Origin of the sequence: Chitinophaga sp. W2I13 (genome assembly GCF_050434005.1) — a bacterium.
In the GTDB taxonomy this organism is placed as follows: Bacteria; Bacteroidota; Bacteroidia; order Chitinophagales; family Chitinophagaceae; genus Chitinophaga.
Map to the genome: position 1 here is coordinate 3,673,187 of NZ_JBNPWD010000001.1, position 115,343 is coordinate 3,788,529.

The following is a 115,343-nucleotide window of genomic DNA, read 5'->3' on the forward strand; positions in this document are numbered from 1 at the left end:
ATCCGTAAAGTGGCCGGCGCAGCGAGGTCTGTGCTGGTTCGGCAGTTTCTGAGTGAGGCCATGCTGATCACCGGGTTGTCGGTGTTACTGGCGTTGGCGCTTGTTTATGTGCTGTTGCCTGTTTTCAACCAGCTTACCAGTAAGCAGATCGTCTTTCCTGCCTCAAATATTTATTTCTGGTGCAGCCTGGCAGGTTTAACGATCGTCACCGGGCTTGCCGCCGGCAGCTATCCTGCCATTTTTCTGTCTTCTTTCCGCCCTCTAACAGTTTTAAAAGGAACGCTGAGATTCGGCAATAGCAATTATTAGTTTACGGAAAGGACTGGTGGTATTCCAGTTTACACTTTCTATTATTTTCATTACAGGAACAATCGTTGTTTCGAGGCAGGTAAATTATATACAGCAAGCCAATCTTGGTTATAACAGGGAGAATCTGGTCTATTTGCCGGTAGAAGGCGACCTGGCAGCAAAGTACCAGGTGTTTAAGCAGGAAGCATTGAATGCACCGGGTATTAAGATGGTATCGCGGATGGGAGAGTCGCCTACTTCAATAGGAAGCAGTACCTGGGGGATTGATTGGGAAGGCAAAACGCCCGGCGACAACCAGATGTTTACACAAACTGCGACAGGATATGATTTCGTAAAAACACTCGATTTAAAAATAATCGCAGGAAGAGATCTTTCCAAAGATTTTGCATCAGATTCTGCAGGCTACCTGGTGAATGAAACCGCATTAAGAATAATAGGTTACAAAGATCCAATTGGCAAGCCATTGAACGTATGGGGGAAGCAGGGCACCATAGTAGGTGTGTTAAAAGACTTTCATTTTTCGTCTTTACATGAACCTATTCATCCTTTGATTGTGCGGAACGGCGAAACAAGTGATTATGGAAATATCCTGATCCGCACGGAAGCAGGAAAAACAAAGGAAGCACTGGCCAGCCTGGAAAAGATCTGTAAAACATTAAATCCTAAGTTTCCATTTACTTTTACTTTCTCCGATGATGCTTATCAGAAAATATATAACAGTGAAGCAGTAGTAAATAAATTATCCGCGGTTTTTTCATTCCTCGCCATATTTATATCCTGCCTCGGATTGCTGGGACTGGCCATGTTTACCGCCGAACAACGGACAAAGGAAATTGGTATCAGGAAAGTATTAGGCGCCGGTATGGTTTCCCTGTTCACCTTATTATCAAAGGAGTTTATTGTACTTGTGATAATAGCATTCTTTATTGCATCGCCATTAGCCTGGTGGGCAATGAACAGCTGGTTGCAGAATTTTGTCTATAAAATCGAAATGGAATGGTGGATGTTTGCGCTCGCCGTTTTATTGATCATTGGTATTGCTTTGCTGACGATCAGCTATCAAACCCTGAAGGCAATATTAATAAACCCGGTAAGGAGCTTAAAGACTGAGTAATAAATAAGGGAGAAGCAAATACTTTATCACTGCCAGTAAGGCAGCATCACGGGCATTTGCATAATCTTCTACGCTTTTGCCTGGATAGGGAAATTAACAGTAAAAGTACTACCCTTATTAACTGCAGAAGAAACAGTGATCTTTATTCCGTGATAATGGGCAATAGTGCTGGCAATAGAAAGTCCCAGTCCATAACCTTCAAGTTCTGTTCTGGCCACTTTTTTAAAGCGGTTAAAGATGACGCCGATTTCCTGATCGCTGATGCCGATGCCGGTATCATTGATAATAAGCTGGTACACTTCACCGGGAAGCAGCTGGCCGCTCACAGTTATTTGTCCCTGTTGTACATTGTATTTTATGGCATTGTTGAGCAGGTTATATACCAGTTGGAATATCAGATCATGATTGAGGTGATGAAGCACCGTTTCCCGGGAAAGATTCATGTTAAACCGTAACTGTTTTTCTTCCAAACGGTGTTCCAGTTCTTCCATTACCTCTGTTACCAACAGGTACGGGGATACGCTGTCAGTTTTTGGGAACTGGTCATTTTCAATACGGGAGATGAGTAGTAATGAATGGACAATTTTTTTCAGCCGGTTCAATGTCTTCATCATGCCTATAATTTTCCTTTGCAATTCCTCGTCCGGCGAGTCTTCCGCTATCAGGTTCTCCAATTTATTTTGAAGAATGGTGATAGGCGTCATCAGTTCGTGGGATGCATTGGACGTGAACTCGCGTTCTTTTTCAAAGGCCTCGTTGATTTTGCCCATCAGTTCAATGAGGGAATCATCAAGATACCTGAAGTCGGTGGTAGATGTTTTGATGGAAGGAACATGATCTTTAAAAGGAAATTTCCTGTTAACGAGCCTGGTACTGATAATAACGCCGAGCGGGCGTAATAGAAGCCGGGTGAAAATAAGATCCGCAAGAGTGGTGAGCACTATCAGGCCAAACAACACATACAGGGCTACTTTTTGCAAAGGGCGGTTATACTGGCTGATGGTGGCTGTTTTCTTTCCAACTTCCAGCATATACCGGTTGTGTTGGTAAGTGAAAATATGACTTAATACGCGGTAGGTAAGGGTATCGCCCTCCACTACACGTTGCAGGGTGGCGATGGTGTCGGGGAAGTTAGAGTTACCGGCGGGTTCCATCGAAATATATTCTTCCTTCAGCATGGTGTAGCTGCCATAGTTTTCTTCGCCCTGGAGATAAGCGTCGATGCCGTTTTTCCATATTACGCTCAGCACTTTTTTCTTTTGCTCTTTCAGGTAGTTGTCGTTATACCTGAAAGCAATATCCTCTACCAGGAAAGGCAGCAGCAGTACGAACAGGACGGCGATCGCCATTTTCGACAATGTAATGAAAAGAGTAAGTTTAGTAAAAAGTTTCACGCTCAGAGCTTTATTTTATAACCCACATGTCTGAGGGTTTGCAGCCATTCCACGGAGGCAAAGGCCGATAATTTTTTCCGGATATTTTTAATATGCACATCAATATAATTGGAATCATAATCGTCGTCCGAAAAGTTCCCCCAGATATGTTCACTCAGCTGCATCCTGGTGAGTGGCCTGTTTTTATGCAGCAGCATATAGCTGAGCAGATCAAATTCCCTTCTCGACAAAGAAATCTCCTGGTCTTCAAAAAACACGCTTCTCTGATGCAGATCTATGTCAAAATCTCCCAGTGCTATCTTACTATCCGTTAGTCCGAATTTCCTCCTGGAAATAGCCTGCATCCTGGCCTGAAGTTCAGGGAGGGAAAAGGGTTTTGGAAGATAGTCATCAGCCCCCATATGGAGGCCTTTAATACGATCTTCCAACTGCCCGCGTGCGGTGAGAATAATGTAAGAAGCTTCCGGGCAGTTTTTTCTTGCCTCCTGCAATAGTAGCAGACCGTCTTTATCCGGTAGTCCCAGGTCCAGCAGGATAAAGTCGTATTGATTTTCTTCCATTTTCTCCAGGCCCTGCCTGGCCGTATAAGCCAGATCGCAGCAGTACGTTTTCTCAAGATAGGCCTGCATTTCTGCGGCCATCGCCTTTTCATCTTCTATGATCAGTACTTTCATCGGACTAAAACTGGTAATAGAAACTGCAGTTAAAGAAAGAATTGGCATCTCCGGCGCCGCTGAGGGCCTTATCGCTTAATACAGACAGCTGGTAGGCCAGTTCTATCATGTAGTGCGCCCTGTTATAAGCCAGTGGCACTCTCAAACTATAAGACAACAGATCGAATTTCGTGGCTTCTTTTGTAATTGTTTCCGATGTGCCCGGGATACCTGATAAGACAGGTAAGGGCAAACCCAATAATTGTTTCTCCTGTACGTAAGTCTGGTAAAAATGCTGCGTTCCACCTACTGCTTCTACCGAAGGCGTTAGGGTGATAAGGTCTTTTCCTTTGAAAATACTGCCCAGCTGAATCGCTTTTTCGGTACTCAGTGTTACAAATACATCCTGCTGTTTTCCAAAGGCATAATCTACGTTCACGCCGGTGGTCATCCAATAGTGGTATTTCAGGCTGGCAGCGGCATTATCCGTATTGGCCGCCTGCAGGAAGGGGGAGTTCGAAGGAAAGAACGTGTGACTGTAGCTAAGATCTGCAGCCAGTTTTTTCCCTATCTTAAATGCGATGCCTGCTCCCGCGCTGGTGGCCGAAACGGCTGATCCGGAATCGTTCAGTAAACGGTAGCCCACTCCTGAAAAATAAATCCCGGAACGGAATTGCAATGTGGCGCTGGCCGCCATATAAGGCATGGTGGCTGCGGCTGTCTGACCATAGTAATTGGCATTATTGGAATATAACGCGCCCAGTGTCAGTGTAACTTTCTTGTTGCTGGCTTGTGTGCTGTCGGCCTGCGTGCGCCCTGTATCTGTTTGCGCCTGCGCACTGCTGTGGCATAGCCAGAAAACTGGCAAAATCAATGCATATCTCATGTCATCATCTTTAACCCGGTCAAAATATTTTTCCCGGAACGATCTTAGGCTTAATGATCCTGATGGGCTTTATGGGCAATGGAGAAGGAACGGCCATCGGTTTGATCAGGCGCCTCGATTTTGGTACTTCCTTTATCTCCGGTAAACGTTCCTGCAATGTTGTCACAGGTTTTTCGACCGGTTTGCCGGCAGCAGTTTTCACTGGCTGCAATGTGTCGGCCAAAGGTGCATATCCGTAACAGGCACGCGGTTTTAGCAACAACAGTGCCGGAACAATAACGAGCGTAGATAAAAGGAATTTGATCATTGCTATAAAAATAACAGATTTTTGCCGCTATCCTCCGGCAAAAATCTGTTTTTCTGTTGAAATTACAGGATGCCTGATAATACTCCTCCTGCGATATGTGTATTAATGCGGATAGGCGCTGCCTGTATTTTCATGGTTTGGTTTACAGCAGCATTAAGATGTGAGACCGCTTTAACGTTGCTGGTGGCCGTATTTTCAAGTTTGGTCCCCGCGGTTTGCAGCGTACTGTTTACCGTATTTTGGACGCTTGCGCTGGTGCTGGCGGCGGTGGCTGTCGCCGTGTTTAATTGACTGTTAACGGTTTGCACGGCCTGTTCTGCACCGTTGGACTGTGCATGAATGGTAGCCGTGTTACTGGCGCCCACACCGGCGTTCCCGGTAGCTGCATTGGCATTGGTTTGACTGTTTGCGCTTACTTTTACATCGGTTTTTACTGAGGTTTGCTGGGCAAAGGCAGCGCCTGAGAATAAAAGTGCGATAGCCATTAATCCTTTTGCTTTCATGATCCTGGTTTTTAGGTTGTTCAATATTGTATGTCGAAACAAAGCTAATACCGCAAGATGAAGCGAAAATGAAGAAACGTTGAATGTGATTTTATATGGATGAGCCTGATATATAAAAGAGCATATTATCAAGGAACATCGACTGCATGCTTTAGTTTCAAAGCACTCAATTCTTCTTTTGAAAGAGGGATAGCTTCCAGCTGTGATCTGCACGCGGCTGTGCGATTGGGTTCATTGAGGGATCCGGCCAGTTCAATGCGTATCATCAATGCCTCCGCAATATCCGTATTGGCTTCATTTCCAGGCCGGGCTAATGCAACATCCAATGTTTTCGCAGCCGCCATATCATCATTTTTGTAGTCGCGGAACCTGGTGGCAACGGCAATAGATTTTTGCAGTGGGCTTTGATCTTTGTTATCCGCATTCTGCCACACTTCTTCATCTTTCTCCCCAAAACTAACAAAGATGATGGAGTTGCCGGAAACATCTGTTAACGTAAATCGTGTTGCATCTGGTTTCATTCTCGAAATTCTTGGGATGCCGGTATTAGGCACCCTTCCCAGCGATGCTTTTAGTTTCTTAGTAAACTCCAGGTATACCGCCCTGGCATCGGTAACTGCCACAAGACAACCACCGTAATAATTAACAGCAGCATCCATGCCTTTAACACGGGCGAAATGTAATTCATACCCACCCCGTTCAAGGATGCCATACTGGTAAGGACGTGTCAGTTTATAGGTAATACGGTATCCCAGTTCCTCCCAAAATGCCAGGGTTTCTTCAATGGAGGTGCAGGGGAGTATGGGAGTTGTTATCCACTCTTTCTTAGTTTGTTGTTTGTTCATAGTGGGTGTTATTTTTATCCGCCAAATCTAAATGCTTTCTCAAAGCATCTCCTGTCATATACTTTTTTGTATGTAACCGGCATAGCGAAAAATGCCCATCATTTCTTTGTTACCGGATTCTGTACAAAAATGGTAAATTGTATTACGAAAGGAAACGTATTATTAAAACAGGTATGAGTAAAGGGAGAAATAAAGAATTTGTTAATCCAACCGGCCTAAGCCAGATCAGCAGTATATTTCTTGCAATTGTGAGAATCGTGTTGGGTATATATTTGCTATATACTGATCCTTTATCATTCAGATTCAGATATCTCCTTATAATTCTATTCCTTATTTCAGTTTCAAGACATCTGCTTTTCTATTTCAGTAAACCCAAGCCCGATAATATATATAATTTCCTGCTTGACCTGGTCACGCCATGCCTCTATGGATTTATCCTGTTTCATATCTTATCCATATATCAATCAGCATTTTTATCACTTGCAGTCAGCATTTTTTTACCCGCTATCATTTATTGTTTTTTATTTGGCGGTGATCCTGTTCCGGTAATGAGTAAAGGAATTTTTTTTAGTGGGTTGCTTTGTTATGTATTGACTTTCCTCCTCGCGGTAAATTATACGTTCGATACTTCGACTCCTTCAGTTGAGAAGTATTTTTTAGCAAACAAGTACTATACAACCGCGGCATACGAATACGGGACCGAAGGGGGAAATAATTATTACTTTGACCTTATCCATGTAGACAGTATTTCTTCACACGCTCAATGGGTTGAAGTAAACCAAAAAACCTACGGTCAGTATCGTAGTAGCCAGAAGTATAAAAGGATGAAATTTGGAGAGGAAGAATTTATGATATTGGGTAGAAAGGAAACGCCATTCGCTAAGCGGCAGTATTATTTTTTATTGCAGGAAGTGAATGGTCCTTTTGAGGCTAAGCATATGGAGGAATCAGAATACTCCCGGTTTGAAGAAGGAGATACTTTTCATATTGAGGAACATAAAGGTTTTTTGGGGATAGGATGGGTAACTTACCGGTGATGATTTTTTTAGATAGTTGCCTGTTAAATGAAAAAGCCGCAGAGACTTTGTATACATATGGAATTTCGCGAAATGCTTCAAATAGTAGTGTCTATTTCTTTTACTTATTTTCCATGTTTTGCTGCATGAAAATTATTATCTGTAAGGTTACGTACATTTGAGAGTCATGCCTTATTTTATGTAGAAAAAAAGCATATATGATACTTAGAAAAGCGACAATTGAAGATTGGAAAATTCTCCTTGATTGGAGAAATGATATTGAAACAAGGAAAAACTCTCATAAAATAGAAATCATCGAAGAAGAGAATCATAAGAAATGGTTAAGTTCCATTTTGGCGGCCGAAAATAGACAGTTATTTATTGCCATTGATAATGAATTACCAGTTGGCACTGTTCGGGCAGATTTCGACGATCAGTTTAATGCTTATGAACTATCCTGGTCAATTTCGCCGGAGGTGCGCGGAAAGGGTGTTGGGAAAGAAATGGTTAAGCTATTGACAGATAAATTAAATACAAGAATAAGGGCTGAAATAAAAAGTGGAAATATAGCTTCCATAAAGATTGCTGAATACGTAGGATTAACATTCAAGGAAGAAGATAATGGTATTTTACATTATACAAACTACTGAAAATTTGCTTTTCCTTCATATTTTAAAAAGGAACTAGTTGGGTTTAATTATAATATCCCCTCGTTAGACAGCTATCTCCCTCATCTATGAATACAAATCATTCAAGTCTCCTCAGACAGGTATAGATTAGAAAGTCCCATAGAACTCGCATTCTATGGGACTTTCTAATCTTTCGTATTCCGCTTTTTTTCTATTCTCAATTGCAGCTATTATTATTTATCGTCGTCTCCGTCCACATATAGTTTCGTCCCAAACATTTTGTTATTCGTAGTGGGAAAACCAGAAATATCGAACCCGCTGTGTGATGCTTTGCTAACTTCCAGCAATTTGGGAATTACAATGCGCGCACTGAAGGACAATGCTACTTAACGCCGCTGGGATACGCCTGTGGTGCTGTTGTAGGGCCCTGCACCACCAATTTTCCACCTGGCAATATATTCATCCGGTCTATAAAAACGACACGCTTATCACCCGTTTCCGATGTGCGGCCATGGTATACACAAAACATTTCTTTACCATCCGGTGAATACGTGATGCTGTTATGACCAGTGCCTGTTACCACACCGCCTTTCTCAACGTTCTTTTGCAGCACCGGGTTGTTAGCAGCTTTTTTAAAAGGTCCTAAAGGACTTTTAGATGTAGCATAGCCCACCGCATAATTTTTGCCGCCAAAGTAATTGGCAGAATACATCATGTAATAGGTATTTCCTTTTTTGAAGATGGAGGAACCTTCGGTCCAACGGCGATTCACTTCTTTCGATGTAACCGAGCGGCTTTCCCATTCAGCCTGTTTATCTTTCGTGCTGACCGGCGGGCGCAATAGCAACACCGGTTCACCAATTACGCCACTGAGATCTGGTTTTAATTCTACCCCATATACCCAGCTTTCTTCGATCTCATTGAACCAGCCTTTGTTTTTGGCCCAGGCAGCTATTTCACTCTGTACCGGATGTTTGTAGCAACAACGGGAATAATAGAGGTACACTTTTCCACTTGCTTCGAATAGCACATTTGCATCGATGATGGGGTAACCTGGGTCAAAAATGGGCTTGTTGTTTACATCGATAAATGGCCCGGTTGGTTTATCGGCCACTGCAACGCCAATGCGAAAGTTTTCGAGTTCCCTGGTTGGATTGTCTTTCCATTGAGCACTGTAAAACATGTAGTACTTCCCATTTATAGCATATACTTCCGGCGCCCAGTAAGCACCCTCCCAGGCGGCTTTTGGATCGCTCCAGCCATTTTTGTTATCGTGAAAATACACCTGGCCTTCGTTTTTCCAATTAACCAGATCGGTAGAAGAATAGGCCGCGAAGCCCTTCCTGGCGCCGCCGGTCCCATACATATAATATTTGTCGCCTTTCACATGTAATACATAAGGGTCAGCCAAATCAACAGCCAGGGGATTGTTATACGTCAATTGCTGTGCGTTCAGGGAAATAGCCGCTACTATTAAAAATGAGATCAGCATGATTTTTTTCATGTTCCAATATATTAATTTTCTGTGAATGGACATATGCCGTTCTGTTGGAGAATTTTGCGATGAGTTCGGGTAAACCTGATTAAAGGTTATTCCTTGAACAAAAAGCGTCTGCATGAGTTAAGTCTGCTATTTGAAGCACTCAAACAGAGAGTGCGATTGATGGGCAATGTTGTAAACACACAAAATTATCTTCTGAAATAAAAGCTGATAATTTACACATACGTATGTTTTAGAGAAGTTTGTTGAAAGGAGTAAAAACGCAAATAATGTGTTAAATTAAATAGCTCCGGAGTATGTTTGTGGCTATTATGGATATCTTAGTTAGAAATCCCTCATTATGTCAAAAGCATCCATCTTGACGTTATCAGGACTAATAATTTTATTCTGCTCCTGTAAAAAGAAAGATTCTCTGGCCGGTATTGACAAGAATGCGCTATTTGCGTCTCCTACAGCCTCAGAGTTAAAGGCAATAGAAATAGATTGGGATAAAAGGGATCTGACACCAACTAATATTAATATTGAGCAAACACATGCGATTAACAGCCAACTCGATTACAAATTAATTTCCTTTTATGCCTCGGGTTACAAACAATATGCAGCCATACTCCTTCCGGTTACCACGACACCTTTGCCCATCTGGTTTTATGTGGCCGGTTTTTCACTAAACGATCCTGTGAGCTATCAAAAGATAAAAACGTCTAAACTGAATGCCATATATGTCATTCCTGCCTTAAAAGGACAGTCTTTGAATATTACAATCAATGATACCACATACAAAAGCCCTGTTTCAATGGGAACAAGGAATGACGCTTTTGATGGTGCTGCAGACGACATAATCAGCACGTTAAACGCAGTGGCTACAATATTTAAGGCAGACACGTCAAAGGTTATGGTACAAGGTGGCAGTAGAGGAGGAACGGTGGCTTTGTTAGTGGCAGAACGGGATAAGCGCGTAAAATTATCAGTAGGTGTCGCCTTTGCTTCAGACCTACTCGCATTAACAGCCTCACATCGAAATGATCAGACTTACAGATTTCAATTTCTTGATGCGTTGATAAATGGTTCTATTTCTTTAACTGAGGCCAGAAAGAAGATGATCGCAAGTTCACCTATTTATTTTTGCAAGCATCTTCATAAAACGCAAATCCACTTTGGCGACAAAGATGACATTACACCATTAACTCAAGGGCAGATGCTTTTTAACGCTATGAAAGACCTCGGAAAAGAGGATAGCATTGAATTTTATATTTATAAAGGTAAAAGCCACCAGGACATTGGTGACAATAATCCTGAAATGCAAGAGCGGATTAGAAAGTTCTTAACTTTTTTATAAAGAGGAGGAATTTAAATTAAGAACTTATCGGGTTTATATAAAAAAGCTTTCAGGTTATTTACCTGAAAGCTTTTTATCTGTAGCGAGATCGGGAGTTGAACCCGAGACCTTTGGGTTATGAATCCAACGCTCTAACCACCTGAGCTACCTCGCCTTATTCTCCATCCGGATCGCTGTAACTACTATCAGTAGCGCCTGCTGCTCCAAAACGGGAGTGCAAAGATAACGGCTTAAAAACGAAAATTCAAAATGAATCCATCGTTTTTTTATAATTTTTTTTAAACCGTATCGCCCGGAGCAGGCTTATCCCATTTTTTTAACAGCGACTCATCTACGGACCGGATATGCAAATCCCGCTGTGGATAAGGGATTTCGATACCCGCCTGATTAAGGGCCGTGTAAATGAACGACATCACCTCATTTTGAAGCCTGCCCGCATTATCCAGGTCACCTACCCAGAAGTAGACCTTGAAATTCACCGCGTTATCTCCGAAGTCGGTCAGCTGTATAAAAGGAGCGGGAGCAGTAAGCACATCTTTACGATCGGTAAAGGCGGAGTTGATAATAGCGGTCACCTGGTCAATATTACTTCCATAGCCAACGCCCAGCGCAATTGTTATGCGTTTATTCCGGTTGCTCCGGGTCCAGTTGATCAGTTGTTGGGATATGAGGTCGCCGTTGGGAACAATTACTTCTGAACCGTCGAAGGCATTGATCTTGCTGGAGCGGATGCCTATTTCTTTTACAACGCCGGAACGGGGTCCCAGTTCTATCACATCACCAACTTCTATGGGCTTTTCAAAGGCGAGGATAATACCGGATACCAGGTTGTTCACGATGTTCTGCAAACCAAAACCGATACCAACGCCCAGGGCGCCTATTACAATGGTGATTTTATCCATGGGAATGCCGGAGGCGGCAAATGCCAGCAACACGCCGCCGGCAAGCACTGCCAGGCGGAGTAACAACAGGGCGGAACCGAATTTCGTTTTCTTATTGGGATTGGCACTTTGACCGGTGTTACCAAACATATATGCAATCAGCTGCGAAGCCACAGTAGCCACCCATATTACCAGGATAAAAATGATGACGCTGCTGAAAGTAAAATCCGAATTGCCGAGCTTATGTTTGGAGGAGAGGATATCGGTAATAACCTCGTAAATAATATCATACAAATAAACACTGCGCGATAAAATTACCAGCCAGCCTACAAAGCCCAGGATCGTGAGGAATGTTCTTAGTTTTTTCTGTACTTCCTGGTAGTCCATAAAAGAAATGAAGGTGCTGGAATCTTTATTGGCCTCTACCTGGAGATAAACGGCTTCCATCAGTATTTTTACAAGCGTAAATAAACTCAACGCCATCACTGTGCTCACAACAGCGGTAGATCCCATGATTTTGGCAGTGCCTACCCGCGCAAAAATTACCATGATCAGGGAAAAGGCGCTGATCATCATAAATAATATCAGTACCGGCCGGGTAAATTTCGGTTGTGCAAAAGTGGTAAGCGACGATTCTTTCAGCAGCCGGTTGCCCAGCAGTAGCGAAAGAATGGCGCCTATCAATAATCCCCATTGTTCGGTATAGGTAACCTCTATCAGCAGGTTATTCAGACTGTAAATAAACAGCAGGCCGGCCAGTAATAACCAGCTTTTGAATAAGGTTTTAGGAAGATGTGTGCGAAAGATAAAGGTCAGCGCTATCACATTTAAACCCCAGGTGATTTCCGTAAAAAGAATGGGATAACGTACAGAAAGTACGGAGGATAAAGTGGCAATCAGTACTACCGTACAGGCCACCGGGTTGCGGTAGAGGTATCGCGCGTGTTGGAGAATGGTTTCCCCTTCCTGTTCAGGATGATTGTGCCGGATGCGTTTAATATTGTTGTGTACCCACCAGGAAAATAATATGGCCAATAGTAACCACACAAAGAATATAGGCCATTGGATAGAAAAAAAGATGTCGAGCACTTTCGTGCTTTTATGCAAAGAGTTTTTCAGTACCGGGAAAAATTCAAGCGGGTTAATACTGTCGCGGTGCGGCTTCCACAGGTAGCGGTAATCCCGTACAAACATGTTGGAGGCGTATTGTTGCAACCGGTAGTCCATGTCCTCGTAAAGATTGGAGGCTTCAATATACCGGTTCGCCACCTGGTTTTGCAGCAGCCCTATCTTAATAAGACTGGCCTTATTCGCGCTGTCTACGGAACGGAATTTAAGCACGAGGTTGGTCACCTGGCCCAGGTAAAAACCATACAGTTCATCTTCGGAAGGGATGTTCCGCATAGCGGTATCTCCCCGGATAAGACGGATGGTGTCGTTAATGTTTTTCAGTTTCTCGTAATAGGAAAAAAGGGCGCCCTGCCACGATGTGAGCTTTCGTTGCACCTGCTCCAGCATTACTTTGTTGGTATATATGTCGTTGATATTGGGTGTGCGACCCAAACTGGCAATATTGTACCTGATCAGCGCGAGGGAAGTATCTGTGAGCGGCAGGCCGGCAGTGATCCTCGAGGTGTCAAACCCACGGCGGAGGGAACTCATAAGGTCGTTCAGCGTCAAAGTGTAGCTCTCAATGCGGTTGATCAGGATAGATACAGACGTGTCCGACTTTCTTACCCGGTTGGTATCTTTCGATAACGCCTGGATATTCTTGCTGATGGTAGCACTGTCAACAGCTACCAGGTGAATGGTATCGGTTTTGGGCTTACGCTTACGGCTTTGTGCATCGGCGTTGTAGCTCCCGGTCATCACTACCAGCAGTATCAGCAGCTGAAAAAAATATCTGTAATTGAGGTGAATCCTGGTAAACATATGAAGCTGTAAAATTGAATGATCTCTAGGAGGAACATTTTTAATGCCTAAATGTTCCTGAATTTAAAACTTTTAACTCTCCCGGCCGTTAAGTTTTCTGGAATCGGCTGCTTTATTTGTCCGGTATCCGATTCCTCAGTATTTTGTATAGGATTGGCAGACCAATGAAAACTAGCTTATGAACAGAGAAATGCTTGTTACCTCATTAAGAAAGGATCTCGAACCCTGGGATATCATCGTGATCGGGGGAGGGGCTACTGGTCTTGGTGCCGCCCTGGAAGCGGTAACACGGGGTTACAGAACCTTGCTGCTGGAACAGGTGGATTTCGCAAAATCCACTTCCAGTAAAAGCACGAAGCTGGTACACGGAGGCGTACGTTATCTCGCACAGGGCGATGTGTCGCTGGTAAGGGAAGCCAGTGTGGAACGTGGATTGCTGGCTGCCAATGCTCCACACCTGGTACGTAACCTGGCTTTCGTTATTCCTACTTTTAATTTCTGGGAGAACCTGAAATATACAGTTGGCCTCAAAATGTACGATTGGTTGGCAGGCCGGCTCAGTTTGGGGAAGTCCGTACATATTTCGAGATCTGCTACCCTGGAGCGGTTGTCTACCCTGAAGCAGGACCGGCTTGCTGGTGGCGTGCTGTATCACGACGGGCAGTTTGATGATTCGCGTCTGGCCATTAACCTGGTGCAGTCCATTTCAGATAATGGCGGTACGGTGCTGAACTATATGCGTGTTACCGGTTTGCGAAAAGACGGCTTTGGGAAAATCAGCGGACTAACGGTAAAGGATACCCTGGGCGGGGGAGAGGAAATATATCTTAACACCCGCGCAGTCATCAATGCTACCGGTGTGTTTGCAGATGATGTACTGGAAATGGATAACCCGGCTGCGCCAAAATCTATTGCGGCAAGTCAGGGAGTACACCTGGTACTCGACAGCGAATTTCTACCCGGGCATAACGCCCTGATGATCCCGTCTACCAGCGATGGAAGGGTACTGTTTATTGTGCCCTGGCACAATAAAGTAGTGATGGGTACTACCGATACCCCGGTGAATCATATCAGCCTGGAACCCCGCGCACTGGAGGAGGAAATTGCCTTCATACTCCGTACCGCCGGTCAGTATTTGTCAAAGGCGCCGCAACGCTCGGATGTCCGCAGCGTGTGGGCCGGTCTTCGCCCGCTTGCCGCCGCCAAAGCAGAGGGACATAAAACAAAGGAAATCTCCCGCAGCCATAAAATAATCGTGTCTGCGTCAAATCTTATTACAATAATCGGTGGTAAATGGACTACTTACCGCAGGATGGCGGAAGACGTCATACATAAACTGGAAGTGGTGCTGAAGTGGAAGGAAACATCCTCCGTTACCCATCACCTGAAAATACATGGCGCTACTGATAAGGTGAACTGGGAAGATCCGTGGTATTTCTATGGCAGTGATGTATTGCACCTGCACCAGATGGTCGCGCGTCAGCCGGATCTGCAGGAGGTGCTGAGCGGGGAATATCATATCATTAAAGCGCAGGTGGTATGGGCTGTGAGAGAGGAAATGGCCCGCAATATTGAAGATTTTCTGGCCCGCCGCACGCGTTTGTTGTTCCTCGATGCAAAGGAAGCGCTGCGTATAGCCCCTGCCGTAGCCCGGATTATGGCGGAAGAATTACATAAAGATGAACATTGGGTAGCTACGCAGATCAGCAGCTTTGCAGCCGAAGTAAACGGGTATCTGTTGAAATAATTTATAGGAAGATGGGGATCAACAGGTCCCCATCTTCCTATAAAATTACATCCATTTGAACTTCTCATTAAAAGGTTTCACTCTTCTTCCCGGTTGCACAGGCTCATCTGTGTAGCCCATATAAAAGAAGCCCAGTACCAGGTCTTCTTCTCCCAAACCAAAATATTCCTGCATGGCAGGATGGTAGGTCATCCCGCCGGAACCCCAGTAGGCAGCAATACCCAGGGCAGTAGCGCCCAGCCAGATATTTTCCACCGCGCAGGATACCGCAGCAATTTCTTCCAGCGCCGGGATCTTCGGATTGTTCCCGCGTTTCATGCAAATCGCCAGTACATGCGATGCCAGGTTGCCCTGTGTTTTCAGTTTGTCGTAGTTACCTGGAATATATTTATCAGCCGGGGTAAACTGTTTGTACATATCCGCATGATCTGCACAAAACTGCTGTACCTTATCGCCGCTGTATACCACAAAGTACCAGGGTTCTGTATATCCGTGTGTGGGAGCCCAATCTGCCAGCTGCAACAGCTGTTGTACCGTTTCATCTGCAATCTTCCGGCCGTTCATGCTGGTGGGTTTCACCGTGCGGCGTGCTATAATCGCCTGCTCCACTGCAGTGGAGGTGGTTGCTTCATCCATAGTCTGTTGTTTTTATTTTCCTGTTTCCAGTCGTGCCTTCATATCGGCTGGTAGTTTTGCTACTTTATGTGCTTTGTAATCAAAGCATATCATACCGGTTTTAGCTTCTGCAATGGTAATCGTTTGTCCGTTACGGTTAGTGGTGATGCGATAAAACAATTCAAAGCCCAGGGCACTAAATTCACCCGCCGCAATGGCGATGTCAAATATATCTCCGTAAAATCCTTCGCCTTTGTATGCAATGGCTACATCTGCCATAATAAAACCATCGCCGGCCTCATGATCCAGTTCTTTATAGCCGAGGCTGTTGAGGAACTGTATCCTGGCTTCATGAATAATAGACAGGATGGCGTCATTGCCTACGTGGTTGCCATAGTTAATATCCCGTATCCTTACGGGAATTTGTACGCTGAACGGGAATGTTGCAGGTAAATCTATCTTGACTCTTGCCATATTTATTTTTTAGGGAGATGCTAAACGTTTGCTGTTTGTTTCAGGAAGGCCACAAATTTCTCAAAGGCGCGGGCCCGGTGACTATACTTGTTCTTTTCCGTGAGATCCATTTCTGCAAAGGCGCGTGTTTCACCTTCCGGAACAAAAATCGGATCATAGCCAAATCCCTTTTCCCCTTTCACAGCGGTGGTGATATGACCTTTACTCACTCCCTCAAACTGGTGTTCCTTACCATCCAGTATCAGGGAAATAACGGTGCGGAACTGCGCACTGCGGTCGCTTTGGCCTTCCAGTTCCCGTAATACTTTAGCGATGTTGTCGGCGGCCTCTTTCTGTTCCCCGGCGTAGCGGGCAGATAAAACGCCCGGCGCACCGTTGAGCGCCGCTATTTCCAGGCCGGTGTCTTCAGCGAAACAGTTTTCCCCGGTCATCCGGTGAATGGTGGCCGATTTTTCAGTAGCATTGGCTTCAAGCGTATCATGTGGCTCCGGAATGTCTATATCAATACCGGCTTCCAGCAGGGTAACGATCTCAAACTGGTTTCCCAGTAACGACCGGAACTCTTTTACTTTGTTTGGGTTATTGGTGGCGAATATCAATTTCATATGATTGGAAAAGAAGTTTAAATGCCTAATAATTGTTTTAACCCGGCCCATAGCCTGGCCTTCAGTACTTTATCGCTGCCTATCAGGGATAGTTCATCGGAAAACAACAAGGTGGTACCGTTTACAGTTACCAGCTGATAAGGTGGTATATCATTTAATCCAAGTTGTTCCGGTGCAATCCCAAATACAACGCTCCGTTCTATCTTCACTGCCGCCTGCCAGTCGGGAAATGTGAGGGAAGGGTAGTGGATTACGTTAATCAGTGATACATCCTGCATCCCCAGTTTACAGGCATTTAATATATTAGTAAGGAGGTTGAATAATTCTTCGTTTAAATACGCTTCGTTTTCGTTTTGTATGAAGAGCGCAATGTTTTTTTGATTTTCTCCTAAATATTTGACTTTGGGCGTCACTTTTTCTACGGCCTCAGCCGGCATGCTTTTCCCGGGAATGATTGGCTGGGTAAAGATTTTAGCCAGAAAGTACGGGTCAAGTTGGGTTTGCTCAAGCGACATGTTTATTATCGTTTAGTTTAATATGAAAACCCCCTCTGGGGAAAAATCAGTTTATTTGCACTGCCGGTTCCACCAGGGCTCCGGTGGCACAGCGATTAAAATGTAAAAATATTGAGATAAAATTGATTAACCATGATGGTAGATAAATCAACAGTTAAGGAAGAGGCACTTCAGAAGATTAAAGTCACCAAAACTACGCACAGCAGGCTCAGTGAGGTTGATTTCAACAACCTGGCATTTGGTAAAATGTACGCCGACCATATGCTGGTGGCCGATTTTGATGGTAAAGAATGGAAAAATGCGGAGATACTGCCCTTCCAGAACCTGTCTGTAAGTCCTTCCAATGCTGCCTGGCATTACGGGCAGGCCATTTTTGAAGGCATCAAAGCTTATAAAGATCCCGAAGGTCATCCCATGATCTTCAGGCCATATGATAACTATAAACGTTTTAATACCTCTGCAGAAAGAATGGGCATGCCCCAGGTACCCGAGTGGTTGTTTGTAGGCGGATTGGATTTACTGATAGACCTGGACCGCAACTGGGTACCCACCGGTGAAGGCTGTTCCCTTTACCTGCGTCCTTTTATGATTGCGGCAGATGAATTTATCGGCGTCCGCCCATCTGATACCTATAAGTTTGCTATCATCAACTCGCCTTCAGGTCCTTATTTTAATAAGCCCATCAAATTATTGGTGCAGGATAAATATGTACGCGCCTTCCCCGGCGGCGTTGGTTACGCCAAAGCTGCAGGCAATTATGGCGGTACCATGTACCCCACCATGCAGGCAAGGAAACAAGGCTACGACCAAATCCTCTGGGTGGATGGCTACGAACATAAATACCTGCAGGAATGCGGTACCATGAACGTTTTTGCCATTATCGGCAATACCGCTATCACACCCGACCTTACCCAGGGCACCATCCTGGAAGGCGTTACCCGCGCCAGCGTAATGGATGTGCTGGCAGATATGGGACTTAAAATTGAAGAAAGGCCTATCTCTATTGATGAGGTGGTAACTGCCTATAATAATGGCACCCTCCGCGAAGTATTTGGTACCGGCACGGCCTCCAGTGTGGCCTATGTGGAACAGCTTGATTACCTCGATACGAAGATCAAACTGGATACTACCAAATATGAAGTAGGGGCGGAAGTAATCCAGCGGCTCGATGATATCCGCACCGGCCGCACCACCGATATCCGGCATTGGAATTACATAATAGACAAGAAATAAGCGTTTTATATATTATTATAGAGATAAGAATAGGGCTGATAAAAAGGCCCTATTTTTTTATGGTAGTTTCTAACGGATATCATACCTTTGCAATCCGGTTTTTGGTAATCCTGAGCTGCTACCAGAATAATAAGACCTTTCCCTGTTTACCCAGGAGATCATTCCGGCAAAAATATTTTCGAAACAATTTTGTTATTCACACATATAGTTTTACCTTTGCCGTCCCAAAATCCCTTTGTGGGGAATTTGGATGTCATTGTAAACCGACATAAAAAAACTAGGTAAAGAATGCCTACTATACAACAATTAGTAAGAAAAGGAAGAGAAATTATCCGGGCTAAGTCTAAGTCCAGGGCATTAGATAGCTGCCCTCAGCGTCGTGGCGTTTGTACTCGTGTATACACTACCACGCCTAAGAAACCGAACTCCGCTCTGCGTAAAGTAGCGAAAGTGCGTTTAACCAACAAAGTTGAGGTGATTGCCTATATCCCTGGTGAAGGTCACAACTTGCAGGAGCACTCCATCGTACTGATCCGTGGTGGAAGGGTAAAAGATTTACCAGGTGTTCGTTACCACATCGTTCGCGGTTCCCTGGATACTGCAGGTGTGAAAGACAGAAAGCAGAGCCGTTCCAAATATGGTACTAAAAAGGAAAAGGCTAAAAAATAATAATTATAAATAGTCGTAATTTTCAATAAATGAGAAAGCAAGCTGCAAAGAAATTGCCTCTGGCTCCGGATCCTCGGTTCAATGACAAGCTGGTAACCCGCTTTGTTAATAACGTAATGGAACAAGGAAAAAAGAGCATTGCCTATAAAATTTTCTACGATGCTGTGGATAAGGTAAGCACGATGACCGGTGAAAACGGTTACGAGGTTTGGAGAAAAGCATTGGCCAACGTTACTCCGGGTGTAGAAGTTAGAAGCCGCCGTATCGGTGGTGCTACCTTCCAGATTCCTGCGGAAGTTCGTCCTGACAGAAAGATATCCCTGAGCATCAAATGGTTAGTACGCTTCGCCGGCGAAAGAAACGGTAAAAGCATGGCTGACAAGCTCGCGAATGAAATCGTAGCAGCAAGCAAAGGTGAAGGCGCAGCGTTCAAGAAGAAAGAAGATACTCACCGTATGGCAGAAGCGAACAAAGCTTTCTCTCACTTCAGAATCTAGTTATAGCCCTCACAGGCAACTCAATATATTTGGCAAACAGTTCCTTTTGGAGCTGTTTGCCTTTTTGTGTTGATAAAGGAAAGATAACCTCCGCTTCCATCTCCCTTAATCCAAAAAAATCCAAAAAGTAAAAATCAAATTAATCAGCGTAATCAGCGGGAAAGACAAAATCCGCGAAAGACAATTTAAGTGGCGAAGGCCACAAACAAAAAGGCGGGCATCCGCAGATGCCCGCCTTTCGCTATTTCGGAATCACTTATTTTACACTCACCAACACATTGATCTTGCCTTCTGCACCGCTGAACTCCTGCAGCGCCTTGCCAAGTACCTGACCCGGCTTTACTTTATCAATATCCGCCTTCATCGCATAACCAGCCCTGCTGGAAGTAACCAGCAGATCGCCACGGCGGATAGCACCATTTTCATTGCAAACTTTAGTAGGTATTACGCCTATCACACCCATTGGTACTTCTTCGTCTAAATTCGCATCAATATCCTTTTCAGTTAACAACAAACCTGGTTTAGTGGCAAATACCCCCGCTACCAGCGTAGAATAGGGTTCGGATGATTTTTCCACCATCCGGTCTGTATGAGTGGAGATCACCAGTACATCCCCGGTTTCATAGGCATTGCGTTCGCCTGATACTGCAAATGATTCCGCCACATCGGCGCCTGATGCCTGGGTACCTCCGTTAAAGAATCCCCTTCCTGCTTTATTAATACGGGCTACATTGACACTCGCACTCTGAAATACCGCAATGTTTCCGGATGGTCCGGTATGATTAACGAGCATATTATTGCCGGTACCCACATTGGTAATGTGTACCACCGGTTGGCTGTTGGCGGCATTAAAGTTGGCAAACCTGCCGGCTTTACCCGTTCCGAAGTTGGGTACAAAGCCGGAAATGGCATTCCCGCTTCCATCGCAGGAAGCCTCAACACCATCTCCATTGCCACCGGCATTGGCAGTTACACCATTCCCGCTGCCTTCTGAAAGCGCCAAAACAGCAGGCGCATTTCCCGCAGGGTTTGAGGCATAAAACAACCCCGCAAATCCGCCGGTACCAGAGGCTAATCCATAAACGCCTGCGGTACCAAAATTAGAAAATATGGAGTTTACTTCTCCTTTAACAGCCGGAGAAGTACCTGTTGTCCGGTCTACCTTGAAGTTACCTGCAATACCGTTACCCACCGTTTGAACGGTAATAACATCACTGGTATTATCTTCATTAAAGATATTAAACCTGCCCGCCCTGCCGGTAGCAAAAGTGGGTACCCAGGCATACAGGGCGTTACCGGCGCCATCTATATTTGTTTCCACACCATTACCGTCTTTACCGGCATTGGCGGTAATGGCATTACCATTACCATCTGTTAAAGCTATCAGCGATGCACCATTACCCGCGGGGTTAGAAGCGTAGAACAAGCCGGCACGTCCACCGGTGCCGGAGGAAACTCCAAATACCCCGGCTGCGCCGAAGTTGCCAAAAATAGTATTTACCTCAGCCCGTACAGCAGCCCCCACACTGTTGGTGTTATCCACCAGGAAGGAAGCAGCATTACCCTGCGTATTATCCGGTATATTACCATTACCATTGGTTTCCACTTCGAGGATATTTCCGGTAGTATTGGTGGCATTGAAGTTTTCAAAACGTCCGGCCCTTCCGGTACTGTTATTCAATCCCACCTGGCCCAATACACCTATGCCGGTACCACTTGTATTGGTAGCTATAAATCCTCTTACACCATAGCCACCGCCATCGTTCCGGCCTACCACTGAGCCGGCAATATCGCTGGTAGTACGTCCTACCACTGCTTCGCCTCCGCCATTGTTATCACCTACCACACCGGCAGACGTTTGAGCACTGGTGATACCGTGAATCGCAAATCCGGCGCCGGTGCTGCTTCGTACCCCGGCTCCATTGCCGCTTGAAGTAACATTTACCACCGTACCATTTCCCACAGTACTGGCAACCAGTGCATTGTTGTTATTAGCGTTGTTAAAAATTGAAATGCTCGCCGGAATGCCATTATTACTGGTAGCAGTTAGCCCCGTACCGGTATTGCTGTTGGCATATACGCCGGTTCCGTTGGCAGAGGCATTACCATATACGCCAAGCCCGTTTGGTGTAACACCATACACGCCCCAACCGGATCCGTTCTGCGATCCCCAAACTCCAACCCCTAAACCACCGGTACCATTATTGATACCTCGCACACCGCTGGAAAATCCACCTGGGGAAGCAGAGGAAACAATGCCCCTGACAGCCGCAATGCTGCTGGTCGTGGTATTGTTAACCCCTTCCAGCGATGTGCCGTCACCGTCATTGGTAATGCTGAAAAGTGTGGCCGCATTATTTTCTGTAGCCACAAAAGGCAGTGTAAGACCTCCTCCCGGAGGCGCAGCTGCCATCCATTGTGCTCCATCAAACTTAAGGATTTGACCTGCTGCCGGCGCTATATTGCTCACTGGTTTACCCTGTAAGGCTTGTACAACCGGATTGGGATAAGTGCCGGAAAGATCTCCGCCGGCAGGGCCGTTAGGAGGCAAGGTGGTAGGGATCACACCCGGCGCAATTTTCGCCAGCGTCACCTTTCCATTCCCGATAAGTGGATTGGGATAGGTACCTGAAAGATCACCACCTGCAGCTACGCCGTTAATATCACCGGCTGGACCCTGCGGACCCACAGGACCTGCAGGGCCTATCGGGCCAACTGGTCCAGGTGCGCCGGGTATGCCCTGAATACCTTGCGGACCAGCTACACCAGGATCACCTTGCGGTCCGACCGGACCAGCAGGTCCAATCGGCCCAACCGGACCGGCCACGCCCGGATCACCTTTCGCTCCCTGTGGTCCGGCAGCACCGGCTGGTCCAACAGGTCCAATCGGACCAACTGGTCCGGCCACACCCGGATCACCTTTCGCTCCCTGTGGTCCGGTAGCCCCGGCTGGTCCTATTGGGCCCACCGGACCCGCTACACCCGGATCACCTTTAGCGCCGGCAGGTCCCACTGGACCCACTGGTCCTATCGGTCCTACGGGGCCAGCTGCGCCAGGATCGCCCTTAGGCCCGGCCGGTCCTGTTGCCCCGGCTGGTCCGGCCGGGCCAGGTGTGCCATTGGCTGCAAATAACGCATACGGTACGCTCATTAACTGGGAAGTGCCCAGTTCACTGAAGTTGCCGCCGTTTATAGATACTTCTACTTTTAAATATTGATTGGCATTCGCCCAGGGAACACCGCTGTACGTGCCTGTTAAGGGAGTTCCTTTACCTATCTGCAAAGTGAACAATCCCACTGTATTGGTGGTGGTGCTATGCGTTTCCTGGTATTGTACAGGTCCTGCTGCAGAACCTCCCAAAATAGAAAAACGCACCGTTAAGGATTGGTTGCTGAGTACTGTACCATTTGTATTGCGGGCTATCGCCTGGTAGTTGGTGCCGGTTAATCCGCTTTGTGCCCGTACAATATGAAATGATACCATCAACAGCAGGAAGATCAGGTAACATATCTTTTTCATAATAATCATTTTTGTATTGGTTTACGATGCGCTTAATTCTTTTTAGGTGTAGATGATGCCCCGCCGTCCTGGTTAGGTATGGGAACAATTTGTTTACCAGCCTGGTTATCCGGTCGCGGTACAGCAGCGCTGTCAGACGGCAGCGGCCTGGTTGAGGTTTTAGACGTACGTAACTGGGCCGTGGATTTATTGGCCTGCGGCTGGTAGTTGGTAAAAAGGCGGGCTTTCGTGCCTTTTGAGGCTGCCCCACGGTCGGCTGCCGGGAAAGAAGATCTTTGGTTCAGATCAGCGAGGTCTTTCTGAAAAGTAGGAAATAACGCGTCTCTTACCTTTCCGGTAGTGCCGCCGGTATTTTCCTGTTTAACAGATGCCTGTGCCAGAACGCAGGGAGTAAATCCCGCAAACAAAAGAAATGCAAGTATGATCAGTGATTTCATATTATTGGGTGTTATAAATTCGCTTTTCATGTTGGATATTTTAGTAGATGAATTACGGTTGTTGAATGGCTTCATCCCGCGTTCCGCCAATGTTATAAACCAGCGAGAACTTCAGGGTCCTTTTCTGAATCAGGCTTTCTCCGGTAGGAAGCTGATAGGCGATATCCAGCGCAAGATTTGATACGCGTACGCCCAGCCCCGCAGAAAAATGCTGCCGGTAGCCTTTATTCGGATGTTCGTAGAAATACCCTGCACGTACAAAAAATGCCTGCCGGTAAGCATATTCAATACCGGAGCCAATGGTGAATTCCCTTAATTCCTCATGGAAGCCGCCGGGGGCATCGCCGAAGGAAGAGAACATAGCGTCTACTATGCCCCGGTCAGGATCTTTTCCTTTCAGGATCTGGCTGGTTTCCATTCCGTTGGAATCGAGGGCATACAGCGGAGGCGTAGGTACCATTAGTTTGTTGATGTCTACCGAAAGGGTAAATTCGTGTTCGTGGGTATGCACAAACGTATAGCCGCCACCGATACGGAGGTTCATCGGCAGAAAACTTTTCCGGTTGTTATCGTCTGAGTATTGCAGCTTTGTTCCGATGTTGGTAATACTTACGCCAAAGCAGTAGCGGTTACCGAAATCCAGTTTATCCACACTGTTCTGGTAATAATAGGCGATGTCGCCGGCCACTGCTGATGCGGGTTTCTGCTGAATATTATTGTAGGAACCTTGTCCCAGCTGGCTGCGTACATACCGGATGCTGAGTGCCAGCGATGTATGGTTTCCCAGCTTCCTGGCATAGGCGCCATCTATCGCAAATTCTTTGGGATTATAGTCCTGGAGTACCGTGCCGTTATCATCCCGGAACGTAACGGAGCCATAGTTGAAGTACTTCATGGAAAGTCCTACGCCTTCCGATCCGTTCCATGTTTTATAGCCGGATACATAAGCCATATTTGACTTATTATTATTCAGTTCCCACATCCAGGGGGAGTAGTTGGCGCTCACGCCCCAGTCGCCCGCAAACACTATTTTTGCAGCGTTTGAAAACAGGGAGTTGGCGTCGGGCGATAAGCCGATAGCTGCATCCCCGGTGCCGCTGCTCCTGGCGTCGGGGTTTACCAGCAGGAAGCTGGCACCGATATTCGGAGGCTTCTGGGTTGCTTTTTGTGCCGACAGCCGCATACTGGTTGTCAGTATACCTGCAAGAAGTACAATTGTATAACCGTATTTCATGGTGTCATCTGTTAAAGGGTGATTGTGTAGTGTTATTGCACAATGAGTTTCTCGAAGAATACATTCCCGCTTACGTTCAGCATCACGGTGTAAATACCTGCGGCAAAATGGTTCACAGGCAATACCACCGTGCTTTTACCCGGACCCATTTCCAGGAATTGGTGATGTATCACCTGACCAGCGGGGTTAATCAGTTCGATCGTTACACTGACTTTCGACAGCAGGTCAAATACAATCCTGGTATTGGTAATAGCAGGATTGGGGAACAGTATGTAGCTCTTTACCGGGTTTACGCCGGGTGTCAGCTTTGAAAAATCTTCGGGTTGCTGGAATCCCTGCGTGAGTAACACCCTGCCATCTGTAACAGGTAAAATAATGGGCTCTCCTACGGTATACTGGAACTGGATGTTCTGGATTACGGCAGAACCACCTGTGACGGCAACTACCTGTCGTTTAAGCGCTACCTGGGCGGAGGACGAAATACAGGCACACATCAGCAGCAACAGTGCTGGAGTGCATCTGAGTACAATTGTTCTCATATTATGTATGGTTATAAGTAAATAAGTGTTCGGGAACCGCTACAGCGCCGGGACAGGAAGGGGTACAATAGTAAATAAGGTATCAGCCTGTTATACAAGCGCGTTGAGTAACTTTTATTTCATGTTGTTTTTCATTTTTAGGGAAATCGATTTCAGTTCTACTTTTGGACTATTTCACTAGCATTCTTCTTCAGTGGGTATATCCTTTTTATAACTTACTACGAATATGACAGAATTATGGCACCCGGAAAATACTAATTTAATGTTTGGTTGAATTTCATATACAAGTGGTCGCTACCATCTAAAAACTGGTTTTCGGGGAACTATTTATCGTTATTAAATTTAATGTGAATAACGCCCGCGCTTGTTAAAAAGAAATAACAATTTGGAAAAGAAGGTCATTTTATTTATTGTCAAAAATAAGTTACCTTTGCCCCCCAAATTGCATTATTTAGTCACTTTAATATTATGGCAGACTTAAAATTTCAAAGGAACTTTGGTATTGCGGCGCACATCGATGCGGGTAAAACCACTACCACAGAACGTATCCTGTATTATACAGGTAAATCCCACAAAATTGGAGAAGTGCACGAGGGTGCTGCTACAATGGACTGGATGGCACAGGAGCAGGAGAGAGGTATTACCATCACATCTGCGGCAACCACTTGTTTCTGGAATTTTCCAACCTTACAAGGTAAAGCCTTACCTGATACCAAACAATATAAATTCAATATCATCGATACCCCGGGTCACGTGGACTTTACCGTAGAGGTAGAACGTTCCCTCCGTGTACTGGATGGTCTGGTGGCATTGTTCTGCGCTGTATCCGGTGTTGAACCTCAGTCTGAAACCGTTTGGCGCCAGGCTAACCGCTACCGTGTACCGCGTATCGGTTTCGTTAATAAAATGGACCGTTCCGGCGCAGATTTCCTGAACGTGGTTAAACAGGTTAAAGAAATGCTGGGTGCTAACCCTGTACCTTTAACATTACCAATCGGAGCTGAAGACAGCTTCAAAGGTGTGGTAGATCTGATTACCATGAAAGGTATTATCTGGGACGAAGAAGGTAAAGGTGCTACTTACCAGGAAATTCCTATTCCGGAAGACATGGTAGCTGAAGCAGAAGAGTGGAGAGCTAAACTCGTGGAAGCAGTTGCTGAATACGATGACAAACTGATGGAGAAATTCTTCGAAGATCCGAATTCAATTTCTGAAGACGAGATCCACGAAGCTATCCGTAAAGCTACGATCGATATCGCTATCATCCCGATGATGTGCGGTTCCTCTTTCAAAAACAAAGGCGTTCAGAAAATGCTGGATGCGGTTTGCCGTTACCTGCCTTCTCCAATGGACGTTGAAGCGGTTAAAGGTACCAACCCTGACACCGGTGAAGAAGTTGAACGTAAACCAGATGCTAAAGCTCCGCTGTCTGCACTGGCTTTCAAAATCGCAACCGATCCTTTCGTAGGTCGTCTGGCGTTCTTCCGGGTTTATTCCGGTCACCTGGATGCGGGTTCTTATGTACTCAATACCCGTACCGGCAAAAACGAACGTATCAGCCGTATCATGCAGATGCACGCTAACAAGCAGAACCCGATCGATTTCATCGAAGCTGGTGATATCGGTGCTGCTGTTGGTTTTAAAGATATCAAAACCGGTGATACCCTGTGTGATGAAAAATCACCGATTATCCTGGAATCAATGACTTTCCCTGAACCGGTTATCCACATCGCTATCGAGCCTAAAACTCAGGCAGACGTTGATAAAATGGGTCTGGCTATCTCCAAACTGGTAGAAGAAGATCCTACCTTGAGAGCTAAAACTGACGAAGAAACCGGTCAGACTATCCTCTCTGGTATGGGTGAGCTTCACCTCGAAATCATCGTTGACCGTATGCGTCGCGAATTCAAGGTAGAAGTTAACCAGGGTGCGCCGCAAGTTGCTTACAAAGAAGCACTGACTACCAAAGTTGAACACCGTGAGGTATTCAAGAAACAAACCGGTGGTCGTGGTAAGTTCGCGGATATCCAGATCGAAATCGGACCTGCAGACGCAGAATGGCTGAAAGAAAACGAAGGTAAATCCTTCCAGTTCATCAATGATATCTTTGGTGGTTCCATCCCTAAAGAATTCATCCCTGCAGTTCAGAAAGGTTTCGAACAATCCCTCAACCAGGGTGTACTCGCTAACTTCCCGCTGGTGAACCTCAGAGTTCGTCTGTTCGACGGATCTTACCACCAGGTGGATTCTGATGCGATGTCATTTGAATTGTGCGCTAAATCCGCTTTCCGCGAAGCTGCCCGCAAAGCTAAACCAGTATTGCTGGAGCCAATCATGAAAGTAGAAGTACTTACCCCGGATCAATACATGGGTGATGTTACAGGTGATCTGAACCGTCGTCGTGGTATGCTGGAAGGTATGGACTCCAAAAATGGTGTTCAGGTAATCAAAGCTAAAGTGCCACTGAGCGAAATGTTCGGTTACGTAACTCAGCTGCGTTCCCTGTCTTCCGGCCGTGCAAGCTCTATCATGGAATTCTCCCACTATGCTCCTGCTCCGAATAACGTAGCGGAAGAAGTGGTAGCTAAAGTGAAAGGCAAAGTAAACGCTTAATCATAGTTTCTTTTATACCGGAAAGGTTGTTCTGCCAAAGCGGAACAACCTTTCTGCTTTTATAGCACTAACTGACATGAACATGCTATTGCCATGACAAGAATATTCGATATTTTACAATAACAATAACCTACAACTGCAATTTACTTTTTGCTAACTGCCAAGGGTCCTGTTTTACAGGACCTTTTTTATTATTTAAACCCCGGTGATAGGGGGAGGTTTCTCTTTCGACGTCATAGGTATAGCATATAAACCATCTCAACCGGTATTATTTACTGATAGCCTTTGAATTATGTCATTAGAGTTATTACAAGCACCTCCTACAACTGTGGTACATACATCGGGGGAAATGGTTACGTTAACTCCCGGTCTGGACTTGATTCTGCCCTGCTGGAACCCGTCGGGCCCCTGGGTGGAATCACTTATCAGGCATTACCACGAAATAACAACCCTGATGGGAACCGCACCCGTTCAGCTCATCCTGGTGAACGACGGCTCTGTAAAAAACTTTACCCGGCAGCATATCAGCTGGCTGGAGGCAGCTATCCCGGACATCATTATCGTCAGCTATTCCCGTAACCGCGGTAAAGGATACGCTGTGAGGGAAGGCGTGAAGCGCTCACAACACACTTTCCAGGTGTATACGGACCTCGATTTCCCCTTTGGCGTATCGGCGGTAAAAGAAGCCTACGATCGTCTAATGCAGGGCCTGGATGTGGTAGCCGGGGAAAGGGGAGAAGCCTACCTCCGTGAGTTACCCCGCAAACGCCGTATAATTACCCGCATCAGCCGCCTGTTGAACCGGGTAGTGCTGGACCTCAAAGTAGAAGACGCACAGGCCGGTTTAAAGGGCTTTAATGCCTATGGAAAGAATATCCTGCTCTCCACCCGCATAAATGGCTTTCTGTACGACAGCGAATTTTTATACCACGCAGGCAAACGTTCCCATCTCAAAATTGGCGCAGTCGCAGTATCTTGCCGGCCAGGCATCCAGTTTTCATCTTTCAGGGTGAAACTTTTAATGAAAGAAATGATGAATTATTGCAGGATTGTTTTCGGCTCATCGGCTGCTTAAATTTTTATGGAACAAAGAAACAGGATACTGATTAGTGTGGACGTGGAGGAATTTGATATCCCCGAAGAATTCGGCCAGCAGGTAACCCTCCAGGAGAAACTGGAAGTTTCCAGGAGCGGGTTGCAGGCCACACTGGCTTTATTTGACAAATACAATGTACGCGCTACGTTTTTCGTTACCGCTTATTGGGCACAACATTATCCTGAACTGATCAGGCAAATGGCCGTAAAGCATGAAATAGCCTCTCATGCCTATTATCATAGCTCTTTTACAGAAGCGGACCTGGAAAGTTCCCGCCTGGCTCTGCAGGAAATCAGCAGTCAGCCGGTACAGGGGTTTCGCATGCCGCGCCTCCGTAAAGTAAATATGCAGGCGCTGAAAGCCGCCGGCTACCTGTATGATGCCTCGGTAAACCCCACCTGGCTTCCCGGAAGATACAATAACCGGCATCTGCCGAGAACCGTGTTCAAAGACCAGGATACCTGGATCATTCCATCTTCCGTATCTCCTTTTCTCAGGTATCCCCTGTTCTGGCTGAGCGTAAAAAATATGCCCCTGTGGGTAACCCGGCATTTCAGTAAAAGAATTTTGAAGAAGGACTCCTACCTTTCTTTTTACTTCCATCCCTGGGAGTTGAGCGACATCAATGCGTATGAATTACCTGGCTATATCAGGCGTGTATCCGGGAAAAGAATGCAGCAAAAGATGGATTTATTCCTTGATTTCCTGCAACAAAACGGAACTTTCTGCACACACGCCGATCTGCTGAAAGGCATGTCCTGACTGGCTACGGCTGGATGATCTCCCTTTTCTTTTCTATTGATTCAGGTTTTTATACAACAACATTTAAGTTCTGGATGTTATAGTAATAATGAATCGAATAAGTATAATATCTGAAGGGATCTGATAAGGTGTTTTTTTAGATTTTTTTTGAAAGATGCGCACATATTAGACTCATTTTCAGTAGTTTTGTGATACAATACGTATTGTTAACTGTGATGATGTTTGTTTGACGAGGTAAGACTACTCCCCATTATCCCCTGCCTTTATTTTTTTACAGCTGATCAGCAGCTTTAGTTGCAAACGGAAAGCGTTTGCGTGCTAATTTCTTATTCATTCAACATGTAAATTGTTAAAACTAAAAATCAGACTATGAAAAGAATTCGTCTCTTAACCCTTGCACTTGCGGCTGTATTGTTTGGTTCTGCTGCTAACGCCCAGATTCAGAAAGGAAATATTATGGTAGGTGGTACCTTGGGTAACCTGGGTTTAAATTTCCAGAAAGAAAGCACCCAGTTTAGTATGGATCTCACACCAAAAGCGGCCTGGTTTATCAGGGATGGTCTTGCATTGGGAGGCTACGTAAACTTTGGTTTGACAACTGACAACCCGGGTACCAATACAAACTACGGCGTAGGTGCACTTGCCCGTTATTTTGTGGAGGATAAAAATGTAAGGAAACTGGAATTCTCCAAACGTACCCGTTTCTTCGTGGAAGGAAACGTTGGTTTTGCAGGTACCAATGTTGCTAACGGGGCTTCAACTAACGGTCTTAATATAGGTGTAGGCCCTGGCATTTCCTATTTTATTACCCCTAATATTGGTTTGGAAGGATTGCTGAAATACGATCTCACAGTAGGTTTTGGCAGCTCTACTACTTCAAACAGACTGAATCTGGGTGTAGGTTTCCAGATCTATCTGCCTTCAGCAAAGGCGAAACAGATTTACAGGGAAGAAACAGGAAAATAATTTAGTATATAATACAATTCAACAGCAGCGGCGGCAATGATTATTGCCGCCGCTGCTGTTATAAGGAGTCCTGTCTTTTAAGGGCGCTGAATAAAATGAACAGCAGAAGCAGGAATGAATTAACTGAACGGAGGCTTTTAAGCCGGAACCATTTATTTTAGTAGTTGTCTGTGAAGACGCAGACAGGGGGGAAGCTGAAAACCCGGAACAGAGTAAGCATTACATCCATAAAACTCCGGATATGGTAAACTCTATTCTCCTGGCAGTGCTGAAGTTCCTGGCAACCGTTGCTGGCGCACTGTAAATTTTACACCTTGTTACACAAGGATATTAATTAATGGAAATTGCCGAAAATCACAAGTAAGAGTAGGCCCAAATGAAAACAACACCTTATGATCCTTGATGCTTTAAACACATTTCTGACAGGATTGCTGGCGCTGCTGGTGTCTGCGCTTGGCGGCATTTAACCTGTATTGTTAGTTAGCACTAACCCCGGCTGAGGTTGTAACATATGAAAGTACCTGCATATGGTTCCGTAATGTAAATACAATGCTTATTACCGGTGAATCACGAATCGCGCTTCAGACAGGAAGCTGATTTAACAACTTCTGAACAAAAAGCCCCGGTATGTTTTACCGGGGCTTTTTCTTTTAATGTAAATGAGCCATGGAGGCCTATTGAACAGTATAATATCAGGATGCCGAACTGAACAAAATGAACGAGCGGAATTCTGTGAATAGCCGTTAATTTCGGCAGGCACTAAAACAAGAAGTGTACATGGGATTGCCGAAAACCAAATAAAGAGAGTAGGTGTCACCCGTAGTAAAAACTATCTTATGGCTTTACTGAATCAACTGCTGGCAACGCTGGTTGCCCTGCTGAAATCTCTGCTGGGTGGCCTGTAATAAGGACTCCTTTCGGTAAGGGATTGTTCCGTACTTAAATGATACTATTTCCCTTACAACATCATCCGGAGGCTGTTCAATACCAGAACAGCCTCTTTTTTTTGTTGGCAGTATCCGCGTAACATGGCTATGGTGGCTAAATGAACAAATAATTGCGATTGGATTGGAATGAATAAAATGAACGGCCGGATATTGAATGAGAGCTTTTAATTTAGACATGTTAACTGAATAACAACTGGGCATCGCCGAAAACCAGGTAATAGAGTAGGCAGTATCTTATAAAAACCTTTTTCCATGGATTTACTGAATCAACTGCTGGCATTAATCTTAGGATTAGTTAAGTCATTATTAGGTGGTTTACCACTCTAATCATTGTTGGGTCGATTGACCAACAAGTCATCAAACCATTTCAATTATTCAGAAAGGGTTGTTCCAGGTAAGCGGGAACAGCCCTTTCTCTTTTGGGTTATTGCCATCTGGCAGGGATGGCTCCGCTTCCTCCTGAGGTAAGGATTTATGGAACCTGTTAGCCGCGCTGCTGATATTTTTGATCCTTACACCGGGGAAGTTGCGTTCCAGGATAGCGGTTACCTTACTGATATTTCTCCCATGCCTCAAACCTGCGTATACCCTGGACTATCTATGCAGTATGAATACTGTTAGCATGGACTCCTGATGCACTCCTCATGCACTCTTGATGCACTCTTCATGCACTAAGCATGCACTCCCCATGCACTATCCCGTCCTGACAGGGCTATACAGGGGAAAGAAATAATCCTGATATCGCTTTACGCTCCCCGGCTCCCCGTTCCCGGATACTGTTGAGAGGTATCCGTTCCGTTTTCCATCTCCCGGGAAAAAAATTGTAAAGAAATTCTCCTTTTTTTGGTTTTGAAATATGTTTTCCTATATTTGTCAAAACGGGGCATGTGAAGTTACCTTAAGGCTTAACATACACACAATGAATGGTTTCTGAAGCCGTCATCCCCGGTAACAGCAATTTTACCGCACCTCTTTCGCCGCCGGAGCCAGCCCCTTGCCCGGTTTCTTTTATTTTTTCCTGAGATTTATTTGCCAAATAGAAAAAACGGGTTACCTTTGCCCTCCCAAATTGTATTGGGAAAAAACAAGAAGAAGTTCATTGCATATGTCTCAGAGAATAAGAATCAAGCTGAAGTCCTACGATCATAACCTGGTAGACAAGTCTGCTGAGAAGATCGTTAAAACCGTGCGTAACACGGGTGCCGTGGTAACAGGTCCAATTCCTTTACCTACCGAGAAGAAAATATTTACAGTATTACGTTCTCCGCACGTAAATAAGAAAGCGCGCGAGCAGTTCCAACTGTGTACACACAAACGTTTACTGGATATTTACACGTCTTCTTCCAGAACTGTAGACGCGCTGAGCAAGCTCGATCTGCCTTCCGGAGTGGAAGTTGAAATTAAAGCATAGGACAACAGCAAGGCGGGCGAAAGGCCGGCCTTTTATTGATTTATGGTTATCATGTTGATTACCAGCAGGATAGCAATTTTAACAAGCAAACATAGGTCGCGCCTTCTGGGCGGCCGCCCCAATAAATGTATTTAAACCGCCCATCCTGGGGATAGCACGAAATCCCCCAGGCGCTGGGTAAAATCATATAAAAAATGAAAGGTATTATTGGCAAAAAGATTGGTATGACCAGTATCTTCGAGTCTAATGGTAAGCAAACTGCTGTTACCATTATCGAAGCGGGTCCCAACGTTGTAACTCAGGTAAAAACCCTGGAGTCAGATGGTTACAATGCAATTCAGGTTTCTTTCGGTGAGAAGAAAGAAAAACACACCACTAAAGCAGAAAGCAGTCACTTCGCGAAAGCAAGCACCTCTCCCAAACGTTTTGTAAAAGAACTCCGCAACCCGGACGTACAGAAAGCCCTCGGTGAATCTATCACCTGCGAAATCTTCGCAGAAGGTGAAACAATTGACGTTGTAGGCACTTCCAAAGGTAAAGGTTTCCAGGGTGTTGTAAAACGCCACGGATTCAGTGGTGTGGGTGAAGCTACCCACGGTCAGCACGATAGAAGCAGGGCTCCTGGTTCTGTTGGTGGATCCTCTTATCCTTCCCGCGTTTTCAAGGGTATGCGTATGGCCGGCCAGACAGGTAACGAAAGAGTGAAAGTGAAAGGTCTGAAGATCGTGAAAATATTCCCTGAAAAGAATTATATCCTGGTAAGTGGTTCCGTTCCCGGCCACATTGGTTCAATCGTTTTAATCCAGAAGTAACATGCAAATCGATATTTTAAATATAGAAGGTAAGAAAACCGGAAGGACTATTGATCTTCCTGAGGAGATCTTTGGTGTTGAGCCTAACAACCACGTAATCTACCTGGCTGTTAAACAATACCTGGCTGCTCAGCGTCAGGGTACCCACAAGGTAAAAACCAGAGCTGAAGTACAAGGTGCTTCCCGCAAACTGCACAAACAGAAAGGTACCGGTGGCGCCCGTAAAGGTAACATCCGTAACCCATTGTATAAAGGTGGTGGTACCATCTTCGGACCAAAACCGCACGGTTGGGGTTTCAAACTGAACAGAAAAGTGAAAGATCTCGCAAAGATCTCCGCCCTGTCAGTAAAAGCTAAAGAAAACAGCATCATCATTGTTGAAGATCTGCAGCTCGAAACACCAAAAACCAAACAATTCGTTGGCTTCCTGAAGAATCTGAACATCAATGTTGAAGGCAGAAAGACTATGTTCATCACGCCTGAATACAATGACAATGTTTACCTGTCTTTAAGAAACATTCCTACTGTAGACGGTACTGTACTGAGCGACGTAAACACTTACGACATCATGAACAGCAATTATATCGTGTTCACAGAAAGCGCTGCAAAGATCTTCACTGAAGAGCCTGCAGAAGCGGAAGCATAGGATGTCAAAACCAATTAAATAACAGCTTGCGGCTAACGCCAACAGCTTAATGCTATAAAGAAGATGAAACTTTCTGACGTTTTAATCAAACCGGTGGTATCCGAAAAGGTTAACAAAGCAACCGAAAAATTCAACCGCTACTACTTCATTGTTGACAAAAAAGCCAACAAACTGGAGATCAAGAAAGCAGTAGAAGAATTTTACGGCGTAACCGTAGCAGAAGTAAATACTGCTGTAATGCCAGGTAAAGCAAAATTCCGCTTTACTAAAGCCGGTTTCATCGCAGGTAAAAAACCGTCTTACAAAAAGGCGATCATTACCGTTGCAAGTGGTGAAACTATAGATCTGTATGCTAACATGTAGTGCCGTTCCGGCCTGAACAGCCGGGATGTGGATGTATATACAGATCACTATTTATATTTAATAACAACATTTAACTTTTTAGGAAGTAATGGCACTGAAGAAGTTCAAACCAATGACGGCCGGTACCCGCTGGAAAATAGGCAACGCTTACGCTGAGCTGACATCGGATACCCCTGAGAAAAGCCTGCTGGAGCCCATCAAAAGGACCGGCGGTAGAAATGCGCAGGGAAGAATGTCCATGCGCTACATAGGTGGTGGTCACAAGAAACAATACCGTGTAATTGATTTCAAACGTGATAAAGAGAATGTACCTGCTACAGTTAAAACGATCGAATATGATCCTAACCGTAGCGCATTCATCGCACTGGTAAACTATGCTGACGGTGAAAAACGTTATATCATTGCTCCACAGGGCTTACAGGTTGGTGGTACCGTTATAAGCGGCTCCGATGTAGCTCCTGAAGTAGGTAACGCTTTACCACTGAAGAATATGCCACTGGGTACTGTTGTGCACAACATCGAGCTGCAGCCTGGTAAAGGTGGTGCAATCGCAAGAAGCGCCGGCGCTTACGCACAGCTGTCCAACAAGGAAGAAAAATATGCCGTACTGAAAATGCCTTCCGGCGAGCTCCGCAAAGTATTAAATACTTGTAAAGCTACCGTAGGTACTGTTTCTAACTCCGACCACGCACTGCAATCCATCGGTAAAGCAGGTGCTAACCGTTGGAGAGGTATCCGCCCCCGCAACCGTGGTGTGGCTATGAACCCTGTGGATCACCCAATGGGTGGTGGTGAAGGTAAATCTTCCGGAGGCCATCCTAGATCAAGAACTGGTAAATATGCGAAAGGTCTGAAAACCAGAAAACCGCATAAGAGTTCTGATAAGCTGATCATTAGCAGAAAAAACGGTAAAAAATTATAGTATTTCTGAATCAGGGCTCCGGTAGCAATACCGGATCCCGGGTTTGAAAAATCATAAATCAGTAAGACATGGCTCGTTCCATAAAAAAAGGTCCTTACGTAGACCTGAAATTAGAAACAAAAGTTGAAAAGATGAATACCGGTACCAAGCGTTCTGTTATCAAGACCTGGAGCCGTCGTTCTACTATCACTCCTGATTTCGTTGGTCACACTTTCGCTGTTCATAATGGCAACAAATTTATTCCTGTTTATGTAACGGAATTTATGGTTGGTCATAAACTGGGCGAATTTGCACCTACACGTAACTTCAGAGGACACGTAAACAAGAAAATGTAAATTATAGTCTGAGGTTTGAGGTTTGAAGTATTCGTTTCAAACCGGAACATCAAACACCAGACGTCAGACATTAAATAATAAAAGAAATTAATAACAATGGAAGCAGTAGCTAAGCTGAATAATAATCCTACATCTCCCCGCAAAATGCGTTTGCTCGCGGACTTAATCCGTGGTCTGGATGTGGAAAAGGCTTTGAATATTTTGAAATTCCATCCGAAACACCCAAGCGTACCTTTAGAGAAGTTGCTGATATCCGCTATCGCCAACTGGAAAGTGAAGAACGAAGGTGCAAGGGTAGAAGATGCTAACCTGATCGTAAAAACCGTTTTTGTTGATGGCGGCCGCACCCTGAAAAGAATGCGCCCGGCTCCACAGGGAAGGGGTTACCGTATCCGCAAGAGAAGTAACCACGTAACGATCGTAGTGGACGGTAAAGCACAGTAATTCAGTGCAAACCGGAAACAAAATAGAAACAAAACTATTAAACTAATAGACAAATAACCAGAACATGGGTCAGAAAACAAATCCTATTGGTAACAGGTTAGGTATCATCAGAGGATGGGACTCTAATTGGTATGGCAGCAAAAAAGACTTTGCTGTTAAACTGATCGAAGATAACAAGATCAGAACTTATCTGAATGCCCGTATCAACAAAGGTGGCATCTCAAGAGTTGTGATCGAAAGAACTTTAGGTAAGTTAATCATCACTGTTCATACTTCTAAGCCTGGTATCATCATTGGTAAAGGCGGTAACGAAGTTGATCGCATCAAGGAAGAGCTGAAGAAGCTGACAGGCAAAGAAGATGTACAGATCAACATCCTGGAGATCCGTCGTCCCGAAATGGATGCTAACATCGTTGCTGAAACAATCGCAAAACAGATTGAAAGCCGTATCAACTACAAACGTGCTATCAAAATGGCGATTGCTACCGCTCTGAGAATGGGTGCTGAAGGTATCAAGGTTAAAATCAGTGGCCGTTTAGGTGGTGCTGAAATTGCCCGCTCCGAAGAAATGAAACAAGGTCGCGTGCCTTTACATACTTTCCGTATGGACATCGATTACGCTTCCCTGTTCGCTTTAACCGTTTATGGTAAAATCGGTATCAAAGTATGGATCTGTAAAGGTGAAGTACTGGGTAAACGCGATCTGAACCCGAACGTTTTAACCGGTAAAGAAGGTGATAACCGTGGTACTGGTCATGGCGGCGAAAGAAGAGAACATCACGGTGAACGCAGAGATAACCGCGGTGGTGGCGAAAGAAGAGGCGGTGGAGAACACCGTGGCGGTGGCCGCAGATAGTATCTGGCGGTTAAGCAGACATTAACAATTACTATTAACATTAACAACATAGACGATGTTACAGCCAAAAAGAACGAAACACAGGAAGATGCACAAAGGCCGCATCAAAGGGAACGCTAAAAGAGGCGCTACCCTCTCCTTTGGTACTTTCGGTCTTAAAGCATTAGAACCTAAGTGGATCACCGACAGGCAGATCGAAGCTGCACGTGTTGCGCTGACAAGGCACATGAAACGTGAAGGTAACGTATGGATCCGCATATTCCCTGACAAACCTATCACTGCTAAGCCTTTGGAAGTGAGGATGGGTAAAGGTAAAGGTGCTCCTGACCATTGGGCAGCAGTTGTAAAGCCAGGTAGAATTTTATTTGAAGCTGATGGCGTTTCCTTACAGGTAGCAAAAGAAGCAATGGAACTCGCAGCACAGAAACTGCCCATTAAAGTAAAATTTGTAACCAGCCGCGACTTCGTAGCTTAATTACAGGTACACAATAACTAAAAATCCGGTAACACTGCCCCGGCAGCTAACCGAATCAAACTCAATACAATGGCAAAAGAAAAGCTGGAACTGAAAGGCCTGAGCGAACAAGATCTGAAAGAGAAAATCTCTGCAGAAGAACTCCGCTTGAAAAAAATGACCTTTGGTCACGCAATTACGCCAATCGAAAATCCAATGAGCATCCGCGCCGTAAGACGCGATATCGCTCGGATGAATACCGAACTGCGTAAAAGACAACTGGGCTTCTGATTCTTCAGTCCCGGTGATACCGGGACTGCTGACATAGCATTAGTATAATACAATTTATGACCTCCTCACGGAGGGTTAAATACTTTCAACAATGACGACCGAAAGAAAATTAAGAAAAACCAGGATTGGTGTGGTTGCCAGCAACAAAATGGATAAAACCATTACCGTTAAGGTGGAGCGTAAGGTAAAGCACCCGATCTATGGTAAATTCGTGAAAAAAACTACCAAGTTCATGGCGCACGACGATAAAAACGAGTGCAGCATCGGCGATACCGTGAAAATCGCGGAAACACGCCCTCTGAGCAAGAACAAATGCTGGAGACTGGTAGAAGTAATCGCTAAAGTAAAATAATTATTTATTTGTTTCAAGCTGCTGCCGGCAACCCCGGTGCCAGCCGCTGACTAAACAATATCAAATCTCATTTCGATGATACAACAAGAATCAAGACTGAGTGTAGCTGATAACAGCGGTGCCAAAGAAGTATTGTGCATCCGCGTATTAGGTAACTCCGGTCAGGACTACGCTGGCGTAGGCGATAAAATTGTAGTAACCGTTAAGGACGCAATGCCAGGTGGCGGTGTGAAGAAAGGTATGGTGACCAAAGCTGTAATCGTAAGAACTAAGAACAAATTACGTCGTAAAGATGGTTCTTATATCCGTTTCGATGATAACGCGGTTGTACTGCTCAATAACTCAGACGAACCTCGCGGTACCCGTATTTTCGGTCCGGTTGCACGTGAGCTGAGAGACAAGGGTTATATGAAAATTATCTCCCTCGCTCCTGAGGTATTATAAAGATATAGCGGTACAGGGATTTTGGAATTTTTATGATTTTTATCAAAAAAAGCCAAAATCCCGAAATCCGAAAATATTTCTTATCTTTGCAGCCCGTTTGCAAAACGAGAAAAAACATTAATCAAGCGAAACTATTGTTTCGCTTGGCGTTTATAAATAAATCAAAGTAATGAAAACTAGATTTAAGCCTAAATTTAACATTAAGAAAGGCGACCTGGTTGCGGTAATTGCCGGTGATGACAAGGATAGAACCAAAGCGCGTAAAGTGCTGGAAGTGAATCCTGAGAAAGCCCGCATTCTTGTAGAAGGCGTTAACATTATTACCAAGCACACGAAGCCAACTGCCCAGAATACCAAAGGTGGTATTGTTAAGCAGGAAGCTCCTATCGCCATCTCTAATGTAATGCTGTGGGATGCTAAAACTGGTAAACCTACCAGGGTTAACAGGCAGAGAGAAAACGGTAAATTAATTCGTATCGCTAAAAAATCAGGGGAGGAAATTAAATAATGTCAAACACAAAATATACTCCGAGACTGCAGACTAAATACCACGAGGAAGTTAAATCTGCACTGATGAAGAAATTCAACTACAAAAGTGTTATGCAGGTTCCTCGCCTGGTAAAAATTTGCCTGAACCAGGGTATCAATGGTGCAGTAGGTGATAAGAAACTGGTAGACATCGCAGTAGACGAAATGACCCGCATCGCTGGTCAGAAAGCTATCGCTACCATGTCTAAAAAGGATATCTCCAACTTCAAACTCAGAAAGAACATGCCTATCGGTGCACGTGTAACTTTACGCAGCACTAATATGTACGACTTCCTGGATCGTTTGATCGCTGTATCCCTCCCACGTGTACGTGACTTCAAAGGTGTGAACGAAAAAGCTTTTGACGGTCGTGGTAACTACACTATGGGTATCACCGAACAAATCATCTTCCCTGAAATCGATATCGATAAAGTAACGAAAATGTCCGGTATGGATATCACCTTCGTTACCACTGCAAACACCAACGAAGAAGCTTACGAGCTCCTGAAGGAAATGGGTATGCCGTTCAAGGGTATGAAAAAAGATAATCAGTAAATCGAAACGATAATATAATTATGGCAAAAGAATCCGTAAAAGCCAGACAAAGGAAAAGAGAAGCTATGGTAGCTAAGTTCGCAGAAAAACGCGCTGCCCTGAAAGCTGCCGGTGACTACGCTGCACTGGATCAACTTCCAAAAAATGCTTCCCCTGTTCGTCTGCACAACAGATGCCAGCTGACCGGTCGTCCTAAAGGATACATGCGTCACTTCGGCCTCTGCAGGAACATGTTCCGTGACCTGGCTCTCGCAGGTAAAATCCCTGGCGTTAGAAAAGCCAGCTGGTAATTCAAGGTGTTTATCTTCCGGCCTACCGGAGGTGTAAATCCCGAAAAAGTTATTTGATTCCCATCTTATTACGATTGGATATCGCATTGTAAACATTTATCAAACTATTACAACAATGGTTACTGATCCAATAGCAGACTTCCTGACACGTATCCGGAACGCGCAAATGGCCACCCACAGGATTGTGGAAATTCCGGCTTCCAAGCTGAAAAAACGCATTACAGAAATTCTGTACGACAAAGGTTATATCCTGAAGTACAAATTTGAAGAAGATACTAAACAAGGCGTAATCAAAATCGCTTTGAAGTACGATCCGATCTCTAAAGAACCCGCTATCAAGGAATTACAACGCATCAGCCGCCCAGGTCTGCGTCAGTACGCTAAACCAGAAGAGTTTAAGCGCGTGAAGAACGGTTTAGGCGTAGCGATTATCTCTACTTCCAAAGGTGTAATGACCGATAAGGAAGCAAAAGCTCAAAATGTAGGTGGCGAAGTAGTTTGCTTCATCTATTAATATATTGAATGACTGGTTGTTACCCAACCAGTCATTCACTTAAGTTATCTGACAATTAAGCTCTCTATACGGCGCTGAACACGGATAACCGGTACATCAATATCAAACAACTTTAAATTAAAGTTATGTCTCGTATAGGTAAAAGTCCTATCAAATTGGCTAGCGGAGTTACAGTTACTGTTTCCCCTTCCAATGAAGTAACCGTAAAAGGCCCTAAAGGTGAACTGAAAAAGAACATCGACAGGGAAATGAAGATTGAGGTGAAGGACGGCGTTTTAACAGTAATCCGCCCAACTGAACAGATCCGTCATAAAGCACTCCACGGTTTATACCGCGCTTTACTGGCTAACATGGTTCAGGGTGTTACTGAAGGATTCAAAAAACAACTGGAACTGGTGGGTGTTGGTTATAAAGCAGCAAACAACGGTCAGTTACTGGATCTCGCTTTAGGTTACTCTCACAATATCGTTTTCGAAATTCCGAAAGAACTGAAGGTAGCTACCCTGACTGAAAAAGGTCAGAACCCTAAGATCATGCTGGAAGGTATCGATAACCAATTGCTGGGTCAGGTAGCCGCTAAGATCCGCGGTCTGCGTAAACCAGAACCATACAAAGGTAAAGGTGTTCGCTACAGCGATGAAGTGGTACGTAAGAAAGCTGGTAAATCAGCCGGTAAGTAAAATATTTAATTGGCTAATCAGCTACTATAGCTGGTTAGCTGATTTTAACAGATACCCCGGCAGCATCGGGGTAATAAAATAAAACTCAAAATGAGCACAAAAGTTAACAGGAGACAGAAAATCCGCTACCGCATCCGTAAGAAAATTTCCGGTACTGCACAGCAACCAAGATTATCTGTATTTCGCAGCAACAGCGATATCTATGTGCAGTTGATCGACGATACCAATGGCACTACCCTGGCTTCCGCTTCTTCCCGTGATAAGGATATCAAAGCACAGGCAGGTAACAAAAGCGAAAAATCTGTACTGGTAGGTAAAGCGCTGGCTGTTAAGGCACTGGCACTGGGTCTCACCACCTGCGTTTTCGACAGAAGTGGTTATTTATATCATGGCCGCGTGAAAAGCGTAGCTGACGGAGCAAGAGAAGGCGGTCTTCAGTTTTAATCACGAAGTCCGAATCTTATAATTCTGAACAAGTAATTCTTATAAAATAAAATGGCAAAGAATTCATTCAATAAAGTAAAGGCTGGTGATCTGGAGCTGAAAGAAAAAGTAGTGGCGATCAACCGTGTTACTAAAACCACTAAAGGCGGTCGTACATTCAGTTTCTCCGCACTGGTAGTTGTAGGTAACGAAAACGGTGTTGTTGGTCACGGTCTTGGTAAAGCCAAAGAAGTACAGCAGGCTATCACCAAAGGTATAGACGATGCCAAGAAGAACCTGATCAAGGTTCCTGTTATGCACGGTACCATTCCTCACGATCAGTTTGCTAAAGAAGGCGCCGCCAAAGTGTTGATCAAACCAGCCGCTCACGGTACCGGTGTGATCGCAGGAGGTTCCATGCGTGCAGTACTGGAAAGCGTTGGTGTAACCGACGTACTTGCTAAATCTCTGGGTTCCGCTAATCCACACAACGTGGTAAAAGCTACCTTCAAAGCTTTAGGCATGTTACGCGAACCAATCAGCATCGCCAAAACAAGAGGCGTTTCCCTGAAGAAAGTTTTCAACGGTTGATTTATACCCGCTGAAAAGCTGGGTACCTCCGGAAAATTTTGAAAATAATTCATTAACAATTAAATTACTCCGCTTTTAGCGGATAGGGGTTTATGGCAAAGATTAAGATCACTCAAGTGAAAAGTGGTATAGACCGTCCGGAAAGGCAGAAACTGACCTTGAAGGCACTGGGCCTGACTAAAATGCACGCTACTGTTGAAGTAGAAGCAACTCCTCAGATCCTGGGTATGGTCCGTAAAGTTAATCACCTTGTAACGGTAGAAACAGTTAACGCTTAATTAAGTAACACTGCTGTGGGATTGTCTGTTGATAATCTTACCTTTACATTTGTGACTTTACCATTTTTATTTTAGAATAAAAGCGAGCGGTTAATTTCCGCGCAAGTAAAAACAATTAATTATGAATCTGCATTCATTACAGCCTGCACAAGGCGCTGTACATAAAGAAAAACGTCTTGGACGTGGTGAGGCTTCCGGTAAAGGTGGTACCTCTACAAAAGGTAACAAAGGTATCCAGCAACGTGCTGGTTACGCGAGCAAAAGAGGCTTCGAAGGTGGCCAGATGCCAATCCAACGCCGTATGCCAAAACGCGGTTTCAAAAATAATAACCGTGAAGAATACAAAATCTTCAACCTGGGTCAGCTGGATCAATTAGTTGAGAAATATGGCCTCCAGGAGTTTAATCTGGAAACCTTGTTCATGAACGGTCTGATTAACAGAACAGCTAAAGTTAAGATTCTCGCTACCGGCGAACTCAAAACAAAGGTGACTGTTAAAGTTAACGCTATCAGCGAAAAAGCTAAACAGGCCATCGAAACAGCAGGTGGATCAGTAGAACTGGTATAAGACTTTACGACTGAGGAGACGCCTACGGAGTAGTGCGTCTTTTCATATTTAATAGCGCTATTAAACCTTTATCTTCCTGTGAAGAAATTTATCGAAACGATTAAGAATATCTGGAGTATTGAGGATTTGCGTAACCGCATCCTGACCACCCTGCTCCTGGTCCTCATCTACCGCGTAGGATCCTATATCGCTTTGCCCGGCATTGATGCAAATGCGCTCACCGACTTTGAGAAAAATTCTAATCAGGGTATCCTGGGTTTGGTTAACATGTTTGCCGGCGGATCGTTTTCAAGGGCCTCCATATTTGCATTGGGTATTATGCCCTACATCTCTGCGTCCATTGCCATCCAGTTATTAACTATAGCTGTTCCGCAATTCCAGAAAATGCAGAAAGAAGGTGAAAGCGGCCGCAAAAAAATTAACCAGTTCACCCGTTACCTCACAGTTATCGTAACAGGTTTCCAGGCGAGTGCTTACGTTGCTTATCTGCGTAATCAGTCAGGTGGCGCTATTATTGCCGAATATGGCACCTTTTTCTTCTGGCTCTCTACTACCGTTTTACTTACTGCAGGTACCCTGTTTGTAATGTGGCTCGGTGAAAAGATCACAGACAAAGGAATTGGTAACGGTACCTCCATCATCATTATGATGGGTATCCTTGCCCGTTTGCCACAGGCTTTAGTCGCAGAATTTTCCAGTAAAGTTGCAGGTGAAGCGGGTGGACCGATCCTGTTCCTCATTGAAATTGCCATCTTTATCTTAATCACCGTGGGCCTCATCCTGCTCGTTCAGGGTACCAGGAAAATACCGGTGAATTACGCTAAACGTATCGTAGGTAACAAACAATATGGTGGTGTACGCCAGTTCATTCCCCTGAAAGTGAATGCTGCCGGTGTAATGCCTATCATCTTCGCCCAGGCGATCATGTTCATCCCTGCAACTGCCATAGGCTTTGCCACTTCCTCAGAAAGTGCGTCCGGCTTTATCCGCATCTTCAGTGATCACACGAACGGCTGGTACAACCTCATTTACGCGGTGCTCGTTATTGTATTCACCTACTTCTATACTGCGCTCATTTTCAATCCAACCCAAATGGCGGATGAAATGAAACGTAATAACGGATTCATCCCGGGTATCAAACCAGGTAAAGCAACCGCTGATTACATTGGTGCGGTAATGGACCGTATCACTTTGCCCGGCGCATTTTTCCTGGCAATAGTGGGTATCATGCCCGGCCTGGCTGCCGCCTTTAAAGTGAACAGCAACTTTGCTACTTTCTTCGGAGGTACATCCCTGCTGATCATGGTGGGAGTTATCCTGGATACATTGCAACAAATTGAAAGCCAGCTCCTGATGCGCCATTACGATGGACTGATGAGCACCGGCCGTATCAAAGGCAGAACTGCCCCGGCTAACGCATAAGTAATTGAACACAAAAGTGTTACAAGAACAATAAAATAGCCACAGAAGCTCTCCCGCTTTGGTGGCTATATTATTTTTGAATAAAGAACAGTTAGTCCTTAGCTTCAGTTAAAAGCATACGCAGAAAGCTGACGCTGATCACTAACAGCGACAGAAACAAGGATGTTATGATTCACTATAAGACGAAGGAAGAAATAGAGTTGATACGTAAAAGTGCCCTGATTCTCAGTGCAGCCCTGGCAGAAGTAGCCAGGACCCTGAAACCGGGGATGACTACACTGGACGTGGATGCTGTTGCTGATAAGTTTATCGTTGAAAATGGTGGAACACCTTCCTTCAAAAATTACAAAGGTTTCCCGAATGCCTGCTGCATTTCAGTAAATGAAGAAGTAGTACACGGTATTCCAAATAAATATGTGCTGAAAGACGGTGATATCCTCACCGTGGATGTAGGGGTTTACATGAACGGATACCATTCCGACAGCGCCTACACCTTTGCCATTGGTAATGTACCCGAAAACGTACTCCGCCTGATGACTGCCACCAAAGCTTCCCTGTACAAAGGCATCGAAAAAGCGATTGTTGGCAACAGGATAGGTGATATCTCTTATGCAATACAGGAATATACCGAAAAAGAGCGCGGTTACGGCGTAGTAAGGGAACTGGTAGGGCATGGCCTCGGCCGGAACCTGCATGAGGACCCTCAGGTGCCTAATTATGGTAAAAGAGGTAGTGGTCCGGTGATGAAGGAAGGACTGGTGATAGCCATCGAGCCTATGATCAATCTCCGCTCGAAAGACGTGGAGTACCTGGAAGACGGCTGGACAGTAGCTACCCGCGACGGAAGCCCGTCTGTTCACTTTGAACATACGGTGGCTGTTGGAAAAGGGAAGGCGGATGTGTTATCTACCTATGTGGATATAGAAAAAGAAGAGAAAAACAACCCCGAATTAAATTCAAATTACTAGTATAGGATTTTGGATTTATCTAATATAGCAGGGGTTTTGAGGGTAAAAAGGACAGGTTTTGGTAAAAAAACTGGCAATATTAATAATAATCAGGGGAAATTTTTCTATTTCAAAAGATAAATGCTATCTTTGCAGTCCTAAAAATTTTTATGGCAAAACAGGCACTCATTAAACAGGATGGAATTATATTAGAAGCCTTGTCGAACGCTATGTTCCGTGTAAAATTGGAAAACGGGCATGAGATCCTGGCCACCATTTCTGGAAAAATGAGAATGCACTACATCCGCATTCTGCCAGGAGATAAGGTTGGCGTGGAGATGAGCCCATACGATTTGTCAAGAGGCCGTATAATTTTCAGATACAAATAAGTGGGAACAGCGTAGAGGGGATTGGAATAATAATTTAACAAATATCATAACCTTTTATAAAGTATTAATCATGAAGGTAAGAGCTGCAATCAAAAAAAGAAGTGCGGATTGTAAAATAGTTCGTAGAAAAGGTGTTTTGTTGGTGATCAACAAAAAGAATCCTCGTTTTAAACAACGCCAGGGTTAATCGGTTCCCCTAACGGAATTTGATTTTTTAATCAGAATCATAAAATCTAAAATAGAAATATGGCACGTATAGCCGGTATAGATCTTCCTAAAAATAAAAGAGGAGAAATTGGCCTCACCTATATCTTTGGTATAGGCCGTTCTACCGCCCAATATATCCTGAACAAGGCGGAAATTGATGTAAACAAAAAAGTGCGTGATTGGAATGATGATGATCAAGCTGCCATCCGTAACATTATCAACGGTGAGTTTAAGGTAGAAGGTCAGCTGCGTTCCGAAGTGCAAATGAATATCAAGCGTTTGCTGGATATCGCTTGTTACCGCGGTTTGCGTCACAGGAAAGGCTTACCGGTAAGAGGTCAGCGTACACGTACCAACAGCCGTACCCGTAAAGGTAAACGTAAGACAGTGGCTGGTAAGAAAAAAGCAACTAAGAAATAATAAATAAAATCCCAGGTTGAAATCCCAAATCCGAATCTGAGGGGTTTCAATGACCGTGAGTCGTGTAATTTGGGATGCGGAATTTCATATTTGGAATTTAAATCATTATGGCAAAAGCAAATAATACAAAAACTGCTGCTAATAAAAAGAGAGTAGTAAAGGTAGATAACTACGGAGATGTTCATATCTCTGCTAGCTTTAACAACATCATCGTGAGCATCACCAACAAGCATGGTCAGGTTATATCCTGGTCTTCTGCTGGTAAAATGGGCTTCAGAGGTTCTAAGAAGAACACTCCGTATGCTGCTCAGCTGGCTGCACAGGATGCTGCTAAAGTTGCAATGGACTCAGGTCTGAAAAGAGCAGATGTATTTGTAAAAGGCCCTGGAGCTGGTCGTGAAAGTGCTATCCGCGCTATCGCTAACTCCGGTATCGAAGTGAACATGATTAAAGACGTTACGCCTTTACCACACAACGGTTGCCGCCCTCCTAAGAAGAGAAGAGTATAGTAATATATATTTACAGCATCCAGATACCAGATTTCATTAGAAGTTTGGTATCTGGACGTTGTAATATTATTAAATAAATGGATGCATGATCAGGTTTTCAGATTTTTTGAAGAGCATGCATCATTAACTAAAAAATCTAAAGTATATTTAAAACATGGCAAGGTACACAGGTCCCAAAACCAAAATTTCCAGAATTTTTGGTGAGCCCATTCTCGGTAATGGCAAGTATTTAAGTAAGAACAGTAACCCTCCGGGCCAGCATGGTGCTAACCGTAAACGCAAACAATTAGGCGAATACGCACTCCAGCTGAGAGAAAAACAAAAAGCTAAATACACTTACGGTTTGCTGGAACGTCAGTTCCGTAACCTGTTTGATGAAGCTACCCGCAGAAAAGGTGTTGCCGGTGAAGTATTGATCAAACTGCTCGAAGCCCGTCTGGATAACACCGTTTTCCGTCTTGGTATCGCTCCTTCACGTCCTGCTGCCCGTCAGCTGGTTTCTCACAAGCACGTTACTGTTAACGGTATCGTTGTTAACACTCCTTCTTTCCAACTGAAACCAGGAGACGTTATCAGCCTGAAAAACAAAACTGCAAACAATTCTGCACTGACCAGCGTTATCCGTGGAAAAAATCCTAAGTTCAGCTGGCTGGATTGGAACGAGAAAGAAATGAAAGGTGTATTCATTGCTTATCCTGAGAGAGAGAGCGTTCCTGAAAATATCAAGGAACAACTGATCGTAGAATTGTACTCTAAGTAATAAATAATTAGTCCGTGGCCAAAGGTCACGGACTAACCTCATATTTAACAAATAAATCTATCATATCAATGGCAATTTTAAATTTCCAGAAACCTGATAAGATCGTATTGCAGAAGTCTACCGACTTTGAAGCTCAATTCGAATTCCGTCCATTAGAACCAGGTTATGCTGTGACTGTCGGTAATGCGTTACGTCGCGTACTGTTGTCTTCTTTGGAGGGCTATGCCATTGTGGGTATTAAAATTGAAGGAGCCGATCACGAGTTCGCTACACTGAAAGGTGTTACTGAAGACGTTACTGAAATCATCCTGAACCTGAAACAGGTTCGTTTCAAGAGGATTTCAGAGAGTGATGTAACGAACGAAAAGATCACACTGTCCATTAAGGGTAAAACAGAGTTCCGCGCTGATATGATTGAAAAAGCCACCAGTGCTTTCCAGATCATGAATCCGGAGCTGTTAATCTGCACCCTGGATCCTTCTGCCAAGCTGGATATCGAACTGACTATCGGTAAAGGCCGTGGTTATGTTCCGGCTGAGGAAAATAAACCCAAGGATGCAGTATTCGGCTACATCGCGATCGACTCTATCTTTACGCCTATCAAAAACGTAAAGTACAGCATAGAAAATACCCGTGTGGAGCAGAAAACTGACTATGAGAAGCTCGTTATGGAGGTGATCACCGACGGTACTATCCACCCGGAAGAAGCAGTGAAACAAGCTTCCCGTATCCTCATTCAGCACCTGATGATCATCACTGATGAAAACATCAGCTTTGATACCAAAGACACTGAAAAAGAAGATGTGGTGGACGAACAAACACTGCAACTGCGTAAGATACTGAAAACACCACTCGAAGATCTCGATCTGAGCGTACGTGCATTCAACTGTCTGAAAGCAGCTAAAATCAATTCCCTCAGCGAACTGGTACAATACGAACAGGAAGAACTGATGAAGTTCAGAAACTTCGGCCAGAAATCACTCAGCGAAATTGAACAGGTATTGGGCGAAAGAGGTCTGCACTTCGGTATGGATCTGTCTAAACTGAAACTCGAAGAAGAATAGTATTTATCTGTTAAGCCAAAGCCGTTGCATCCGCAATAGCTTTGGCTTAACTACTTTATAATTAACAAGTACCTTGCAATTCCTGACACGGTGTAAGGGTTAAAACAAATAATGTCATGCGTCACGGAGTTAAATTAAACAAATTAAGCAGAACTGCTTCCCACCGTAAAGCCCTGATGTCCAATCTGGCTTGCGAACTGATCAGCCACAAACGTATCACCACTACACTGGCAAAGGCGAAAGCCCTCCGCGTGTATGTTGAGCCGCTGCTGACAAGAGGCAAAACCGATTCTACCCACAACCGTAGAATTGTGTTCAGCTACCTGCAGGATAAAGAAGCTATCAAGGAACTGTTCAGCACGATCAGTGAGAAAATAGCTACCCGTCCTGGTGGTTACACCCGTATCATTAAACTGGGTAAACGTGTGGGCGATAACGCAGAAGTTGCGCTGATTGAACTGGTAGACTTCAACGAAATCTACGGTAAATCAGAAGAAAAAGCTGCTGCTAAGAAAACCCGTCGTGCCGGTGGTGCTAAGAAGAAAGCAGAAGAAGCAACTGAAACTAAAGCTGCTGATACTGCAACAGAAGAAAAATCTGCTGAGTAATCTTATATCAAACGATACGAAAAAGGACAAAGCCTGGCTTTGTCCTTTTTTTATGCACTAATAAATACATATATTTCGTAATATTACAGCGGTTTTAATGAGTATCCCTATGAAATACCTGCATTGTGATAGTTGTGGTCATCCCAACCCACTCAAATCTGAATACCTTACTTTTTGCGATGCGTGCGGAAAAAAGCTGCCACAAAGCTTCGCCGAATGGCGAAAGCTTCATCCAATGGCCACATTCCCGGAATATACCCAGGCAGTAGGCATCTCACTGAGAGAGAAAAAAACGACCGGCCCGCTATATTGGATTAAAAACCAGCTGCAATCCGCCAGTAAAAGGAAAATAGTCATCTTTTTTTCACTCGTTTTCCTGCTGGTAGCTATTACCGGCACGCTGTTCGGTAAAAGAGCCGTGTTTACCCTTCTGTATCCCAAGGTACCACTGGCCAGTTTGTACAGCACCTGGCACACTGCTACTATAGGCCGTCAGGCACTGGAAATCAGTACTCCGGTAAAATTATGGGTACACGACCAGCCGCTGGAAGGGGAAGAAGCTAAAGTGATTGAATACGCGAAAACCTATACTAATGAAGATGGGGGAGGTATCCGCATCGCGGTAAATATGTTCAGTTATATCAGCAGCGTAGCTAACAGCCTGGAAGATGCTGTGGCCGCCTCCCATAACAGCATGCAACTGAAGGAAACCGCTACGGATATCGACTGTAAATCAATACCTGTACTCATTTCCGGAATGCAGGGGGTGCTGGAAGAAGGGAATTATCTGTATAAAGGCGGCATCCGCCTGGCATTTTGTAACCTGGTAATGATCAAAGGAAGCAACCGCTGGCAAATCCAGATTAATTACCGCGACGATGACCCTATTGGCCGCCAGGTGGCACAGCGCGTGCTTAAATCTGTAAAAATTAAGTAACATCTTTTCTTTCTGGTAAAAAAAATCTGTATTTAACTGTTGCATTTCATACCTTTGCACGGTTTTTTATCCGAACCTTCAGGGCAATTTTTGTACCCTTGAAGGTTTTTTTTAAAATATAAAACAAGACAGATACCAGAAATGCCTCAGACAAGAACCATCCAACCTGCCATACTGCTGTTAGAAGACGGTACGGTTTTTCAGGGAAAAGCTTTTGGGAAAATTGGCACAGCCGCCGGTGAATTAGCTTTCAATACCGGTATGACGGGTTACCAGGAAGTGTTTACGGACCCTTCTTATAAAGGACAGGTACTTATAATGAACAACTGCTACATCGGGAACTACGGCACCAAAAAGGACGACGTAGAGAGCAGCAGTGTGAAGATCAATGGTTTGATCGCAAAAAATATTGCGTACAACTATTCCAGGAAAATGGCCGATGGGTCACTGGATACGTTCCTGACCGATAATAACCTGGTAGCCATTTATGACGTAGATACCCGCGCGCTGGTTTCCCACATCCGCAGCAAAGGTGCTATGAACTGCATTATCTCTTCTGCTATCCTGGACCTGGATCAACTGAAAGTTGAACTGGCAAAGGTGCCTTCAATGGAAGGCCTGGCCCTCTGCAAAGAAGTGACCACTCCGGAAGCTTACCATGTAGGCGACCCGGCTGCGGAGATCCGTATTGCAGTGCTCGACAACGGCGTGAAAAGAAATATGCTGAAATGCCTGTCTGATAAAGGCGCTTACCTGCAGGTATTCCCAACCGACACTACTTTTGAGGTTTGCGAGGAATTTAAACCGCATGCCTACTTTATTTCCAACGGTCCCGGTGATCCGGCTCCGCTGACTTACGCAGTAGATACGGTGAAAAAGATCCTGGCTGCAGAAAGACCTATGTTTGGTATCTGCCTCGGGCACCAGTTGCTGGCGCTCGCTAATGATATCCCAACTTACAAGATGCACCATGGTCACCGCGGTTTAAACCACCCGGTAAAGAACCTGAAAAACTGGTTTGTGCGAAATCACTACCCAGAACCACGGCTTTGCGGTAGACGCGAAAGCAGTAGCGGCCAGTGAAAATGTGGAAGTTACCCATGTAAACCTCAATGATCACTCCGTAGAAGGCATCCGTATCAAAAATAAACCTGCCTTCAGCGTGCAGTATCACCCGGAATCCACTCCTGGTCCGTTTGATAGCCGTTACCTGTTTGATGATTTCTTTGAGATGATCAAAGCGAATAAGGCATAACTAAAGGAATTATATACGGCAGCCATGCTGCCTGGAAATGAAGACGGTCCCGAGGAATCGGGACCGTTGCATTTTAAAATTCCACGTTATGAAAACAAACGGATATTACCATTGCTGAAAGCGCCGGTAGCTCCGCCCGTTTTATTACATAACAATATTATCGAAAAAAGGTAAACAGGAGGGGGAATATTTTCAGAATATTTTGTTTGTTCTGTTGGATTCCGCCGTCAGTGGTGGGAAAAGGTAAGGTTAGGACAAAAAAATACGGCTCTGTGATCAGAGCCGTTTGCCTTTATAAATTCCACGTTATGAAAAACTGATACAAAAATACGATATTTTGCTAAAACGTTTTAGTTAATCTTTGAGTTTTACAGAAGACTGATAAATCTTCTTGTTTTAATAATTCAAAGGTCGGACCAAATAAACGTTATAAGAAATAATGCAGGTTAAATTTTTCTTAAACAAGTTTAGATTTTGCAGTCCATCGTATCTGTAAATATTTTTATAATTAGATAAATTTTGTCGTTGTTGTTATTTCTACATCAAATATACGAAACAAAATATCAAAATTCCAAGCATTGAGTGTTAAATAATTGCTTTTTTCTTTAAAAATACATACATAGAATTTATTGTAATGTATTTAATGGCTCTCATGTCGGATTTTATACCTGGTTTTGACATAAAAATTATTTGGCAATTTTCCCGGGATATACCTCCAATGCCTTTTCCAGGCAGACCATTGCATGACTAATGTCTGTTGTATTTAATACATAAGCCAGCCGCACTTCATTTTTTCCTAACCCAGGGGTCGCATAAAAGCCGGTTGCGGGTGACATCATAACCGTTTGGCCCTCGTAAGAGAAGGATTCCAGGATCCATTGGCAGAATTTATCTGAATCATCAATGGGCAGCCTGGCCATTGCATAGAAGGCGCCACCCGGATTCGGACAAAATACGCCCGGGATCTCATTCAGCATCTTTACCAGGATATCCCGGCGGCTTAAATATTCCGCTTTGATACCGTCAAAATAATCAGCAGGCAGATCCACAGCGGCTTCACCAGCGATTTGTGCAAAGGTAGGAGGGCTCAGGCGGGCCTGGGCAAACTTCATTACAGCGTCCAGCACAGGTTGATTCCTGGTTACAAAAGCACCGATACGGCCTCCGCAGGCACTGTATCTTTTAGAAATAGTATCCAGCAGGATCACATTATTTTCCATGCCTTCCAGGTTCATAGCGGAAAAATGCGCTCCTGTATAACAAAACTCCCGGTAAGCCTCATCAGAGAAGAGGAACAGGTTGTATTTCAGGCAAAGCTGTTTCAACACCTCCATCTCTTCCCTGCTGTAAAGATAACCGGTGGGGTTATTGGGATTACAGATCATGATAGCTTTGGTGCGCGGAGTAATCGCCTTTTCAAAATCGGCCATTGCCGGCAAAGCAAAGCCGGTTTCGATGCTGGCCGTTATGGTTTTGATCTTTATTTCCGCTTCTACGGCAAAACCGTTGTAGTTAGCGTAAAAAGGTTCCGGAACAATTACTTCATCTCCCGGATCCAGGCAGGCCATGAAGGCAAATATGATCGCCTCTGAACCGCCGGTGGTAACAATGATCTGGTTGTGGTTCACAGCAATGTTAAACCGGTCGTAATAAGTGACCAGCTTACGGCGGTAACTTTCGAAACCTGCGCTGTGGCTGTATTCCAGGATCTTGAATTCTGAATGGCGAACCGCATCCAGTACGGGTTTTGGTGTTTCGATGTCTGGTTGCCCGATGTTCAGGTGGTATACTTTCACCCCTTTTTTCTTGGCTGCTTCGGCGAATGGTACAAGCTTTCTAATGGGAGAAGATGGCATTTGCTCACCTCTCTGGCTAATGGTAGGCATAAAATTGTTTTGACTTTTGCATTGCAAAGATAGGGGATACGATGGGCAACAAAAAAACCTTACAGCATGTGCTGTAAGGTCTTAGTATGTTTTAAAGTGTGGAGTTACTTGTTGTTGGAACCAACTGTACCTGTTAAGTGCAGTTCCTTGTCCTGATCCACGCCTCTGAACTTTACCCAGATGGTTTTATTCTGCTGACCTAAACCGTTTGCACTGTAGCTCGCGGTTACTTTACCCTTTTTACCAGGTAAAATAGGTTCCTGCGTCCACTTAGGCGTAGTACAGCCGCAGCTAGCGCGGGCAGCTTCAATCAACACCGGTTCTTTGGAAATGTTAGTGAATTCGAAATCAACAGTAACTGGCTTGTTTAATTCAGTTTTACCAAAATCAACAGTTTCTTTGGCAAATTTTACTTTTGTATCTGCCGGATTCTGTGCTGGAGCGGTCTGGGCCCACAGCGCTGTAGTCAGCAGCATGCTCGCAAACAGGGATAAGATAAATTTTTTCATTTTCATATGATGGTTTTAAAGCGACCGGTTAAAAAATATTGATATCTTTCTTGGTTAGAACAAATTTACAGCCAAAAAGCATTATAAACCTTACAATTTATTAAAATCTTATTAAAAAAAATCAGATTATTTTAAATGAAAGATTCACAGCATTTTTCAACTGTATAATTAACCTTACTTTTGTACTTTAACCATGAGGCATGATAGAAAATAACGAACTAGCTATGAATTTAGAAAGCCGGTTATCATTCGAAGAGTTCCGCAAGGAAGTGCTTAATGATTACAGGTTGGCCTGCGAAAGCAGGGAAGTTAGTCTGCTGGCCCGTAAGGAAGTGCTTACAGGCAAGGCAAAGTTTGGCATTTTTGGAGATGGAAAAGAAGTGGCGCAGATAGCAATGTCAAAATACTTTCAGCCAGGGGACTTCCGTTCCGGTTATTACCGCGACCAAACTGTTGCATTTGCCACTGGTATCGCCACTCCCGAACAATTCTTTTCGCAGTTATATGCAGATCCCGACCTGGAAAATGATCCTTTTTCAGGCGGCAGGCAGATGAACTCCCATTATGCCACTCCTAATCTTGATCAGGATGGCAACTGGCTCAATCTGACGCAGATGAAAAACTCTGCTGCCGACATGGCGCCTACCGCCGGGCAAATGCCCCGCGCACTGGGCCTTGCCTATGCCTCAAAAATGTTTCGTGAGGTGGAAGCCTTGCATCAATATAAAAATCTTTCCAACAACGGTAACGAGATCTGTTTCGCTACTATCGGTGACGCCTCTACGTCGGAAGGCCATTTCTGGGAAACCATGAATGCCGCCGGTGTTTTACAGGTGCCACTGGCCGTATTTGTATGGGACGATGGCTATGGTATTTCCGTACCCCGTAAATATCAGACTACCAAAGGGTCTATCAGCGCCGCACTGGAAGGCTTCCGCAAAACGGAAGAATCCAATGGCTTTGACATATATAATGTAAAAGGCTGGGATTATGCCGGCATGTGTGAAGTGTTCGAAGCGGCTATCCGCAAGATCCGCGAAACACACATCCCTGCACTGTTTCATGTGGAAGAAATCACCCAGCCACAGGGGCACTCTACCAGTGGTTCGCACGAACGGTATAAAAGCAAGGAACGTCTTTCCTGGGAACGGGAGTTCGACTGTAACGTAAAAATGCGTTCCTGGATCATTGAAAATGCTTTGTGCGAGGAAGAAACCCTGCGCGCCGTTGAAGCAGAAGCAAAAGTAAAAGCACAGCACGCCCGGAAAGCTGCCTGGGAAAAATATATATCACCGATCAAGGAACAGGTACAGTCGTTTACCGCACTGGCCGCACCGGTAGCTGCTATTGCAGGCGCCGATGCAAACATGATAAACACCTTCATCCGCGACCTGCAGAATAACCGCGAGCCGCTCCGCCGTGATATTCTGAAGGCCAGCGCCATGATCCTCCTGAAACACCGGCACCTGAAATCAGATGCCGCCGTACAGGCATTGCAGCAATATTATGATACCTACCTGGCCGGGGAAAAAGAAGTGTACAATACACTGCTTCACGCCACCGGCGTAAACTCTGCCCTGAATGTACCGGTAGTTCCGGCCGCATACGAAGCAGACAGCATCACCGTAAACGGGTACGAAATACTGAATAAATATTTTGATCAGCTGTTTACCAACAACGACCGCGTATTTGCTTTCGGGGAAGATGTAGGAAAGATTGGCGACGTAAACCAGGGCTTTGCCGGATTACAGCAGAAACATGGTAAAGTACGTATAGCCGATACCGGTATCCGGGAGTTGACTATCATGGGGCAGGGAATAGGACTGGCATTGCGCGGCCTGCGCCCCATTGCTGAAATCCAGTACCTCGACTATCTCCTCTACGGCCTGCAGCCACTCAGCGATGATGTGGCCTCCCTGCAATACCGCACCAAAGGAATTATGCATTGCCCGCTGATAGTACGTACCCGCGGCCATCGCCTGGAAGGCATCTGGCACAGCGGATCTCCAATGGGCATGATCATCAATTCCCTGCGCGGCATGCACGTATGCGTACCACGTAATATGGTACAGGCAGCAGGCATGTATAACACACTGTTACAGGCCAACGAACCGGCCCTGGTGATAGAATCTTTAAACGGCTACCGTCTGAAAGAAAAATTACCGGCCAACCTGGAAACGTATACCGTACCCCTGGGCATCCCGGAAATACTGCATGAAGGAACAGACGTAACGATTGTTACGTATGGTTCTATGACGCGTATCGTGGAAGAAGCAATGGTGACGCTGGCGGAAACAGGCATCTCCTGTGAGCTGATCGATGTGCAGACTTTACTGCCCTTCGACATCCATCACAGTATTGTGGAATCATTGCAGAAAACCAACCGCATCCTCTTTATAGATGAAGACGTACCCGGTGGCGGAACTGCTTATATGTTCCAACAGGTAATTGAAAAACAAGGCGGCTACCGCTGGCTGGATGTATCGCCACGCACCATGAGTGCGCAAGCCCATCGCCCGGCGTATGGCTCCGACGGGGATTATTTCTCCAAGCCCAATACAGAAGATGTAGTAAAAGTAATTATGGAGATGATGCAGGAATAGTTGCATTTCAAAATCATACAAAAGCCGGTTGCCTTAACAGGAGCCGGCTTTGCCTTTAATTGGCGAAGCCACTATAACAGCATCAATCTGCTGATATGGTGGCTTCTTACATTAAGCAGTTTGCAGGCTTAGCAGTATTGGCTTATTATGGCGCAGCAAAGGTCCGGGATATTTTGAATGTATAAAGTGTTTACAGGTGAGTTAATGATTATTTCATGTATGATGTATCTTGTCGGCAAAACGAAGACCATGAAAAACATCGTAGTACTCGACGGGCATACGTTAAACCCCGGCGACCTCGACTGGAGCGGGTTACAGGCATTGGGCAACGTTATATTGTATGACCGTACACCCGAACATGAAGTGGCTGCCAGGTCAAAGGATGCACATATCATATTAACCAATAAGGCTATTGTAAGCGGGGAAACCATCCGGCAGCTGGAACACCTGGAATATATAGGCGTGACGGCTACGGGATTCAACATAGTGGATACGCATGCAGCAAGAAGCCGGCATATCCCGGTAACGAATGTACCTGCCTACAGCACGGCATCTGTTGCGCAGCTGACTTTTGCGTTGATCCTTGAATTATGTCATCATACCGGTTTGCATGCTGTAAGTGTGCGGGCAGGGGAGTGGAGCAGCAGCATCGATTTCAGTTACTGGAAAACGCCGCTCACGGAGCTGGCGGGCAATACGTTGGGCATAGTAGGTCTCGGGCAGATAGGGCAGGCGGTGGCCCGTATTGCGCTGGCATTTGGGATGAAGGTGATTGCCCACCATAAACATCCTGACCGGGACGGGATGCCCGGTGTTACTTTTGTGGACCAGGCTACCTGCTTCCGGGAGGCGGATATTATCTCGTTGCATTGCCCGCTGAATGCTGCCAATAAAGAGTTTGTAAATGCCGCCCTGCTGCGTACCATGAAAAAGAACGCCTTCCTCGTAAATACCAGTCGTGGCCCGTTGATCTGTGAAGCCGATCTGGCGGATGCCCTGGAGAAAGGAATTATTGCCGGTGCCGCGCTGGATGTATTATCTGCAGAGCCGCCGCCTGCGGGGAATCCACTGATCACTGCGCCTAATACCATTATTACACCACATATTGCCTGGGCTACCCAGGCGGCCCGGAAACGACTCATGTATACATCGGTGGAAAACGTAAAGGCCTTCCTCGAAGGAAATCCTAAAAATATTATCAATTAGGATTACCCGTTAAGCGAATAAACAGGTTATTAGTAAGTAGCATGCAAACAGAAAATAATAGGCTTTGGGGTATACCGCGTAACTGAATGGTTGAAATGAATGATGCCTTCAGAAGTGAATGGGATGGATGGCCAGGGTTATGATTATGTTATTTATTTTTGGATAAAGGTACCTGCTACACTTATTTAAAAGGTACGCATACAACTAAAATCTATTTATTCGCTTAAAACCAACGTTACATGCAATCAAGCATTCTTTTGGTAGAGGACGATGTATTTTTTGCCAAAGTGGTAAAAAGACACCTGGAACGCGCCGGTTACAACGTAAACTTCTGTGAAAACGGCCAGGAAGGTTGGGAAAAATTCCAGAAACATGTGTTTGACCTGTGCATACTGGATGTGGTGATGCCTAAAAAAGATGGTTTCGCCCTTGCAGGAGATATCCGGTCAATGGATGAAAACATTCCCATCATTTTTACTTCATCCCGTTATATGGAACAGGACAGGCTGCAGGGATTTGAAGCAGGCGCGGATGACTATATCACCAAGCCCTTCAATATGCAGGAAATGATCTGTCGCGTGGAAGTATACCTGAAACGCAGCCGCCTGCTGAAAAGTGAGCGCCGCGTGGTATATACTATCAGTAACCTGATCTTCGATTATTCCCAATATCATATCCGGCATAAAGATGCCGACTCCCATGTTCGTATGGCCCCAAAAGAAGCGGAGTTGCTTCGCTTTCTGTGCGAAAATTCTAACAAAAAACTGAAGAAAGATGATATCCTGTCTGTTATCTGGGGACAGGAAGACTTCTTCGCTTCACGTGTGATGGACGTTTATCTGACCCGTCTTCGTAAACACATTGCGCAGGACCCTGCCGTAAAACTCGAAACCTACCACGGCAAGGGACTCATGTTCATCGCTGATGACCTGGGGCGCACACACACCATCGCTAAAGTTTAGCTGTTTTTTGGTTCTGGAAAGTTAACCGTATCCAATGGAAAACGTCCACCGTAATGGCGGACGTTTCCTTTTTTATATGTATTAATATCCTATTTCAGATTGTGGAAAACCTGCTGCACATCTTCATCCTGCTCCAAACGGTCTACCAGTTCCAGCACTTCTTTTGCCTGCTCGTCATTCAGCTCCACGGTAGTGGTTGGAATACGTTTCAGCTCGGAGCTGATCACTTCCAGTCCTTTTTCTTCCAGCGCTTTGGCCATGTTGCCAAACTCGGTGAATGCAGCACGGATAATGATGTTACCCTCACTATCTTCTCCCACTTCTTCCAAACCAAAATCAATCAGTTCCAGTTCCAGCTCTTCCAGGTCCTGGCCGGCATTCTTTATTTTGAATTCGCCTACGCGGTTAAATAAAAATCCAACAGAGCCACTGTTGCCTAAGCTGCCGCCACCTTTGGTAAAGTGCATACGCAGGTTGGCTACGGTGCGGGTAGTATTATCGGTAGCGGTATCAATCATCACTGCCACGCCATGGGGAGCATAGCCTTCATACACCACTTCTTCATAATCGGTTTTGTCTTTACCCATAGCACGCTTGATAGCTGCGTCTACACGGTCTTTAGGCATGTTAACACTCTTCGCATTGAGAATACAGCGACGAAGTGCGGGGTTATTATCCGGATCAGGACCAGAGGCCTTCACGGCAATGGCTATTTCCTTACCTATTCTTGAAAATGCTTTCGCCATCTTATCCCAGCGGGCAAACATGGTCGATTTTCTTACTTCAAATATTCTTCCCATTGGAGTGGTATATATTTATTATGACTTTTAAAAACAGAACGCAAAAATAAGGATTTTCAGGTACCAGAATAGCGGATTCCCCTGATTTTAACTAAAGCGGAGAACAAAACAAGGGTAACCCCCTTTGTTCTGTTCTCCGCTTCGTATGATATCCGGAAATGTTAATCTCCGTAAACTATTCCAGCATTTTACGGGCCTTACTGTGTTTTACACTATAGCCGAAGTAAACCACAAAGCCAATAGCCAGCCACACAAATAAACGCGCCCAGTTTTCAATACCCAGGCTGATGATCATAGTAAGACAGAAAGCCGCTCCCAGCAAGGGAACAAATGGCACCCACGGCGTTTTAAAGGCGCGTGGCAGTTCCGGGTTGGTTTTGCGCATTACAATAATACCAATACACACCAGCACAAAGGCAAACAGGGTACCGATACTGGTCATATCACCCACCACATTGTCCGGAATGAACGCAGCAAACAGGGATACAAAAACAAAGAACATCCACTGTGAGCGGTAAGGTGTACGGTATTTTGGATGCAGTTTCGCAAATACGGCCGGTACCAGTCCATCGTTACTCATAGAGTAAAATACCCTTGTCTGACCCAGTAACATCACCAGGATAACGGAGGAAAATCCCGCCAGGATGGCCACGGTGATGAAAGTCGACAACCAGGAATAACCAGGCATATAAGTATCAATCGCATAAGCTACAGAAGCTTCACCACCTGCTTTCAGGAAGTCGGTGAACGGTGCAATACCTGTGAGCACAAAAGAAAACAGGATATATAATAAGGTACAAACAGCCAGCGATACAAGGATACCGATCGGCATATTCTTTTTAGGGTTCTTGGTTTCCTGTGCAGCGGTAGATACCGCATCAAAACCAATGAAAGCAAAGAATACCACCCCGGCCCCCCTGAGCACCCCGGCCCAGCCATGATTCCAGAAGTTGGAATAATCCACGATCTGGCCATTGTGCATTTTTACGGTGCCGGCATCTCCAGGAATGGTAAATGGCGTATGGTTGGCAGGATTGATAAATTTCCATCCCAGGAAGATGAATAACATCACGATGGCTACTTTAGTGATAACAATGATGTTATTCACAATGGCAGAACCCTGTGTTCCCCTGATGAGCAGCAAAGTGAGCGCCAGCAGGATAAACAGCGATGGAACGTTCATGATACCCTGTACACCGGCATCAGAAGTTTCAAAAGGACTGTGACACCACTGGTACGGTATCGTGACATGAAAGACATTGGTAAGCAGCTTATTGAGATACTGCGACCAGCCAATAGCTACGGTAGCCGCTCCCAGCGCATATTCCAGCACAAGATCCCATCCAATGATCCAGGCAATAAATTCTCCCAGTGTGGCATAGGAATAGGTGTAGGCGCTTCCCGCAATAGGGATCATGGACGCAAATTCTGCGTAGCATAAACCAGCCAGCGCACAACCTATAGCAGCAATAATAAAGGAAATGGTGACAGCAGGTCCGGCATGTTGACCGGCAGCAGCAGCTGTTCTTACAAAGAGGCCGGCGCCAATAATAGCGCCAATACCTAATGCTATAAGAGAACCTGCACCAAGCGTCCTTTTCAGACCCTTTTCAGATTCTCCAGCTTCGGCCAATAAAACAGACAGTTGTTTTTTAGCAAAGAGTTTGCTCATACGCAGTCGTATTGTGGTTGATGTTTTAAGGTAGTTTAGTTGTTGTTGTATTTCTGTTGATCGCCAAATATAATATCTAAAATCAAAAACAGATAGTTTTATTTTACCTGCCAAAGCGCATGTTTAGCTGCTTAACCTTATTTTTGGGAAATTTTCCGGTTACAACTTTTAATTATTACAAGATAAATTCTGGCTAGCATGAAGAAATCATCGAATCTGCTTACTTTATATATATTCATTGCTATGGTAATCGGAATAGGCACTGGTTATGGTGTTTTCCTTACCTATGGCAATGCTCCTGCTACAACAGGGGCCAAGGATACCCCGCAGATCTTCGCTGATAACATCTCCATTCTTACCGATATCTTCCTTCGTCTTGTTAAAATGATCATTGCCCCGCTGGTATTTTCCACCCTCGTGGTGGGAGTGGCCAAGCTGGGCGACATAAAAGCTGTTGGCCGCATCGGCGGAAAAACAATGCTGTGGTTTATCAGTGCAACCTTTGTATCATTGTTTCTCGGCTTGGTATTGGTTAACCTGCTGAAACCAGGATTATCACTGGCATTGCCACTGCCTGATGAACATGCCTCTTCCGGCATCGCCAAGGCAGATATGACCCTGAAAGGATTTTTCCGCCACGTAGTGCCGGATAGCGTAGTGGATGCAATGGCCCATAATGAAATACTGCAGATCGTGGTATTTGCCATTTTCTTTGGTGTAGCGGCGGCAGCCATAGGTGAAAAAGCCAACCCGGTAGTGAAGCTGCTGGACAGCGTTGCCCATATCATGCTGAAAGTAACGGGTTTTGTAATGAACTTCGCCCCTTTCGCAGTATTTGGCGCTATGGCCGGTATCATTGCGCTGAAAGGCCCCATTGTACTGGTAACTTATGGTAAGTTTATTTTGCAGTTCTATTTTGGGCTGCTCTGTTTGTGGGTGGTTATTTCCCTGGTAGGAAGCCTGATCCTGGGCAAACGGGTATTCAAGCTCCTGGGAATGATTAAAGACCCGCTGCTCCTGGCTTTTGGTACCGCCAGCAGTGAGGCGGCCTATCCGCGTACAATGGAAGAGCTGGAGAAGTTTGGTTGCGACAGCCGCATTGTTAGCTTTGTATTACCCCTGGGCTATTCCTTTAACCTGGATGGCTCCATGATGTATATGACCTTTGCCAGTTTATTTATTGCCCAGGCTTATGGTATGCACCTGAGCATCGACCAGCAGATTACCATGTTGCTGGTATTAATGATTACCAGTAAAGGCATTGCGGGCGTACCCCGTGCTTCCCTGGTGGTGATTGCAGGCACGCTGTCAATGTTCAAGATCCCCGAAGCCGGCCTTATACTGCTGCTGGGCGTGGATCATTTGCTGGACATGGGCCGTTCTGCCACAAATGTTATCGGAAACGCGATGGCTACCGCCGTTGTTTCCAAATGGGAAAATAAGCTTACGCCGCCAACAGAAGATGCTGCCAAAGCCTAACTTAACAAATGCGTAACAGTTTATTGATTATTTTACCACTTCAGAAATAGAAATAGCGTATTAGCATGGACCAGATTATTGAGTTTTTTAAACACCTCATTAATCCCTCGTGGATTATTGAACATGGTGGCCTTTACCTGTTACTGGGAATTATTTTTGCAGAAACAGGTCTTTTCATTGGATTCTTTTTGCCAGGGGATTCCCTGCTCTTCGTAGCGGGTATCTACAGCGAAGACCTTTGCCGCAGCTTCTTTGATCTTCCATTTGTGGTGATTATGTTCCTGATTGCCACCGCCGGTGTGCTAGGAAATATGGTTGGCTTCTGGTTTGGTAAAAAATCCGGACCTATTTTATTTAAGAAGAAGGATACTTTCTTTTTCAGGAAGAAGCACCTGCACCAGGCCCATGAGTTTTTTGTAAAGTATGGCGGCGGCGCTATCTTCTTTGCCCGCTTCCTGCCTATCATCCGTACCTTTGCGCCTATAGTGGCGGGTATTGTGGGTATGGATGGTAAGAAATTCATGTTCTTTAATATAATCGGCTCCTTTGCATGGGTATTTTCCATGATGCTGGCGGGTCACTACCTGGATAAAGCCTTCCCCAACCTGAAAGATCACCTGGAACTGATCATCCTGGTCATAGTGGTGATCACTACTTTACCAGTACTTATTAAAGTAGTATTTGGTAAGGTAAAACAACAGCCGGCGCACACACCTGCTGAAACAGAAAAAACTGATTCTCCAATATAATTTTTTATATCTTTAAAAGGGCCTTTAAATGAGGCCCTTTTTTTTATTCCCGTTATTATCGTCAACCAAATTAAGAAATGAAAGCCGACAACCGTCCCGTCTCCATTTTCAACATTGCCGTTATAGTGGCATCACTGGGCTATTTCGTAGATATTTATGATCTCCTGCTGTTTACAATTGTAAGGGTTCCGAGTTTGAAATCACTGGGGCTGCCTGATAGTGAAATTGATGCCGGCGCCGGTATGCTGCTTATTAATATCCAGATGGTAGGATTGCTCATCGGGGGTATTTTCTGGGGTATTATCGGAGATAAAAAGGGGAGGCTGAGCGTTTTGTTCGGTTCTATCCTCATTTATTCTGTTGCCAATATTGCCAATGGCTTTGTTCAGGGGATCAACGGGTATGTGCTGTGGCGCTTTGTAGCCGGCTTCGGGCTGGCGGGAGAGCTGGGCGCCGGTATTACGCTGGTATCGGAAATACTACCAAAAGAGAAGCGGGGCTATGGTACCATGATTGTGGCTACTGTAGGGGTTTCCGGTGCAGTGGCTGCCAATCTGATTGCCAAGCTGGTAGGCGACTGGCGGATCTGTTATTTCATAGGAGGCGGTTTAGGACTGGCACTGCTGGTCCTGCGGGTTAGTGTAATGGAATCCCATTTATTTAATGCGGTGAAAAGTTCATCCGCTTCCAGGGGAAGTTTTATGGCCTTGTTTACTAACCGCGAGCGGTTTATCAAATACCTGAAATGTATGCTGCTGGGTACTCCTACCTGGTTTGTGGTAGGGATTCTCATCGCTTTTTCCAACAAGTTTGCCACTATGATGAACGTAAAAGGCGCCATCAGCCCCGGCGACGCGATAGCGTTTTGTTATGCGGGGCTGGTAGTAGGTGATTTCGCCTCCGGTTTGATCAGCCAGCTATGGAGAAGCCGCCGGAAAGTGATGTTATTGTTCCTCGTTTTCACCGGGATAATGGTAACTGTATATTTAAACCTGCATGGCGTAGAAACATGGGTGTTCTATACCGTGTGTTGTATACTCGGTTTCAGTGTGGGCTTCTGGGCAATTTTTGTAACGATCGCAGCTGAAAGCTTTGGTACCAATCTGCGGGCTACCGTGGCTACTACTGTTCCTAATTTTGCGAGGGGAATGCTACCGTTGATCTCTATATTATTTATACAAGTACAGAAATATTTTACTTTCCTTCAAAGCGGGGCTATTGTAGCAGTGGTATGTATTGGCGTTGCGTTGATTACAGCCTGGAAGGTGGAAGAAACATTTGGCAAAGATCTTAACTACCTGGAAGAGATTTAATTAATGATAGCTATCCAGCATTTTATCCAGTAACTTATTCAGCTGGATAACCTCTTTTTCGTTTAATGACTGAAGTGTGTTATCCAGTAGCCTGATTTCCGTATCGATTTCTTTCAGCAGTTGCAGGCCCTTATCGTTGATACGTACGTCTACTGCGCGCCTGTCCATTTCACTGTTCTTACGTTCTACCAGGTCTGCTTTGCGGAGCCTTTCCACCAGGCGCGATACGTCGCTCATTTTATCGAGCATTCTTTCCTTTAAGATGTTGATGCTGGCAGCCTGTGGATGCTGACCGCGAAGGATCCGCAGTATATTAAACTGCTGCATGGTGATTCCATAACGTTTAAAAAATTGCTGGTGACGGGACGTTATCCAGTTCCCGATGAAAATCAGGCTTATCAGGCCGCGCTGATTTTCGTTTTCAAATGTTTTCTGCGTAATCAGTTTTTCCAGGTTAGACATACATTCAGAGTTAAACCAAATTTTATGAAACTAATTAGAACTGCTTCATTTAGACGGCTTTAGCCAATACAGGATCGGGGTAAAATTACGAATAAATGTGGATTTATAGTCAGGATCGCCTTCGGCGATTTTAAATTGTCTTGGAACGCTGATTACGCTGATTATGCTGATTTTGAGGATTGGATAATGTGGTGATTTTATAAAGATTAAGGGAGATATATGCGGGCATATTCGCTTATATCTCCCTTAATCTTTATAAAATCAAACAGGATCAAATCTGAATAATCAGTATAATCAGCGTAATCCTGGGAAAGACAAAATCCGTATTACGCTGTAGCGGATTGCATTTTGTCCAGTACGTCCATTACTTCTTTAACGTGTTGTGCAGAGGTATTCAGTAATTCTTTTTCGGCAGGATTGAGCTGTAGTTCGATGATCTTTTCGATGCCGTTCTTACCCAATACTACGGGTACACCCAGGTAAATATCTTTCAGTCCGTATTCGCCGGTAAGCCATGCGCAAACGGGGAAAATGCGTTTTTCATCTTTTACAATGGCTTCCACCATTTGTGCAGCGGCGGCGCCGGGTGCGTACCATGCAGAAGTACCGAGCAGGTTTACAATTTCACCACCGCCTACTTTTGTGCGTTGGATAATAGCATCCAGCTTTTCAGTGGCTACCAGTTCAGTTACCGGGATACCGCCAACGGTGGTATAGCGGGGCAAAGGAACCATTGTATCGCCATGGCCACCCATCAGGATCGCCTGGATGTCTTTGGGTGAGCAACCTATTTCATCAGCCAGGAAAGCGCGGTAACGGGCGGTATCCAGGATGCCTGCCATACCAAATACCTTGCTGCTGTTTTTCTTTGCAGTGAGATAGCTGCAATAGGTCATTACATCCAGCGGGTTGCTTACAATGATAATGATAGCATCCGGGGAATGTTTTGTAATATTTTCGGTAACCGATTTCACAATATTGGCATTGGTAGAAATCAGGTCGTCCCTGCTCATACCGGGTTTACGGGGAAGTCCGGAAGTAATTACCACTACATCGCTGTTCGCGGTTTTGGTGTAATCGTTGGTTACCCCTGTAATTTTGGTGCTGTAATAATCAATGGGAGCCTGCTGCCATGTGTCCAGCGCCTTACCTTCAGCCGTTCCTTCTTTAATATCCAATAAAACCACCTCCTGCAGAAAATCTTTGTGGGCCAGTACATTGGCACACGTTGCGCCTACATTCCCGGCTCCTACTACTGTAACTTTCATTTTGTCTTTAGCTTTAAAAGTGAAGAATGAATGTGATTGAACAAATGTAAGGATTCGGCCTTACAATAATCCGCTGGCGGCTACATTTTCACAAAGCATTATTTGTTGAGATAAAGCAGCAGGGAATCGAGCTTTACTGTTCCCTCAAAACCTTTTACAAACTGTTGTTTCTTATTATATATATACAAACCAGGGAAATAATGGAGGTCATAGAAGTACATGATCTGCCGGGAAGGTTCACTCGCCATAATGATGTTGGGATAGTTCTGGATCTTATAATGATCGTAATATTCCTTCATTTGTTCCACTTTGAAGGGAGTGACCATCACGATCTGTGTTTTTTTGAACTTGTCAATATTTTTCAGCATTTCCTCGGTGAGGTGTTTGCAGTGGTCACAGTCAACACTGAATACAAAGAGCATGGTCTTCTCATTTTTCTTCAGGTCATTTTTGGTGATAGTGTGGCCATCAACAAGGCTCAACGGAAAAGCGGGGATGATCGGGTATTGTAAATAAGGTGCTTTGGTGCTGGAATTAGCAGGCGTTTGGGCCATCAAAAACACAGGTAAACAGCTTAAAATAACGAAAAACACGTAGCGCATACTTATAAAAGTTTCTTGATTTGAGTTTAAAATTACCGGATAAATGTCATTATTTGAATAAAAAAGCCGAAAATTGAGCCGAAAAGGGACTAATCTCTCTAATTTTGGGAATTAGTTGCTTGTTCATATGCGAAAATTTTTACTTTTGCAATCCGTATAAATTTTTAACTTAAAATCAGTAACCTATTTATGGCTACCACCGCAGATATCAGAACAGGATTAATTATCAAGCTGGATAACAGCTTGTATTCTGTTGTAGAGTTTGGTCAGAACAAAACCGCCCGTGCAGCCGCAAAGGTTTGGGCTAAATTGAAGGGCGTTGACAATAGCCGTTCCATTGAGCACACTTGGAACTCAGGTGATACTATCTTTCCAATCCGTATTGAGAAGAAACCTTTTCAGTATTTATATAAAGATGATACCGGCTACAATTTCATGGACAATGAAACATTTGAGCAGATCGCTATGCCGGAAACAGCAATCGATGCACCTCAGTTTCTGAAAGAAGGACAGGAAGTAAGTGTACAGATCAATACAGAAACTGAACAGTACATGGCTGTTGAACTGCCTGATAAAATTGTAGTACTGGTTACTTATTCTGAACCCGGTGTGAAAGGTGATACGGCTACCCGTACCCTGAAACCAGCTACCGTTGAAACCGGTGCCACTGTGATGGTTCCACTGTTTGTAGACGAAGGAGAACTGATCCGTGTAAACACCAAAAATGGTGAGTACATCGAAAGAGTAAAAGCATAAATAAATCATTTCTGAAATACTGGTTTTCAGAGAAAAGCAACTTTGTTTCAGAAAGATATGTCTGAAACAAAGTTGCTGAATGCGTGAAAAAGTATTTGTCATATTCTATATATTTCTAAACCAAAAACTGTCTACATGGACTTTAAACAGATTCAGGAACTGGTAAAAATGATCAACAAATCAAATATCAGTGAACTGAGCATTGAACAGGACAAGTTTAAGATTACAATAAAGCAGAAGGATAATGAAGTTCAGCAGGTAATCACTGTTCCTGCAACCATGGCACCCGTTCAGGCAGTAGCCGCTGTAACTCCTGCAGCAGCTCCGGCCACCGCAGCATCAGCCGCTGCACCTGCTGCCCCTGCCAAAGCAGATAACCTGGTAACCATCAAATCTCCCATGATTGGTACCTTCTACCGCAGCGCCGGTCCGGATAAAGCACCATTCGTAAATGTTGGTGACGAAGTAACTTCCGGTAAAGTGGTGTGCATCATCGAAGCAATGAAGTTATTCAACGAAATAGAGAGTGAAGTAAGTGGGAAAATTGTGAAAGTACTGGTAGATGACGCTTCTCCGGTAGAATACGATCAACCTTTATTTTTAGTTGAACCATAATAATAGCCTTTACCCGTTAGCCTTTAGCTTTCAGACTTGCCAAATGGCAGTGCGCTGATGGCTAAAGGCTATCAGCTAAAAGCTAACAGCTATTATTAAACTTATAAGGAAAACAATGTTCAAAAAAATATTGATTGCCAACCGTGGTGAAATTGCCCTTCGGATTATCCGTACCTGTAAGGAAATGGGTATTAAAACGGTGGCGGTTTATTCAACAGCGGATAAAGACAGTCTGCATGTGAAATTTGCCGATGAAGCAGTATGCATCGGCAAGCCACAAAGCTCAGAGTCTTATCTGAATATCCCTCACCTGATGGCGGCTGCAGAAATCACCAATGCAGATGCGATCCACCCCGGATACGGCTTCCTGGCAGAAAATGCCCGTTTCGCTGAAATCTGTGGTGAACATGGTATCAAATTTATCGGCCCCACGCCGGAAATGATCCGGAAAATGGGGGATAAGATGACTGCCAAAGAAACCATGATTGCGGCCGGCGTACCGGTTATTCCAGGTTCTGAAGGTTTGCTCCAGAGCGTGGAAGAGGCGAAAGTCATCGCTAAAAACATGGGACTCCCCGTAATCATCAAAGCTACCGCCGGTGGCGGTGGCAAAGGCATGCGTGTGGTATGGGAAGAAAGCGAGCTGGAAACAGCCTACAACATGGCTAAAAATGAAGCCCGTGCCTCCTTCAGTAACGACGGTATCTACATGGAGAAATTCGTGGAAGAACCCCGCCATATTGAAATCCAGGTTGCGGGTGATCAATACGGTAAAGTATGTCACCTCAGTGAAAGGGATTGCTCTATCCAGCGTCGTCACCAGAAGCTGGTAGAAGAATCACCTTCTCCGTTTATGACGCCTGAGCTGCGTGAGAAAATGGGGGATGCTGCTATCAGGGCGGCCAGCGCTATCAATTACGAAAGCGTGGGTACCATTGAATTCCTGGTAGACAAGCACCGCAACTTCTACTTCATGGAAATGAACACACGTATCCAGGTAGAACACGGGGTTACAGAAGAAGTGATCAACTTCGACCTGGTAAAAGAGCAGATCAAAATTGCTGCGGGGATTCCTATCTCCGGAAAAAATTATACGCCACAGATGCACGCCATCGAGTGCCGTATCAATGCGGAAGATCCTTACAACGATTTCCGCCCATCTCCCGGTAAAATTACTACCCTGCATATCCCCGGTGGTCATGGTGTGAGAGTGGATTCACACATCTATGCCGGTTATGTAATTCCGCCTTACTATGATTCCATGGTAGCGAAAATTATCACGATGGCGCAAACCCGTGAAGAAGCAATTAACACAATGGAACGAGCCCTGAGTGAGTTTGTAATTGAAGGGGTGAAAACAACGATTCCTTTCCACCAGCAGCTGATGCGCGATGAAAACTTCCGTAAAGGTAACTTTACCACGAAGTTTACAGAAACGTTTAAGCTGGTATAACGGTAACGGATATACTATTTGGAAAAGTCCTCCTGGTTTGACCAGGGGGACTTTTTCGTTTGTTGTTAATTATATTTAATCTCCAGTTTTTTGAAGTTGAAATTCAGGAATTGGAACTCCTGATGTGTTTCTTTTGCAGTGATGCTGACCGGCAGGCCGTAGTTATTGTACTGATCTGCCACAAAGGGATTGTTAACACTGTAGTCCCTGTCGTTGAACATCCATATTTTATGAAGCTGATGCGGGTTTAATTTATCATCGTAAATGGGGTACACATCAATGGGAGGAGAGGTTTGTCCCTGCCAGAAGTTAACTGTGGAAATCTTATATGCATTGCCGGCGGCATTGTAATGATAGTAAACGGTGGTTATGCCGTAATATTCTTCCGGAAATTGTTTCCTGACGGATTTTACAATCCTGTCCTTATTGTCATAGCTGAAATACTCCACTGCGGTATTATACCCGGAGGTGACTGTCATGGTACTACGATCATAGATCCCAATAGTAAATGTGCTGTCGGTGGTCACTCTGCCTTTGTTATCGGTGATGTATTTGTGGGCTATTTCAAAAAAGGGGAGGTCATCTGAATAGGCGCCGATAATACATTTGAGCGTGTGTTTGTTATCATATCCTATCAGGAACTGCGGATAACCGGTTGTCACCTGTGTGGCAATCAGGCTAACCGGGTTTCCTTTATTGTTGTAAGAGATCCGGACAGAATCCAGCAGGTCATCGTACCCGTGAATACCTTTCAATTGCACGATCCTGTAGTGGTTGGGGCCAGGAATGATTACCGGTGGTTTGAGGCAGCTTTGGAGCAGTAAAGGGATGGCAATAGCCATGACGCAAAGCGTTTGTAAAAGTTGTCTTTTCATTTTGGGTAACTTGTTTTTAAATAATTCTGATTAAATAAACGTGGTGCGTACGGTACAGGAAAATCTAAATGTTATATGGGGTATTGGTATATAGGTATAATATGAAGATAAGGATAATCTGAGGTTAAACCAATACTTGCTCAGGTGGATCTCAAAACAAAGCCCCGGATGAAAATCCGGGGCTAATCATACACCAAAACAATCTTACGGTTTTATCGCAAGAAAAGCAGCTCTCTGTATTTAGGCAGCGCCCATTTTTTGTCGTCCACCAGGAACTCCAGTTTGTCGGAGTGGTAGCGGATAACATCAAAGTACGGCTTAATCTTTTCACAGTAGTCAATCGCTTTCTGACGGCTGTCGGTAAGCTTATTAGTTACCTTACGCGCCTCGATCATAGCCTGTACATTTTCACTAATAACATTAATATGTTCAGCTATTTTAGCAGCAATTTGTTTTTGAGCTTTTACTGATTCGTCGCCCAGGCCAATTCCTTTCAGACCGTTGATATTGACTACCAGGTCGTTCAGGTAGCTGATAGCAGACGGGAGGATGGTGTTGGTAGCGAGATCACCGATTACACGGGCTTCGATCTGCACTTTCTTCACATAATCTTCCAGCAGAATTTCATGGCGTGCGTGCAGTTCTTTTTCGTTGTAAACGCCGGTGTCAGCATAAAGTTTGGTTGCTTTAGGAGTGATCATTGCATCCAGAGCTTTAGGAGTGGTTTTTACGTTTGGTAAACCTCTTCTTTCAGCTTCTTTCTCCCATTCTTCGCTGTATCCGTCGCCTTCGAACAGTATCTTTTCCGAATCTACAATATATTTACGAAGAGTTTGCATGATCGCAATCTCTTTTTTCTCACCTTTTTCGATCAGTGAATCTACTTCCGCTTTAAAGTCAACCAGGGTTTTAGCCATGATAGTATTCAGAACGGTCATTGCAGAAGCACAGTTGGCAGAAGAACCTACCGCGCGGAATTCAAACTTGTTGCCGGTGAAAGCAAAAGGAGAAGTACGGTTACGGTCAGTGTTATCCAGCAACAGTTCAGGAATATGACGGTGCAGATCCAGTTTCAGGATAGCTTCGTCCTGTTCGTCGAACTTGTTGTTTACACGGTTTTTAACTTCCTGCAGTACATCAAACAGGTATTTACCGGTAAATACGGAGATGATGGCAGGAGGTGCTTCGTTAGCGCCCAGACGGAAGTCGTTGCTTGGAGAAGCAATAGCAGCTCTCATCAGGTCAGCGTAGTCATGCACCGCTTTAATAGTGTTCACAAAGAAAGTGAGGAACATCAGGTTGGTCTTCGGAGTTTTACCGGGAGCCAGCAGGTTTACACCAGTATCGGTGGACATGCTCCAGTTGTTGTGTTTACCGGAACCGTTGATGCCTGCAAAAGGTTTCTCGTGCAGTAACACTTTCAGTTTGTGACGTTTTGCCACTTTATTCATTACATCCATCAGCAGGGAGTTGTGATCCACTGCGATGTTTACTTCTTCAAATATAGGAGCGCACTCGAACTGTGAAGGAGCAACTTCATTATGACGCGTTCTCAAAGGAATACCCAGTTTGTAGGATTCTACTTCGAAATCGCGCATGTAAGCGTAAGCACGCTCAGGAATAGCACCGAAGTAGTGATCTTCCAGCTGCTGACCTTTGGAAGGAGCATGACCAACAACAGTGCGGCCAGTCATGATCAGATCAGGACGGGCGTTCGCCATTGTTTCGTCTACCAGGAAGTATTCCTGTTCCCAACCCAGGGTACCGGTTACTTTGGTAACGTTTTTATCGAAATAGTTACATACGTCTACTGCAGCTTTGTCCATTGCAGCCAGTGCTTTCAGCAGTGGTGCTTTGTAGTCCAGGGATTCGCCGGTGTAGGCAACAAAGATCGTAGGTATGCAGAGTGTTTTACCATAACCCTGCTCAAGGATAAATGCAGGAGAGGAAGGATCCCAGGCAGTGTAGCCGCGGGCTTCGAAGGTAGCTCTCAAACCACCGTTAGGGAAACTGGAAGCATCTGGTTCCTGTTGTACCAGTGCATCACCATCAAAGGTTTCCAGTGCAGTGCCATCACCTTTCAAAGTGAAAAATGAATCATGTTTTTCTGCGGTAGTGCCGGTCAATGGCTGAAACCAGTGTGTGTAATGAGTCACACCTTTTTTCATCGCCCATGCTTTCATGCCTGAAGCGATCTGCTCGGACATTTTACGTTCCAGCTTGGTGCCATTTTTAACAGAGTTCATCAGGCTTTTATAAGCCTCATCGCTCAGATATTCCCGAACAACTTTACCAGAGAAAACATTGCTGCCAAATACATCGGTAATTTTACCGTCATGTTCGGTGAGAGTGGAGTCTACGCCAGCTAATCCTTCCAGCGCTTTGAAACGTAACGATTGCATGCTGTAAATTATTTTACACAAAAGAACGCATCCATCGCTATAAATGCAAATAAATTGTTCATTTTAACTGAAAAATTACATTTAGGGCTTTAAAAGGGGTATTTTTTTATCATTTCATTAAATATTTGGAGCAGATAGACTTTAAATCTGATGAATTTAAAAATAAATAATATGATACCTGCTTGCAAAAAAACTGCAGAAAAGCCACCACAGGGTACTCTTGGCATTTGCAGGAAAATCATGTACTTTTGCGACTTCTTTTAAATATCTCGTTTTTTATACTTAAATACATGCAAACCACCGTAGAAATTGCTGAACAGCTAGGACTTACCGCTGACGAGTTTGAACGAATTAAATCTATTTTAGGCCGTACCCCCAATTTTACCGAGTTAAGTATGTACTCAGTAATGTGGAGTGAGCACTGCTCTTACAAAAACTCAATCGTTTGGCTGAAGTCTCTGCCCCGCGAAGGCGACAGGCTCCTGGTTAAAGCAGGAGAAGAAAATGCCGGTCTGGTAGATATAGGTGATGGCTACGCGGTGGTATTTAAAATAGAATCACATAACCACCCCTCCGCTATCGAACCCTTCCAGGGCGCCGCTACCGGCGTTGGTGGCATTCACCGCGATATCTTTACAATGGGTGCGCGTCCCATTGCCGCACTGAACTCCCTTCGCTTTGGTAATATTAATGATAAGAAAACACAACACCTGGTAAAAGGTATTGTACATGGTATAGGTCACTACGGTAACTGCTTCGGCGTTCCTACCGTAGGCGGCGAAACTTATTTTGAAGAATGCTACGGTACCAACCCGCTCGTAAACGCATTCAGCGCAGGTATCGTAAAAGTAGGTCAAACTGTTTCCGCTACTTCATACGGTGAAGGAAATCCTGTTTTCATTGTTGGCTCTGCTACCGGTAAAGACGGTATCGGAGGAGCTTCCTTTGCTTCTGCCAATATCACGGAAGACAGCGTGGAAGATTTGCCTGCCGTTCAGGTAGGAGATCCTTTCCAGGAAAAGAAACTGCTGGAAGCCTGCCTGGAAATCATCAAAACCAATGCTATTATTGGTATGCAGGATATGGGTGCTGCCGGTATCACCTGCTCCACTGCAGAAATGAGCGCAAAAGGCGAACATGGTATGAACATCTGGTTAGATAAAGTACCTACCCGCCAGAAAGATATGAAAGCATGGGAAATGCTGCTGAGCGAAAGCCAGGAGCGCATGCTGATAGTAGTGAAGAAAGGAGAAGAAAAACCAGTGCTGGATATCTTCGAAAAATGGGACCTGCACTGCGTTCAGATCGGTGAAGTTACCAAAGATAAAAACCTGAAGTTCTATATGAACGGCGAACTGGAAGCAGATGTTCCTGCGGAAAGTATGGTACTAGGCGGCGGCGCTCCCCAATATCACCGCGCTTACACAGAACCAGCCTACTTCGCTAAAGTAAAAGCATTCGATATTCAGAATATCCCTGATACAGAACATCCGCGTTTTGTAGCAGAAAGAATGGTTGCATTACCAAACATCGCTTCCAAACGCTGGATCTACAACCAGTACGACAGCATGGTGGGTACTGCAAACGCCACCACCAACGCACCAAGCGATGCTGCTATCGTATTGGTAAAACCAACGAAGAAAGCATTGGCAATGACTACCGACTGTAACGGCCGTTACGTATTTGCCGATCCTCATAAAGGCGGACAGATAGCGGTGGCAGAAGCTGCACGTAACATCGTTTGCTCCGGTGGCGAACCAGTTGCTATCACCAACTGCCTCAACTTCGGTAACCCCTACGATCCGGAAGTGTACTACCAGTTTGTACACGCCGTACAAGGTATGGGTGAAGCCTGCCGTAAATTCAATACACCCGTTACCGGTGGTAACGTGAGCTTCTATAACCAGTCACCCGACGGTCCGGTTTATCCTACACCAACCATCGGTATGGTGGGTATCCTCGACACGCTCGATCAGCGTATCACCCTTAACTTCAAGGAAGAAGGCGACCTGGTATACCTGGTAGGCCGCAGCCGCAACGATATCAACAGCTCTGAATACCTGCACAAGATCATTGGTATAGAATACAGCCCTGCACCGCATTTCAATCTCGATGAAGAACTGCACCTGCAACAGGCAATCACCAAACTGAACAAAGCAAAACTGATCCAGTCTGCACACGATGTAAGCGACGGCGGTTTATTTGTTACCCTGCTCGAAAGCGCTATGCCATCCGGCCTGGGCTTTGAACTGGCGCTCAACAACAAATTCCGTAAAGATGCTTACCTCTTCGGTGAAAGCCAGAGCCGTGTCGTGGTAACCGTTAAGCCGGCAGATAAAGAGAAGTTCGAAGCGCTGTTACACGGTTTGGTAGATGCGTCAGATAACTCTGTACGCTACGAAAAACTAGGTGTTGTAACCGGTGAATCCATTAAAGTAAATGGGGATGACTGGGGCAATGTAAGTACCTGGAAAAAAACATATGATACCGCCATTGAAGAGCATCTGAAGAAATAATCTTCCGCTTTTCAACAACATAAAAAAGGGTTCGCATAGCTTTTATGCGAACCCTTTTTATTTCGGTGAATTATCAGAAACTGTATTTGAATCCCAGGTTAAATCTAGCGCCACTTCCTTTGATATAGGAATCGGTACGCACCCTTCCTTGTGAGGTAACAGGATAGTAGTCGGCATTCAGCAGGTTATCCACACCCAGGCGGATAGATGCAGCCTGGCTGAAACGGTAGCCGGTATATAAGTTCACCAGGTAGAAATCCCCCACAGGACCATTGCCCAGGTCGTACTGACCGGTAGTGGCGTTTACGTCAAAGCGTTTGCGCACGCCGGAATAAATGTAGTACACCCCAAGATCCCACTGCTTCAGCGGGGAATAGTTCACGTTGAATGTCATTTTATCGGGTGAAATGCGGGTGGTGGGCAAATAGGTTTTAGTGCCGTTCACCTCTTTCTTTCCTTCTACATGAGAATAGGCACCGCTGGCATACAGGTTGGGCAGGAACTGGTAGCCGGCAGTAAATTCAAAGCCCTGTACCCTTTCAGGAGCGCGCTCCGGCACTGCTACACCGTTTACATCTTTCAGGCTGGTACCAAGATCGGAGGTGCTGATAAAATACGAACCGGATGCATTGAACTTCCCGATGTTACTGTTAAAGCCAGCTTCATAGTTGTTGGTGATAATGGCTTCAGTTTCAATGGTATTAATACTGGTGGCGCCATTGCTGACTGCTTTTGCCAGTCGCAGTGTGCGGCCCAGGTCGTACAGCGAGAAGCTCTGTGAATAACTCACAAAAGGATTGAACACCGGGAACTTCGTATACCGTAAGCCTGCGTTGAATACCAGCGCTTCGTAAGGAAGTTCGCCGCCTTTTACAAATACGCCGCCGGCATAGTTACCAAATTTGATAGTTGTATAATCCGGGATGTCCAGGGAAATATTTTCATACCGTACGCCTGCCTTCACCAGGAAATCTTTGAAGACTACCGTTTTCAGCTGTGCGTAGGGCGCATAGTTTTTCATATTCATCTCCGGCACAAACGGACGGCCGTCGGTGAGTGGCTGGGATGTTTTATCATTAAGGACATCCACACCCCAGGTAACATCTCCGGATAAATTGGGATGGAAATTGAAAACGGTGTTGAAGTTCAGCCGCGCGCCCATTTTTTTGGAAGCAATGGCAGAATTGCCCGGAGGCGCATAAAAATCGGACCATTCAAATACCGTGTAGAAGTCTTGATAGTAAAGGTTTACATTCAGTGAGGTGTTGCGGAAAATATTTTTATTGGTATAATTCACGTAAGCATTGTGATTATAGGGGGTGCCTTGTTTATCACCGGGATTGGTGCCCACTACGCCAATGATCGGGCTTTTGCCAAATTCGCCGCCTTCATCCACGTAGGTACTGTTCTGCATGGTGCGGTAATAGTTGTACATCACTTCGATGCGGTTATTGGCATTGATATCGTATCCCAGTTTTGCAAACAGGTTTACGTTTTCATTCTGGCTGAGCGACTGGAAAGGGGCGATTACTTCACCGTTTGCATCTTTGTTCACACCTGTTTGTTCATAGGTACCGCTTACCACGTAATCAAATTTATTGAGTTTGCCGGAGAAGTTCTGGGAGATGCGGCCGCCGAGGCTGTTGGCGCCATTTGTAAGGGAACCGGCGGTGCTGATATCGGTGCTTCCGCTGAAACGTTTGTCCGGGTTGGCTTTGATGGTAATGAAGTTAATGATACCGCCGTCGGCGCCATTGCCATAAATAGCAGTGGAGCCTTTGATCACCTCCACTCTTTCAATAACGGACACGTCTATACTGCGCATATCTTTATCGCCGTTGCGCAGCGGGGTGGATTGCGGGATGCCATCGATCATGATGAGCATGCCGCGGCCGCGCAGGGTTTGTCCTTTGTTGGTGGAAGTATTGGTGCCCAGTGTAAGTCCGGGTACATTCATGCTGAGCAGCTGGTTAATATCGGTGGTGATCGCGCTTTGTTCCCTTAATTTTTTTCCGGAGATGATGGTAATGGAAGATGTCACGGTGCCCAATGTTTCTTTATTACGGCTGGCGGTTACCACTATTTCATTCAGACCTACATCAGATGGTTGAATGATACTATCAGTTGTGGGCACGGGGGCACCCTGTATTTGCTGTGCTGCTGCCTGCATGGTGGCTGCAATGACTATTAATGCTGCTACTAAAGCCTTCTTCATTTTCTGTTTCCGTGTATTTTGATAATAAATTTTCTGCGGTACCAGATCAGGAATCCTGATACGGATAACACGCCGGGGGTTAGGGCAAGCAGTGAATAAATGATTTTCAGGAAGATGCCACCGTAGTTGCCGAAGTGGAGGGGAGCGATAGAGGCATTGAACTTATCGCTGAAAGAGGCGTTGCGGAAGTCCACCTTTTTTTTAACGGCGCCTTGTTCATCGATGGATACCGACGAAGCGTATTCTCCGAAGAATGCGGATTCATGGGCATGACCGAGTATCCGTACCGGGTCGCCTGCTTTTTTAGGAGGGCGGAGACCGGTGGCCCGGAAGCCGGGGATAGTAGCCGCAGCTTTGATGAGCAGGGGTTCATATTCACCGGGAAAAGGAACAGCCGTATATCCTGCCTTGGTGTTTTTCCGCGCGTCAATTACTTTCAGTTCCATCATGAAGCCGGTAAAAGAGATGAGGAGGTTGAAAAGCAGCGCCCACACGCCGACGATGCGGTGCAGGTTGCGCCAGCGCCGGGTGCGGTTATGCCATTCCAGCGGCTGCCGGAAGGTGAGTACTTTGCCCAGTGAATGCCGGTATACAAACAGGCCGGTGAGAACAGATAAAAACAGTCCTATTCCTGTAATTAAGACGATTACAGCCCCTGTTTTGCCACTTAGCAGGGTGAAGTGCAGATACATGACGTAGCCTGTAAAATGGTCTGTATTGGCGTATTGTTGTAATATTTTGCCGGTATAGGGGTTCAGGAAGATGTATACTTTGTGATCTGCTGAATATTCGGCCCGCAGCACGGTACTTTCGCCGGGCGCCTGCGGGAGTCTTACAAAAAACAGGTAGGGATTTCCGGGAAGCGCCTGGCGGGCGTCTTTCATTTGTTCCTGCAATGTTCTGGGAACGGCCTGCGGAGGAACGTGATAGGCATGGGCATACACTGCATGATCTATTTCATCGCTGAATACCAGCATGCTGCCGGTAATGCTCACCAATAGCAGCATAGCACCGGCTATCAGCCCGGTAATTCTGTGCAGGCGGAAAAATTGCTTGCTCCATTGAATGTTGAACACCTGTCTTTTATCAGTTTGACTTAAAAAATTATACCCGGCGTTAACGAAAGTGCTATAGACACTTTTGCCGCCTCACCTCGTCACCGCCATAATGGTTAAAAGGTTGAGTATGTATTGCTTCCGCCGCGAAGTTACCGCGGGATGCGGGAAACCGTTTACGCAAAGGGGAAAATTATTGATCGGATGAGAAAAAAATGGCTGCATTAACATCCTGGTGATTTATTGTTGCAGTTGAAATCTTTAACAAGCCATTAACAAAATCCAACGTATGTGTTATATTTTTTGGTAAAATCTGAGCTATTTTTGATAAGCATCAATGAATAAAAAGACCGAATTAAAATAAAAGAACTCTTATAAAATACTTGGAATCACTTGGTTATTCCAATTTCTATGAAAACCAGTTGTTCTCTACCATGTCCTGATGAAATCTAATGAAAAATTACACCTAGTGAAAGAACGATTTGAAGTAAAGGGCTGATTAAAATCAGCCCTTTTTGTTTTTCCCGGTTATTTTGCCGTACCTTCTTTTGCCATAACCCCTCTGGCCTTTTCCCATTTTAAATAGAAAAGCCTTCCTGGAAAGCAGGAAGGCTTTTAATATGATAGCGTGTGTCAGTTATACCATTGGGATCTCTGCCACCTCGTACACTTTCTCGTCCAGTTTTGCTTTGGTTTCGCTGAATGCCTTGAGGGTAAGTTCAATATCCTCATCGCTGTGCGCAGCAGTTGGGATCAGGCGGTAAATGATCTGTCCTTTTGGAATAACAGGGTATACCACGATAGAACAGAAGATGTTATAATTCTCGCGCAGATCCAGGCACATAGCAGTCGCCTCGGGGATATCGCCCTGCAGGTAGATAGGTGTTACCGGGGAATTGGTTCTGCCAATATTGAATCCACGTTCTTTCAGACCACTCTGCAGTTTATTCACATTCTCCCACAGTTTAGCCTTCATTTCCGGATGCTGACGCATCAACTGCACACGTTTCAGGTGGCCGATAACGATCGGTAAAGGAATGGATTTCGCGAAGATCTGGGAGCGCATGTTATAGCGCAGGTAATTGATGATCTGTTTTTCGCCGCTGATGAAAGCGCCGATAGAAGCACCGGACTTTGCAAAAGTATTGAACAGCAGGTCGATCTTATCCTGAACGCCTTGTTCTTCACCGGTACCGGCGCCGGTTTTACCCATTGTTCCAAAGCCATGGGCATCATCAACCAGCAGGCGGAACTCATATTTATCTTTAAATGCAGCAATTTCCTTCAGTTTACCCTGGTCGCCGGCCATGCCAAACACGCCTTCTGTAACCACGAGTATACCACCACCCTGGGTTTTAGCCAGTTCAGTAGCACGTTTCATCTGCTTGTCGAAATCTTCCATATCGTTATGCTTGAACACATAACGTTTGCCGGGGTGCAGGCGTAAACCATCCAGGATACTGGCGTGGCACTCTGCGTCATATACAATTACATCCCTGCGGCCTACTACTGCATCAATGGCGCTCATGATGCCCTGGTAACCGTAGTTCAGTAAGGTAGTTGCTTCTTTGCCCATGTAGTCAGACAGCTCATTCTCCAGCTGCTCATGGTAGTTGGTATTTCCGCTCATCATACGCGCTCCCATTGGAGAGGCCATTCCATAGTCTGCGGCAGCTTTGGCGTCGGTAGCGCGCACCTCCGGGTGGTTGGCCAAACCCAGATAGTTGTTCAGGCTCCAGACAATCTTTTCATTACCCCGGAAGTTCATACGGGGGCCTATTTCTCCTTCCAGTTTAGGAAAGGCAAAATAGCCGTGGGCTCTGTCTGAATGTTCCCCGATAGGGCCCAGATGTTTCAGCAGTTTCTCGAAAATATCCATACGATATATTATGTAATGGTTAATTCATTCCATTTAAAATGGACACAAAGGTATTAAAATATTACTTTTTGTAAACTTGGTTTACATTTGGCACCATCTATTTTATGCCGTTATTGATGCCAGATAACCATCTATCTTGTTGTATTACAGTGACTTTTAAATTATTACAATCTAATGAAATTTACACAATTCCTGGCAGTCGCATTCCTGTTATCTGCCACGGCCGGCAAAGCGCAAAACGCTCCTTCAAAGCCGCTTCATCGTCTTCCTGCGGCTAAGAACACCAGTATCGCTGCCCGCCCCAAACTCGTTGTAGGCCTGGTGGTAGACCAGATGCGGTGGGATTACCTGTACCGCTACGCCGGCAGGTATGGCGCCGGTGGTTTTAAGCGCTTGCTGCAGGAAGGCTTCTCCTGTGAAAATACGCTGATCAATTACACCCCCACCATCACGGCCTGTGGTCATACCTGTATCTATACAGGATCTGTGCCGGCTATCCACGGTATTATCGGCAACACCTGGTACAGCCCGGAACTGGGTCGTACGATGTATTGTGCGGAAGATACCACGGTAACCACCGTCGGCAGCTCCTCCGCCGCCGGTAAAATGAGCCCCCGGAATATGCTGGTAACCACTATCGGCGACGAATTGAAGTTATCCAATAATTTCCAGAGTAAGGTGATAGGTGTTGCTATTAAAGACAGGGGTGCTATTCTTCCTGCCGGGCACAGTGCCAACGCAGCTTTCTGGTATGATGCCAGCACAGGTAACTGGGTAAGCAGCACCTATTACATGAATGAATTGCCTGCATGGGCGCAGGAATTCAACCAGCAGAAATTTCCGCAGCAATATCTCAGCAAACCGTGGACTACCCTGTATCCAGCATCTACCTACACCCTTAGTACAGCCGATGAGAAACCTTTCGAAGGAAAGTATAAAAATGCCGGTAACACCTCCTTCCCGCACAACCTGTCGGAGATCGCCAATACTGCTATTTCCGCATCGCCTTACGGTAATACCATGACCCTGGAATTTGCCAAAAAAGCAATGGAAGCATATGGCCTGGGAAAAGGCCCGGTAACGGATTTGCTGGCCGTCAGTCTTTCTTCTCCTGATTATGTAGGCCATCAGTTCGGCCCCAACTCAGTGGAAGCTGAAGATACCTACCTGCGCCTGGACCAGGATCTGGCCGCGTTCTTCACCTATCTCGATGCGAAAGTGGGCAAGGGGCAGTACCTGTTCTTTATCACAGCCGATCATGGCGTTGCCCATGTACCCGGTTTTATGGCGGAAAACAAACTGCCGGGCGGCACATGGGACGACAAAGCAGCAGTAGCTACCCTGAACGACCAGGTATCAGCCAAATTTGGGGTGAAAAATGCGGTGAAAGCCACCGATAACTACCAGCTCTGGCTGAACCACGACGCTATTGAGCAGGCAGGTAAAAGTGAAGCCGACATCCGCCAGTTTATGATCCGGGAGTTGCTTAAATCACCCGCGGTCGCCAAAGCCTTTTCTATAGATAATCTCATGGGCACCACCTTGCCGGAACCCATGCGCACGATGCTGTCCAATGGCTTTAACACCAAAAGGAGCGGTGATATACAGGTGGTATTAACGCCTGGCTATATCGATGGTACCAATGTGGGCACCACGCACGGGTTATGGTATCCTTATGATGCGCATATCCCGCTGGTGTGGATGGGCTGGGGTGTTCGCCCGGGTAAAACCAACCGTACTGTTGGTATGACGGATATTACGCCTACCCTGGCTGCTTTATTGCATATCCAGATGCCCAGCGGCAATGTAGGTCAGGTAATACAGGAGATTACCCATTAAATTTTTTTTGCTTAGATTGCCATAAACAAGGCCTTGTAATTCTTTGTTTATGGCATTTTCTTTTATCCAGTATACAGTGGCGGAGCGGGTAGCCACCATCGCGCTGAACCGGCCGGAGAAGCGCAATGCGCTCAACGGGCCGATGGTAGCTGAACTCCGGGCTGCATTCCGTGCGGCGGAAGCCGATGAAGCCGTGAAAGTAGTGGTGTTGAAGGGTAACGGCGAAGCTTTTTGCGCAGGCGCCGATCTCGAATACCTGCAACAACTGCAGCAAAATACCTATGATGAAAATCTCGCTGATTCCCGGGAACTGATGCAGTTATTCCGGGAGATCTATGATCTTGATAAGATAGTAATTGGCCAGGTAGAGGGACACGCGGTGGCCGGTGGTTGCGGGCTTGTAACCCTCTGCGACCTCAGTTACGCGGTACCGGAAGCGCTGATGGGATATACCGAGGTGAAAATCGGGTTTATTCCGGCCCTGGTAGCTGTTTTCCTGGTTCGTAAAATAGGAGAGGGCCGCTCCCGGGAGCTGTTATTAACCGGCAAACTGGTAACAGCGGAAAAAGCGGCCGCCGATGGGCTGATCACCGCAGTGGTTCCTGCTTCAGAAATCGCCCAAAAGGTAGCTAAAGTGGCTGCCAGCCTATGTAATGAAGCTTCTGCCAACTCCCTGAAAGTGACCAAAAAATTGATTGGCACAGTGTTGGACTTACCGGTAGCGGATGGGTTGGCGCACGCAGCCATACTCAATGCTGCCACCCGCGGTCATGATGATTGTAAACGCGGAATAGCTGCGTTTTTAAACAAAGAGAAGCTTAACTGGTAACGGTTCACTGAGGCCATTTTATTATTAATACACCACACTATGTCATACCGGTTGTTATTAACTTTTATCTTCCTGTGCTGCACCGGCTCATTGCTGGCGCAGCGTGTTATTTCTGATGCCAAAATCGTTTACAAAATGGAACTGCCACCTGAGCAGCTCCAAATGGATGCCATGCTCGAAGGCAGCACCTTTACCCAATATATGCGCGGACCACTGAGCAGGATTGATATGAATTTCAATATTGTTCACTACACCTACCTGATCAACAGTAAAACGGAAACAATGACCACGCTGATAGATCAGCATGGGAACAAATACCTGATACGCGCAGGGAAAGAGCAATACCAGAAGGACCTGAAACAATACGAAAGCATCCAGTTCCAGGACCAGTCTGAAACCAAGAAAATAGCAGGCTACGATTGCCGTAAAGCGATTGGTACCATGCCCGACGGCAAAACCTTCGAGGTGTATTATGCCCTCGACCTGGTGCCGGAGAACAAACAATACAACCGTCGTTTTGTGAACCTGAAAGGTATTCCGCTGGAGTTCGAGATTATCACCAAAACCGGCTCCAAAACCAGGGTAGTAGCCACAAAGATAGAATTATACCCGATCCCCGCCTCCTATTTTGATGTGCCCAAAACAGGCTACAAGGAAGTGAGCCAAAAGGAGCTGCAGAATATGTAAAGACGCGGATTTTGTCTTTCTCAGGATTAAACTTATTACACTGATTACGCTGATTTGATCACTTTTTGATTTTAAAAGATTCGGGGAGATATAAGCGGATATTTTCGCTTATATCTCCCCGAATCTTTTAAAATCAAAAATGTTCAAATCCCCTAAATCAATAAAATCAGCGTAATCCTGAGTTAGACAACCTCCGCTCCGGTGCAAAAAAAGAGCCGGTTAAAAAGCTGTAGAACTTTTTAACCGGCCCATATTGTAATTGAAGAAACGTTAAGTTTATTACCCTTTCTTAAGCGGCAGAATGATCTGCAGTTTCTGAAAGTTCATGTTTCCAGGAGGTTGTGACTGCACCTGGACATTGGTTGGAACTACATAAGTGACATTACCTTTCGTATAGGTCATTACCGCTTTAAGATTAATGACATTATTATAGTTATTGGTAGTAGTAAACTTAAAGTCTGAGTTGAAGGTACCCGAAAAGCGGTAGCCAGCATCAAGGCTCAGATTGGTTTTAGGCATAGCTGTATTCAGCACAAAATGTTGGCTGTCAGCTGTCTTTTTCACTTTGTCTTTATTATTATCGGTGGGCAAAAAGCCATTATTTGCCGCCGCATTGAGAGCAAAAAACGCTAATGCGCCCGCTAACAAGCAAGACAATGAAAAGGTGCGTGATATGTATGTTTTCGCTTTCATTGTAACACAAATGTACAAACTTTTTGATATATTATATAACATATTCTTAACGCAAGATACGAAGAAATCACAAAGAATTGTTAAAAATTTTTTAGCACATTGATTTCACCCCATATTTGGGCATAGATAAAAGTACTATATTTACAGTAATGAGTAAAGACTTTTCATTTTTAAACGAGGATTTTGATGATCTGAGAGACTTGTTGCAGCAGTTTGAAAACCTCAGGGCTGGTAAGTCTCATTCTTTTTTGGACGAAGATTCATTTGAGCAGATCATAGACTATTATGACGAGCATGACGAAATGCCGATCGCATTGCAGGCCGCAGAAATAGCCATCGAACAATTCCCCTATTCCTCCACTTTACTTCTCAAAAAGGCCAACTTACTGATAGAAACCAAAAAATATAAGGAAGCATTGGACTTGCTGGAGAGAAAGCAGAAGTGCTGGACCGTACTGATATCAATCTTTATATACTGCAAACAGACGTTTACCTGGCGCTGAACCAGCACCAGAAGGCAGCTGCTGTGCTGGAAGAACAGATTGAACAGTTTTCAGGGGAAGACAGGACAGAATTATTGCTGGAACTGGCCGACGTATACGACGACTGGGAGGAGTTTGAGAAAGTGTTTGATTGCCTGAAACTGGCGCTGGAATATGATCCTACCAGTGAGGAAGCATTACATAAAATCTGTTTCTGGACAGAATTTACCGGCCGCAATGAAGAGAGCATCCGCCTGCATAGCGCCATTATCGACGAACATCCCTATAACCAGCTGGCCTGGTTTAACCTGGGCACAGCATTCCAGGGACTTAAATTATACGAAAAAGCGATAGACGCATACCAATATGCGGTGGCCATAGATGAGAAATTCGATTATGCCTACCGTAATATGGGCGATGCCTATATCCGGATGCGCAAGTATGCCGAAGCCATAGAAGTGCTCCAGAAACACCTGGAAATCGCCAAGCCGGAGGATGTCATCTATGAAGCTATCGGTCATTGTTACGAAAGACAACGGAAGTTTACCCAGGCACGTTACTACTACCGTAAAGCTTCGCATCTGAGTCCCAGCGATGATAAGCTGTACTACAAGATTGCGGTGGCCTATATGATGGAAGCCAACTGGGAAAATGCCGTTAAATCGTTAATGAGCGCACTGAAAATAAATAAAACCAACGCAGAGTACAATATGAGCCTGGGTGAATGCTACCTGGAGCTCGGAAAGAACAAGGATGCACTGGTACATTTTATGAATGCCGTACGTACCAGGCCCAAAAGCGCCGTTACCTGGCAGGAACTGTTAAAGGGACTGTATGTATCCGGATTCCTTGATGAAGCCCTTGTACAATTAGCCATAGCAGAGGAAAAGGCGGGCCGTAAACCTATCTTTATCTATTACCGGGCCGCTATCCTGATAGCCATGGGTAAAACAAAAGAAGGGTTACTGCACCTGGAAACAGCCCTGCAACAGGCTCCAAAGATTGTTAAAAAGCTCGTAGAGCTCGACCCTGCTGTGTTACAGCATGTGAGTGTGGTAGATCTGATCGCCCAATATCGCCGCAAACGTTAACCAGTGTTATTTACTTTAATAAAATAAAGTATACTTCTTATTTTTGCGCCGGCTTTTAATTGTCATGGACAAAAGTCAATAGTATTTCCGGTTACTAAAATTGCATCTACGCTATCCCGAAGTGCCTGGCGAAAATTAGCATGTGTTTTACTGACCAATAAGAAGATAAAAATATTTCAAATGAATTTTAATCTGACACAAATCCCGGAAAGGACAAAGAAGCCCCGCACACATGGACTCACTATGGTAATGGACAAAGGGCTGAGTTTGGAAGAAGCACGAAATTTTTTATCCGCAGCAGGTCCTCACATTGATATCCTGAAACTGGGTTTTGGCACTGCTTACGTTACGCCCAACCTGCGCGCAAAAATTGAACTTTACCAGTCGGCAAACATTCCCGTATACTTTGGCGGAACCCTGTTCGAAGCCTTTGTAATCCGCAACCAGTTTGAAGAATACATCAACGTGGTAAAAGATTACGGTATCAGCTACATGGAAGTTTCCGACGGCTCTATCACTATCCCGCATGCTGAAAAATGCGGTTATATTGAAAAACTGGCAAAAATAGGGCTGGTACTGAGCGAAGTAGGCTCCAAAGATGCTGAACACATTATCCCTCCCTATAAGTGGATTGAACTGATGAGCGCTGAGCTCTCCGCCGGCGCCACTTATGTGATTGCTGAAGCCCGCGAAAGCGGTAACGTAGGCATCTACCGCGGTAGCGGCGAAGTACGCGAAGGCCTGGTACAGGAAATCCTGACACAGATCCCCGCCGAAAAAATTATCTGGGAAGCGCCACAAAAAGCCCAACAGCTTTACTTCCTGGAACTGGTAGGCTGCAATGCCAACCTGGGCAACCTGGCTCCTAATGAAGTGATCTCCCTGGAAGCCATGCGCATCGGCCTCAGAGGAGATACCTTTAACCTGTTCCTCGACAGAGAATAGTTTTTTAAATAATTACAGATTATGAATTACGAATGACGGATTTGTGGATAACATCAACACAAATCCCTGATTTGTAATTCATAATTGGTAATGATCAATTACCTGGTACATGAAAATTTACGGACTTATTGGCTATCCGCTCAGTCACTCCTTCTCCAAAGGTTTCTTTAAAGAAAAATTTGAAAAGGAAAATATATCAGGATGTGTATATGATAACTTCCCGATTCCAGGCATCTCTGAATTTACCTCCCTGCTGGAGCAGCATCCGCAACTGCATGGCCTCAACGTTACCATCCCCTATAAGGAAGTGGTAATCCCCTTCCTGGATAATCTCAGCGATGCCGCCGCGAAAATCGGCGCTGTAAACTGTATCGACTTCAGGGAGGGAAAAAAAACGGGCTACAACACGGATGTAATCGGGTTTACCAAATCGCTGCAACCCCTGCTGCAGGCCCATCATAAGCACGCACTGGTACTGGGCACCGGCGGCGCCGCCAAAGCTATTATGTATGCGCTGGAACAGCTGGGCATTACCTATACCGTAGTAAGCCGGCAACCGGTGAACGGAGCCGTATCCTACGAGTCACTGAACCAACAGGTAATGGAACAACACACCATAATTGTGAATACAACACCCCTGGGCATGTATCCGAAAACAGATACCTACCCCGAAATCCCTTACCAGTACCTCACTTCCAGGCACCTGCTGTACGACCTGGTGTATAACCCGGCAGAAACATCTTTCCTGCAACGGGGCGCCGCACAGGGCGCCACCATCAAAAACGGCCACGAAATGCTGATCCTCCAGGCAGAAGCCTCGTGGGAAATCTGGAACGCGTAGGTTGTCTTACTCAGGATTACGCTGATTTTACTGATTTTTTCTTTTGGATTTTCTTTAGATTTTTAGATTTAATAATAATTAAGGGAGATGAGAGCGAATATCCGCTTCTATCTCCCTTAATCCTTTATAAAATCAAAAAAGTAAAAATCCAGTTAATCAGTAAAATCAGCGTAATCCTGAGTAAGACAACCTACGCTGGCTTTATCATGTAATACACGCACGTAGTAACGAAGTTCCGGAAGAAAGGAATCGCAGCAATGGGCTTCCACTGCACCCGCGCGCTTACGCCGAATTTATATTTATAGATAGGATTGATCAGGTAAAACCGGCGTTGCGTAATTTTATACTGCTGACGCTTTACAATACGTTCAAAACGTTCAATGGAAATGCCGGTAGATTTTACATCCATCAGGTCGATCACTACATCATCTCCTTCGCCAAATAGCCGCAATACACCTTTGTAGAGCGGCCTGGGAAGCAAATGAATATAAGGTACCATGCTGAGGAATTTGTTCTTGCAGATCTGCTGATGTCCTCCATGAGGCATATACCACGGCGGAAAACCAAAATATACCTGCCCGCGGGGACTCAGCAACTGTTTCAGATGACCGATGATTTTTTCCTGGTCAGGAATGTGTTCAATGGCATCTTTCAAAATAATTACATCAAAAGAATTCCGGAATTCTCCGAGGAAATCCAGGTCATAGATATTTTTGGCAATCAGTTTTAATTGTCCGTTGTCCAGGTATTGCTGCAAAAAAGTTTTGGCCAGTTCTATCCGGTCCGGTGCAAGATCCACGCCTACGCAGTTACACCCTTTTTCCAGCAAAGGAGTAAGCACACCGCCTTCCCCACATCCCACCTCCATTACACGCAGGCCTTCCAGTTGCGGAAACTCCTGCTGTATGAATGGCAGCACATAGTCGCGCGAATTGTCCACCTGTTGCTTGTGCCGTAGCGTTGCGTCTAAATGATGTTCTAATGCCATGTATTTAAAATTGCGTGAATTTAGTAAAAAGCCCTTAGCTTTTAGCTTTTCAGGATCTTAAATAAATCCTATAATTAGCGGCCGCATGCTGACAGCTAGCTGCTAATAGCTATCTTTGCGGGCATGCAAACGAACGAAAAAACAAATTACCAGGAAGGAGCCGTGATATTGATCAATAAGCCTTTAACATGGACCTCCTTCGATGTAGTGCGTAAGATAAGAAATCTCACCAAAGCTAAAATAGGTCACGCCGGCACGCTGGATCCTTTAGCTACCGGACTGCTGATCTGCTGTACGGGGAAAATGACCAAGAAAATCAATGAATACCAGGCGCAGGAGAAAGAATACACCGGCACTTTTACTTTAGGCGCTACCACACCTACATTCGATAAGGAGTCTGAGCCGGAGAATTTTAAAGATATCAGCCACCTTGATGAAGCGGCCATCATGGCTGCCACCCAACCGTTCATCGGTGAAATTATGCAGCTGCCTCCTATCCATTCTGCCATCAAGCAAAATGGAAAACCTATTTACCTGCTGGCCAGGAAAGGAGTAGATGTAAAAGTAGAACCGCGGAAATTAACCATTGCCGCATTTGAGATCACTAAAATAGATTTACCGGAAGTACATTTCAGAGTAGTATGCAGTACGGGTACGTATATACGCTCCCTGGCAAATGACTATGGCGCACAATTAGGTTGCGGCGCCTACCTGAGTAGTCTTTGCAGAACCCGCATCGGTAATTTCAGCTTGTCGGAAGCTACTGACATGGAAGATTTCATTGCTGCCAACGCCGTTCCTAAAACGGATAACCAATAGCAATATTCCAGATAATATTTTCACGGCGCCAGCGGCTGTCTTTCAGATCCCACTCACTCACATACCAGCCGTTTTTATTACCGGTGAAGTAAGGAACCTTCAGCGGTATGCCCCAATCCAGGCGGACGAGGAAGAAAGAGAAATCCAGTCGCAGGCCCGCGCCCGTACCCATCGCCAGGTCATGATACAGCTGGTTGAAGCGGAATTCGGAGCCGGGCCGGGTGGAGTCCTTGCGGATCATCCAGATATTACCCATGTCCAGGAAGGTGGCGCCTTTCAGGTTTACGCTACCGCCAAACATCCTCAACAGGTCGAAGCGGTATTCGAGGTTTCCCTCCAGCTTCATGTCGCCGGTTTGATCGGGGAATGCCTGCGCGGTAGCAGAGGAATCCTTAAAAGAGCCGGGACCCAGTGTGCGTAAGCGCCATGCGCGGATACTGTTGGGACCACCGGAAGTAAACTGCCTGATATATGGCAATACCTGTGAGTAACTGTACGGAATACCTACGCCGGCATAAACCCTGCTGGCCAGCCCGCTGTGGAGCCCCAGTTTCCAGAAGTGACGGTAATCTGCTTCTATCTTTACAAAATTTGAAATATTTACGTTGGTCAGCGTTTCCAGGTTGGTTTTTTTGCCGCTGATGCCGTTCATGAGGCTGTTGATGCCACTGAGCCAGAGTCCTGATTCTTCCACGTTCACCCGGAAGTAGCTGTAGTGCTGCTGATGCAGCAGGTCCTGGTTGCTGAAAATAAACGAAACGCTTTCCCCCGCCAATTAACGCCGGCTCAAAGCTGCGTTTCAGATACGGATTGGTATTTACCACGCTGTCGCGGAAAGTCGGGTCCAGGCTCACGCCTACATAGTTGAGCGTAATGGGCCGCATGATCCACCGTTTGTAAAGGCTTTCATTCCAATCGTACCCATAGGAGGCGTTGATGCTGGTTACATCAAACTTCTCCACGCGGGAGAGGTAGTTGGCGCCAAGCGTTAATCTTGTTTTTACATTGGAGCGGCTGCTTTGTTTGATGTTAAATGGCAGCGCAAAACGTGGCCAGGTAAGACTCACCTCACCTCCAAACTGTTTCGACTGCAGCTCCCATCCCGACTCCTGGCGTACCAGTTCAATACCGGTACTGAGCGCCATACCCAGTTGCGTAGCCGTTTTATTCAGGTTAATGTGCCGGTAGTTCAGGGTTACGCCCGATCCCAGCGTATAGTCAGAACTGTTACTTAATTCAAAGGTCAAACCCAGTTCCTGCCTGCGCCTGGGGGTAAGAAACACATAGGCATCCAGTGTATTTACGGAGTCTTTCGGTTCTTTGTATTGCAGCGTTACAAACTGCCATACGCCAATATCGTATAATTTATTGACGGTATTATTATACCGCTGCATGGAATAGGTTTCTCCTGGCCGCAATAAAATAGACCTGGAGAGAATCTTTGGTTTCAGTAGTTCCTGGTGGGAGCGGATGGTAATATACTTGCGCTCGTCTTGTTTCAGGGTACTGTCGTTTGGATTGGCATTCAATGAAAAGTCGGGATAGGCGTATATTTTGCCGATATGATATTGTTGCCAGTTAGCGGTGCTGTCTTCCGGGTTTTTAATCCGGATTTCCACATCCATCGTCAGTTTATCCCTGCCTTTATTTTCATTGAAGATGTTTACAAACCCTTCAAAAGGGTTGAGGGTATTCCGGAACAGAGCCTTGTTGAGCGTATCCACACTGAATTCTATGGCGTCGCGGTTAAATTTGTAGTACCCGGCATCTTTGATGAGGCGGGTGAGCCTTTCCCTTTCGCTACCCAGGGTAGCCGATTTAAAAGCAACGCCTTTCTGCACCAGTGATAATTTTTCATTGGCTTTTACGATCCGCAGGATGGCGGAATCCGGTACCGCATAGGTAATTTTATCAATTACGAAGTTTCGTCCTGTATTTACCTGGTAGGTAACACTGGTTTTACGCCGGGAAGTTTCCTCCTCATAATTTACCGTTACATAAAAGAATCCCTGGTTGTGGAGGTAGCTGGTCATGCGCGCCACTGATTCTTTGGTTTTGGTAGAATCATAGATTACCGGTTCTTCCAGGTTCCTTTTGGCGAGTACCAGGTTCCAGAACCAGTTCGACTTTTTCTCGTTGTACTTCTGATTATACAGCCATACTTTGATACGGCTGTTGAGCAGTTTTTTATTGGGTTGCTGCGTCATCAGCGATTTGGAAGAGAGGGAGCTGCGCAGATCCTGTTTTTCAGAATTGAGGATTTCGCCCTTCACATCTACTTTGGCGCTGGTATACAGTGTTTGATCTTTCTGGAGATATTTGGTATTGGAGCAGGCCGCCAACGTAAGTATTACAGCCAGTAGCAGCAATTGTTTCAGCAATAAAATTTTTGAATTGGGAAGCAGCTGCATCACGGGCGAAAACGTTGTTAAAAATTTTAAAAGCCAATACTGACGAACGGGTAACCATGCCTCTTCTTGGCTGATTAAAAGAAATCGTGTAGGTTTGGCCCCATGTTGTCAAAGGCGCAAATTAAATATATTCAATCATTACAGCACAAAAAAAACAGGCAAAAATCCAGCCAGTATGTGGCAGAGGGTGATAAGATTGTGCAGGAGCTGCTACAGGCGGGCATGCCCGTGAAAGGAGTATATGCAACAGCCGATTGGCTGGAGCAGCATTGCTCCCTGGTAGATCGTATGCCGGCAGGCACTGTAACTGAAGTGGATGCTGCTGTGCTCAAACAACTGTCGTCGCTCACCACCCCCAACCGGGCAATGGCTTTGCTGGATATGCCCGTCCCCGCAAACCCGCTGCCTGCAGCCGGAACGGTGGCACTGGCGCTGGAAGCGATCCAGGACCCCGGCAATATGGGAACGCTTATTCGTATAGCCGACTGGTTTGGAATTCCGCAGATCATTTGCTCACCGGATTGCGTAGACGTATATAATCCTAAAACCATACAAGCCACTATGGGTAGTATGATACGGGTTCGTATAGCCGAATACGATATCCGCGAACTACTGCAGCAAACAAAGCTGCCCTCTTTTGCGGCTACCCTCCACGGAAAAAATATCGCGACCTTTCCCGCTATCAAAGAAGGCATTATCCTGATCGGTAATGAAGGAAGGGGATTAACGGAAGATGTAACCGCCCTGGCTACACACCGGATCACCATCCCCCGGATCGGTGGCGCCGAATCATTGAATGCCGCAGTAGCTGCAGGTATTATCTGCGGCCGCCTGCTTATTTAACTGCTCATGAACCCCCGGATACTGCTCATCATATTATTGCTTTCCTGTAATCACGCTGCGAAACGGAACGTAACCCCCGCATTCTATTACTGGAAGCAAACATGGACGGGCAACACCGCCGAACTGAAGTATATGCACGACCTGCCCGCAGGGCGACTGTATATAAAACTGTTTGATGTAGCTGTTGACGAGGTAACCAAAGCGCCCGCACCGGTAGCCATATTCCGGCAGAAAGCCCCTTTCCCCGCAGGCGTGGAAATAGTGCCGGTAGTATTCCTGATGAATGAAATATGGGCAAACCCGGGCCCTCAGCTGGCCGCCAACGTATCCCGGCTGATAGAGCAGCTGTGCGACTCGCTACCCGCTGCCAGTATAAAAGAGATCCAGCTGGATTGCGACTGGACCCAAACCACCAGCGAAGCCTACTTCTCTTTTATAAAACAAATCCGCCAAACCCCTTTTTTCCGGCACCGCCGGGTATCCGCTACCATCCGGATGTACCAGGTGAAGTATAAAGTACGTACCGGCATACCGCCGGTAGACAGAGGGTTGCTGATGTGTTATAACATGGGCGACCTGCGTAAGCCGGGATCGCATAATTCCATCCTCGACATACCTGCTATGGAATCCTACCTGGGTGAGCAACGGGTTGCAGCGTATCCCTTACCTTTGGATATCGCTTTGCCTTTATTCAGCTGGAGCGTTTTATTCCGGAACGGAACGGAGTATACCGGTATTTTAAGAAACATTGGTACGGCGGAATTGCAGGATACCACTATCTTTACAGCCGGTGATAAACAACTGTATACCATCAGAAAGGATACTACATTAAATGGATATCCCTTAAAAGAAGGAAGTGTGATCCGGCGTGAAACCATTGACCAGCAGGCATTGGAAACGGCTGCACAGTTAGTGGCAAAACAGTTGCAGACACCCGATCCGGTTATTATATTTTATCATCTTGATTCAACAACCCTGAAAAAATATCCATTGGATGAACTACAGAAAATTTGTCGTTTTTTTAATTAGCTTTTGTGCCGTTTTCTTTGGCAATGTGGTGTATACCTTATCCTGCGGACCAACCCCTGATCCTTACGACTACTACGTTTCTTTTTTTAGTCCGTATGCAAAGGGCGCCGGCTATGAGCCTTTTTATTACACCGCGCTCACCAATTTTTTTGGCGATCCAACACCTTCGGAGGAAACAGCCAATGTGGCCGACTGGCAAAACTATACAGGCAATAAAGTAACGGAGAAGGATATACGTGAATGCATTTATACCTACCCGAAAGAGCAGCTGGCTGCTATTGCAGAAGGCAATGCGACATTACCGGACAGTGTGAAGAAGAACACCTTTGCCCAGTTCCTGGGAAAGGAAAAGAACAGGGAAGCAGCGCGCTACCTGTTGTTTGCAAAATCGTGCGAGCCTGCCGTAATCAACGCCGATCCGTGGTCAGTGCCGGAGCGCAATAACCTGTTACTGTCCGCATTATACACGGAGGGGCAAGGCTTGCGGGATAAAGTAAAGGATAAAGATATCCGCGACCGTTATAGCTTCCAGCTGGTACGGCTGCAGCATTACAGTAAACAATACCGGGAAGCAGTTACTTCTTTCGACCAGCTGTTCGATGGAAAAGAAGGATCCTCCCTGGTGTATTATAAGGCCCTGGCTTTGAAATCCGGCGCCTTACTGCATTTGAAAGACTCTGTGCAGAGCGCTTATTTGTTTTCCCGCGTGTTTGAAAAGGCGCCATCCCTGCGGCTTTCCTGTTTTGTCAGCTTAATGTGGGCCAACACCACGCCTGAACAAGTATATTCCTTGTGTAAGGATGACCATGAAAAAGCAATGGTGGCGGCTATCTATGGCTTTACCAACCCGGCGCCCGATGTAACCGCCATCCGGCAGGTGTATGCATCAGACCCTGCTTCTCCTGCGCTAAATATATTGCTGGGAAGGGAAATCAATAAGCTGGAAGACGCTTACTTCAGCCCGGCGCTGATGGATGGACAAAATACCGGCATCGTGAGTATACAGGACTATTCCCCTGCGGAAAAGAGTAAGCTGCTTGTCAAATTAAGGGAGCTACAAACCGTAGTGGATAGCCTGGTTCAACAGGGCAAATTAAAAGATGTGGACTTATGGCGGGTTTCATCTGCCTACCTTTCCTATATCCGAAAAAATTACCCGGCAGCAGCCCAACAACTGGCAGCTATAAAAACAAAATACCGGGAAGTAAAAGACCAATGGGAAATTGTGAACTTGCTGGTAAACATCAATCAACAGAAAACGATCGACAGTGCCTTTGAATCGAAACTGCTGGCGTCTTTTAAATGGCTGGACACGAAAACTGCCGGCAATAAAAATTACTCGAATTACTGGGGAAGAGAGGAAAACAAAAATTTCGCCTTTGGTAAAACCTACCGCAACCTGTTGTTTGCGATACTGGCGCCACGTTATCATCAGCAGGGCGACTTTGTGAAGGAGTCGCTGATCAGGGGCCGTTGTGATTCGCTGAAAATGAACGATTATTTTGTTTCCGGTCAAACGTCGCTGGATCAGATCAACAACGATATGAACCCCGCAACGCTGATGCGTCTGAAAGATTTCCTGCATCAACCGGTTAAAACGCCGTATGAATCTTACCTCGCAGGGTTCCTGCCCGAAGGTATTAACCTGGATCAGGCAATAGGTGTGAGCTATATGCGCTTACACGATTTCAACAATGCGCGGGAGTGGTTTAAGAAAGCAGGACCAGGTGCGCTGGCTGTTTCTTACCAGGTATTCCATGATCAGTTGCAGGACTTCGGGGTAGACAGTGCTGAAGCGCCCTATACAAAAGCCATTACACAACTACAGTTTTGCGAACGTATGGTACAGTTGCAGGAAAAGATGAAAACAGCACCAGTACCTGCAAAAGTATACTACGATTATGCGACGGCGTTATTCAGTATTTCCTATTATGGCAGAACCTGGAACTTTGTAAAAGACTACCGCCCGTCTACACGGTGGTACGCTCCCGAATGTGATAAAGATCCTTTTGAAAAGCAGTATTTTGGATGCTATGCGGCAGAGAGTTATTACCTCAAAGCGGCGCAGGCCAGTACAGATAAGGAGTTCAGGGCAAAGTGCGCGTTTATGGCTGCCCGTTGTTCACAGAAACATACTGCCAATAACGGCAACGGCGATCAGTATATAACTGCGTTGGTACATAACCGTTACTTCCCTTTGCTGGCGGGTAATTACGGGCAAACGAAGTTTTACCAACAGGCATATGACCAGTGCAGTTACCTGCGTGACTATGTGAAAAGCACCCGGAAGAAATAGTTATTTAAACTGGATGGCCTTTACGGGCGTAATGCGCCGGATAATCCTGGCAGGGATTTGCAGTATCAATGTGCAGATAAGGAATGTGCCTACGTTGATGAGCAGAATGTCTACCCAGTGAAGGGATACCGCTGCTACCGACATGTAATAGGATTCTTCCGGCAGCTTGAAGATGCCGGTAGCCTGCTGGAGGAAAGCAATGCCCAGCCCGAAAAAGTCGCCGATCAGTATGCCCAGTATAACGATATAGGCCGCCTGATATACAAATACTTTCTGGATATCCCAGTTACGCATACCGAGTGCTTTGGCAATACCTATCATATTGGTACGTTCCAGGATGAGGATGAGAATAGCCGTGATCATGTTAATGATGGCTACGATGGTCATAATAACGATAATGATCAGTTCATTCTGGTTTTGCAGCTGGAGCCAGTCGAAAATATTCGGGTAAATATCCCGGATGGTGCGGGTAAACAATTGGTCCGGCAATACGTTGTTATCCATATACCGCGCCACAGAATCCATGTTGCGGTAGTTATTGATGGATACCTCGAAACCGCCCACCTGGTCGGGGTCCCAGTCGTTGAGCTTGCGTACCAGGTTAAGGTCGCCGATCACATAAGTTTTATCATATTCCTCGATACCGGTTTTGAATATGCCCGTTACCGTTAGTTTGCGGGCCCGTGGCGGTAATCCGCCTCCCTGTATAAAATAGATGATGGCTTTATCATTTACTTTCAGCTGCAGTTCTTTGGCCATGTATTCGGAGATCATAATTTCCGGTGCATAGGAGCTGTCGTTGAACTGCAGCAGTTTGCCGGCCTGGAGGAAACGTTTCAGTTGCGGCCAGTCGTATCCCTGATCTATTCCTTTGAAGATGATGCCGTCTATTTCCTTTTCGGATTTGATGATGGCAGATTTGGTAGCGTAATTGCTGATGGTTTTAATACCCGGTGCTGTTTTAATGCTATCTATCAGGCTTTTGCGGCTGTGGAAGGGGATTTCTTCCGTGAGGGGACCGGCGTTGGGTTGGTATTCATTGATATGAATATGTCCCCAGAAGCTGAAGATCTTCTCCTGGATCACCTGCTGAAAACCGTTTACCAGCGCTGTTGCCAGGATCATTACCGCTACGCTTATCGCGGTAGCGGCTACTGCGATATTGATAATGAATTTTGAGAAAGAAGATCCCTTATTGAAAGCAATCCGTCTGGCAATAAAAAATGATAAACGCATGGAACAAATATAGGGAAAAGCTGAAAGTGCAAAGCAAAAAGGGATGCCAACGGTAATTGGGCGGGATAAATATTCTATCTTCGCCAGGATCATTTGCTACCTGGCTTTTGGCGTTCGGCTTTCCGCTTTTAATCGTAACTTGAATATTATCAATTACCTCGTATGCGTACAGCAGCATTAATTTTTACAATAGCCCTTGTTTCCTGTTTGTTTAACGGCAGCACGTCGGCGCAAGTGAATGCTATTACCCCGGACCATGTATACTACAATAACATCAAATCCGTGAAGTTTAACCAGAGCGGCGATCCGTTAAGCTTACCCATGTATACAATTGGTACAGGGGAGAAGCTGGAACTGTCGTTTGATGACCTGGATAATGATGTGAAAAACTACTATTATTCATTTGTGCTTTGCAATGCCGACTGGACACCCGCACAGGTAAACCAGTTTGATTATATGCGGGGATTTTCGGAAACCAGGATACTGAATTACAAGTTATCCAGTGTGTCGCTGCAGCGTTATACCCATTACAGTATTCAGCTACCGGGTACCAACAGTTACCCGGTGAAATCAGGTAATTACCTGCTGAAGGTATACCTGGACAGCGATACCTCACAGCTGGCATTTACCCGCCGGATGTTTGTGGTGGAAAATAAAGCAGGGATAGCGGGATTTATCCAGCAACCCATTGCCCCTAAACTATTCCGTACGCACCAGAAGATCAATTTTGAAGTAAATACCGGTTCCCTGAATATCCAGAATCCTTTTGACCAGATCAAAGTGGTGGTGTTGCAGAACTACCGCTGGGACAATGCGCTTACCACGTTGAAGCCGCAGTTCATTAATGGGAACATCCTGAAATACAATGCAGAACAGGACTGTATCATGCCGGCAGGTAAGGAATTCCGCTGGATTGACCTGCGCAGCTTCCGGTTGCAGACCGAAAGGGTGCAGCGTTCCGAGTATCATAACAACAGTACAGATGTATTTGCGGTAATGGACCAGGAAAGGGCGGATAAGCCGTATCAGTTTATTAAAGATATCAACGGAAAATATTACCTGGCTACGCTGGATGACTATGATCCTAATTTTGAAGGGGATTATGCTTCCGTACATTTTTCATTTGGGGCGCCGGAGCCTTATGCGGGATATGAGATGTATATCTTTGGCGAGTTTACCAACTATGAGCTAAACAACGCGAATAAGCTTACGTATAATGGGGCCAGTCGCGCTTATGAAGGCACTATTTTCCTCAAGCAGGGATACTATAATTACATTTATGGGATGGTAGATAAAACCAATCCCAATGGAAAGTTCAGCACTGATATGACAGAGGGTGATCATTGGGAAACGGAAAACAACTATACCATTTTGTTGTATTACCGGGCGCTGGGTGGGCGGTCTGACGAGCTGGTATCGTCAATTACATTGAATTCTATTCTTAACCGTAAGTAAGGAATAAATAAAAAGCAACAGGGAGATGAAATCATTCATCTCCCTGTTGCTTTTTATTTATGCGCCGATGCTTTGGCGTAGTTTAACAATATTGGCGGCGCCGCGTTTGATGATGATGCGGGTGCCTCTTTCGTAGGTGAAGTACCGGTAAAACCAGTTGATGAATACCACCAGTTTATTCCTGAATCCCAGCAGGCTGAGAAGGTGTACGATCATCCATGCGATCCATGCGAGGTAGCCGCTCATGCGCATACCGGCAAATTCGGCTACGGCCCTGTTGCGGCCAATGGTAGCCATGCTGCCGAGATCTTTATAATTAAATCCTTTCATGGGTTTGTTTTCCAGTGAAAGCATGAGATTGTGTGCCAGGTTTTTGCCTTGTTGGATAGCCACCTGCGCCACCATCGGGTAGCCTTTGGGGAAGCGGGGATCGTTGGTCATCTGGGCAATATCGCCGATGGCGTATATGTTGGTGAATCCTTTGAGCTGGTTCAGTTCATTTACGATGATGCGGCCGTTTGGCAGGATAATATCCGCCGGGATACCTTTTACCGGGACGCCTTTTACGCCGGCACTCCAGAGGAGTGATTGCGTTTGAATCAGTTCCCCGGTGCTGAGGGTAACGGTTTTGCCGTCGTATTCTTTTACGCCGGTATTGGTTAGTACACGGACTCCAATTTCCTGCAGGGCCTCCAGTGTTTTCTGTGATGTTTTTTCACTGAAGGAGGCCAGCAGTTTCGGTCCTGCTTCAATGAGGTAAACATTCATCAGCGACTGGGGCAGGGTGGGATAGTCTTTCGGCATAATGTATTTGCGGAGTTCTGCAAAGGCGCCGGCCAGTTCCACGCCGGTAGGGCCACCGCCCACCATCACGAAATTGAGCTTTGGTTTTATTTCTTCCGGGTTTTGCAGCAACAGGCTTTCTTCAAATTGTTTCACCACATAGTTCCTGATCTGCACAGCTTCTATGAGTGATTTCATGCCGATGGCATTATCTTCAATATCTTTATTTCCGAAGAAGTTGGTATTGCTGCCGGTGGCAAAAACGAGGTAGTCGTAATGTATTTCCCCGATACCGGTTTCCAGTATATTTTCTTCAGAGCGGATACCTGTTACTTCCGCCATGCGGAATACGAGGTTACGTTGTTTCCGGAAGATTCCCCGCAACGGGAAGGCGATGCTATCTGGTTCCAGGCCAGCGGTAGATACCTGGTAAAGCAGCGGTTGAAACAGGTGATAGTTGTTCCGGTCGAGCAGTACTACCTGTACGGGTGCATGTTTAAGTTGTTTGGCAAGATTTACGCCGCCGAATCCACCACCTACTATAACGATTCGCGGTTGTTTTGTTTCCGGGATGTTGGGCTGAATCATAATTCGTCATTTTATATTGCCGCAGTTGCGATGATATGTTAATAAGATTCTCAAAGTTACGAAACTTTCAGAAAAAAATGAAAACTATGGGACGGAGGTTGGAGCGGAGGTTGTCGCGGAGGTTGTCTTGGACGCTGATTACGCTGATTTTGCTGATTGACTTTTTTGAGATTTTGGAAGATGGAAGCGAAGGTTGTCTTGGGCGCTGATTACACTGATTTTATTGATTGGATTTTATGATTATGGACTTTTGAAAGATGGAAAAGCATTACTGGATTTTTATTTTTCTATCAGTATTTTGTCCATAGATTGGTTTGTTTTTTGCTCTTTTAAGAGATTTTCGGAAAATTCAGGGAAATTAAAGGGTTTTGCTTTCACTAAATAATTATGGAAGATGGGCGGTATTTGACGGCAGTGATTGATTTGGCTGCCGGTCATTGAATTTGAATGATACGTTGGCACGTTATTTCAGCTATATGGCACTTCAGCGTCTAAACGCCATGTGCTTTTTCGCTCGTAATGCCGCACCATAAAAGATCTTAGCTTCAAGTCCACATCACCTCCGGGTTATCAGCATAGATTAAGCATGTATCAAGCATCCATTAAGTATGTGCTAAGCCTATGCAAAGTATAAATGAAGCATTCCACGGTCAATATTAATACTATCTTATTCAACCTTTCTTCAACCACCCATCCTCTCCCAATTTCATTCAATCTTTAAAATTTACTCCATCAATTTCCCTGAAAATTCCAAAATTCTTTCAAAATCACAAAAATCCAATCAATAAAATCAGCGTAATCAGTGCTCAAGACAACCTCCGCTCTCATCTCCGCTAAAATCCCAAAAGCCAATCAGCAAAATCAGCGTAATCAGTGTCCAAGACAACCTCCGCGATAATCTCCGCTAAAATCCCAAAAGCCAATCAGCAAAATCAGCGTAATCAGTGCCCAAGACAACCTCCGCGATAATCTCCGCTCCGCATTAATGAAGCCAGTATTGGTACAGGAACGCAGCCGCTGCCGCGCCCGCCAGTGGACCGAGAACAGGAATCCAGGCATAGCTCCAGTCGCTGTCCCGCTTGCCGGGAATGGGAAGGAGGAAGTGCATGAGTCGTGGTCCGAGGTCACGTGCAGGGTTGATGGCATAACCGGTGGGGCCACCGAGCGAGAGGCCAATGGCCAGCACTACGAAGGCTACGGGCAGGGCATCGAGTGAGCCGATGCCAGCGGTAGGGCCGGTGATATAGGAGATAGCCAGGATGAATACCATGGTGGCGATGAATTCTGTGAGGAAGTTATATTTCGGGTTACGGATAGCAGGAATAGTGCAGAACACGCCTAATTTGGTGTCGGCGTCGGGTGTTTCGTCGAAGTGTTTTTTGTACGTGAGCCATACCAATAGGGCTCCCAGCATTGCGCCGGCCAGTTGGGCAGCTACGTAGGCGGGAACTTCCTCCCAGGCGAGCTTTCCCTGCAGCGCCTGTGCAAAGGTAACGGCGGGGTTGAGGTGGGCGCCGCTGTATTTGGCGGTGGCATATACACCGATGAATACGGCCATTCCCCATCCCAGGGTGATAACGATCCAACCGCCCTGGTTGCCTTTGGACTTGTTGAGGATCACGCTGGCTACTACGCCATCGCCGAGTACAATGAGGAATGCGGTGCCGATTAGTTCTGCTAAATAAGGTGACATAAATTAATATGAGTATTGATAAACGTGGATAAATTTATTCTTCGGTCCATGCCTGGGCCGCCCTGATGGCGCGTTTCCATTCTTTACGCAGCCGTTCATTTTCTGCGGGTTCCATCGCCGCGTCGAAGGTGGCATCTATTTCCCATTGCTGCGCAATGGTTTCAATGCTGTCCCAGTAGCCGACGGCAAGCCCGGCGAGATAAGCCGCGCCGAGTGCGGTTGTTTCGGTGATGGTGGGGCGTACTACTCTGATATTAAGCAGGTCCGCCTGGAATTGCATGAGCATGTTGTTTTTTGTAGCGCCGCCGTCTACCCGTAGTTCGGTGATGGGCATACCGGCGTCTGCTTCCATGGCTTTCATGACATCCATGGTTTGAAAGGCGATGCTATCGAGGGCTGCGCGGGCAATATGCGCGGCGGTGGAGCCGCGGGTCAATCCTACCATCGTACCGCGTGCATGCTGGTTCCAGTAGGGTGCGCCGAGGCCTGCAAAGGCTGGCACGAAATATACGCCATCGCTGTGAGGCACGGTGGCGGCGAGCTTTTCCACATCCGCGGAGTGGCGGATGATGCCGAGACCATCGCGGAGCCATTGTACTACGGCGCCGCCGATGAAAATACTGCCTTCCAGTGCGTAGGTGGTTTTGCCATTTATTTTCCAGGCAACGGTGGTGAGCAGGTTATTTTTGGAAGGAATGGGTTTATCGCCGGTATTCAATACCATAAAACAACCGGTGCCATAGGTGTTTTTGAGCATACCGGGTTGCGTGCACATCTGCCCGAAGAGGGCTGCCTGCTGATCGCCGGCAATACCGGCAATGGGGATGCGGTAGGGCGTAAGATTGGCTTCCGAGTAGCCATATACTTCGCTCGACTGCTTTACTTCCGGCAGCATAGAGGCGGGAATATCGAAGAGGGCGAGTAGTTCGTTGTCCCAATGCATGTCGTTGATATTGAACAACAATGTCCGGGAGGCATTACTCACATCTGTGATGTGGAGTTTGCCGTTGGAGAAGTTCCATACGAGCCAGCTGTCGACGGTTCCAAAAGCCAGTTCGCCGTTTTCTGCTTTTCTGCGTGCATCGGGAACGTTGTCCAGGATCCATTTTAATTTGGTGCCGGAGAAATAGGCGTCGATGCGGAGGCCGGTTTTATCTTTGATGAGTTGTTCCTTTCCTTCTTTGATGAGGGAATCGCAGTAGGCGGCGGTGCGCCTGTCTTGCCACACAATAGCGTTGTGTATGGGTTTACCGGTGCGTTTGTCCCACACGATGGTGGTTTCACGTTGGTTGGTGATGCCGATGGCGGCGATGTTTTCACCGGTTACTCTTAATTTCAGTATAGCTTCTGCCGCCACGCTGGCTTGTGAAGTCCAGATTTCCATGGCGTCGTGTTCTACCCAGCCGGGTTGTGGGAATATCTGTTTAAATTCTTTCTGGGCAACTGCTTTGATGCTGCCATCGTGGTCAAAAATAATGGCGCGGGAGCTGGTGGTGCCCTGATCCAGCGAAAGAATGTATTTTCCCATTAGCTATTCATTTTGTGTGTTACCGGGTTTACGTGGATATTATCACTGAATTTAGATAAATTCTCTAACAAAACGCGATTGCCTGATGCGGAGGTTGTCTTTCTCAGGATTAAACTTATTACACTGATTACGCTGATTTGATCACTTTTGATTTTGAAAGATTCGGGGAGATAAAAGCGAAAACGCGGATTTTGTCTTACCCACTGATTACGCTGATTTGACCACTTTTTGATTTTAAAAGATTCTGGGAGATATAAGCGAAAATATCTGCTTATATCTCCCAGAATCTTTTAAAAAATATAATCAGTAAAGGGTAAGACAAAATCCGCGTTTTCGCTTTTATCTCCCCGAATCTTTCAAAATCAAAAGTGATCAAATCAGCGTAATCAGTGTAATAAGTTTAATCCTGAGAAAGACAACCTCCGCATGCGCAAAAAAATCCCCGGCGCAATTACTGCACCGGGGATATACCATCTAAAAAATATGGAGACTACATTTTCTTTGCGTCTTCCAGGAACTTAGCCAGGCCGATATCAGTTAACGGATGTTTCAGCAGACCGAGAATAGATTCTAACGGGCAGGTACATACGTCGGCGCCTACTTCAGCACATTTTACAATGTGGAGTGCGCTACGGATAGAGGCGGCCAGGATTTCAGTTTTGTAACCCTGTAAGCTGTAGATCTGTGCGATTTGTGCGATCAGTTCCACACCATCCCAGTTGGTATCGTCGATACGGCCAATGAATGGGGAAACATAAGCTGCGCCTGCTTTGGCAGCCAGGATAGCCTGACCGGCAGAGAACACCAGGGTGCAGTTAGTTCTGATACCATTGTCGGTAAACCATTTGATGGCTTTTACGCCGTCTTTGATCATAGGCACTTTCACCACGATGTTCGGGTGGATAGCAGCCAGTTTCTTACCTTCTTCAATGATAGATTTAAAATCTGTAGATAATACTTCTGCACTTACATCACCATCTACTATTTCGCAGATATCTTCGTAATGTTTGATAATTGCAGCTTCGCCTTTGATACCTTCTTTGGCCATCAGGGAAGGATTGGTGGTTACACCATCGAGAACGCCAAGATCGTGAGCTTCTTTGATTTGCGCCAGATTAGCTGTATCGATAAAGAATTTCATACTATGATAAATTAGTTGTCAGGAAATGAACATTTGGGAGAAGCTGTCATTAGTGAAAGAGGTGGAGAAAATAGCAACCAGATACTATTGACAAGCAACTAATGACAATAAAAAAAGAAAAAAAGGCAAGTTACTTATATCGCACCGCTACAACCACCTACCCTTGCTACATTCCTGTCCTGGGGGAGTTCAGTAGGAGCTGGTCGTATAAGACTTGCCGGTTGCAAAGGTAATAGAATGCGTTGAAAATCCAAACATTAGCAACAGAAATGTTGAAACTTTTTTTAACACCGTAGGAATACGCAATCTTTTAAGGTTAATACTGACAATGCTATGTAATGGAAAAAATTATATATATTTGGAATGTAAACATATCCCAAAGTATTGTCATCATTCATTTTCAAAACAATATAAACCTCAATTATGGAAACAACTACTTATGAAGGCGGCAGCGTTTTTAGCGCCATGTTTAGCGGTGTCTTTTTAATTATCATGCTGGTAATTATCGTTTTCTTCGCCTTCTGTATGTGGAAGGTATTCGAGAAAGCCGGCCAGGAAGGTTGGAAAGCAATTATCCCTATCTACAACATTTATGTGCTTACCCAAATTATTGGCAAACCATGGTATTGGTTGCTCCTGATGTGTATTCCTTATGTAGGAGCCATTTGGGGTATTTGGGCAACCAATCTGCTCAGTAAAAGTTTTGGTAAATCAGAAGGATTTACGGTAGGCCTGGTATTACTGCCTATCGTGTTTTATCCTATCCTGGCGTTCGACCGTACCATCGTGTACAAAGGACCGGCAGGCGATCCCACCCGTTTTAATAATATTACTGAAGACCTGAACTCAATAGGAAAAACGGCCTGATCAAAAATAAGATAGTAAAGAGGGCGTCTCATTTTGAGGCGCCCTCTTTTTATTTGATGTTACCGGTCGATACCGTTGTAAATAACTTTACCATTACGGATCGTATAAGCCACCTCTGAAAAATGGCGGCTATCTGTATGCGGGTCTGCTTTCAGCAACACAATATCCGCATCCATTCCTTTCGCGATACGCCCGCTGTGCTGCGCCATGCCAAACCGTTTTGCCGGAGCAGTTGTTAACGCCGCTAGTATCTCATCGAAGCTTAACCCCGCGTCAGACATCAGCCGGAATTCGTCGGACGTATCGTAATCCGTGATATACCCCACATCCGTACCGAATAAAATTTCACCGCCTGCGCCGGCATAGGCGCCCAATTGCTGCAATGCGGTTGTCATCAACGGATTACTAACCGGGAGGTTCTTTCTTTCCAGTTCCCATTTGTAAAGTTTCAGGGTAGGAATGAGCGCTACCTTATGCAGCAGCAGTTGATCAATTTCTTTTTTCGTCCAGCTGCGGTAACCATCCGGGGCCACGTGCGCAAGGATATCCACGCCGCCGGCAAGGGCTATATTCATCCCGGTATCGGCAGTAGGATGGGCAAAAACCGGTTTATGAAATTTATGGGCAGTGCTGGTAGCAGCCTTGATGATGTCTATAGGCATCGGTACAATCCCATGCCCATCCGGCGATGCGGACCATACCTTGATGCCGTCTGCGCCAGCCTGTATCTGTTTAGTAACGTAAGCCACCGCTTCTTCCGGCGTGTTTATTTCCGGAAGGGTAAGCGGCTGAATATAGAAAGGACTTCCATGCGGCGGAACAAACGGAACGCCCACCGTAAGGATAGCAGGGCCGTTTACCTCCCCTGATGTAATCCTGGCCCGGAGGGCAAGCAAATTGGGATAGTTCAGCGCCGCCAGGTCAAATACATGTGTAAAACCACGACTGTTGATCATGCTATCCATCCGGTTATTGAGCTGCGCTGCCGGCTGCTTGTCCGCATGGTCCCACCCGGGTTCAATAAAATGTACATGACTGTTCCAGAAACCGGCCATCATCACCAGGCCTTTGCAGTCCAGTACTTTCATATGTGCAGGCACTTTTACCTGTTTGCCCGCCGCTGCAATTTTCCCGTTTTTGATGATAACCACACCTGATATAATTGGTGCCGTTTTGGGAGAGGTATATATGGTGGCGCCCACCAGTGCAAGATCTTCCTGTGCATACACACTTCCGGAAAGAAGAACCAGCAAACAAAACAATAATGTTTTCATCAGATAATTATTAAGAACGAACCAGCTTAAATTAAGTCTTATCAGGTGCTATTTAATAATTCTCCCTTACTACCGGTCATAAATGTTACGGAAGTATTTAAATACGTTGCAGAAGGCGCAAATTAATTTTCTTTAGTAGTATAGTAATTATAGTCGTTCAGTACCGTTTCGAGGAAATAGGTATTGGGCAGGTCGGTTTCAATATGCAGTACTTCTCTTACCCGCATGGCCACCCTGGCGGCGAGCTCGTCGTCTTTCGCCTTCAGCGCGCGGTCCAGCAGGTCTTTCACTTTATTCATATCCCTGTCAGACAGCTTCATGATCTGTGGAAACTGCGGTTTGTAATCGCTGTTGGAAAGATCCCGGAAGATGGTTTCTTCTATACTGCCTTTTCTTTTGGTGCTGATCACAATGGTGCCGGCTACCAGGTCGCCCAGCCGCTGGTTATAAGGGGTGCGCACAATAGATACTGCCGGGATAATCACCGGTACCAGGGCGAAAAAATACAGCGGTGTTTCTATGATCCGGAATATCCATCTTATCAGGTGCTGACTTATACTTGGCTGGTTGCCCGTCATACTTACCACCTGCAGATGCAGTATTTTTTTTCCGGGTGTTTGTCCTTTCATGCCGATTTCCGCCACAGGGAAGTAAAACAACAGGGGCAGCAATACCAGGAAAAAGTAGATGCCCACATGCCCCTCCATCTCTATACGGAAAGAGCTCAATGTCATATACGCCACCAGGTAATAAAAAAAACGGATGCCGAAATCAATGAGCCAGGCCAGGAATCTTTTCATGATGTCTGCTGATTCAAATTCCAGGTCTATATTGAAAGAAGTCGGTATTTTTATATCTGCCATACTCAAATTTACATATTTGTTGATATATTGTTGAACGATTTAGTATGTTTGCCGGTATTCCCCCATTAGTAACCCATTACTGTAGGTGATATCTGTATTTAAAAGGGAAAGGACTCACTATGAGAGAATCGCTGTTTATCAAAAAAAATTTGTCCCGCTGGAAGAAATACCAGGAGGAACCGACAGATGACCCTGATGAAATGGCGGAAAGATTTGTATCACTGCTAGATGATCTGTCTTACGCTAAAACTTTTTACAGCTTCAGTAAAGTAACCCGTTATATCAACGGCCTGGCGGCAGGTATCTATCATCGTATTTACCAGAACCGTAAGGAAGATGTAGGACGCTTCCAGTTGTTTTTTAAATATGAATTACCACTGTTGTTCCGTAAGCACCACCGCCTGTTATTATTTACGCTCTGTTTCTTTTTATTGTTCTGTATTATCGGCGCCTTTTCATCAGCACACGATGAAACGTTTGTGCGTGGCGTATTAGGCGATGAATATGTAAACATGACGGAACGCAATATTGCCAATAAAGATCCTTTCGGCGTGTATAAAGACGGTAACCCGGTGATGATGTTTTTCCGGATTGCCTACAACAATATCATGGTATCTTTCTATTGTTATATAGGAGGCATTTTCCTGGGTGTTGGTTCCTTATATCTCTTGATACGCAATGGTGTGATGCTGGGCGTTTTCCAGTATATCTTCTTTTCGCATGGCCTCGGCTGGAAATCTATCCTGGTGATCTGGATCCATGGCACCCTGGAAATATCCAGTATTGTGATCGCGGCCTGTGCAGGCATTATCATGGGAAAGAGCATCCTTTTCCCCGGTACACGCAAGCGGATCGATTCCCTGCGTAAAGGTGCAAAAGACGGTATCAAGATCATGGTAACCCTGATTCCCGTATTCATTGTGGCCGCTTTCCTGGAAAGCTTTGTAACCCGGTATACAGAAATGCCGCTGGTGGTAAGTCTTTTTATCCTCCTGGCATCACTGGCTTTTATCCTGGGCTATTTTATTTTTTATCCCATTTACCTGCATAAAAAAGGATACCGGCTGAGTGCGGAAGGGAAAGTATTAACACCATTTACCCTTTCAAAGCAGTAACATGAATCATTTTTTCCGGATTAAATACAGCCTGCTGTTACTGCTGCTTTGCTGTGCCCTGCAAAGCATGGCGCAATATGAAGGTACAGCCCGAAATAAAGAAGAATACGATAGCTTATTGCAGGCAAGGATAACTGAAGACAGCTTCGCTACCATCCAGGTAGACCGGGAGCGTGCGGAAGGCGAAGAAGAATATGCGACAGAAATTCCACCATTTGAATTGCGTGAGGTACCGGACTCACTGGTGAAAGCGCTGAAAGAAAATAAGAAGCTGCAATACCAGGAAATACCGCCGGAACCGCCCCCGGATAATAGCTGGGTGCAACGTTTCCTAATGGCTTTATTTTCATCGATCGGTGCTATCCGCATCATTGTGATGCTATTGCTGCTGGCAGGTTTGGGCTTCCTGGTGTATTGGTTTATGAAAAGCAATGGCATGAGCTTTTTCCGTAAACCGCAACTGGTAGAAGGATTAACAGAAGTACAGGAAGAAGACCTGCAAAGTGCACAGGAGTATGAAGAAAAAATAAAAGCGGCAATAGCTGCCGGGGAAACAAGACAAGCTATCCGCTGGTGGTACCTGTATACCTTGTTTCAACTGGCAGGCCGGGAGCTGATAGTACCGGGGAGAGAAAAAACCAATAACGATTACCTGCGCAGCATGCGGAGTTCTCCCTACTATAAAAAATTTGCTACGCTGACGTTGGATTATGAATATATCTGGTATGGCGGATTTGAAGTGAGTGAAGAGAATTTCAGGAATATTAACCAGGAGTTCAGGGATTTTAATAACACAATCGGAAAAACTTCGTGAAGAACAAACCTCTATATATCGTCCTGTTCGTTTTGCTCCTGCTGGTAGTACTGGTCATGGTGAGTGGAAATCTCGCCAACAAAAAAAATGAGCAATCCACAGATATGACCCAGTCTTCTTTTTACAGCAAGGATAAAAAAGCAGGCGGCGCCTATGCTGCTTTTAAGATGCTGCCCCAGCTGTTTATAAGGAATTCTGTGCAGGTGGTAACGAAACCTTTTGCCCGCACTTTTGATAAGGACAGTGAGCTGAAATTCAGGAACAATGTATACATCCTGGTGGCCGACCGGCTGTTCACCACTGAAAGCGATATAGAGGCCATGCTGGATTATGTATCACGGGGAAACGAGTTGTTTATTGCTGTAAATACGCCGGATCCTCTGCTGGAAAAACACCTGAAATTTGTGACGGTGGAAAGCAATAATATGCAACTCAAAAAAGAAGGTGTTGTACAGCGGTATGCTGATGAAACCATTCCAATGGATACCTCTTTCAGTTACCCTGGCAGGGTAAGCGGAAGTTATTTTTCAGCGGTAGATAGTAATACTACCAGCATACTTGGCTACAATTATAAAAACAAGCCCGATTTCATCCGTATTGCGTATCGCGGCGGTTTCATTTACCTGCTGCTGAATCCATATACTTTCACGAATTATTTTTTACTGCACAAGCAGAATGTAAAGGCGCTGGAAACGCAGCTATCGTACCTGATCAGTGATGCCGGCAATGTGTACTGGGATGATTTCTATAACAGTCAGCATAGCGCACAGTCGGGCGACTTCAGTGAGTGGCAGGTGCTGATGCGGTATGCATCCATGCGTTGGGCGTTGTGGCTGTCGGTGATATTGCTGCTGCTGTACGTAGTGTTTGAAAGCAAGCGCCGGCAACGGATTATCCCCGATAAACCAGCCGTAAACAATACTTCACTGGAGTTTGTAGATGCTATTGGTCAATTGTACTATCAGCAACACAACAACTACAACCTGGCGCATAAAATGATCATTCATTTTATGGAGTATATACGTTCCAGTTATTATCTCAATACTAATGTGCTGAATGATGAATTTATTGCGTCGCTGGCGCGTAAGTCGCAGGTGCCTGAAGGGGATATCAGGGCATTGTTGCAGATGGTACACAATATACAGCTGGAAGAAAATATCAGCGACGATGATCTGAAAGATTTTTATAACCGCATTCAACAATTTTATATAAACACGAAATAAATAATGGATACCAATACATTTCAACCCAGGACTGATTTTTCTGCCTTGCATGAAGGTGTGGAAGCCATCAGGGAGCAGATAGGGAAAGTAATTGTGGGACAGCACCAGATGGTAGACCTGCTGATAGCAGGCTTGCTTACACAGGGACATGTGCTGATTGAAGGTGTTCCCGGCGTTGCAAAAACACTCACGGCAAAATTGCTGGCGCAATGTGTGGATGCGGACTTCAGCCGTATCCAGTTTACACCCGACCTGATGCCGGCGGATGTATTGGGCACTTCCGTTTTTAATCCGCAAACACGCGAGTTTGAATACAAGAAAGGACCCATTTTCAGTAACCTGGTGCTGATCGATGAAATAAACCGTGCCCCCGCTAAAACACAGTCGGCGTTGTTTGAAGTAATGGAAGAAAGACAAATCACCAACGACGGCACCACCTGGTCGCTCGACCGGCCCTTTATGGTGATTGCCACTCAAAATCCGATTGAACAGGAGGGTACTTACCGGTTGCCGGAAGCACAACTCGACAGGTTCCTCTTTAAAATAGAAGTAAGGTATCCTAACCTGGAAGAAGAAGTAGCTGTATTGCGCAGTATTCATCACTTCAACGGGGAAACAGATCTTACAAAAATGATCAGCAAAGTAATAACTACCACGCAGATCATCGAATTTCAGAACCTCGTACGGCAGGTAATAATAGACGAAAAGCTGTTTCATTACATTGCGTCTATTATCAATGAAACGCGCATGAACTCCTCGCTGTACCTGGGCGCTTCTCCGCGTGCATCCATTGCTGTTATGAACTGTGCAAAAGCCACCGCTGCCATGAAGAACCGGGATTTTGTAATTCCTGACGATGTGGTGGAAATGGTGCCGCATGTATTGCGTCATCGTATTATGCTGACGCCCGAAAAAGAAATGGAAGGCATCAAAACAGATGACGTGATTGCACAGATCGTAAAAACGATAGAGGTACCGAGATAATCATCTCCCTAGAAGATATTAGTATGTCAGCCACTGTAAAGAATAATTTATTCCAGATACTCTTTTTTACCAACAGGCTTTATTTCCTGCTGGGAGGGAATATCCTGTTATTTATCATTTCGTTTTTTTATTCCGCGCATTTTCAATATTGCTGTGATTGCATTTATTGTGCTGGTAGGTGTTGTATTGCTGGATATGATCCTGCTGATCCTGCGCCCGGCCAGTATTGTATCGATGGAACGGAAAACCAGTAACCGTTTCAGTAACGGGGATGATAACGAGGTATTGCTGGATTTTCACAGCCGGTACCCGTTTCCGGTATTTGTATCTGTGATTGATGAATTACCCCTTCAGTTCCAGGAACGTGATTTTCTCTTGCAGGCAAAAGTATCCGCAGCAGGTGCGCATATTTTCCGGTATGTGTTGCGTCCGTTGGAAAGAGGGCTGTATAACTTTGGCTACAGCAACGTATTTGTTAGAAGTGCATTGGGCATTGTAAGCCGCCGGTTCATTTTTGATAATGAACAAACGATCAGCGTGTATCCCAGTTTTCACCAGTTGCGGCATTATGCTTTGTATTCCTACATGAACCGGCTGAATGAACTGGGTGTGCATAAGCGCCGGGTAATTGGCCATAGCATGGAGTTTGATCATATTAAGCCGTATACAAAAGGGGATGATGTGCGTATGCTCAACTGGAAAGCGACGGCCCGCAGCGGTAACCTGATGATCAATAATTACGTGGAAGAAAGATCGCAGCAGGTATATTCCATCATCGACAAAGGCCGGAATATGAAGATGCCTTTCAACGGTTTATCGTTGCTGGATTACGCTATTAATGCGTCGCTGGTATTCAGCAATGTGGCGGTGGATAAAGGCGATAAGGCGGGGCTGGTTACTTTCAACGAAAATAAGGTAGAAGTATTGGCCGCCAGCAATAAAAAAGTGCAGGTAAACAAAATCCTGGAAACGCTGTATGCACAGGAAACACGCTGGCAGGAAAGTGATTACGAAGCATTGAGTGTGCAGCTGCGCAGTAGTCTATCTACGCGGTCGCTGCTCATGATCTATACTAATTTTGAGTCGATGTCCAGTTTGCACCGGCAGTTACCCTTCCTGCGGCGCCTGGCACGTTATCACCTGGTACTGGTGGTGTTTTTTGAAAATACAGAACTGAAGCGGGTAACAGAACAAACGGTGCAGGATGTGGAGGGAATTTACAGGCAGACCATTGCACAGAAGTTTGCGTATGATAAGAAGCTGATTGTAAAAGAGCTGGCGAAATATGGAATTATGTCGTTGCTGAGTCCCCCGGAGCAATTGACGTTAAACGTGGTAAATAAATACCTGGAATTAAAATCACGTATGTTGATCTAATTCACAACAAGCAATGCCAAAAAAACTAAGATCCATTCCTGTAAATCATTTCGGAGGTGAGTATCATCCAGGTATTTCCATTGAGCGGATATCTCTTAAAGATTTCCCCGGTTTCGAAGGAGAGGAACAATCTGAGCGGCATGATCGTCATTCATTTCACTTACTTGAGGAAGGCGCCATTACGATCGAAATTGATTTTCAAAAGTATGAAATCCAGTCTCCGTCTATCATCTACATGCACCCAAATCAGGTACATCGTATAATAACATTTGAAAATGTAGAAGTCAGCACGTGGGCCATCAATAATGTAGATATTAACAGTGAATATCTAAAACTATTAGAAGACATTACACCCACAAAACCATTGTCCCTAAATGAAGAAGTATTTTCTATTATTTCCGAAGCCGTATCACTTTGCCTGAAATTTTCAAAACGAACGAACGATAAACTGTATCATTCATTGCTGAAAGATAGCTGTAATGCACTGGTCGCATTGGTGGTGTCCCTGTATTTAGAACAATCTAAGCCAATAGAGAAATTTCCGCGCTTTGAATTGGTTACAAAAGCCTTCAGGGAAGCATTGGAGCATAATTTTACCACTGACAAACGCCCGGCAGCCTACGCCCAAAAACTAAATATATCCACACCTTACCTGAACGAATGTGTCAAAAATACAACAGGCTATTCCGTGTCGCATCACATACAGCAACGTGTTATTTTAGAAGCAAAACGTTTACTCTACCATTCCGGTAAATCGGTAAAGGAAATCGCTACCGCATTAGGGTATGATGATTACCCTTATTTTTCGCGGCTATTTACCAAAATCACAGGAATAACCCCTTTAGCTTTCCGGAATAAAAACCTCGGTTGATCCAATATCTACTTTGTATTGTTATTTTTTCTCCCTGTTATACGATGTTCCTTTGCATGGTCAAATAAAATCGTATAAAAATGAAAATATTAAAAGATAAAAAAGTACTCGTTTCGGGTGCAAGTTTTGCCGGCCTTTCAACCGCTTATTGGATGAATAAGTTAGGTTACAAAGTAACTATTGTTGAAATCGCAAACGGCCTTAAAATGGGAGGAACGCCTGTTAACATAGAAGGGAATACTGTTGATATTGTTAAGCGTATGGGAATCTTTGAACAAATTAAATCAAACAGATTGGTAATGGAAATGCTGGAATTTAAAAATGCAGATGATGTTACGGAAGGAACCATGATATTAAAAAGGGAAGGTGAACAACTGCGGGAAGACGAATGCGAGATTGAAAGAAATACAT

Annotated in this window: 116 protein-coding genes, 1 tRNA gene, 1 other RNA gene and 1 pseudogene (2 of these 119 running past the window's edge); 76 read left to right on the forward strand and 43 right to left on the reverse strand. The window is 45.4% G+C overall.

Annotated elements, in window-relative coordinates; all coding sequences use genetic code 11:
• On the forward strand, positions 1-309 hold the 3' portion of the coding sequence (locus QFZ48_RS15170; protein ID WP_429062885.1) for an ABC transporter permease. Its footprint begins 954 nt before the window's first position; the window shows 309 of its 1,263 coding nt (coding positions 955-1,263); its start codon lies off the left edge, out of view; its stop codon occupies positions 307-309.
• A gap of 16 nt (positions 310-325) precedes the next feature.
• Positions 326-1,423, forward strand: a complete 1,098-nt coding sequence (locus QFZ48_RS15175; protein ID WP_429062887.1) for an ABC transporter permease — start codon at positions 326-328, stop codon at positions 1,421-1,423.
• Positions 1,424-1,491: 68 nt separating this feature from the next.
• Here the strand turns inward: QFZ48_RS15175 and QFZ48_RS15180 are convergent, their stop codons facing one another.
• From QFZ48_RS15180 to QFZ48_RS15205, 6 genes are all read right to left on the reverse strand, one after another.
• A complete protein-coding gene (locus QFZ48_RS15180; protein WP_429051292.1) occupies positions 1,492-2,817 on the reverse strand; it encodes a sensor histidine kinase in 1,326 nt (441 codons plus the stop codon).
• Positions 2,818-2,819: 2 nt separating this feature from the next.
• Positions 2,820-3,491 (reverse strand): response regulator transcription factor, encoded by a 672-nt coding sequence (locus QFZ48_RS15185; protein ID WP_429051290.1) that lies wholly within the window; start codon positions 3,489-3,491, stop codon positions 2,820-2,822.
• Between the two features lie 4 nt (positions 3,492-3,495).
• A complete protein-coding gene (locus QFZ48_RS15190) occupies positions 3,496-4,356 on the reverse strand; it encodes a hypothetical protein (protein WP_429051288.1) in 861 nt (286 codons plus the stop codon).
• Between the two features lie 19 nt (positions 4,357-4,375).
• A complete protein-coding gene (locus tag QFZ48_RS15195) occupies positions 4,376-4,663 on the reverse strand; it encodes a hypothetical protein (protein WP_429051286.1) in 288 nt (95 codons plus the stop codon).
• Between the two features lie 62 nt (positions 4,664-4,725).
• A complete protein-coding gene (locus QFZ48_RS15200; protein WP_429062889.1) occupies positions 4,726-5,166 on the reverse strand; it encodes a hypothetical protein in 441 nt (146 codons plus the stop codon).
• Between the two features lie 128 nt (positions 5,167-5,294).
• Positions 5,295-6,011, reverse strand: coding sequence for a hypothetical protein (locus tag QFZ48_RS15205; protein WP_429062891.1), 717 nt, complete (start codon positions 6,009-6,011; stop codon positions 5,295-5,297).
• Between the two features lie 173 nt (positions 6,012-6,184).
• Between QFZ48_RS15205 and QFZ48_RS15210 the strand changes: the two genes are divergently transcribed.
• Together QFZ48_RS15210 and QFZ48_RS15215 are read left to right on the forward strand one after the other, a co-directional pair.
• Positions 6,185-7,048 carry a hypothetical protein gene (locus QFZ48_RS15210; protein ID WP_429051280.1) on the forward strand — a complete coding sequence of 288 codons (864 nt, stop codon included), beginning with the start codon at positions 6,185-6,187 and terminating at the stop codon, positions 7,046-7,048.
• A 197-nt stretch (positions 7,049-7,245) separates the two neighbouring features.
• The gene (locus QFZ48_RS15215; protein WP_429062893.1) at positions 7,246-7,677 is read left to right on the forward strand and encodes a GNAT family N-acetyltransferase; all 432 of its coding nucleotides are present in this window, start codon (positions 7,246-7,248) and stop codon (positions 7,675-7,677) included.
• Positions 7,678-8,038: 361 nt separating this feature from the next.
• Here QFZ48_RS15215 and QFZ48_RS15220 read toward each other — a convergent pair whose 3' ends face one another.
• Positions 8,039-9,160, reverse strand: coding sequence for a glycoside hydrolase family 43 protein (locus tag QFZ48_RS15220; protein ID WP_429062895.1), 1,122 nt, complete (start codon positions 9,158-9,160; stop codon positions 8,039-8,041).
• A gap of 337 nt (positions 9,161-9,497) precedes the next feature.
• Here QFZ48_RS15220 and QFZ48_RS15225 point away from each other — a divergent pair, with 337 nt between their 5' ends.
• Positions 9,498-10,493, forward strand: a complete 996-nt coding sequence (locus QFZ48_RS15225) for an alpha/beta hydrolase family protein (protein ID WP_429062896.1) — start codon at positions 9,498-9,500, stop codon at positions 10,491-10,493.
• Positions 10,494-10,573: 80 nt separating this feature from the next.
• Here QFZ48_RS15225 and QFZ48_RS15230 read toward each other — a convergent pair.
• Positions 10,574-10,647 (reverse strand) — tRNA-Met (locus tag QFZ48_RS15230).
• A gap of 124 nt (positions 10,648-10,771) precedes the next feature.
• Positions 10,772-13,306 (reverse strand): mechanosensitive ion channel family protein, encoded by a 2,535-nt coding sequence (locus QFZ48_RS15235; RefSeq protein ID WP_429062898.1) that lies wholly within the window; start codon positions 13,304-13,306, stop codon positions 10,772-10,774.
• 178 nt (positions 13,307-13,484) lie between these two features.
• On the opposite strand from QFZ48_RS15235, the gene QFZ48_RS15240 reads away from it, so the two are divergent.
• Entirely contained in the window at positions 13,485-15,053 is a 1,569-nt protein-coding gene (locus QFZ48_RS15240) for a glycerol-3-phosphate dehydrogenase/oxidase (RefSeq protein WP_429051270.1), read from the forward strand.
• A gap of 45 nt (positions 15,054-15,098) precedes the next feature.
• Here the strand turns inward: QFZ48_RS15240 and QFZ48_RS15245 are convergent, their stop codons facing one another.
• From QFZ48_RS15245 to QFZ48_RS15260, 4 genes are read right to left on the reverse strand one after another with little or no spacing between them, the layout of a single operon-like run.
• Positions 15,099-15,689: a nitroreductase family protein gene (locus QFZ48_RS15245; protein WP_429051268.1), complete on the reverse strand. Its 591-nt coding sequence runs from the start codon at positions 15,687-15,689 to the stop codon at positions 15,099-15,101.
• A 12-nt stretch (positions 15,690-15,701) separates the two neighbouring features.
• Positions 15,702-16,142: an acyl-CoA thioesterase gene (locus QFZ48_RS15250; protein ID WP_370912486.1), complete on the reverse strand. Its 441-nt coding sequence runs from the start codon at positions 16,140-16,142 to the stop codon at positions 15,702-15,704.
• Between the two features lie 20 nt (positions 16,143-16,162).
• Positions 16,163-16,747 carry an RdgB/HAM1 family non-canonical purine NTP pyrophosphatase gene (gene rdgB / locus QFZ48_RS15255; RefSeq protein WP_429062900.1) on the reverse strand — a complete coding sequence of 195 codons (585 nt, stop codon included), beginning with the start codon at positions 16,745-16,747 and terminating at the stop codon, positions 16,163-16,165.
• 17 nt (positions 16,748-16,764) lie between these two features.
• Positions 16,765-17,262, reverse strand: coding sequence for a hypothetical protein (locus QFZ48_RS15260; RefSeq protein WP_370912484.1), 498 nt, complete (start codon positions 17,260-17,262; stop codon positions 16,765-16,767).
• A 132-nt stretch (positions 17,263-17,394) separates the two neighbouring features.
• Here QFZ48_RS15260 and QFZ48_RS15265 point away from each other — a divergent pair, with 132 nt between their 5' ends.
• The 3 genes from QFZ48_RS15265 (at position 17,395) to rpsG (ending at position 19,661) form a co-directional block, all read left to right on the forward strand.
• Positions 17,395-18,495: a branched-chain amino acid aminotransferase gene (locus tag QFZ48_RS15265; protein ID WP_370912483.1), complete on the forward strand. Its 1,101-nt coding sequence runs from the start codon at positions 17,395-17,397 to the stop codon at positions 18,493-18,495.
• Between the two features lie 288 nt (positions 18,496-18,783).
• On the forward strand, positions 18,784-19,164 hold the full coding sequence (gene rpsL, locus QFZ48_RS15270; protein ID WP_012789278.1) for a 30S ribosomal protein S12: 381 nt from the start codon (positions 18,784-18,786) through the stop codon (positions 19,162-19,164).
• Between the two features lie 29 nt (positions 19,165-19,193).
• A complete protein-coding gene (gene rpsG, locus QFZ48_RS15275; protein ID WP_079470783.1) occupies positions 19,194-19,661 on the forward strand; it encodes a 30S ribosomal protein S7 in 468 nt (155 codons plus the stop codon).
• Between the two features lie 256 nt (positions 19,662-19,917).
• On the opposite strand, the gene QFZ48_RS15280 is transcribed toward rpsG, so the two are convergent.
• The 4 genes from QFZ48_RS15280 to QFZ48_RS15295 are packed head-to-tail and all read right to left on the reverse strand — an operon-like array spanning position 19,918 to position 25,391.
• The gene (locus QFZ48_RS15280; RefSeq protein WP_429051264.1) at positions 19,918-23,181 is read right to left on the reverse strand and encodes a hypothetical protein; all 3,264 of its coding nucleotides are present in this window, start codon (positions 23,179-23,181) and stop codon (positions 19,918-19,920) included.
• A gap of 32 nt (positions 23,182-23,213) precedes the next feature.
• Complete coding sequence (locus QFZ48_RS15285; RefSeq protein WP_429062902.1) at positions 23,214-23,648, reverse strand: hypothetical protein; 435 nt, start codon at positions 23,646-23,648, stop codon at positions 23,214-23,216.
• A 22-nt stretch (positions 23,649-23,670) separates the two neighbouring features.
• Positions 23,671-24,852 (reverse strand): type IX secretion system outer membrane channel protein PorV, encoded by a 1,182-nt coding sequence (gene porV / locus QFZ48_RS15290; RefSeq protein WP_429051261.1) that lies wholly within the window; start codon positions 24,850-24,852, stop codon positions 23,671-23,673.
• A gap of 32 nt (positions 24,853-24,884) precedes the next feature.
• Positions 24,885-25,391 carry a T9SS type A sorting domain-containing protein gene (locus tag QFZ48_RS15295; RefSeq protein WP_429051259.1) on the reverse strand — a complete coding sequence of 169 codons (507 nt, stop codon included), beginning with the start codon at positions 25,389-25,391 and terminating at the stop codon, positions 24,885-24,887.
• 468 nt (positions 25,392-25,859) lie between these two features.
• Here QFZ48_RS15295 and fusA point away from each other — a divergent pair, with 468 nt between their 5' ends.
• The 4 genes from fusA to QFZ48_RS15315 all read left to right on the forward strand — a co-directional run bounded on the left by fusA (position 25,860) and on the right by QFZ48_RS15315 (position 30,828).
• A complete protein-coding gene (gene fusA / locus QFZ48_RS15300; protein WP_370912478.1) occupies positions 25,860-28,004 on the forward strand; it encodes an elongation factor G in 2,145 nt (714 codons plus the stop codon).
• Between the two features lie 349 nt (positions 28,005-28,353).
• Positions 28,354-29,079 (forward strand): glycosyltransferase, encoded by a 726-nt coding sequence (locus QFZ48_RS15305; protein WP_429062904.1) that lies wholly within the window; start codon positions 28,354-28,356, stop codon positions 29,077-29,079.
• Positions 29,080-29,085: 6 nt separating this feature from the next.
• Positions 29,086-29,862, forward strand: coding sequence for a polysaccharide deacetylase family protein (locus QFZ48_RS15310; RefSeq protein WP_429062906.1), 777 nt, complete (start codon positions 29,086-29,088; stop codon positions 29,860-29,862).
• Positions 29,863-30,231: 369 nt separating this feature from the next.
• Complete coding sequence (locus tag QFZ48_RS15315) at positions 30,232-30,828, forward strand: hypothetical protein (RefSeq protein ID WP_370912475.1); 597 nt, start codon at positions 30,232-30,234, stop codon at positions 30,826-30,828.
• 842 nt (positions 30,829-31,670) lie between these two features.
• Here QFZ48_RS15315 and QFZ48_RS15320 read toward each other — a convergent pair.
• Together QFZ48_RS15320 and QFZ48_RS15325 are read right to left on the reverse strand one after the other, a co-directional pair.
• Positions 31,671-31,952, reverse strand: coding sequence for a hypothetical protein (locus QFZ48_RS15320; RefSeq protein WP_429062908.1), 282 nt, complete (start codon positions 31,950-31,952; stop codon positions 31,671-31,673).
• Positions 31,953-32,150: 198 nt separating this feature from the next.
• On the reverse strand, positions 32,151-32,351 hold the full coding sequence (locus tag QFZ48_RS15325) for a hypothetical protein (protein ID WP_429062910.1): 201 nt from the start codon (positions 32,349-32,351) through the stop codon (positions 32,151-32,153).
• A gap of 529 nt (positions 32,352-32,880) precedes the next feature.
• On the opposite strand from QFZ48_RS15325, the gene rpsJ reads away from it, so the two are divergent.
• The 33 genes from rpsJ (at position 32,881) to QFZ48_RS15490 (ending at position 52,050) form a co-directional block, all read left to right on the forward strand.
• Positions 32,881-33,186, forward strand: a complete 306-nt coding sequence (rpsJ, locus tag QFZ48_RS15330) for a 30S ribosomal protein S10 (RefSeq protein WP_012789286.1) — start codon at positions 32,881-32,883, stop codon at positions 33,184-33,186.
• A 194-nt stretch (positions 33,187-33,380) separates the two neighbouring features.
• Positions 33,381-33,998 carry a 50S ribosomal protein L3 gene (gene rplC, locus QFZ48_RS15335; RefSeq protein ID WP_079470775.1) on the forward strand — a complete coding sequence of 206 codons (618 nt, stop codon included), beginning with the start codon at positions 33,381-33,383 and terminating at the stop codon, positions 33,996-33,998.
• A gap of 1 nt (position 33,999) precedes the next feature.
• The gene (rplD, locus tag QFZ48_RS15340) at positions 34,000-34,644 is read left to right on the forward strand and encodes a 50S ribosomal protein L4 (RefSeq protein ID WP_370912473.1); all 645 of its coding nucleotides are present in this window, start codon (positions 34,000-34,002) and stop codon (positions 34,642-34,644) included.
• Between the two features lie 63 nt (positions 34,645-34,707).
• Complete coding sequence (rplW, locus tag QFZ48_RS15345) at positions 34,708-35,007, forward strand: 50S ribosomal protein L23 (protein ID WP_079470773.1); 300 nt, start codon at positions 34,708-34,710, stop codon at positions 35,005-35,007.
• Between the two features lie 88 nt (positions 35,008-35,095).
• Positions 35,096-35,929, forward strand: a complete 834-nt coding sequence (rplB, locus tag QFZ48_RS15350) for a 50S ribosomal protein L2 (protein WP_079470772.1) — start codon at positions 35,096-35,098, stop codon at positions 35,927-35,929.
• 68 nt (positions 35,930-35,997) lie between these two features.
• Positions 35,998-36,264 carry a 30S ribosomal protein S19 gene (rpsS, locus tag QFZ48_RS15355; RefSeq protein WP_079470771.1) on the forward strand — a complete coding sequence of 89 codons (267 nt, stop codon included), beginning with the start codon at positions 35,998-36,000 and terminating at the stop codon, positions 36,262-36,264.
• 96 nt (positions 36,265-36,360) lie between these two features.
• Positions 36,361-36,708 (forward strand): 50S ribosomal protein L22, encoded by a 348-nt coding sequence (rplV, locus tag QFZ48_RS15360; RefSeq protein ID WP_079470770.1) that lies wholly within the window; start codon positions 36,361-36,363, stop codon positions 36,706-36,708.
• A 64-nt stretch (positions 36,709-36,772) separates the two neighbouring features.
• Positions 36,773-37,564 carry a 30S ribosomal protein S3 gene (gene rpsC / locus QFZ48_RS15365; protein WP_079470769.1) on the forward strand — a complete coding sequence of 264 codons (792 nt, stop codon included), beginning with the start codon at positions 36,773-36,775 and terminating at the stop codon, positions 37,562-37,564.
• Between the two features lie 55 nt (positions 37,565-37,619).
• Positions 37,620-38,039 carry a 50S ribosomal protein L16 gene (gene rplP, locus QFZ48_RS15370; protein WP_106527847.1) on the forward strand — a complete coding sequence of 140 codons (420 nt, stop codon included), beginning with the start codon at positions 37,620-37,622 and terminating at the stop codon, positions 38,037-38,039.
• Positions 38,040-38,108: 69 nt separating this feature from the next.
• Entirely contained in the window at positions 38,109-38,309 is a 201-nt protein-coding gene (rpmC, locus tag QFZ48_RS15375; RefSeq protein WP_079470767.1) for a 50S ribosomal protein L29, read from the forward strand.
• A 91-nt stretch (positions 38,310-38,400) separates the two neighbouring features.
• A complete protein-coding gene (gene rpsQ / locus QFZ48_RS15380) occupies positions 38,401-38,661 on the forward strand; it encodes a 30S ribosomal protein S17 (RefSeq protein ID WP_079470766.1) in 261 nt (86 codons plus the stop codon).
• 75 nt (positions 38,662-38,736) lie between these two features.
• Positions 38,737-39,105, forward strand: coding sequence for a 50S ribosomal protein L14 (gene rplN, locus QFZ48_RS15385; RefSeq protein WP_079470765.1), 369 nt, complete (start codon positions 38,737-38,739; stop codon positions 39,103-39,105).
• Between the two features lie 169 nt (positions 39,106-39,274).
• Positions 39,275-39,613, forward strand: a complete 339-nt coding sequence (gene rplX, locus QFZ48_RS15390; RefSeq protein ID WP_370912472.1) for a 50S ribosomal protein L24 — start codon at positions 39,275-39,277, stop codon at positions 39,611-39,613.
• Positions 39,613-40,188 carry a 50S ribosomal protein L5 gene (gene rplE / locus QFZ48_RS15395; RefSeq protein ID WP_079470763.1) on the forward strand — a complete coding sequence of 192 codons (576 nt, stop codon included), beginning with the start codon at positions 39,613-39,615 and terminating at the stop codon, positions 40,186-40,188. The genes rplX and rplE overlap by 1 nt, the downstream gene beginning before the upstream one ends.
• 20 nt (positions 40,189-40,208) lie before the next feature.
• Positions 40,209-40,478 carry a 30S ribosomal protein S14 gene (rpsN, locus tag QFZ48_RS15400; RefSeq protein WP_079470762.1) on the forward strand — a complete coding sequence of 90 codons (270 nt, stop codon included), beginning with the start codon at positions 40,209-40,211 and terminating at the stop codon, positions 40,476-40,478.
• Between the two features lie 115 nt (positions 40,479-40,593).
• The gene (gene rpsH, locus QFZ48_RS15405; RefSeq protein ID WP_089903208.1) at positions 40,594-40,992 is read left to right on the forward strand and encodes a 30S ribosomal protein S8; all 399 of its coding nucleotides are present in this window, start codon (positions 40,594-40,596) and stop codon (positions 40,990-40,992) included.
• Positions 40,993-41,117: 125 nt separating this feature from the next.
• A complete protein-coding gene (gene rplF / locus QFZ48_RS15410) occupies positions 41,118-41,672 on the forward strand; it encodes a 50S ribosomal protein L6 (protein WP_079470760.1) in 555 nt (184 codons plus the stop codon).
• Positions 41,673-41,762: 90 nt separating this feature from the next.
• A complete protein-coding gene (gene rplR, locus QFZ48_RS15415; RefSeq protein WP_370912470.1) occupies positions 41,763-42,116 on the forward strand; it encodes a 50S ribosomal protein L18 in 354 nt (117 codons plus the stop codon).
• A gap of 51 nt (positions 42,117-42,167) precedes the next feature.
• On the forward strand, positions 42,168-42,686 hold the full coding sequence (gene rpsE / locus QFZ48_RS15420; RefSeq protein ID WP_079470758.1) for a 30S ribosomal protein S5: 519 nt from the start codon (positions 42,168-42,170) through the stop codon (positions 42,684-42,686).
• Between the two features lie 92 nt (positions 42,687-42,778).
• Positions 42,779-42,964, forward strand: a complete 186-nt coding sequence (gene rpmD / locus QFZ48_RS15425) for a 50S ribosomal protein L30 (RefSeq protein ID WP_079470757.1) — start codon at positions 42,779-42,781, stop codon at positions 42,962-42,964.
• A 121-nt stretch (positions 42,965-43,085) separates the two neighbouring features.
• Entirely contained in the window at positions 43,086-43,532 is a 447-nt protein-coding gene (gene rplO, locus QFZ48_RS15430; protein WP_429051242.1) for a 50S ribosomal protein L15, read from the forward strand.
• 78 nt (positions 43,533-43,610) lie between these two features.
• On the forward strand, positions 43,611-44,954 hold the full coding sequence (gene secY / locus QFZ48_RS15435) for a preprotein translocase subunit SecY (protein WP_079470755.1): 1,344 nt from the start codon (positions 43,611-43,613) through the stop codon (positions 44,952-44,954).
• Between the two features lie 167 nt (positions 44,955-45,121).
• On the forward strand, positions 45,122-45,922 hold the full coding sequence (gene map / locus QFZ48_RS15440; RefSeq protein WP_370912468.1) for a type I methionyl aminopeptidase: 801 nt from the start codon (positions 45,122-45,124) through the stop codon (positions 45,920-45,922).
• A gap of 149 nt (positions 45,923-46,071) precedes the next feature.
• Positions 46,072-46,290, forward strand: coding sequence for a translation initiation factor IF-1 (gene infA, locus QFZ48_RS15445; protein WP_012789309.1), 219 nt, complete (start codon positions 46,072-46,074; stop codon positions 46,288-46,290).
• 70 nt (positions 46,291-46,360) lie between these two features.
• Complete coding sequence (gene rpmJ / locus QFZ48_RS15450; protein ID WP_073083232.1) at positions 46,361-46,477, forward strand: 50S ribosomal protein L36; 117 nt, start codon at positions 46,361-46,363, stop codon at positions 46,475-46,477.
• 59 nt (positions 46,478-46,536) lie between these two features.
• Positions 46,537-46,917, forward strand: coding sequence for a 30S ribosomal protein S13 (gene rpsM, locus QFZ48_RS15455; protein ID WP_089903187.1), 381 nt, complete (start codon positions 46,537-46,539; stop codon positions 46,915-46,917).
• A 107-nt stretch (positions 46,918-47,024) separates the two neighbouring features.
• The gene (gene rpsK / locus QFZ48_RS15460) at positions 47,025-47,426 is read left to right on the forward strand and encodes a 30S ribosomal protein S11 (protein WP_079470752.1); all 402 of its coding nucleotides are present in this window, start codon (positions 47,025-47,027) and stop codon (positions 47,424-47,426) included.
• Positions 47,427-47,580: 154 nt separating this feature from the next.
• Complete coding sequence (rpsD, locus tag QFZ48_RS15465) at positions 47,581-48,186, forward strand: 30S ribosomal protein S4 (RefSeq protein WP_079470751.1); 606 nt, start codon at positions 47,581-47,583, stop codon at positions 48,184-48,186.
• A gap of 68 nt (positions 48,187-48,254) precedes the next feature.
• Positions 48,255-49,250, forward strand: coding sequence for a DNA-directed RNA polymerase subunit alpha (locus QFZ48_RS15470; protein ID WP_079470750.1), 996 nt, complete (start codon positions 48,255-48,257; stop codon positions 49,248-49,250).
• 116 nt (positions 49,251-49,366) lie between these two features.
• A complete protein-coding gene (gene rplQ / locus QFZ48_RS15475; protein ID WP_079470749.1) occupies positions 49,367-49,858 on the forward strand; it encodes a 50S ribosomal protein L17 in 492 nt (163 codons plus the stop codon).
• A gap of 109 nt (positions 49,859-49,967) precedes the next feature.
• Complete coding sequence (locus QFZ48_RS15480) at positions 49,968-50,795, forward strand: hypothetical protein (RefSeq protein WP_429062912.1); 828 nt, start codon at positions 49,968-49,970, stop codon at positions 50,793-50,795.
• A 141-nt stretch (positions 50,796-50,936) separates the two neighbouring features.
• Positions 50,937-51,878, forward strand: coding sequence for a glutamine-hydrolyzing carbamoyl-phosphate synthase small subunit (carA, locus tag QFZ48_RS15485; protein WP_429062914.1), 942 nt, complete (start codon positions 50,937-50,939; stop codon positions 51,876-51,878).
• Positions 51,814-52,050 (forward strand): glutamine amidotransferase-related protein, encoded by a 237-nt coding sequence (locus QFZ48_RS15490; protein ID WP_429062916.1) that lies wholly within the window; start codon positions 51,814-51,816, stop codon positions 52,048-52,050. The genes carA and QFZ48_RS15490 overlap by 65 nt, the downstream gene beginning before the upstream one ends.
• A 686-nt stretch (positions 52,051-52,736) precedes the next feature.
• Here the strand turns inward: QFZ48_RS15490 and QFZ48_RS15495 are convergent.
• Together QFZ48_RS15495 and QFZ48_RS15500 are read right to left on the reverse strand one after the other, a co-directional pair.
• Complete coding sequence (locus QFZ48_RS15495) at positions 52,737-53,936, reverse strand: pyridoxal phosphate-dependent aminotransferase (RefSeq protein ID WP_429051233.1); 1,200 nt, start codon at positions 53,934-53,936, stop codon at positions 52,737-52,739.
• A gap of 104 nt (positions 53,937-54,040) precedes the next feature.
• Positions 54,041-54,451, reverse strand: a complete 411-nt coding sequence (locus tag QFZ48_RS15500; protein ID WP_370912464.1) for a DUF1573 domain-containing protein — start codon at positions 54,449-54,451, stop codon at positions 54,041-54,043.
• Positions 54,452-54,669: 218 nt separating this feature from the next.
• Between QFZ48_RS15500 and QFZ48_RS15505 the strand changes: the two genes are divergently transcribed.
• From QFZ48_RS15505 to QFZ48_RS15515, 3 genes are all read left to right on the forward strand, one after another.
• The gene (locus QFZ48_RS15505) at positions 54,670-57,048 is read left to right on the forward strand and encodes an alpha-ketoacid dehydrogenase subunit alpha/beta (protein WP_429062918.1); all 2,379 of its coding nucleotides are present in this window, start codon (positions 54,670-54,672) and stop codon (positions 57,046-57,048) included.
• Between the two features lie 249 nt (positions 57,049-57,297).
• Entirely contained in the window at positions 57,298-58,254 is a 957-nt protein-coding gene (locus QFZ48_RS15510; protein WP_429062920.1) for a D-2-hydroxyacid dehydrogenase, read from the forward strand.
• A gap of 239 nt (positions 58,255-58,493) precedes the next feature.
• Positions 58,494-59,216 (forward strand): response regulator transcription factor, encoded by a 723-nt coding sequence (locus QFZ48_RS15515; RefSeq protein ID WP_429051228.1) that lies wholly within the window; start codon positions 58,494-58,496, stop codon positions 59,214-59,216.
• A gap of 89 nt (positions 59,217-59,305) precedes the next feature.
• Here the strand turns inward: QFZ48_RS15515 and QFZ48_RS15520 are convergent, their stop codons facing one another.
• Together QFZ48_RS15520 and QFZ48_RS15525 are read right to left on the reverse strand one after the other, a co-directional pair.
• Positions 59,306-60,016 (reverse strand): YebC/PmpR family DNA-binding transcriptional regulator, encoded by a 711-nt coding sequence (locus QFZ48_RS15520; RefSeq protein ID WP_370912460.1) that lies wholly within the window; start codon positions 60,014-60,016, stop codon positions 59,306-59,308.
• Between the two features lie 175 nt (positions 60,017-60,191).
• Positions 60,192-61,688, reverse strand: coding sequence for an amino acid permease (locus tag QFZ48_RS15525; RefSeq protein WP_429051226.1), 1,497 nt, complete (start codon positions 61,686-61,688; stop codon positions 60,192-60,194).
• A gap of 198 nt (positions 61,689-61,886) precedes the next feature.
• Between QFZ48_RS15525 and QFZ48_RS15530 the strand changes: the two genes are divergently transcribed.
• The 3 genes from QFZ48_RS15530 (at position 61,887) to QFZ48_RS15540 (ending at position 65,229) form a co-directional block, all read left to right on the forward strand.
• On the forward strand, positions 61,887-63,167 hold the full coding sequence (locus tag QFZ48_RS15530; protein WP_429062922.1) for a dicarboxylate/amino acid:cation symporter: 1,281 nt from the start codon (positions 61,887-61,889) through the stop codon (positions 63,165-63,167).
• 65 nt (positions 63,168-63,232) lie between these two features.
• Positions 63,233-63,916, forward strand: coding sequence for a DedA family protein (locus QFZ48_RS15535; protein ID WP_370912457.1), 684 nt, complete (start codon positions 63,233-63,235; stop codon positions 63,914-63,916).
• Between the two features lie 77 nt (positions 63,917-63,993).
• Positions 63,994-65,229: an MFS transporter gene (locus QFZ48_RS15540; protein ID WP_429051223.1), complete on the forward strand. Its 1,236-nt coding sequence runs from the start codon at positions 63,994-63,996 to the stop codon at positions 65,227-65,229.
• On the opposite strand, the gene QFZ48_RS15545 is transcribed toward QFZ48_RS15540, so the two are convergent.
• The 3 genes from QFZ48_RS15545 to QFZ48_RS15555 form a co-directional block, all read right to left on the reverse strand.
• Complete coding sequence (locus tag QFZ48_RS15545; protein ID WP_429051221.1) at positions 65,230-65,691, reverse strand: MarR family winged helix-turn-helix transcriptional regulator; 462 nt, start codon at positions 65,689-65,691, stop codon at positions 65,230-65,232.
• A 326-nt stretch (positions 65,692-66,017) separates the two neighbouring features.
• Positions 66,018-66,959, reverse strand: a complete 942-nt coding sequence (gene mdh / locus QFZ48_RS15550) for a malate dehydrogenase (protein ID WP_370912454.1) — start codon at positions 66,957-66,959, stop codon at positions 66,018-66,020.
• Positions 66,960-67,057: 98 nt separating this feature from the next.
• A complete protein-coding gene (locus tag QFZ48_RS15555) occupies positions 67,058-67,561 on the reverse strand; it encodes a peroxiredoxin family protein (protein WP_429051220.1) in 504 nt (167 codons plus the stop codon).
• Between the two features lie 189 nt (positions 67,562-67,750).
• On the opposite strand from QFZ48_RS15555, the gene efp reads away from it, so the two are divergent.
• The 3 genes from efp to accC all read left to right on the forward strand — a co-directional run bounded on the left by efp (position 67,751) and on the right by accC (position 70,385).
• Entirely contained in the window at positions 67,751-68,317 is a 567-nt protein-coding gene (gene efp / locus QFZ48_RS15560; RefSeq protein ID WP_370912452.1) for an elongation factor P, read from the forward strand.
• A gap of 135 nt (positions 68,318-68,452) precedes the next feature.
• On the forward strand, positions 68,453-68,932 hold the full coding sequence (accB, locus tag QFZ48_RS15565; RefSeq protein WP_429051217.1) for an acetyl-CoA carboxylase biotin carboxyl carrier protein: 480 nt from the start codon (positions 68,453-68,455) through the stop codon (positions 68,930-68,932).
• Positions 68,933-69,047: 115 nt separating this feature from the next.
• Positions 69,048-70,385 carry an acetyl-CoA carboxylase biotin carboxylase subunit gene (accC, locus tag QFZ48_RS15570; RefSeq protein WP_370912450.1) on the forward strand — a complete coding sequence of 446 codons (1,338 nt, stop codon included), beginning with the start codon at positions 69,048-69,050 and terminating at the stop codon, positions 70,383-70,385.
• 65 nt (positions 70,386-70,450) lie between these two features.
• Here accC and QFZ48_RS15575 read toward each other — a convergent pair whose 3' ends face one another.
• Both QFZ48_RS15575 and QFZ48_RS15580 read right to left on the reverse strand, forming a co-directional pair.
• Positions 70,451-71,260 (reverse strand): hypothetical protein, encoded by an 810-nt coding sequence (locus QFZ48_RS15575; protein WP_429062924.1) that lies wholly within the window; start codon positions 71,258-71,260, stop codon positions 70,451-70,453.
• A gap of 212 nt (positions 71,261-71,472) precedes the next feature.
• On the reverse strand, positions 71,473-73,662 hold the full coding sequence (locus QFZ48_RS15580) for a glutamine synthetase III (protein WP_429051213.1): 2,190 nt from the start codon (positions 73,660-73,662) through the stop codon (positions 71,473-71,475).
• A 290-nt stretch (positions 73,663-73,952) separates the two neighbouring features.
• Here QFZ48_RS15580 and purL point away from each other — a divergent pair, with 290 nt between their 5' ends.
• Positions 73,953-76,178 carry a phosphoribosylformylglycinamidine synthase subunit PurL gene (purL, locus tag QFZ48_RS15585; protein ID WP_429051212.1) on the forward strand — a complete coding sequence of 742 codons (2,226 nt, stop codon included), beginning with the start codon at positions 73,953-73,955 and terminating at the stop codon, positions 76,176-76,178.
• 73 nt (positions 76,179-76,251) lie between these two features.
• Here purL and QFZ48_RS15590 read toward each other — a convergent pair whose 3' ends face one another.
• From QFZ48_RS15590 to QFZ48_RS15600, 3 genes are all read right to left on the reverse strand, one after another.
• Positions 76,252-78,393, reverse strand: a complete 2,142-nt coding sequence (locus QFZ48_RS15590; protein WP_429051210.1) for a TonB-dependent receptor — start codon at positions 78,391-78,393, stop codon at positions 76,252-76,254.
• On the reverse strand, positions 78,390-79,469 hold the full coding sequence (locus QFZ48_RS15595) for a PepSY-associated TM helix domain-containing protein (protein WP_429051208.1): 1,080 nt from the start codon (positions 79,467-79,469) through the stop codon (positions 78,390-78,392). Before QFZ48_RS15595 ends, QFZ48_RS15590 begins: the two co-directional genes overlap by 4 nt.
• A 616-nt stretch (positions 79,470-80,085) precedes the next feature.
• Complete coding sequence (locus tag QFZ48_RS15600) at positions 80,086-81,327, reverse strand: aminotransferase class I/II-fold pyridoxal phosphate-dependent enzyme (RefSeq protein ID WP_429051206.1); 1,242 nt, start codon at positions 81,325-81,327, stop codon at positions 80,086-80,088.
• Positions 81,328-81,501: 174 nt separating this feature from the next.
• On the opposite strand from QFZ48_RS15600, the gene pafA reads away from it, so the two are divergent.
• Genes pafA through QFZ48_RS15615 form a run of 3 tightly spaced genes read left to right on the forward strand, consistent with a single transcriptional unit; the run spans position 81,502 to position 84,682 of the window.
• The gene (gene pafA, locus QFZ48_RS15605; protein WP_429051205.1) at positions 81,502-83,166 is read left to right on the forward strand and encodes an alkaline phosphatase PafA; all 1,665 of its coding nucleotides are present in this window, start codon (positions 81,502-81,504) and stop codon (positions 83,164-83,166) included.
• A 49-nt stretch (positions 83,167-83,215) separates the two neighbouring features.
• The gene (locus tag QFZ48_RS15610; protein ID WP_429062926.1) at positions 83,216-83,995 is read left to right on the forward strand and encodes an enoyl-CoA hydratase/isomerase family protein; all 780 of its coding nucleotides are present in this window, start codon (positions 83,216-83,218) and stop codon (positions 83,993-83,995) included.
• A 39-nt stretch (positions 83,996-84,034) separates the two neighbouring features.
• Complete coding sequence (locus QFZ48_RS15615) at positions 84,035-84,682, forward strand: hypothetical protein (protein WP_370912441.1); 648 nt, start codon at positions 84,035-84,037, stop codon at positions 84,680-84,682.
• 279 nt (positions 84,683-84,961) lie between these two features.
• On the opposite strand, the gene QFZ48_RS15620 is transcribed toward QFZ48_RS15615, so the two are convergent.
• The gene (locus tag QFZ48_RS15620) at positions 84,962-85,375 is read right to left on the reverse strand and encodes a hypothetical protein (protein WP_429051201.1); all 414 of its coding nucleotides are present in this window, start codon (positions 85,373-85,375) and stop codon (positions 84,962-84,964) included.
• Between the two features lie 149 nt (positions 85,376-85,524).
• On the opposite strand from QFZ48_RS15620, the gene QFZ48_RS15625 reads away from it, so the two are divergent.
• From QFZ48_RS15625 to QFZ48_RS15640, 4 genes are all read left to right on the forward strand, one after another.
• Positions 85,525-85,878 (forward strand): hypothetical protein, encoded by a 354-nt coding sequence (locus QFZ48_RS15625; protein WP_429062927.1) that lies wholly within the window; start codon positions 85,525-85,527, stop codon positions 85,876-85,878.
• Positions 85,818-86,948, forward strand: a complete 1,131-nt coding sequence (locus QFZ48_RS15630) for a tetratricopeptide repeat protein (protein WP_429062929.1) — start codon at positions 85,818-85,820, stop codon at positions 86,946-86,948. Before QFZ48_RS15625 ends, QFZ48_RS15630 begins: the two co-directional genes overlap by 61 nt.
• A 180-nt stretch (positions 86,949-87,128) precedes the next feature.
• Positions 87,129-87,893, forward strand: a complete 765-nt coding sequence (locus tag QFZ48_RS15635) for a phosphosulfolactate synthase (RefSeq protein ID WP_370913561.1) — start codon at positions 87,129-87,131, stop codon at positions 87,891-87,893.
• 109 nt (positions 87,894-88,002) lie between these two features.
• Complete coding sequence (locus tag QFZ48_RS15640; protein WP_429051199.1) at positions 88,003-88,734, forward strand: shikimate dehydrogenase family protein; 732 nt, start codon at positions 88,003-88,005, stop codon at positions 88,732-88,734.
• 190 nt (positions 88,735-88,924) lie between these two features.
• On the opposite strand, the gene QFZ48_RS15645 is transcribed toward QFZ48_RS15640, so the two are convergent.
• Positions 88,925-89,722 (reverse strand): class I SAM-dependent methyltransferase, encoded by a 798-nt coding sequence (locus tag QFZ48_RS15645; RefSeq protein ID WP_429051198.1) that lies wholly within the window; start codon positions 89,720-89,722, stop codon positions 88,925-88,927.
• Positions 89,723-89,845: 123 nt separating this feature from the next.
• Between QFZ48_RS15645 and truB the strand changes: the two genes are divergently transcribed.
• Positions 89,846-90,541: a tRNA pseudouridine(55) synthase TruB gene (truB, locus tag QFZ48_RS15650; RefSeq protein WP_429051196.1), complete on the forward strand. Its 696-nt coding sequence runs from the start codon at positions 89,846-89,848 to the stop codon at positions 90,539-90,541.
• Here the strand turns inward: truB and QFZ48_RS15655 are convergent.
• Together QFZ48_RS15655 and QFZ48_RS15660 are read right to left on the reverse strand one after the other, a co-directional pair.
• Positions 90,522-91,193, reverse strand: coding sequence for a BamA/TamA family outer membrane protein (locus tag QFZ48_RS15655; RefSeq protein ID WP_429062931.1), 672 nt, complete (start codon positions 91,191-91,193; stop codon positions 90,522-90,524). The genes truB and QFZ48_RS15655 overlap by 20 nt on opposite strands.
• A 1,288-nt stretch (positions 91,194-92,481) precedes the next feature.
• Positions 92,482-92,952: pseudogene (locus QFZ48_RS15660) on the reverse strand (POTRA domain-containing protein); the annotation flags it as partial.
• 102 nt (positions 92,953-93,054) lie between these two features.
• Here QFZ48_RS15660 and QFZ48_RS15665 point away from each other — a divergent pair.
• From QFZ48_RS15665 to QFZ48_RS15675, 3 genes are read left to right on the forward strand one after another with little or no spacing between them, the layout of a single operon-like run.
• A complete protein-coding gene (locus QFZ48_RS15665; protein ID WP_429062932.1) occupies positions 93,055-93,795 on the forward strand; it encodes a TrmH family RNA methyltransferase in 741 nt (246 codons plus the stop codon).
• A gap of 6 nt (positions 93,796-93,801) precedes the next feature.
• Positions 93,802-94,824, forward strand: a complete 1,023-nt coding sequence (locus QFZ48_RS15670) for a hypothetical protein (RefSeq protein ID WP_429062934.1) — start codon at positions 93,802-93,804, stop codon at positions 94,822-94,824.
• Positions 94,790-97,120 (forward strand): hypothetical protein, encoded by a 2,331-nt coding sequence (locus tag QFZ48_RS15675; protein ID WP_429062935.1) that lies wholly within the window; start codon positions 94,790-94,792, stop codon positions 97,118-97,120. Before QFZ48_RS15670 ends, QFZ48_RS15675 begins: the two co-directional genes overlap by 35 nt.
• On the opposite strand, the gene QFZ48_RS15680 is transcribed toward QFZ48_RS15675, so the two are convergent.
• A complete protein-coding gene (locus QFZ48_RS15680; RefSeq protein WP_429051188.1) occupies positions 97,121-98,356 on the reverse strand; it encodes an ABC transporter permease in 1,236 nt (411 codons plus the stop codon).
• A gap of 162 nt (positions 98,357-98,518) precedes the next feature.
• Between QFZ48_RS15680 and QFZ48_RS15685 the strand changes: the two genes are divergently transcribed.
• A complete protein-coding gene (locus tag QFZ48_RS15685) occupies positions 98,519-99,811 on the forward strand; it encodes a DUF5103 domain-containing protein (protein ID WP_429051187.1) in 1,293 nt (430 codons plus the stop codon).
• A 57-nt stretch (positions 99,812-99,868) separates the two neighbouring features.
• Here the strand turns inward: QFZ48_RS15685 and QFZ48_RS15690 are convergent, their stop codons facing one another.
• The 5 genes from QFZ48_RS15690 to ffs form a co-directional block, all read right to left on the reverse strand.
• On the reverse strand, positions 99,869-101,182 hold the full coding sequence (locus tag QFZ48_RS15690) for an NAD(P)/FAD-dependent oxidoreductase (RefSeq protein ID WP_429051186.1): 1,314 nt from the start codon (positions 101,180-101,182) through the stop codon (positions 99,869-99,871).
• A 982-nt stretch (positions 101,183-102,164) separates the two neighbouring features.
• Positions 102,165-102,875 carry an MIP/aquaporin family protein gene (locus QFZ48_RS15695; RefSeq protein WP_429051185.1) on the reverse strand — a complete coding sequence of 237 codons (711 nt, stop codon included), beginning with the start codon at positions 102,873-102,875 and terminating at the stop codon, positions 102,165-102,167.
• Between the two features lie 34 nt (positions 102,876-102,909).
• On the reverse strand, positions 102,910-104,403 hold the full coding sequence (gene glpK, locus QFZ48_RS15700; RefSeq protein ID WP_429051183.1) for a glycerol kinase GlpK: 1,494 nt from the start codon (positions 104,401-104,403) through the stop codon (positions 102,910-102,912).
• A 490-nt stretch (positions 104,404-104,893) separates the two neighbouring features.
• Positions 104,894-105,544: a fructose-6-phosphate aldolase gene (gene fsa, locus QFZ48_RS15705; protein ID WP_079470709.1), complete on the reverse strand. Its 651-nt coding sequence runs from the start codon at positions 105,542-105,544 to the stop codon at positions 104,894-104,896.
• Between the two features lie 120 nt (positions 105,545-105,664).
• Positions 105,665-105,764: signal recognition particle sRNA small type (gene ffs / locus QFZ48_RS15710), an RNA gene on the reverse strand.
• 203 nt (positions 105,765-105,967) lie between these two features.
• Here ffs and QFZ48_RS15715 point away from each other — a divergent pair.
• Complete coding sequence (locus tag QFZ48_RS15715; RefSeq protein ID WP_429051182.1) at positions 105,968-106,411, forward strand: DUF5684 domain-containing protein; 444 nt, start codon at positions 105,968-105,970, stop codon at positions 106,409-106,411.
• Positions 106,412-106,470: 59 nt separating this feature from the next.
• On the opposite strand, the gene QFZ48_RS15720 is transcribed toward QFZ48_RS15715, so the two are convergent.
• Both QFZ48_RS15720 and QFZ48_RS15725 read right to left on the reverse strand, forming a co-directional pair.
• Positions 106,471-107,685 (reverse strand): amidohydrolase family protein, encoded by a 1,215-nt coding sequence (locus tag QFZ48_RS15720; RefSeq protein WP_429062937.1) that lies wholly within the window; start codon positions 107,683-107,685, stop codon positions 106,471-106,473.
• 122 nt (positions 107,686-107,807) lie between these two features.
• Complete coding sequence (locus tag QFZ48_RS15725) at positions 107,808-108,548, reverse strand: RDD family protein (protein WP_429051178.1); 741 nt, start codon at positions 108,546-108,548, stop codon at positions 107,808-107,810.
• A gap of 119 nt (positions 108,549-108,667) precedes the next feature.
• On the opposite strand from QFZ48_RS15725, the gene QFZ48_RS15730 reads away from it, so the two are divergent.
• From QFZ48_RS15730 to QFZ48_RS15760, 7 genes are all read left to right on the forward strand, one after another.
• Entirely contained in the window at positions 108,668-109,663 is a 996-nt protein-coding gene (locus tag QFZ48_RS15730; protein WP_429051176.1) for a stage II sporulation protein M, read from the forward strand.
• Position 109,664: 1 nt separating this feature from the next.
• On the forward strand, positions 109,665-110,477 hold the full coding sequence (locus QFZ48_RS15735; protein WP_429051175.1) for a hypothetical protein: 813 nt from the start codon (positions 109,665-109,667) through the stop codon (positions 110,475-110,477).
• Entirely contained in the window at positions 110,474-111,700 is a 1,227-nt protein-coding gene (locus tag QFZ48_RS15740) for a DUF4350 domain-containing protein (protein ID WP_429051174.1), read from the forward strand. The genes QFZ48_RS15735 and QFZ48_RS15740 overlap by 4 nt, the downstream gene beginning before the upstream one ends.
• A gap of 3 nt (positions 111,701-111,703) precedes the next feature.
• Complete coding sequence (locus QFZ48_RS15745; protein WP_370913543.1) at positions 111,704-112,684, forward strand: AAA family ATPase; 981 nt, start codon at positions 111,704-111,706, stop codon at positions 112,682-112,684.
• A 153-nt stretch (positions 112,685-112,837) separates the two neighbouring features.
• Positions 112,838-114,061 (forward strand): DUF58 domain-containing protein, encoded by a 1,224-nt coding sequence (locus QFZ48_RS15750; protein WP_429062939.1) that lies wholly within the window; start codon positions 112,838-112,840, stop codon positions 114,059-114,061.
• 13 nt (positions 114,062-114,074) lie between these two features.
• Positions 114,075-114,932: an AraC family transcriptional regulator gene (locus tag QFZ48_RS15755; RefSeq protein ID WP_429062941.1), complete on the forward strand. Its 858-nt coding sequence runs from the start codon at positions 114,075-114,077 to the stop codon at positions 114,930-114,932.
• A gap of 80 nt (positions 114,933-115,012) precedes the next feature.
• Positions 115,013-115,343 carry the 5' portion of an FAD-dependent monooxygenase gene (locus tag QFZ48_RS15760; RefSeq protein WP_429062943.1) on the forward strand. It continues 794 nt past the right edge of the window, so only the first 331 of its 1,125 coding nucleotides appear in the window; its start codon is at positions 115,013-115,015; the stop codon falls past the right edge of the window.

Bases quoted from the DNA above. Each gene is read 5' to 3' on its own strand.
- QFZ48_RS15245 (WP_429051268.1), bottom strand. From the start codon at position 15,689: ATGGATGAAGCAACCACCTCCACTGCAGTGGAGCAGGCGATTATAGCA.
- QFZ48_RS15195 (WP_429051286.1), bottom strand. From the start codon at position 4,663: ATGATCAAATTCCTTTTATCTACGCTCGTTATTGTTCCGGCACTGTTG.
- QFZ48_RS15200 (WP_429062889.1), bottom strand. From the start codon at position 5,166: ATGAAAGCAAAAGGATTAATGGCTATCGCACTTTTATTCTCAGGCGCT.
- glpK (WP_429051183.1), bottom strand. From the start codon at position 104,403: ATGGGAAAATACATTCTTTCGCTGGATCAGGGCACCACCAGCTCCCGC.
- QFZ48_RS15305 (WP_429062904.1), top strand. From the start codon at position 28,354: ATGGTTACGTTAACTCCCGGTCTGGACTTGATTCTGCCCTGCTGGAAC.
- QFZ48_RS15220 (WP_429062895.1), bottom strand. From the start codon at position 9,160: ATGAAAAAAATCATGCTGATCTCATTTTTAATAGTAGCGGCTATTTCC.
- QFZ48_RS15665 (WP_429062932.1), top strand. From the start codon at position 93,055: ATGTTGTCAAAGGCGCAAATTAAATATATTCAATCATTACAGCACAAA.
- rplX (WP_370912472.1), top strand. From the start codon at position 39,275: ATGAAAACTAGATTTAAGCCTAAATTTAACATTAAGAAAGGCGACCTG.
- QFZ48_RS15225 (WP_429062896.1), top strand. From the start codon at position 9,498: ATGTCAAAAGCATCCATCTTGACGTTATCAGGACTAATAATTTTATTC.
- QFZ48_RS15730 (WP_429051176.1), top strand. From the start codon at position 108,668: ATGAGAGAATCGCTGTTTATCAAAAAAAATTTGTCCCGCTGGAAGAAA.
- accC (WP_370912450.1), top strand. From the start codon at position 69,048: ATGTTCAAAAAAATATTGATTGCCAACCGTGGTGAAATTGCCCTTCGG.
- purL (WP_429051212.1), top strand. From the start codon at position 73,953: ATGCAAACCACCGTAGAAATTGCTGAACAGCTAGGACTTACCGCTGAC.
- QFZ48_RS15480 (WP_429062912.1), top strand. From the start codon at position 49,968: ATGAAATACCTGCATTGTGATAGTTGTGGTCATCCCAACCCACTCAAA.
- QFZ48_RS15685 (WP_429051187.1), top strand. From the start codon at position 98,519: ATGCGTACAGCAGCATTAATTTTTACAATAGCCCTTGTTTCCTGTTTG.
- QFZ48_RS15265 (WP_370912483.1), top strand. From the start codon at position 17,395: ATGATGGTAGATAAATCAACAGTTAAGGAAGAGGCACTTCAGAAGATT.
- carA (WP_429062914.1), top strand. From the start codon at position 50,937: ATGCCTCAGACAAGAACCATCCAACCTGCCATACTGCTGTTAGAAGAC.
- QFZ48_RS15555 (WP_429051220.1), bottom strand. From the start codon at position 67,561: ATGCGCTACGTGTTTTTCGTTATTTTAAGCTGTTTACCTGTGTTTTTG.
- rplF (WP_079470760.1), top strand. From the start codon at position 41,118: ATGTCTCGTATAGGTAAAAGTCCTATCAAATTGGCTAGCGGAGTTACA.
- QFZ48_RS15320 (WP_429062908.1), bottom strand. From the start codon at position 31,952: ATGTCTAAATTAAAAGCTCTCATTCAATATCCGGCCGTTCATTTTATT.
- rpsM (WP_089903187.1), top strand. From the start codon at position 46,537: ATGGCACGTATAGCCGGTATAGATCTTCCTAAAAATAAAAGAGGAGAA.
- QFZ48_RS15695 (WP_429051185.1), bottom strand. From the start codon at position 102,875: ATGTCACCTTATTTAGCAGAACTAATCGGCACCGCATTCCTCATTGTA.
- rplP (WP_106527847.1), top strand. From the start codon at position 37,620: ATGTTACAGCCAAAAAGAACGAAACACAGGAAGATGCACAAAGGCCGC.
- QFZ48_RS15755 (WP_429062941.1), top strand. From the start codon at position 114,075: ATGCCAAAAAAACTAAGATCCATTCCTGTAAATCATTTCGGAGGTGAG.
- QFZ48_RS15600 (WP_429051206.1), bottom strand. From the start codon at position 81,327: ATGGATATTTTCGAGAAACTGCTGAAACATCTGGGCCCTATCGGGGAA.
- QFZ48_RS15295 (WP_429051259.1), bottom strand. From the start codon at position 25,391: ATGAGAACAATTGTACTCAGATGCACTCCAGCACTGTTGCTGCTGATG.
- rplN (WP_079470765.1), top strand. From the start codon at position 38,737: ATGATACAACAAGAATCAAGACTGAGTGTAGCTGATAACAGCGGTGCC.
- porV (WP_429051261.1), bottom strand. From the start codon at position 24,852: ATGAAATACGGTTATACAATTGTACTTCTTGCAGGTATACTGACAACC.
- rpsS (WP_079470771.1), top strand. From the start codon at position 35,998: ATGGCTCGTTCCATAAAAAAAGGTCCTTACGTAGACCTGAAATTAGAA.
- QFZ48_RS15680 (WP_429051188.1), bottom strand. From the start codon at position 98,356: ATGCGTTTATCATTTTTTATTGCCAGACGGATTGCTTTCAATAAGGGA.
- QFZ48_RS15285 (WP_429062902.1), bottom strand. From the start codon at position 23,648: ATGAAAAGCGAATTTATAACACCCAATAATATGAAATCACTGATCATA.
- accB (WP_429051217.1), top strand. From the start codon at position 68,453: ATGGACTTTAAACAGATTCAGGAACTGGTAAAAATGATCAACAAATCA.
- QFZ48_RS15655 (WP_429062931.1), bottom strand. From the start codon at position 91,193: ATGAACGGCATCAGCGGCAAAAAAACCAACCTGGAAACGCTGACCAAC.
- QFZ48_RS15575 (WP_429062924.1), bottom strand. From the start codon at position 71,260: ATGAAAAGACAACTTTTACAAACGCTTTGCGTCATGGCTATTGCCATC.
- QFZ48_RS15620 (WP_429051201.1), bottom strand. From the start codon at position 85,375: ATGAAAGCGAAAACATACATATCACGCACCTTTTCATTGTCTTGCTTG.
- rpsC (WP_079470769.1), top strand. From the start codon at position 36,773: ATGGGTCAGAAAACAAATCCTATTGGTAACAGGTTAGGTATCATCAGA.
- QFZ48_RS15250 (WP_370912486.1), bottom strand. From the start codon at position 16,142: ATGGCAAGAGTCAAGATAGATTTACCTGCAACATTCCCGTTCAGCGTA.
- QFZ48_RS15520 (WP_370912460.1), bottom strand. From the start codon at position 60,016: ATGGGAAGAATATTTGAAGTAAGAAAATCGACCATGTTTGCCCGCTGG.
- QFZ48_RS15745 (WP_370913543.1), top strand. From the start codon at position 111,704: ATGGATACCAATACATTTCAACCCAGGACTGATTTTTCTGCCTTGCAT.
- rplC (WP_079470775.1), top strand. From the start codon at position 33,381: ATGAAAGGTATTATTGGCAAAAAGATTGGTATGACCAGTATCTTCGAG.
- QFZ48_RS15715 (WP_429051182.1), top strand. From the start codon at position 105,968: ATGGAAACAACTACTTATGAAGGCGGCAGCGTTTTTAGCGCCATGTTT.
- rpsL (WP_012789278.1), top strand. From the start codon at position 18,784: ATGCCTACTATACAACAATTAGTAAGAAAAGGAAGAGAAATTATCCGG.
- QFZ48_RS15635 (WP_370913561.1), top strand. From the start codon at position 87,129: ATGAATTTTAATCTGACACAAATCCCGGAAAGGACAAAGAAGCCCCGC.
- rplR (WP_370912470.1), top strand. From the start codon at position 41,763: ATGAGCACAAAAGTTAACAGGAGACAGAAAATCCGCTACCGCATCCGT.
- QFZ48_RS15280 (WP_429051264.1), bottom strand. From the start codon at position 23,181: ATGAAAAAGATATGTTACCTGATCTTCCTGCTGTTGATGGTATCATTT.
- rplQ (WP_079470749.1), top strand. From the start codon at position 49,367: ATGCGTCACGGAGTTAAATTAAACAAATTAAGCAGAACTGCTTCCCAC.
- QFZ48_RS15530 (WP_429062922.1), top strand. From the start codon at position 61,887: ATGAAGAAATCATCGAATCTGCTTACTTTATATATATTCATTGCTATG.
- rpsN (WP_079470762.1), top strand. From the start codon at position 40,209: ATGGCAAAAGAATCCGTAAAAGCCAGACAAAGGAAAAGAGAAGCTATG.
- rpsH (WP_089903208.1), top strand. From the start codon at position 40,594: ATGGTTACTGATCCAATAGCAGACTTCCTGACACGTATCCGGAACGCG.
- QFZ48_RS15675 (WP_429062935.1), top strand. From the start codon at position 94,790: ATGAACTACAGAAAATTTGTCGTTTTTTTAATTAGCTTTTGTGCCGTT.
- QFZ48_RS15235 (WP_429062898.1), bottom strand. From the start codon at position 13,306: ATGTTTACCAGGATTCACCTCAATTACAGATATTTTTTTCAGCTGCTG.
- QFZ48_RS15580 (WP_429051213.1), bottom strand. From the start codon at position 73,662: ATGCAATCGTTACGTTTCAAAGCGCTGGAAGGATTAGCTGGCGTAGAC.
- QFZ48_RS15545 (WP_429051221.1), bottom strand. From the start codon at position 65,691: ATGTCTAACCTGGAAAAACTGATTACGCAGAAAACATTTGAAAACGAA.
- rpmC (WP_079470767.1), top strand. From the start codon at position 38,109: ATGGCAAAAGAAAAGCTGGAACTGAAAGGCCTGAGCGAACAAGATCTG.
- QFZ48_RS15610 (WP_429062926.1), top strand. From the start codon at position 83,216: ATGGCATTTTCTTTTATCCAGTATACAGTGGCGGAGCGGGTAGCCACC.
- QFZ48_RS15640 (WP_429051199.1), top strand. From the start codon at position 88,003: ATGAAAATTTACGGACTTATTGGCTATCCGCTCAGTCACTCCTTCTCC.
- efp (WP_370912452.1), top strand. From the start codon at position 67,751: ATGGCTACCACCGCAGATATCAGAACAGGATTAATTATCAAGCTGGAT.
- QFZ48_RS15510 (WP_429062920.1), top strand. From the start codon at position 57,298: ATGAAAAACATCGTAGTACTCGACGGGCATACGTTAAACCCCGGCGAC.
- rdgB (WP_429062900.1), bottom strand. From the start codon at position 16,747: ATGAAATTGATATTCGCCACCAATAACCCAAACAAAGTAAAAGAGTTC.
- QFZ48_RS15315 (WP_370912475.1), top strand. From the start codon at position 30,232: ATGAAAAGAATTCGTCTCTTAACCCTTGCACTTGCGGCTGTATTGTTT.
- rplE (WP_079470763.1), top strand. From the start codon at position 39,613: ATGTCAAACACAAAATATACTCCGAGACTGCAGACTAAATACCACGAG.
- QFZ48_RS15720 (WP_429062937.1), bottom strand. From the start codon at position 107,685: ATGAAAACATTATTGTTTTGTTTGCTGGTTCTTCTTTCCGGAAGTGTG.
- QFZ48_RS15615 (WP_370912441.1), top strand. From the start codon at position 84,035: ATGTCATACCGGTTGTTATTAACTTTTATCTTCCTGTGCTGCACCGGC.
- rplD (WP_370912473.1), top strand. From the start codon at position 34,000: ATGCAAATCGATATTTTAAATATAGAAGGTAAGAAAACCGGAAGGACT.
- QFZ48_RS15645 (WP_429051198.1), bottom strand. From the start codon at position 89,722: ATGGCATTAGAACATCATTTAGACGCAACGCTACGGCACAAGCAACAG.
- infA (WP_012789309.1), top strand. From the start codon at position 46,072: ATGGCAAAACAGGCACTCATTAAACAGGATGGAATTATATTAGAAGCC.
- map (WP_370912468.1), top strand. From the start codon at position 45,122: ATGATTCACTATAAGACGAAGGAAGAAATAGAGTTGATACGTAAAAGT.
- QFZ48_RS15470 (WP_079470750.1), top strand. From the start codon at position 48,255: ATGGCAATTTTAAATTTCCAGAAACCTGATAAGATCGTATTGCAGAAG.
- rplV (WP_079470770.1), top strand. From the start codon at position 36,361: ATGGAAGCAGTAGCTAAGCTGAATAATAATCCTACATCTCCCCGCAAA.
- rpsE (WP_079470758.1), top strand. From the start codon at position 42,168: ATGGCAAAGAATTCATTCAATAAAGTAAAGGCTGGTGATCTGGAGCTG.
- QFZ48_RS15260 (WP_370912484.1), bottom strand. From the start codon at position 17,262: ATGTCGCTTGAGCAAACCCAACTTGACCCGTACTTTCTGGCTAAAATC.
- pafA (WP_429051205.1), top strand. From the start codon at position 81,502: ATGAAATTTACACAATTCCTGGCAGTCGCATTCCTGTTATCTGCCACG.
- fusA (WP_370912478.1), top strand. From the start codon at position 25,860: ATGGCAGACTTAAAATTTCAAAGGAACTTTGGTATTGCGGCGCACATC.
- QFZ48_RS15540 (WP_429051223.1), top strand. From the start codon at position 63,994: ATGAAAGCCGACAACCGTCCCGTCTCCATTTTCAACATTGCCGTTATA.
- QFZ48_RS15310 (WP_429062906.1), top strand. From the start codon at position 29,086: ATGGAACAAAGAAACAGGATACTGATTAGTGTGGACGTGGAGGAATTT.
- QFZ48_RS15495 (WP_429051233.1), bottom strand. From the start codon at position 53,936: ATGCCTACCATTAGCCAGAGAGGTGAGCAAATGCCATCTTCTCCCATT.
- truB (WP_429051196.1), top strand. From the start codon at position 89,846: ATGCAAACGAACGAAAAAACAAATTACCAGGAAGGAGCCGTGATATTG.
- rpmJ (WP_073083232.1), top strand. From the start codon at position 46,361: ATGAAGGTAAGAGCTGCAATCAAAAAAAGAAGTGCGGATTGTAAAATA.
- QFZ48_RS15670 (WP_429062934.1), top strand. From the start codon at position 93,802: ATGAACCCCCGGATACTGCTCATCATATTATTGCTTTCCTGTAATCAC.
- rplB (WP_079470772.1), top strand. From the start codon at position 35,096: ATGGCACTGAAGAAGTTCAAACCAATGACGGCCGGTACCCGCTGGAAA.
- QFZ48_RS15690 (WP_429051186.1), bottom strand. From the start codon at position 101,182: ATGATTCAGCCCAACATCCCGGAAACAAAACAACCGCGAATCGTTATA.
- QFZ48_RS15240 (WP_429051270.1), top strand. From the start codon at position 13,485: ATGAACAGAGAAATGCTTGTTACCTCATTAAGAAAGGATCTCGAACCC.
- QFZ48_RS15210 (WP_429051280.1), top strand. From the start codon at position 6,185: ATGAGTAAAGGGAGAAATAAAGAATTTGTTAATCCAACCGGCCTAAGC.
- QFZ48_RS15505 (WP_429062918.1), top strand. From the start codon at position 54,670: ATGAATTTAGAAAGCCGGTTATCATTCGAAGAGTTCCGCAAGGAAGTG.
- mdh (WP_370912454.1), bottom strand. From the start codon at position 66,959: ATGAAAGTTACAGTAGTAGGAGCCGGGAATGTAGGCGCAACGTGTGCC.
- fsa (WP_079470709.1), bottom strand. From the start codon at position 105,544: ATGAAATTCTTTATCGATACAGCTAATCTGGCGCAAATCAAAGAAGCT.
- rpmD (WP_079470757.1), top strand. From the start codon at position 42,779: ATGGCAAAGATTAAGATCACTCAAGTGAAAAGTGGTATAGACCGTCCG.
- QFZ48_RS15515 (WP_429051228.1), top strand. From the start codon at position 58,494: ATGCAATCAAGCATTCTTTTGGTAGAGGACGATGTATTTTTTGCCAAA.
- rpsJ (WP_012789286.1), top strand. From the start codon at position 32,881: ATGTCTCAGAGAATAAGAATCAAGCTGAAGTCCTACGATCATAACCTG.
- QFZ48_RS15185 (WP_429051290.1), bottom strand. From the start codon at position 3,491: ATGAAAGTACTGATCATAGAAGATGAAAAGGCGATGGCCGCAGAAATG.
- QFZ48_RS15525 (WP_429051226.1), bottom strand. From the start codon at position 61,688: ATGAGCAAACTCTTTGCTAAAAAACAACTGTCTGTTTTATTGGCCGAA.
- rpsQ (WP_079470766.1), top strand. From the start codon at position 38,401: ATGACGACCGAAAGAAAATTAAGAAAAACCAGGATTGGTGTGGTTGCC.
- QFZ48_RS15500 (WP_370912464.1), bottom strand. From the start codon at position 54,451: ATGAAAATGAAAAAATTTATCTTATCCCTGTTTGCGAGCATGCTGCTG.
- QFZ48_RS15205 (WP_429062891.1), bottom strand. From the start codon at position 6,011: ATGAACAAACAACAAACTAAGAAAGAGTGGATAACAACTCCCATACTC.
- QFZ48_RS15215 (WP_429062893.1), top strand. From the start codon at position 7,246: ATGATACTTAGAAAAGCGACAATTGAAGATTGGAAAATTCTCCTTGAT.
- QFZ48_RS15535 (WP_370912457.1), top strand. From the start codon at position 63,233: ATGGACCAGATTATTGAGTTTTTTAAACACCTCATTAATCCCTCGTGG.
- QFZ48_RS15590 (WP_429051210.1), bottom strand. From the start codon at position 78,393: ATGAAGAAGGCTTTAGTAGCAGCATTAATAGTCATTGCAGCCACCATG.
- rplW (WP_079470773.1), top strand. From the start codon at position 34,708: ATGAAACTTTCTGACGTTTTAATCAAACCGGTGGTATCCGAAAAGGTT.
- QFZ48_RS15735 (WP_429051175.1), top strand. From the start codon at position 109,665: ATGAATCATTTTTTCCGGATTAAATACAGCCTGCTGTTACTGCTGCTT.
- QFZ48_RS15190 (WP_429051288.1), bottom strand. From the start codon at position 4,356: ATGAGATATGCATTGATTTTGCCAGTTTTCTGGCTATGCCACAGCAGT.
- QFZ48_RS15625 (WP_429062927.1), top strand. From the start codon at position 85,525: ATGAGTAAAGACTTTTCATTTTTAAACGAGGATTTTGATGATCTGAGA.
- QFZ48_RS15725 (WP_429051178.1), bottom strand. From the start codon at position 108,548: ATGGCAGATATAAAAATACCGACTTCTTTCAATATAGACCTGGAATTT.
- rpsD (WP_079470751.1), top strand. From the start codon at position 47,581: ATGGCAAGGTACACAGGTCCCAAAACCAAAATTTCCAGAATTTTTGGT.
- rpsK (WP_079470752.1), top strand. From the start codon at position 47,025: ATGGCAAAAGCAAATAATACAAAAACTGCTGCTAATAAAAAGAGAGTA.
- rplO (WP_429051242.1), top strand. From the start codon at position 43,086: ATGAATCTGCATTCATTACAGCCTGCACAAGGCGCTGTACATAAAGAA.
- rpsG (WP_079470783.1), top strand. From the start codon at position 19,194: ATGAGAAAGCAAGCTGCAAAGAAATTGCCTCTGGCTCCGGATCCTCGG.